This is a genomic window from Paragemmobacter ruber (assembly GCF_009908315.1).
Classification (GTDB): domain Bacteria; phylum Pseudomonadota; class Alphaproteobacteria; order Rhodobacterales; family Rhodobacteraceae; genus Paragemmobacter; species Paragemmobacter ruber.
Window position 1 is genome coordinate 792,833 of sequence record NZ_JAAATW010000001.1, and the last position, 110,138, is coordinate 902,970.

At 66.9% G+C, this 110,138-nt stretch carries 120 protein-coding genes (2 of these 120 running past the window's edge); 70 read left to right on the top strand and 50 right to left on the bottom strand.

Features of this window, described 5'->3' with window-relative positions; all coding sequences use genetic code 11:
- The 6 genes from GU920_RS03790 to GU920_RS03815 all read right to left on the bottom strand — a co-directional run.
- Positions 1–1,701, bottom strand: partial view of an acetate--CoA ligase family protein gene (locus tag GU920_RS03790; RefSeq protein WP_161765618.1) — the 5' portion only. Its footprint begins 297 nt before the window's first position; only the first 1,701 of its 1,998 coding nucleotides appear in the window; its start codon is at positions 1,699–1,701; its stop codon lies beyond the left edge, outside the window.
- A 290-nt stretch (positions 1,702–1,991) separates the two neighbouring features.
- Complete coding sequence (locus GU920_RS03795; protein ID WP_161765619.1) at positions 1,992–3,155, bottom strand: acyl-CoA dehydrogenase family protein; 1,164 nt, start codon at positions 3,153–3,155, stop codon at positions 1,992–1,994.
- An 11-nt stretch (positions 3,156–3,166) separates the two neighbouring features.
- Positions 3,167–3,922, bottom strand: coding sequence for an SDR family oxidoreductase (locus GU920_RS03800; protein ID WP_161765620.1), 756 nt, complete (start codon positions 3,920–3,922; stop codon positions 3,167–3,169).
- Positions 3,919–5,376 (bottom strand): carnitine 3-dehydrogenase, encoded by a 1,458-nt coding sequence (locus GU920_RS03805; protein ID WP_161765621.1) that lies wholly within the window; start codon positions 5,374–5,376, stop codon positions 3,919–3,921. The genes GU920_RS03800 and GU920_RS03805 overlap by 4 nt, the downstream gene beginning before the upstream one ends.
- A gap of 13 nt (positions 5,377–5,389) precedes the next feature.
- Positions 5,390–5,821, bottom strand: a complete 432-nt coding sequence (locus GU920_RS03810) for a hypothetical protein (RefSeq protein WP_161765622.1) — start codon at positions 5,819–5,821, stop codon at positions 5,390–5,392.
- A gap of 1 nt (position 5,822) precedes the next feature.
- Entirely contained in the window at positions 5,823–6,737 is a 915-nt protein-coding gene (locus GU920_RS03815) for a BKACE family enzyme (RefSeq protein ID WP_161765623.1), read from the bottom strand.
- A 72-nt stretch (positions 6,738–6,809) separates the two neighbouring features.
- On the opposite strand from GU920_RS03815, the gene GU920_RS19685 reads away from it, so the two are divergent.
- Positions 6,810–7,784, top strand: coding sequence for a GlxA family transcriptional regulator (locus tag GU920_RS19685; RefSeq protein WP_161765624.1), 975 nt, complete (start codon positions 6,810–6,812; stop codon positions 7,782–7,784).
- A 277-nt stretch (positions 7,785–8,061) separates the two neighbouring features.
- On the opposite strand, the gene GU920_RS03825 is transcribed toward GU920_RS19685, so the two are convergent.
- A complete protein-coding gene (locus GU920_RS03825) occupies positions 8,062–9,144 on the bottom strand; it encodes a hypothetical protein (protein ID WP_161765625.1) in 1,083 nt (360 codons plus the stop codon).
- 38 nt (positions 9,145–9,182) lie between these two features.
- The gene (trpS, locus tag GU920_RS03830) at positions 9,183–10,229 is read right to left on the bottom strand and encodes a tryptophan--tRNA ligase (RefSeq protein ID WP_161765626.1); all 1,047 of its coding nucleotides are present in this window, start codon (positions 10,227–10,229) and stop codon (positions 9,183–9,185) included.
- Between the two features lie 113 nt (positions 10,230–10,342).
- Between trpS and GU920_RS03835 the strand changes: the two genes are divergently transcribed.
- Positions 10,343–11,026: a rhomboid family intramembrane serine protease gene (locus GU920_RS03835; RefSeq protein ID WP_161765627.1), complete on the top strand. Its 684-nt coding sequence runs from the start codon at positions 10,343–10,345 to the stop codon at positions 11,024–11,026.
- Positions 11,027–11,029: 3 nt separating this feature from the next.
- Here GU920_RS03835 and murJ read toward each other — a convergent pair whose 3' ends face one another.
- From murJ to GU920_RS03850, 3 genes are read right to left on the bottom strand one after another with little or no spacing between them, the layout of a single operon-like run.
- Complete coding sequence (gene murJ / locus GU920_RS03840; RefSeq protein ID WP_161765628.1) at positions 11,030–12,574, bottom strand: murein biosynthesis integral membrane protein MurJ; 1,545 nt, start codon at positions 12,572–12,574, stop codon at positions 11,030–11,032.
- A 5-nt stretch (positions 12,575–12,579) separates the two neighbouring features.
- Complete coding sequence (locus tag GU920_RS03845; protein WP_161765629.1) at positions 12,580–15,372, bottom strand: [protein-PII] uridylyltransferase; 2,793 nt, start codon at positions 15,370–15,372, stop codon at positions 12,580–12,582.
- Positions 15,373–15,395: 23 nt separating this feature from the next.
- Positions 15,396–16,553: a penicillin-binding protein activator gene (locus GU920_RS03850; protein ID WP_161765630.1), complete on the bottom strand. Its 1,158-nt coding sequence runs from the start codon at positions 16,551–16,553 to the stop codon at positions 15,396–15,398.
- A gap of 104 nt (positions 16,554–16,657) precedes the next feature.
- On the opposite strand from GU920_RS03850, the gene rsmI reads away from it, so the two are divergent.
- From rsmI to gshB, 3 genes are all read left to right on the top strand, one after another.
- A complete protein-coding gene (gene rsmI, locus GU920_RS03855; RefSeq protein WP_161765631.1) occupies positions 16,658–17,533 on the top strand; it encodes a 16S rRNA (cytidine(1402)-2'-O)-methyltransferase in 876 nt (291 codons plus the stop codon).
- Between the two features lie 187 nt (positions 17,534–17,720).
- On the top strand, positions 17,721–18,086 hold the full coding sequence (locus tag GU920_RS03860; RefSeq protein ID WP_161765632.1) for a YraN family protein: 366 nt from the start codon (positions 17,721–17,723) through the stop codon (positions 18,084–18,086).
- A gap of 123 nt (positions 18,087–18,209) precedes the next feature.
- Entirely contained in the window at positions 18,210–19,154 is a 945-nt protein-coding gene (gene gshB, locus GU920_RS03865; RefSeq protein ID WP_161765633.1) for a glutathione synthase, read from the top strand.
- Positions 19,155–19,262: 108 nt separating this feature from the next.
- On the opposite strand, the gene GU920_RS03870 is transcribed toward gshB, so the two are convergent.
- The 4 genes from GU920_RS03870 to cobU form a co-directional block, all read right to left on the bottom strand.
- A complete protein-coding gene (locus GU920_RS03870; RefSeq protein ID WP_161765634.1) occupies positions 19,263–20,777 on the bottom strand; it encodes a YifB family Mg chelatase-like AAA ATPase in 1,515 nt (504 codons plus the stop codon).
- Between the two features lie 43 nt (positions 20,778–20,820).
- Entirely contained in the window at positions 20,821–21,705 is an 885-nt protein-coding gene (locus GU920_RS03875; RefSeq protein ID WP_161765635.1) for a glutathione S-transferase, read from the bottom strand.
- Between the two features lie 119 nt (positions 21,706–21,824).
- The gene (locus GU920_RS03880; protein ID WP_328799241.1) at positions 21,825–22,403 is read right to left on the bottom strand and encodes a histidine phosphatase family protein; all 579 of its coding nucleotides are present in this window, start codon (positions 22,401–22,403) and stop codon (positions 21,825–21,827) included.
- A complete protein-coding gene (gene cobU / locus GU920_RS03885) occupies positions 22,400–22,945 on the bottom strand; it encodes a bifunctional adenosylcobinamide kinase/adenosylcobinamide-phosphate guanylyltransferase (protein WP_235933052.1) in 546 nt (181 codons plus the stop codon). Before cobU ends, GU920_RS03880 begins: the two co-directional genes overlap by 4 nt.
- A gap of 100 nt (positions 22,946–23,045) precedes the next feature.
- Here cobU and GU920_RS03890 point away from each other — a divergent pair, with 100 nt between their 5' ends.
- The 23 genes from GU920_RS03890 to GU920_RS04000 all read left to right on the top strand — a co-directional run bounded on the left by GU920_RS03890 (position 23,046) and on the right by GU920_RS04000 (position 44,369).
- A complete protein-coding gene (locus tag GU920_RS03890; RefSeq protein WP_161765638.1) occupies positions 23,046–23,924 on the top strand; it encodes an RNA polymerase factor sigma-32 in 879 nt (292 codons plus the stop codon).
- Positions 23,921–24,742 carry a ChaN family lipoprotein gene (locus GU920_RS03895; protein ID WP_235933053.1) on the top strand — a complete coding sequence of 274 codons (822 nt, stop codon included), beginning with the start codon at positions 23,921–23,923 and terminating at the stop codon, positions 24,740–24,742. Before GU920_RS03890 ends, GU920_RS03895 begins: the two co-directional genes overlap by 4 nt.
- A gap of 80 nt (positions 24,743–24,822) precedes the next feature.
- Positions 24,823–26,019, top strand: a complete 1,197-nt coding sequence (coaBC, locus tag GU920_RS03900) for a bifunctional phosphopantothenoylcysteine decarboxylase/phosphopantothenate--cysteine ligase CoaBC (RefSeq protein WP_161765639.1) — start codon at positions 24,823–24,825, stop codon at positions 26,017–26,019.
- A gap of 64 nt (positions 26,020–26,083) precedes the next feature.
- The gene (dut, locus tag GU920_RS03905) at positions 26,084–26,551 is read left to right on the top strand and encodes a dUTP diphosphatase (RefSeq protein ID WP_161765640.1); all 468 of its coding nucleotides are present in this window, start codon (positions 26,084–26,086) and stop codon (positions 26,549–26,551) included.
- Positions 26,548–27,585 carry a HesA/MoeB/ThiF family protein gene (locus GU920_RS03910; protein WP_161765641.1) on the top strand — a complete coding sequence of 346 codons (1,038 nt, stop codon included), beginning with the start codon at positions 26,548–26,550 and terminating at the stop codon, positions 27,583–27,585. The genes dut and GU920_RS03910 overlap by 4 nt, the downstream gene beginning before the upstream one ends.
- A gap of 210 nt (positions 27,586–27,795) precedes the next feature.
- Complete coding sequence (locus tag GU920_RS19290; RefSeq protein ID WP_201743963.1) at positions 27,796–28,791, top strand: HNH endonuclease; 996 nt, start codon at positions 27,796–27,798, stop codon at positions 28,789–28,791.
- Positions 28,792–28,963: 172 nt separating this feature from the next.
- Positions 28,964–29,749: a transporter substrate-binding domain-containing protein gene (locus GU920_RS03920; RefSeq protein ID WP_201744029.1), complete on the top strand. Its 786-nt coding sequence runs from the start codon at positions 28,964–28,966 to the stop codon at positions 29,747–29,749.
- A gap of 52 nt (positions 29,750–29,801) precedes the next feature.
- A complete protein-coding gene (locus GU920_RS03925; protein ID WP_161765643.1) occupies positions 29,802–30,599 on the top strand; it encodes an amino acid ABC transporter permease in 798 nt (265 codons plus the stop codon).
- Positions 30,600–30,756: 157 nt separating this feature from the next.
- On the top strand, positions 30,757–32,775 hold the full coding sequence (locus tag GU920_RS03930; RefSeq protein ID WP_161765644.1) for a M3 family metallopeptidase: 2,019 nt from the start codon (positions 30,757–30,759) through the stop codon (positions 32,773–32,775).
- On the top strand, positions 32,775–33,335 hold the full coding sequence (locus tag GU920_RS03935; protein ID WP_161765645.1) for an isochorismatase family protein: 561 nt from the start codon (positions 32,775–32,777) through the stop codon (positions 33,333–33,335). Before GU920_RS03930 ends, GU920_RS03935 begins: the two co-directional genes overlap by 1 nt.
- 57 nt (positions 33,336–33,392) lie before the next feature.
- A complete protein-coding gene (locus GU920_RS03940; RefSeq protein ID WP_161765646.1) occupies positions 33,393–34,259 on the top strand; it encodes a branched-chain amino acid aminotransferase in 867 nt (288 codons plus the stop codon).
- Positions 34,260–34,428: 169 nt separating this feature from the next.
- Entirely contained in the window at positions 34,429–34,884 is a 456-nt protein-coding gene (locus GU920_RS03945) for a universal stress protein (RefSeq protein ID WP_161765647.1), read from the top strand.
- Between the two features lie 81 nt (positions 34,885–34,965).
- Complete coding sequence (locus tag GU920_RS03950) at positions 34,966–35,127, top strand: hypothetical protein (protein WP_161765648.1); 162 nt, start codon at positions 34,966–34,968, stop codon at positions 35,125–35,127.
- A gap of 92 nt (positions 35,128–35,219) precedes the next feature.
- Positions 35,220–35,780, top strand: a complete 561-nt coding sequence (locus tag GU920_RS03955) for a NifU family protein (RefSeq protein WP_161765649.1) — start codon at positions 35,220–35,222, stop codon at positions 35,778–35,780.
- Positions 35,770–36,417, top strand: coding sequence for a tRNA (adenosine(37)-N6)-threonylcarbamoyltransferase complex dimerization subunit type 1 TsaB (gene tsaB / locus GU920_RS03960; protein WP_161765650.1), 648 nt, complete (start codon positions 35,770–35,772; stop codon positions 36,415–36,417). The genes GU920_RS03955 and tsaB overlap by 11 nt, the downstream gene beginning before the upstream one ends.
- Positions 36,414–36,827, top strand: coding sequence for a GNAT family N-acetyltransferase (locus GU920_RS03965; protein WP_161765651.1), 414 nt, complete (start codon positions 36,414–36,416; stop codon positions 36,825–36,827). The genes tsaB and GU920_RS03965 overlap by 4 nt, the downstream gene beginning before the upstream one ends.
- 224 nt (positions 36,828–37,051) lie before the next feature.
- Positions 37,052–38,047 carry a BMP family lipoprotein gene (locus GU920_RS03970; RefSeq protein WP_161765652.1) on the top strand — a complete coding sequence of 332 codons (996 nt, stop codon included), beginning with the start codon at positions 37,052–37,054 and terminating at the stop codon, positions 38,045–38,047.
- A gap of 103 nt (positions 38,048–38,150) precedes the next feature.
- On the top strand, positions 38,151–39,713 hold the full coding sequence (locus tag GU920_RS03975; protein WP_161765653.1) for an ABC transporter ATP-binding protein: 1,563 nt from the start codon (positions 38,151–38,153) through the stop codon (positions 39,711–39,713).
- On the top strand, positions 39,713–40,819 hold the full coding sequence (locus tag GU920_RS03980; protein ID WP_161765654.1) for an ABC transporter permease: 1,107 nt from the start codon (positions 39,713–39,715) through the stop codon (positions 40,817–40,819). Before GU920_RS03975 ends, GU920_RS03980 begins: the two co-directional genes overlap by 1 nt.
- Positions 40,819–41,787 carry an ABC transporter permease gene (locus tag GU920_RS03985; protein WP_161765655.1) on the top strand — a complete coding sequence of 323 codons (969 nt, stop codon included), beginning with the start codon at positions 40,819–40,821 and terminating at the stop codon, positions 41,785–41,787. The genes GU920_RS03980 and GU920_RS03985 overlap by 1 nt, the downstream gene beginning before the upstream one ends.
- The gene (locus GU920_RS03990) at positions 41,771–42,589 is read left to right on the top strand and encodes a purine-nucleoside phosphorylase (protein ID WP_161765656.1); all 819 of its coding nucleotides are present in this window, start codon (positions 41,771–41,773) and stop codon (positions 42,587–42,589) included. Before GU920_RS03985 ends, GU920_RS03990 begins: the two co-directional genes overlap by 17 nt.
- A gap of 95 nt (positions 42,590–42,684) precedes the next feature.
- Complete coding sequence (locus GU920_RS03995; RefSeq protein WP_161765657.1) at positions 42,685–43,602, top strand: sulfite exporter TauE/SafE family protein; 918 nt, start codon at positions 42,685–42,687, stop codon at positions 43,600–43,602.
- On the top strand, positions 43,599–44,369 hold the full coding sequence (locus GU920_RS04000) for a TIGR02186 family protein (RefSeq protein ID WP_161765658.1): 771 nt from the start codon (positions 43,599–43,601) through the stop codon (positions 44,367–44,369). Before GU920_RS03995 ends, GU920_RS04000 begins: the two co-directional genes overlap by 4 nt.
- On the opposite strand, the gene GU920_RS04005 is transcribed toward GU920_RS04000, so the two are convergent.
- Both GU920_RS04005 and GU920_RS04010 read right to left on the bottom strand, forming a co-directional pair.
- On the bottom strand, positions 44,366–45,085 hold the full coding sequence (locus GU920_RS04005) for a CPBP family glutamic-type intramembrane protease (protein WP_161765659.1): 720 nt from the start codon (positions 45,083–45,085) through the stop codon (positions 44,366–44,368). The genes GU920_RS04000 and GU920_RS04005 overlap by 4 nt on opposite strands.
- A 58-nt stretch (positions 45,086–45,143) precedes the next feature.
- Positions 45,144–46,463 carry an MATE family efflux transporter gene (locus GU920_RS04010; RefSeq protein ID WP_161765660.1) on the bottom strand — a complete coding sequence of 440 codons (1,320 nt, stop codon included), beginning with the start codon at positions 46,461–46,463 and terminating at the stop codon, positions 45,144–45,146.
- A 314-nt stretch (positions 46,464–46,777) separates the two neighbouring features.
- Between GU920_RS04010 and GU920_RS04015 the strand changes: the two genes are divergently transcribed.
- The 3 genes from GU920_RS04015 (at position 46,778) to GU920_RS04025 (ending at position 50,343) form a co-directional block, all read left to right on the top strand.
- Positions 46,778–48,031, top strand: a complete 1,254-nt coding sequence (locus tag GU920_RS04015) for a PHB depolymerase family esterase (protein ID WP_161765661.1) — start codon at positions 46,778–46,780, stop codon at positions 48,029–48,031.
- Between the two features lie 140 nt (positions 48,032–48,171).
- The gene (locus tag GU920_RS04020) at positions 48,172–49,347 is read left to right on the top strand and encodes a globin-coupled sensor protein (protein ID WP_161765662.1); all 1,176 of its coding nucleotides are present in this window, start codon (positions 48,172–48,174) and stop codon (positions 49,345–49,347) included.
- 105 nt (positions 49,348–49,452) lie between these two features.
- A complete protein-coding gene (locus GU920_RS04025; protein WP_161765663.1) occupies positions 49,453–50,343 on the top strand; it encodes a DMT family transporter in 891 nt (296 codons plus the stop codon).
- 8 nt (positions 50,344–50,351) lie between these two features.
- Here the strand turns inward: GU920_RS04025 and GU920_RS04030 are convergent, their stop codons facing one another.
- Together GU920_RS04030 and GU920_RS04035 are read right to left on the bottom strand one after the other, a co-directional pair.
- On the bottom strand, positions 50,352–50,852 hold the full coding sequence (locus tag GU920_RS04030; RefSeq protein WP_161765664.1) for a PaaI family thioesterase: 501 nt from the start codon (positions 50,850–50,852) through the stop codon (positions 50,352–50,354).
- Positions 50,849–51,295 carry a PaaI family thioesterase gene (locus tag GU920_RS04035; protein WP_161765665.1) on the bottom strand — a complete coding sequence of 149 codons (447 nt, stop codon included), beginning with the start codon at positions 51,293–51,295 and terminating at the stop codon, positions 50,849–50,851. Before GU920_RS04035 ends, GU920_RS04030 begins: the two co-directional genes overlap by 4 nt.
- Positions 51,296–51,421: 126 nt before the next feature.
- Here GU920_RS04035 and GU920_RS04040 point away from each other — a divergent pair, with 126 nt between their 5' ends.
- From GU920_RS04040 to GU920_RS04075, 8 genes are all read left to right on the top strand, one after another.
- The gene (locus tag GU920_RS04040; protein ID WP_161765666.1) at positions 51,422–51,805 is read left to right on the top strand and encodes a MerR family transcriptional regulator; all 384 of its coding nucleotides are present in this window, start codon (positions 51,422–51,424) and stop codon (positions 51,803–51,805) included.
- A 131-nt stretch (positions 51,806–51,936) separates the two neighbouring features.
- Positions 51,937–52,350 carry a MerR family transcriptional regulator gene (locus GU920_RS04045; protein ID WP_161765667.1) on the top strand — a complete coding sequence of 138 codons (414 nt, stop codon included), beginning with the start codon at positions 51,937–51,939 and terminating at the stop codon, positions 52,348–52,350.
- 52 nt (positions 52,351–52,402) lie between these two features.
- A complete protein-coding gene (locus GU920_RS04050; RefSeq protein WP_161765668.1) occupies positions 52,403–54,181 on the top strand; it encodes an acyl-CoA dehydrogenase C-terminal domain-containing protein in 1,779 nt (592 codons plus the stop codon).
- A gap of 66 nt (positions 54,182–54,247) precedes the next feature.
- Positions 54,248–54,460 carry a hypothetical protein gene (locus GU920_RS04055; protein ID WP_161765669.1) on the top strand — a complete coding sequence of 71 codons (213 nt, stop codon included), beginning with the start codon at positions 54,248–54,250 and terminating at the stop codon, positions 54,458–54,460.
- Positions 54,461–54,719: 259 nt separating this feature from the next.
- Entirely contained in the window at positions 54,720–55,349 is a 630-nt protein-coding gene (locus GU920_RS04060) for a glutathione S-transferase family protein (RefSeq protein WP_161765670.1), read from the top strand.
- Positions 55,350–55,360: 11 nt separating this feature from the next.
- Positions 55,361–56,572: an acetyl-CoA C-acetyltransferase gene (locus GU920_RS04065; protein WP_161766517.1), complete on the top strand. Its 1,212-nt coding sequence runs from the start codon at positions 55,361–55,363 to the stop codon at positions 56,570–56,572.
- On the top strand, positions 56,572–57,549 hold the full coding sequence (locus tag GU920_RS19800) for a cupin domain-containing protein (RefSeq protein WP_161765671.1): 978 nt from the start codon (positions 56,572–56,574) through the stop codon (positions 57,547–57,549). Before GU920_RS04065 ends, GU920_RS19800 begins: the two co-directional genes overlap by 1 nt.
- A complete protein-coding gene (locus GU920_RS04075) occupies positions 57,546–59,732 on the top strand; it encodes a 3-hydroxyacyl-CoA dehydrogenase NAD-binding domain-containing protein (RefSeq protein WP_161765672.1) in 2,187 nt (728 codons plus the stop codon). The genes GU920_RS19800 and GU920_RS04075 overlap by 4 nt, the downstream gene beginning before the upstream one ends.
- Here the strand turns inward: GU920_RS04075 and GU920_RS04080 are convergent.
- From GU920_RS04080 to GU920_RS04110, 7 genes are all read right to left on the bottom strand, one after another.
- The gene (locus tag GU920_RS04080; protein WP_161765673.1) at positions 59,699–60,340 is read right to left on the bottom strand and encodes a Hint domain-containing protein; all 642 of its coding nucleotides are present in this window, start codon (positions 60,338–60,340) and stop codon (positions 59,699–59,701) included. The genes GU920_RS04075 and GU920_RS04080 overlap by 34 nt on opposite strands.
- A gap of 112 nt (positions 60,341–60,452) precedes the next feature.
- Positions 60,453–61,109, bottom strand: a complete 657-nt coding sequence (locus GU920_RS04085; protein ID WP_161765674.1) for a sulfotransferase family 2 domain-containing protein — start codon at positions 61,107–61,109, stop codon at positions 60,453–60,455.
- Positions 61,110–61,209: 100 nt separating this feature from the next.
- Positions 61,210–62,163: a 2-hydroxyacid dehydrogenase gene (locus GU920_RS04090; RefSeq protein ID WP_161765675.1), complete on the bottom strand. Its 954-nt coding sequence runs from the start codon at positions 62,161–62,163 to the stop codon at positions 61,210–61,212.
- Entirely contained in the window at positions 62,164–62,499 is a 336-nt protein-coding gene (locus GU920_RS04095) for a tRNA-binding protein (protein ID WP_161765676.1), read from the bottom strand.
- Positions 62,496–63,299 carry a pyrroline-5-carboxylate reductase gene (gene proC, locus GU920_RS04100; protein WP_161765677.1) on the bottom strand — a complete coding sequence of 268 codons (804 nt, stop codon included), beginning with the start codon at positions 63,297–63,299 and terminating at the stop codon, positions 62,496–62,498. Before proC ends, GU920_RS04095 begins: the two co-directional genes overlap by 4 nt.
- Positions 63,300–63,326: 27 nt before the next feature.
- Entirely contained in the window at positions 63,327–63,830 is a 504-nt protein-coding gene (locus GU920_RS04105) for a type III secretion system chaperone family protein (RefSeq protein ID WP_201743964.1), read from the bottom strand.
- 364 nt (positions 63,831–64,194) lie between these two features.
- Positions 64,195–64,476 carry an accessory factor UbiK family protein gene (locus GU920_RS04110; protein ID WP_161765679.1) on the bottom strand — a complete coding sequence of 94 codons (282 nt, stop codon included), beginning with the start codon at positions 64,474–64,476 and terminating at the stop codon, positions 64,195–64,197.
- Between the two features lie 272 nt (positions 64,477–64,748).
- On the opposite strand from GU920_RS04110, the gene lgt reads away from it, so the two are divergent.
- The 4 genes from lgt (at position 64,749) to GU920_RS04130 (ending at position 67,887) form a co-directional block, all read left to right on the top strand.
- Complete coding sequence (gene lgt / locus GU920_RS04115) at positions 64,749–65,639, top strand: prolipoprotein diacylglyceryl transferase (protein WP_161765680.1); 891 nt, start codon at positions 64,749–64,751, stop codon at positions 65,637–65,639.
- A gap of 9 nt (positions 65,640–65,648) precedes the next feature.
- Positions 65,649–66,713 (top strand): class I SAM-dependent methyltransferase, encoded by a 1,065-nt coding sequence (locus tag GU920_RS04120; protein WP_161765681.1) that lies wholly within the window; start codon positions 65,649–65,651, stop codon positions 66,711–66,713.
- Between the two features lies 1 nt (position 66,714).
- Entirely contained in the window at positions 66,715–67,464 is a 750-nt protein-coding gene (gene pgeF, locus GU920_RS04125) for a peptidoglycan editing factor PgeF (RefSeq protein WP_161766518.1), read from the top strand.
- Positions 67,465–67,734: 270 nt separating this feature from the next.
- Positions 67,735–67,887, top strand: coding sequence for a hypothetical protein (locus GU920_RS04130; RefSeq protein ID WP_161765682.1), 153 nt, complete (start codon positions 67,735–67,737; stop codon positions 67,885–67,887).
- Positions 67,888–67,954: 67 nt separating this feature from the next.
- Here GU920_RS04130 and GU920_RS04135 read toward each other — a convergent pair whose 3' ends face one another.
- Complete coding sequence (locus GU920_RS04135) at positions 67,955–68,455, bottom strand: Lrp/AsnC family transcriptional regulator (protein WP_161765683.1); 501 nt, start codon at positions 68,453–68,455, stop codon at positions 67,955–67,957.
- A gap of 223 nt (positions 68,456–68,678) precedes the next feature.
- Between GU920_RS04135 and trxB the strand changes: the two genes are divergently transcribed.
- From trxB to GU920_RS04150, 3 genes are all read left to right on the top strand, one after another.
- Complete coding sequence (trxB, locus tag GU920_RS04140) at positions 68,679–69,617, top strand: thioredoxin-disulfide reductase (protein WP_161765684.1); 939 nt, start codon at positions 68,679–68,681, stop codon at positions 69,615–69,617.
- Positions 69,618–69,902: 285 nt separating this feature from the next.
- Positions 69,903–71,609: a bifunctional sulfate adenylyltransferase/adenylylsulfate kinase gene (locus tag GU920_RS04145; protein ID WP_161766519.1), complete on the top strand. Its 1,707-nt coding sequence runs from the start codon at positions 69,903–69,905 to the stop codon at positions 71,607–71,609.
- A 174-nt stretch (positions 71,610–71,783) separates the two neighbouring features.
- Complete coding sequence (locus GU920_RS04150; RefSeq protein ID WP_161765685.1) at positions 71,784–72,155, top strand: VOC family protein; 372 nt, start codon at positions 71,784–71,786, stop codon at positions 72,153–72,155.
- An 80-nt stretch (positions 72,156–72,235) separates the two neighbouring features.
- Here the strand turns inward: GU920_RS04150 and GU920_RS04155 are convergent, their stop codons facing one another.
- Together GU920_RS04155 and GU920_RS04160 are read right to left on the bottom strand one after the other, a co-directional pair.
- Positions 72,236–72,466, bottom strand: a complete 231-nt coding sequence (locus GU920_RS04155; protein WP_161765686.1) for a DUF1150 family protein — start codon at positions 72,464–72,466, stop codon at positions 72,236–72,238.
- A 9-nt stretch (positions 72,467–72,475) separates the two neighbouring features.
- Complete coding sequence (locus GU920_RS04160; protein ID WP_161765687.1) at positions 72,476–72,898, bottom strand: Hsp20 family protein; 423 nt, start codon at positions 72,896–72,898, stop codon at positions 72,476–72,478.
- A gap of 245 nt (positions 72,899–73,143) precedes the next feature.
- Here GU920_RS04160 and GU920_RS04165 point away from each other — a divergent pair, with 245 nt between their 5' ends.
- The 3 genes from GU920_RS04165 to GU920_RS04175 all read left to right on the top strand — a co-directional run bounded on the left by GU920_RS04165 (position 73,144) and on the right by GU920_RS04175 (position 75,022).
- The gene (locus GU920_RS04165; RefSeq protein ID WP_161762194.1) at positions 73,144–73,362 is read left to right on the top strand and encodes a YdcH family protein; all 219 of its coding nucleotides are present in this window, start codon (positions 73,144–73,146) and stop codon (positions 73,360–73,362) included.
- 114 nt (positions 73,363–73,476) lie between these two features.
- Positions 73,477–73,962 (top strand): 5-(carboxyamino)imidazole ribonucleotide mutase, encoded by a 486-nt coding sequence (gene purE / locus GU920_RS04170; protein ID WP_161765688.1) that lies wholly within the window; start codon positions 73,477–73,479, stop codon positions 73,960–73,962.
- Positions 73,955–75,022: a 5-(carboxyamino)imidazole ribonucleotide synthase gene (locus tag GU920_RS04175; RefSeq protein WP_161765689.1), complete on the top strand. Its 1,068-nt coding sequence runs from the start codon at positions 73,955–73,957 to the stop codon at positions 75,020–75,022. The genes purE and GU920_RS04175 overlap by 8 nt, the downstream gene beginning before the upstream one ends.
- A gap of 181 nt (positions 75,023–75,203) precedes the next feature.
- On the opposite strand, the gene GU920_RS04180 is transcribed toward GU920_RS04175, so the two are convergent.
- From GU920_RS04180 to GU920_RS04195, 4 genes are all read right to left on the bottom strand, one after another.
- Positions 75,204–75,920: an LrgB family protein gene (locus GU920_RS04180; RefSeq protein ID WP_161765690.1), complete on the bottom strand. Its 717-nt coding sequence runs from the start codon at positions 75,918–75,920 to the stop codon at positions 75,204–75,206.
- 17 nt (positions 75,921–75,937) lie between these two features.
- The gene (locus GU920_RS04185) at positions 75,938–76,297 is read right to left on the bottom strand and encodes a CidA/LrgA family protein (RefSeq protein WP_161765691.1); all 360 of its coding nucleotides are present in this window, start codon (positions 76,295–76,297) and stop codon (positions 75,938–75,940) included.
- 89 nt (positions 76,298–76,386) lie between these two features.
- Positions 76,387–76,791, bottom strand: coding sequence for a low affinity iron permease family protein (locus GU920_RS04190; protein WP_161765692.1), 405 nt, complete (start codon positions 76,789–76,791; stop codon positions 76,387–76,389).
- Complete coding sequence (locus tag GU920_RS04195; protein ID WP_161765693.1) at positions 76,791–77,516, bottom strand: alpha/beta fold hydrolase; 726 nt, start codon at positions 77,514–77,516, stop codon at positions 76,791–76,793. The genes GU920_RS04190 and GU920_RS04195 overlap by 1 nt, the downstream gene beginning before the upstream one ends.
- A 65-nt stretch (positions 77,517–77,581) precedes the next feature.
- Here GU920_RS04195 and GU920_RS04200 point away from each other — a divergent pair, with 65 nt between their 5' ends.
- From GU920_RS04200 to GU920_RS19690, 3 genes are read left to right on the top strand one after another with little or no spacing between them, the layout of a single operon-like run.
- The gene (locus GU920_RS04200; RefSeq protein WP_161765694.1) at positions 77,582–78,034 is read left to right on the top strand and encodes an NUDIX domain-containing protein; all 453 of its coding nucleotides are present in this window, start codon (positions 77,582–77,584) and stop codon (positions 78,032–78,034) included.
- Complete coding sequence (locus GU920_RS04205) at positions 78,031–78,522, top strand: GreA/GreB family elongation factor (protein ID WP_161765695.1); 492 nt, start codon at positions 78,031–78,033, stop codon at positions 78,520–78,522. Before GU920_RS04200 ends, GU920_RS04205 begins: the two co-directional genes overlap by 4 nt.
- On the top strand, positions 78,519–78,644 hold the full coding sequence (locus GU920_RS19690) for a hypothetical protein (protein ID WP_268894569.1): 126 nt from the start codon (positions 78,519–78,521) through the stop codon (positions 78,642–78,644). The genes GU920_RS04205 and GU920_RS19690 overlap by 4 nt, the downstream gene beginning before the upstream one ends.
- A 243-nt stretch (positions 78,645–78,887) precedes the next feature.
- On the opposite strand, the gene GU920_RS04210 is transcribed toward GU920_RS19690, so the two are convergent.
- From GU920_RS04210 to GU920_RS04235, 6 genes are all read right to left on the bottom strand, one after another.
- Positions 78,888–79,763, bottom strand: a complete 876-nt coding sequence (locus tag GU920_RS04210) for a DMT family transporter (protein ID WP_161765696.1) — start codon at positions 79,761–79,763, stop codon at positions 78,888–78,890.
- Complete coding sequence (locus GU920_RS04215; RefSeq protein WP_161765697.1) at positions 79,760–80,665, bottom strand: DMT family transporter; 906 nt, start codon at positions 80,663–80,665, stop codon at positions 79,760–79,762. Before GU920_RS04215 ends, GU920_RS04210 begins: the two co-directional genes overlap by 4 nt.
- A 159-nt stretch (positions 80,666–80,824) precedes the next feature.
- Positions 80,825–81,289, bottom strand: coding sequence for a GNAT family N-acetyltransferase (locus GU920_RS04220; RefSeq protein ID WP_161765698.1), 465 nt, complete (start codon positions 81,287–81,289; stop codon positions 80,825–80,827).
- Positions 81,282–81,569, bottom strand: coding sequence for a YjhX family toxin (locus GU920_RS04225; RefSeq protein WP_161765699.1), 288 nt, complete (start codon positions 81,567–81,569; stop codon positions 81,282–81,284). Before GU920_RS04225 ends, GU920_RS04220 begins: the two co-directional genes overlap by 8 nt.
- A gap of 236 nt (positions 81,570–81,805) precedes the next feature.
- Entirely contained in the window at positions 81,806–83,446 is a 1,641-nt protein-coding gene (gene groL / locus GU920_RS04230) for a chaperonin GroEL (protein WP_161765700.1), read from the bottom strand.
- 65 nt (positions 83,447–83,511) lie between these two features.
- On the bottom strand, positions 83,512–83,799 hold the full coding sequence (locus GU920_RS04235; protein ID WP_161765701.1) for a co-chaperone GroES: 288 nt from the start codon (positions 83,797–83,799) through the stop codon (positions 83,512–83,514).
- 201 nt (positions 83,800–84,000) lie between these two features.
- Between GU920_RS04235 and GU920_RS04240 the strand changes: the two genes are divergently transcribed.
- From GU920_RS04240 to GU920_RS04270, 7 genes are all read left to right on the top strand, one after another.
- Positions 84,001–85,044, top strand: a complete 1,044-nt coding sequence (locus tag GU920_RS04240; protein ID WP_235933056.1) for a TraB/GumN family protein — start codon at positions 84,001–84,003, stop codon at positions 85,042–85,044.
- Between the two features lie 301 nt (positions 85,045–85,345).
- Positions 85,346–86,266, top strand: coding sequence for a manganese-dependent inorganic pyrophosphatase (locus tag GU920_RS04245; RefSeq protein ID WP_161765702.1), 921 nt, complete (start codon positions 85,346–85,348; stop codon positions 86,264–86,266).
- Positions 86,267–86,356: 90 nt separating this feature from the next.
- Positions 86,357–87,235 (top strand): TIGR01459 family HAD-type hydrolase, encoded by an 879-nt coding sequence (locus GU920_RS04250; protein ID WP_161765703.1) that lies wholly within the window; start codon positions 86,357–86,359, stop codon positions 87,233–87,235.
- A gap of 133 nt (positions 87,236–87,368) precedes the next feature.
- The gene (locus tag GU920_RS04255) at positions 87,369–87,824 is read left to right on the top strand and encodes a MaoC family dehydratase (protein ID WP_161765704.1); all 456 of its coding nucleotides are present in this window, start codon (positions 87,369–87,371) and stop codon (positions 87,822–87,824) included.
- 34 nt (positions 87,825–87,858) lie between these two features.
- Positions 87,859–88,785, top strand: a complete 927-nt coding sequence (locus GU920_RS04260; RefSeq protein WP_161765705.1) for a bifunctional riboflavin kinase/FAD synthetase — start codon at positions 87,859–87,861, stop codon at positions 88,783–88,785.
- Between the two features lie 153 nt (positions 88,786–88,938).
- Positions 88,939–89,394, top strand: a complete 456-nt coding sequence (locus GU920_RS04265) for a YcgN family cysteine cluster protein (RefSeq protein WP_161765706.1) — start codon at positions 88,939–88,941, stop codon at positions 89,392–89,394.
- Positions 89,395–90,426, top strand: coding sequence for a threonine aldolase family protein (locus GU920_RS04270; protein WP_161765707.1), 1,032 nt, complete (start codon positions 89,395–89,397; stop codon positions 90,424–90,426).
- A gap of 135 nt (positions 90,427–90,561) precedes the next feature.
- Here the strand turns inward: GU920_RS04270 and GU920_RS04275 are convergent, their stop codons facing one another.
- Positions 90,562–91,155, bottom strand: a complete 594-nt coding sequence (locus GU920_RS04275) for a 2-hydroxychromene-2-carboxylate isomerase (RefSeq protein WP_161765708.1) — start codon at positions 91,153–91,155, stop codon at positions 90,562–90,564.
- A 92-nt stretch (positions 91,156–91,247) separates the two neighbouring features.
- On the opposite strand from GU920_RS04275, the gene GU920_RS04280 reads away from it, so the two are divergent.
- Entirely contained in the window at positions 91,248–92,267 is a 1,020-nt protein-coding gene (locus tag GU920_RS04280) for a ribose-phosphate pyrophosphokinase (protein WP_161765709.1), read from the top strand.
- Between the two features lie 31 nt (positions 92,268–92,298).
- Here GU920_RS04280 and GU920_RS04285 read toward each other — a convergent pair whose 3' ends face one another.
- The 5 genes from GU920_RS04285 to GU920_RS04305 all read right to left on the bottom strand — a co-directional run bounded on the left by GU920_RS04285 (position 92,299) and on the right by GU920_RS04305 (position 95,844).
- Positions 92,299–93,288, bottom strand: coding sequence for a LacI family DNA-binding transcriptional regulator (locus tag GU920_RS04285; RefSeq protein WP_235933058.1), 990 nt, complete (start codon positions 93,286–93,288; stop codon positions 92,299–92,301).
- Between the two features lie 90 nt (positions 93,289–93,378).
- Complete coding sequence (locus GU920_RS04290; RefSeq protein ID WP_161765711.1) at positions 93,379–93,714, bottom strand: hypothetical protein; 336 nt, start codon at positions 93,712–93,714, stop codon at positions 93,379–93,381.
- Positions 93,711–94,598 carry an NAD(P)-dependent oxidoreductase gene (locus GU920_RS04295; RefSeq protein WP_161765712.1) on the bottom strand — a complete coding sequence of 296 codons (888 nt, stop codon included), beginning with the start codon at positions 94,596–94,598 and terminating at the stop codon, positions 93,711–93,713. The genes GU920_RS04290 and GU920_RS04295 overlap by 4 nt, the downstream gene beginning before the upstream one ends.
- On the bottom strand, positions 94,595–95,092 hold the full coding sequence (locus GU920_RS04300; protein ID WP_161765713.1) for a gluconokinase: 498 nt from the start codon (positions 95,090–95,092) through the stop codon (positions 94,595–94,597). The genes GU920_RS04295 and GU920_RS04300 overlap by 4 nt, the downstream gene beginning before the upstream one ends.
- On the bottom strand, positions 95,089–95,844 hold the full coding sequence (locus tag GU920_RS04305) for an SDR family oxidoreductase (RefSeq protein WP_161765714.1): 756 nt from the start codon (positions 95,842–95,844) through the stop codon (positions 95,089–95,091). Before GU920_RS04305 ends, GU920_RS04300 begins: the two co-directional genes overlap by 4 nt.
- A 93-nt stretch (positions 95,845–95,937) precedes the next feature.
- Here GU920_RS04305 and GU920_RS04310 point away from each other — a divergent pair, with 93 nt between their 5' ends.
- From GU920_RS04310 to gndA, 4 genes are all read left to right on the top strand, one after another.
- Positions 95,938–96,885 (top strand): 2-hydroxyacid dehydrogenase, encoded by a 948-nt coding sequence (locus GU920_RS04310; protein ID WP_161765715.1) that lies wholly within the window; start codon positions 95,938–95,940, stop codon positions 96,883–96,885.
- A complete protein-coding gene (locus tag GU920_RS04315) occupies positions 96,885–97,919 on the top strand; it encodes an L-idonate 5-dehydrogenase (protein ID WP_161765716.1) in 1,035 nt (344 codons plus the stop codon). Before GU920_RS04310 ends, GU920_RS04315 begins: the two co-directional genes overlap by 1 nt.
- Before the next feature lie 61 nt (positions 97,920–97,980).
- Positions 97,981–98,871: an SMP-30/gluconolactonase/LRE family protein gene (locus GU920_RS04320; RefSeq protein WP_161765717.1), complete on the top strand. Its 891-nt coding sequence runs from the start codon at positions 97,981–97,983 to the stop codon at positions 98,869–98,871.
- Positions 98,868–100,265, top strand: a complete 1,398-nt coding sequence (gndA, locus tag GU920_RS04325) for an NADP-dependent phosphogluconate dehydrogenase (protein WP_161765718.1) — start codon at positions 98,868–98,870, stop codon at positions 100,263–100,265. The genes GU920_RS04320 and gndA overlap by 4 nt, the downstream gene beginning before the upstream one ends.
- Before the next feature lie 3 nt (positions 100,266–100,268).
- On the opposite strand, the gene GU920_RS04330 is transcribed toward gndA, so the two are convergent.
- Complete coding sequence (locus GU920_RS04330; RefSeq protein ID WP_161765719.1) at positions 100,269–101,264, bottom strand: LacI family DNA-binding transcriptional regulator; 996 nt, start codon at positions 101,262–101,264, stop codon at positions 100,269–100,271.
- 160 nt (positions 101,265–101,424) lie between these two features.
- Between GU920_RS04330 and GU920_RS04335 the strand changes: the two genes are divergently transcribed.
- From GU920_RS04335 to GU920_RS04345, 3 genes are read left to right on the top strand one after another with little or no spacing between them, the layout of a single operon-like run.
- On the top strand, positions 101,425–102,918 hold the full coding sequence (locus tag GU920_RS04335) for a sugar ABC transporter ATP-binding protein (RefSeq protein WP_161765720.1): 1,494 nt from the start codon (positions 101,425–101,427) through the stop codon (positions 102,916–102,918).
- A gap of 7 nt (positions 102,919–102,925) precedes the next feature.
- Positions 102,926–103,948: an ABC transporter permease gene (locus GU920_RS04340; RefSeq protein ID WP_161765721.1), complete on the top strand. Its 1,023-nt coding sequence runs from the start codon at positions 102,926–102,928 to the stop codon at positions 103,946–103,948.
- A gap of 26 nt (positions 103,949–103,974) precedes the next feature.
- Positions 103,975–105,021 carry a substrate-binding domain-containing protein gene (locus tag GU920_RS04345; protein WP_161765722.1) on the top strand — a complete coding sequence of 349 codons (1,047 nt, stop codon included), beginning with the start codon at positions 103,975–103,977 and terminating at the stop codon, positions 105,019–105,021.
- Between the two features lie 64 nt (positions 105,022–105,085).
- Here GU920_RS04345 and GU920_RS04350 read toward each other — a convergent pair whose 3' ends face one another.
- Positions 105,086–106,105 carry a LacI family DNA-binding transcriptional regulator gene (locus GU920_RS04350; protein WP_161765723.1) on the bottom strand — a complete coding sequence of 340 codons (1,020 nt, stop codon included), beginning with the start codon at positions 106,103–106,105 and terminating at the stop codon, positions 105,086–105,088.
- 89 nt (positions 106,106–106,194) lie between these two features.
- Here GU920_RS04350 and GU920_RS04355 point away from each other — a divergent pair, with 89 nt between their 5' ends.
- The 3 genes from GU920_RS04355 to GU920_RS04365 are packed head-to-tail and all read left to right on the top strand — an operon-like array spanning position 106,195 to position 108,968.
- Positions 106,195–106,680 (top strand): TRAP transporter small permease, encoded by a 486-nt coding sequence (locus GU920_RS04355; RefSeq protein ID WP_161765724.1) that lies wholly within the window; start codon positions 106,195–106,197, stop codon positions 106,678–106,680.
- Positions 106,677–107,966, top strand: a complete 1,290-nt coding sequence (locus GU920_RS04360) for a TRAP transporter large permease subunit (protein ID WP_161765725.1) — start codon at positions 106,677–106,679, stop codon at positions 107,964–107,966. Before GU920_RS04355 ends, GU920_RS04360 begins: the two co-directional genes overlap by 4 nt.
- Positions 107,967–107,993: 27 nt before the next feature.
- Positions 107,994–108,968 carry a DctP family TRAP transporter solute-binding subunit gene (locus tag GU920_RS04365; protein WP_161765726.1) on the top strand — a complete coding sequence of 325 codons (975 nt, stop codon included), beginning with the start codon at positions 107,994–107,996 and terminating at the stop codon, positions 108,966–108,968.
- Positions 108,969–109,034: 66 nt separating this feature from the next.
- Here GU920_RS04365 and GU920_RS04370 read toward each other — a convergent pair whose 3' ends face one another.
- The 3 genes from GU920_RS04370 to atpD all read right to left on the bottom strand — a co-directional run.
- The gene (locus GU920_RS04370; RefSeq protein WP_161766521.1) at positions 109,035–109,385 is read right to left on the bottom strand and encodes an H-type lectin domain-containing protein; all 351 of its coding nucleotides are present in this window, start codon (positions 109,383–109,385) and stop codon (positions 109,035–109,037) included.
- Positions 109,386–109,510: 125 nt separating this feature from the next.
- Positions 109,511–109,903 (bottom strand): F0F1 ATP synthase subunit epsilon, encoded by a 393-nt coding sequence (locus GU920_RS04375; RefSeq protein ID WP_161765727.1) that lies wholly within the window; start codon positions 109,901–109,903, stop codon positions 109,511–109,513.
- 12 nt (positions 109,904–109,915) lie between these two features.
- Positions 109,916–110,138: the end of a F0F1 ATP synthase subunit beta gene (gene atpD / locus GU920_RS04380; protein WP_161765728.1), read on the bottom strand. 1,211 nt of this gene lie beyond the right edge of the window; only the last 223 of its 1,434 coding nucleotides appear in the window; its start codon lies beyond the right edge, outside the window; the stop codon is at positions 109,916–109,918.

Genomic DNA, 110,138 nt, shown 5'->3' on the forward strand with positions numbered 1-110,138 from the left:
CACCGTCGCGCCATAGACCGGGTCACGGCGCAGGCCGACGAGAAGTTCCGCCACCACGCCCGTGACCATCTCTTCCGCCAGATAGCCCTGCGCCCCGGCCATCTCGGCCTGCCCGTCCAGCGAGGTCAGGCCAAGGCGCACGGCGCCAGCTTCCGTCTTGTGCGCAAAGCCCAGCCCCTTCAACGCAAGGGGCGCGGTCAGCCCCGCCGCCTTCACCGCCAGTTCCGGAAGTGTCGGCGCAGTGACCGCGCGCGGCGCGGCCACGCCTGTGCTCGCGATCAGCGCCTTGGACGACGCCTCGTCTCGCATCCGCAGCTTGCGCGCGCCCATGACGGGCCAGGGTCGCCAGCCGCCCCGGTTCGGCCCCGTCTGCGCCGCCTTGATCGCGCCCAGCGCGGTTTCCAGCCCCATCATCGGCACCACATTCGGTGCGGCCATTTTCACCGCCAGCGCCTCGTCGAAATTCTCGGGCAGCGAGGCGACGGCGAAGGCAGGTTTGCCTGTGTTCTGCGCCGCCGCCACAATGGCCTCCAGCGCGGGCATAAAGCTGGAGGGATCGCAGCGATCCGGGCGCGGCGGATCAATGATGAAGATGCCCGCGTCATAGCCCGCCAGCATCGTGGTGAAGACATCCGTCGTGCGCGGCCCGTCACCCCAGATGAAGGTGTGGTAATCCAAGGGGTTAGAGATGAAGACGATGGGGCCGAGGATATCGCCCAGCCTTTCCCGCTGTGCCTGCGACGGGGGCGGGAAATCCACGCCGAAGGGCGCGGCAAGATCGGCGACCAGCCCCGCCTCGCCCCCCGAACAGGACAGGGAACAGAGGCGCGGGCCGATCTGCGGGCCGCAGTGGTGGAAGATCTTCAGCGTCTCGATCAACTCGGCAGGCGTCGCCACCTCGGCCACGCCGCAGGCGCGCAGGAAGGCCGAAGAGGCGGCCCCCCCACCGGCGAGCGAGGCGGTGTGCGAAGCGGCCGCCGTGCGCGACAGTTCCGTCTTGCCCGATTTGATGCAGACGATCCCCTTGCCCGCCGACCGCGCGCGTTCGGCGAGGTCGGCAAAGGCCGCGGCATCGTCGATGCCTTCCACATACATGCCCAGCGCCGTCACCCGCTCATCCGCAAGCAGCGCCCCGGCCAGTTCCGCGAGCCCCACCTGCGCGGCATTGCCCAGACAGGCGACATAGGCCACGGGCAGGCCACGGGCCTGCATCGTCAGGTTGATCACAATGTTGGAGGATTGCGACAGAAGCGCCACCCCCCGCTCCACCCGCACCCCGCCATGCTGATCGGGCCAAAGGAGCGCGCCGTCGAGATAGTTGATCACACCATAGCAATTGGGGCCAAGGATCGGCATATCCCCCGCCGCCTGCACCAGACGGGCCTGAAGATCAGCCTCGCCCGCCTCTTCCCAGCCGGAGGCAAAGCAGGTCGCCCCGCCCGCCCCCATGGCAGCCAGTTCTGTCACCACATCCAGGGTTGCATGCCGATTGACGCCGATGAAGGTGGCATCCGGCGGTGCTGGCAGATCGGCCAAGCTGCGGAAACAGGGCGCCCCGGCGATCTGGTCGCGCGTGGGATGGACCGGCCAGACCGGCCCCTCAAACCCCATCTTGCGACATTGCTCGATCACATTCGCCGCCCAGCCAGAGCCGAGCACGGCGATGGAGCGCGGGCGCAGCAGGCGGTTCAGATCCCTCATGCCCGATGCCCTGCGCAAACTGCCAGCCCCGGGGGCGCTTCGCCCCCCAGACCCCCAGAGGATATTTGACAACGGAAAATGGAAACACCCCGCCAGCACTTGGCCAGCGAGGTACCATTTCCCGTTGCGGTCATCGGCGTCCCCGCCTGTACCGCAAGGTCACCTTGCCAAGAATGCGTTAGCAAAAGATGAAGGCCGCCTGTCATTTTCCGTTCCCAAATATCCTCAGAGGGTGAGGAGCGTCAGCGACGAGGGGGCAGAATGCCCCCTGATTCTTCGTAGAAAAATCGTCATGCACCATGGGCGCGCAGCATCTGTCGGCTGATGATATGGCGCTGGATCTCGGACGTGCCTTCCCAGATGCGCTCCACCCGCGCGTCGCGCCAGATGCGTTCCAGGGGCAGATCGTCCATCAGGCCCATCCCGCCATGGATCTGGATCGCCTCGTCGGCGATGAAGGCCAGAACCTCGGTCGCCTTGAGCTTGGCCATGCTCATGTCCGCCTCGGTCACCGTGCCCTGATCGAATTTCCACGCGGCTTCCCAGGTCAGCAGTTCCGCCGCCTTCAACTCCATCGCCATGTCGGCCAGCTTGAAGCTGATCCCCTGGAACTTGCCGATGGACTGGCCGAATTGCTGGCGTTCCGCCGCATACTGCACGGCATGGGCCAGCGCGCGTTCGGCGCGGCCAAGGCAGGTGGCGGCGACTTGCAGGCGGGTGGCGCCAAGCCAGGTATTGGCTACCTCGAACCCCTTGTGGACCTCGCCCAGGATCTGGCTTTTCGGGATGCGGCAATTGTCGAACTCGAGGATGGCGTTGGTATAGCCACGGTGGCTGACGTTGCGATAACCGTCGCGGACGGTGAAACCGGGGGTGCCCTTGTCCACGAAGAAGGCGGTGATCAGCTTCTTCTTGCCGCGCGGGGTCTCTTCCTCGCCGCTCGCCATGAAGCAGATGGCAAAATCGGCAAGGTCCGCATGGCTGATAAAATGCTTGGTGCCGTTCAGCACCCAGTCATCGCCGTCGGGTCGGGCGCTGGCCTTCATCCCGCGCAGGTCGGACCCGGCACCCGGCTCCGTCATCGCAAGGCAATCCCATTTTTCGCCCCGGATACAGGGGTAGAGGTATTTCTGCCGCTGCTCCTCCGTCCCGGCCAGAAGGATGTTCGACGGCCGCGCGACGCAGGTCCAGTGGAGCGCGTAGTTCGCCTTGCCCAACTCTTTCTCATACAGCAGCCAGGACAGGGTATCGAGACCCGCGCCCCCCACCTCGGCCGGCATATTGGCGGCGTAGAGGCCTGCCTGCATGGCCTTGGCCTGAATCTGCTTGATCAGGTCCATGCGCAGGTGGCCTGTGCGTTCCACCTCCATCTCATGCGGGTAAAGCTCGTTCTCGACGAAGCTGCGCGTCGTCTCCACGATCATCTGCTGTTCTTCGGTCAGGCCGAAATGCATGGCGGTTTTCCTTACGGATCAACGTTATAAGTCATGCCGTCAACGGCAAGCGCCTGCCCTGACACCATCCTTGCCCCGTCCGAGGAGAGGAACAGCGCCATGGCGGCGACATCTTCGGGATCGGACAGCCGCTTCATCGCGGTGCCGCTGGCATAGCCCTGCCGCACGGCGTCGGGGGTCATGCCCTTGGCCTGCGCCTCGGCCTCGATCACCCGGTCGATGCGGGGGCCGTTCACCGATCCGGGGCAGATTGCATTCGCGCGGATGCCGTGGGGGCCGAGTTCCATGGCCACCGTCTTCATCAGGCCGATCACGGCCCATTTCGCCGCCACATAGGGCGCGCGGTAGGGCGTGCCGTAAAGGCCGGAGGTGGAGGAGGTGAAGATCATCACCCCCGCCCCTGCCGGTTTCATCATACGCGCCGCATGTTTTGCGGCGATCATCGCACCGTCGAGATTGACGGCAAGGCAGGCATGCCATTCCGCAAGGTCCATGTCCTCGATCGCGGCGGTCGGACCCTTGATCCCCGCATTGGCGCAAAGCACGTCCAGCCCGCCCCAATCGGCCGTGATGGTGGCGAAAAGGGCGATCATCTCGGCTTCATCCGAGGCATCGCAGCGGGTGGCGCGGATGCCCGCAGGCACGGCCGCCACGGCGGCGGCATCTACATCCGTCACCCAGACCTGATCCCCCGCATCGGCAAAGGCCCGGGCCATTTCCAGCCCGATCCCGTTCGCCCCTGCCGTGATCAGGACGCGGCGCGTCACTTCTTCTGCCCCACATGTCGGCCTGCGGCTTCGGGTTTCGGCAGGGCGGCATGGGCCTTGGCGATGGGCAGCAGGCGATCAAGGATCGCGGGCGGCGCCGCGCAGGTCTTGCCCGCCTTCATGTCCACATGCAGCAGCATCTGTTCCAGCGTCGCCACCGCCTCATCGCCCTTCAGGATGCGGATGAAGATATGCAGCCGTTTCTCATCGGCATGGATCACCTGCACCGTCCCCGACAGCGCATCGCCCAGCTTAGCCTCGCCCAGATGCATGATGTGCGTCTCGGCAGTGTAATAGCTGAAGCCCGTGCCGACATAGGCGATATCCGCCCCGATATGGCGCAGGAAGGCATCCGAGGTTTCCGAGGCCGCAAAGAGATAGCGGCTTTCGGTCATGTGGCCGTTATAGTCGATCCAGCCCGGCAGGACATGCATCCGCGCCATTTCCATCGGCTGGGCATGGTCGGGCGACGGGGCGGGCATCGCCTGACGGCGGCGGGCATCGTGGTCCAGCAGCACCTTGCCCGCGCCCCAGTTCCGTTCCTTCAGCACCCGCAGAAAGCCGATCAGGTTCTGGTCGCGGATGCGTTCCAATTCGCGGATCGAATGATGCCCCGATTGCGCGTCGGACTGCCCGGCGATGAGGTCCACCAGTTCGTCATTGAATTCCGGCACATCCATCAGCTTGGTCCAGGGCCAGGTCAGGCAGGGGCCGAACTGGGCCATGAAATGCTTCATCCCCGCCTCGCCGCCCGCGATGCGATAGGTCTCGAACAGGCCCATCTGGCCCCAGCGCAGGCCGAAACCCATGCGGATGGCTTCGTCGATTTCCTCGGTCGTGGCGATGCCGTCCTTCACGAGCCACAGCGCCTCGCGCCAGACCGCTTCCAAGAAACGGTCGGCGATATGGGCGTCGATCTCCTTGCGGATGTGGAGCGGGAACATCCCGATCTCGCGCAGGGTTTCCTTGGCGGAGTCGATCAGGGCCGGGTCGGATTTGGCCGAAGGCACAATCTCGGCCAGCGGCAGCAGGTAGACGGGGTTGAAGGGGTGCGCGACGAAGATCGTGGCCGGGTTGGCGGCGTTCTGCTGCAACTCCGACGGTTTGAAGCCCGAGGTGGAAGAACCGATGGGCGTGCCGGGCGCAACCTGTTGAATTTGCGCGAAGACGCGGTGTTTCAGGTCGAGCCGCTCGGACACGGATTCCTGAATGTAGTCGGCCCCTTCCACCGCCTCGGTGATGGTGCTGGCGAAACTCAGCTTGCCCTCAGGTGGCATGGGTCCGTCCGACAGCGCAGGCAGCGCGCGGCGGGCATTGGCGATGACCTCGCCCACCTTGCGCGGGGCCTCGGGATCCGGGTCGAACACCGCCACATCCCAACCGTTGAGCAGGAAACGCGCGGCCCAGCCGCCGCCGATGACCCCGCCCCCGATGATGCCCGCCTTGCGCGCCATGTCCGTCTCTCCCTCAAATGGCCCAGATCAGGGCCAACAGCAGAAGGGCGATCACCACCGCCCCGATCTTCGTGGCACCGGGCAGGGTTGGCCCTGCCCCCGTGCCCTGATGTTGCGGGGCCACGCCTTGGCTTCCCGTCGACCGTGCACGGTCCTTGCCGGCAATACGCAGCGCCTCGTCCGAGAAGGCCACGGTGATGGCCGCACCCGGAAGGGCCTGCGGCGGCGCTGCGCCCGCGCGCGCCGCCATTTCCTCGGCCGTCACATCACCTTGGCGCAGGGATTGCGCCTCCTCAGGCGTCACCTGCACCTGCACCGCTTGCGCAAGGCTTTTCAGCAGAAAGCCCGTCTCCAGCGGTTCCAGCACCCATCCCTGACCCAGAGGGATCACCTTGCCCGCCGCCAGAACGGCAATGGGCGGGGGGATGGGGCTGATCCGTTCCACTTTACTTCGGCAGCGGCGCGCGCTTTTCCAAGCGCAGCCGGGCGCGCACCTCGGCGGGGGTAATGACGCGGGCGCCCATGTTTTCGATGATGGTTGCCGCGCGTTCCACAAGCTGGGCGTTGGTGGCAAGCACCCCTTTGTCGAGCCAGAGATTGTCTTCCAGCCCCACCCGCACGTTGCCGCCCGCCAGCACCGCCGCCGCGACATAGGCCATTTGGTTGCGGCCCAGGCTGAAGGCCGAATAATGCCAGCCTTGGGGGACGTTGTTCACCATCGCCATGAAGGTGTTCAGATCATCCGGTGCGCCCCACGGCACGCCCATACAGAGCTGCACCAGCACGGGTTCGGGGATCACGCCTTCCTTCACCAGTTCCTTGGCCAGCCAGAGGTGGCCTGTATCAAACGCCTCAATCTCGATCCGCACGCCTGCCGCCGTCATGCGGCGGGCCATGTCGCGCAACATGCCCGGCGTGTTGACCATGACGTAATCGGCTTCGTTGAAATTCATCGTCCCGCAGTCGAGCGTGCAGATTTCCGGCCGGCATTCCACCACATGGGCCACCCGTTCGGTGGCCCCCGCCATGTCGGAGCGCGGGCCGAGGCGACCCATATCCTCGGTCCCTTCGAAATAGATGTCGCCGCCCATGCCGGCGGTCAGGTTCAGCACCACATCGGTGGCGGAATCCCTAATCCTTTCCGTGACTTCGCGGTACAGCGCGGGATCGCGGGCGGGTTTGCCGGTTTCGGGATCGCGCACATGGCAATGGACCACCGCCGCGCCCGCCTTGGCCGCCGCGATGGCGCTTTCGGCGATCTGGGCCGGGCTGCGCGGGACATGCGGGCTGCGGTCCTGCGTGCCGCCCGATCCGGTGACGGCACAGGTGATGAATACCTCGCGATTCATGGCGAGCGGCATGGCGGTCCTCCCTTGGCTGGATGCCAGACTAGCCTGCTTGCGCCGTGATGCTTTGCGGTTTACGCAATTCATATGGCTGAAAGCGTCAACATTTTCCTTCCTTCCCGTGCGGCGCTGACATTTGCGGTGCTGGTCTTGCCGCATGCGTCGATCCTTGAGGTGGCGTCGGTGCTGGATCCGATGCGGGCGGCGAACCGGCATCTGGGGGAAGAGGCCTATCGCTGGCGGGTGGTGTCGCCCGACGGGCGGCCGGTGCCGCTGACCTGCGGGATCGAACTGCCGTCAGCCGGGCCGCTGGCTTCGGCGGAGGGGGCGGATGTGCTGATGGTGATCGTGGGCTATCGGCAGGCGGAGGTGGCGACGCGGCCCTTCCTGCAGGCGCTGCGGCGGATGGCGGGGCGGTTTCGGGTGATCGCGGGGGTGGATGCGGGCGCATGGGTGATGGCGCGGGCGGGGTTGCTGGAGGGGTATCGCGCCACGGTGCATTGGGAGGATCTGGAGGATTTCGCCGCCGCCCATCCGGAAACGGAGTGCCGGCCTGATCGCTATGTCATTGATCGCAATCGGATAACGGCGGGGGGCGCGGCGCCGGCGCAGGATCTGATGCTGCATCTGATCGCCAGCCGCCACGGGGCGCCGCTGGCGCGGCAGGTGGCGGCATCGTTCCTGACGACCGAGCGGCCGGGGCATGAGCCGCAGGTGGCGCCGCCGCAACGGGATGCGCGGCTGGACGGGCGGGTGGCAGAGGCGATCGCGCGGATGGAGGCGCGGCTGGACGATCCGCCCGCGATGGCGGCGCTGGCGCGGGAGGTGGGGCTGTCGCCCCGGCGGATGGAAAGCCTTTTCCGCCAATACCTTGGCGAAAGCCCCGCCGCCTATGGCATGGGCCTGCGGTTGCAGGCGGCGCGGCGGATGGTGACGGATACGCGCCATTCCATGGCCGAGATCGCGCTGCGGACGGGGTTTTCGTCGCCCTCGACCCTGAGCCGGGCGTTCAGCAGGCGGTTCGGCATCGCGCCCAGCCATTTGCGGCGGGCGGGGGGCTAAGTCCCTGCGGGCGCTGTGTTTATCCGGGCGTTTCGGCGTTTTGGGCTGTGCAGGAGCGGGTGCAGGAGCGGGTGCAGACGGGCGTGCATACGTGCGGTGGCAAAAGCGCGCGTTAACCATCTTCGGCGGGGGGCGATTTCTGGTGCAGAAATCGCGGCGGAATTTGACGCAAATTCCGATCGCGCGTGGTGCGGGGCGTGGCGCGGTGCTGGCCCCGTGTCGATTGGGTATTTGGGCCAAGATGAAGCCCGCCCGGGTTCCCAGTTAGGGCGCGCTTTCAGGGGTCAGCTGCGGCCCGGATCGCGGCGCGGCGCAGGGCGGCGTAAAGGCGGGTTTGCAGGGCATTGGCGATGAGGACCCCTGCCGACAGGATCAGGCCCATTAGGCCGCCGATGAGCGCAAAAGCCGTGTCAGTGAGGCGGACGGTGGCGCGCAGGAGGCGGGACTTGCCCAGCACCTCGGCCCGGGCGGTGATGCGGGGACCCAGCGCCTCGGCCGCGCGGGCAAGGCGGGTGGCATCGGTCGCGTCATCGACGAGCGGCAGGAGGTGCAGGGCGGTGGTGGTGTCGGTGGCGGCGCGGACGCGTTCGAGATCGGCGGCGATGCTGACGACGGGGGCGAAGGCATCGGCCCGCAGGCTGGCGGCGATATCGTCCATGCTGCCTGCGCGGCGCAGCGCCATCCAATCCACCCCATCGGTCGCGGCGCGGGCAAGCGTGGCGTTGAGGCGCGGCGAGAGGCGACCCATGTTGCGGGCGAGTTTCAGGCCCGACGCCCCGGCCTTGGCCACGAGCGAGGTGCCGCCCGAGGCGACCACGGTGACGGTCGCTCCCAGCCCCACGATGGCGAGGGTGACGTCGATCCGGTCCACCGCTTCGCCGGCCATATAGGCGATGGCGCCGCGCGTGATGGCGGCCATGTCGCCGATGGGGGTGAGGGCGATGGGGGCGTGGCAGAGAAAGACGTTGGACAGCGCGCAGGCCGCCGGATCATAGGCGCAGGCGGCGCAGTTGGCGGCATTGGCGAAGAAGCCTGCATCTTCCGCGCGGGCGGCATCAAAGGCGGCGCGCAGATCGGGGGGAAGGGTCTGGCCACGCTCTTGCGCCAGCGCGTCGAGCGCGTCGAGCGCGATCCAGTTGCGGGGGTCTTCGGCCAGCCGGGCGGCGATGCGGTCGGGGATCGCGGTGGGTGCGAGATCGGCGAGGTGGCGGTCGAGGGTGGCTTCGATTTCCCGCGCGGCGGCGTCGCGATAGGGCGAGAGGGCGGGATCGGCCCAAATGCGCGCCCCGGCATAGAGGGTGAGCGCGAGCGAGACGACGAGCGCCAGCGTTAGGCCCCGCCTGAGCCAGCGCCCGATCATCCGCCCGTCAACCGCCCGCCATCCGCCCGCCCCGGCTGTCAGGTGCGGGGCGCGCGGATCATGCCCACGATATCGTAGACCTGATCGACGATGGGCCGCGCGATGGCCTCGGCCCGGGCGGCGCCTTGGCCGAGGATGCGGTCGATCTCGGCCGGATCCTGCATCAGCCGGTTCATCTCCAGCGTGATCGGTTCCAGCTTGGCCACGGCCAGATCGGCCAGCGCCGGCTTGAATGTGCCGAATTGCGCCCCCGCATAATCGCGGATCACCTGTTCGGCTGTGTGGCCCGCAAGCGCGGCGTAGATATTCACCAGATTGCGCGCCTCGGGCCGGTCCTTCAACCCGTCGAGGCTGTCGGGCAGCGGCTCCGGGTCGGTCTTGGCCTTGCGGATCTTCTTGGCGATGGTGTCGGCATCATCGGTCAGGTTGATGCGCGACTGGTCCGAGGGATCGGATTTCGACATCTTCTTCGTGCCATCGCGCAGGGACATGACGCGGGTGGCGGCGCCTTCGATGACGGGTTCCACCACGGGGAAGAAGTTTACCCCGTAGTCGTTGTTGAACTTGATCGCGATGTCGCGGGTCAGTTCGAGATGCTGTTTCTGATCCTCGCCCACCGGGACATGGGTGGCCTTGTAGGCGAGGATGTCGGCGGCCATTAGGGACGGATAGGCAAAAAGGCCCAGCGAGACGTTTTCGGAATTCTTACCGGCCTTGTCCTTGAACTGGGTCATCCGGCTCATCCAGCCCATGCGGGCGATGCAGTTGAAGATCCAGCCCAGTTCGGCATGGGCCGAAACCTGAGATTGGTTGAAGAGGATGGACCGCGCGGGGTCGATCCCCGCCGCGAGGAAGGCGGCGGCGCCTTCGCGGGTTTGCTGGCGCAGTTTGGCGGGGTCCTGCCAGACGGTGATCGCGTGCATGTCCACCATGCAGTAGATCGTCTCGATCCCTTCGTCCTGCTTTTCGACAAAGCGTTTGAGCGCGCCCAGATAGTTGCCCAGGGTGAGGCCACCCGAGGGCTGGATCCCGGAGAAGATGCGGGGGGCGAAGGAAGCCTGAGGCGTTTGGACCGGCTCGGCCATGATATGCTCCGTCTGGATAAGGTCGGGGTTTCGGCTTAAACCTGCGGCGACGGGGCGTCAATCGACGCCCGCCCCAAGACGTGACGCCACCCCCAGCCGCGAGACGTGACCCGATGCAGGACCGCAATGCGCCGCCCTTGAACCCCCTGCCCATGATCGTCTGGGTGCTGGCGCTGCCGATCATCGCGATGGAGGTGGTGCTGAGCCTTGGCGCGGCGGGGATCGCGGGCGGTCTGGAGGGGGCGGGCTGGCGGCTGGAGGCGCTGGAGCGGTTCGTCTTCTCGCCCCCCCTGATGCGGCAGATGATCGAGGCGGAGGTCTATCCGGCCGAGCATGTGATGCGGCTGGTGAGCTATGTCTTTGTCCATGGCGGGACGACGCATGCGCTGTTCGTGGTGGTGATTCTGCTGGCCCTTGGAAAGATGGTGGGCGAGGTGTTCCGCTGGTGGGCGGTGCTGGTGGTGTTCTTCGGGGCGGCGGTGGCGGGGGCCTTGGCCTTTATGGCGGTGCCGGGGAATGAGGCGCCGTTGTATGGCGGCTATCCGGCGGTCTACGGGTTGATCGGGGGGTTCACCTTCCTGCTCTGGGTCAATCTGGCAGCGGTGGGGGCGAACAAGTACCGGGCGTTTTCGCTGATCGGGTTTCTGCTGGGGATACAGCTTCTGTTCGGGGTGATCTTTGGCGGCGGCCTGGAATGGGTGGCCGATCTGGCGGGGTTTGCGGCGGGGTTCCTGTTGTCATTCGTGGTCAGCCCCGGGGGATGGGGGCGGGTGCTGGCCAAGATCCGGGCGCGGTAGCGATCAGGCTTTGCGGCGCAGGGCGGCGGAGAGGTCGGAGAGGCGGGCCGCGCCGATGGCGAAGGCAGCGGCGGCATAGGTGGCCATGCCCAGCGCGATGAGGGCGGCGAGGGCGGCGTAGCGCCATGTGGGCAGGCCCAGCGCGGGGCCGAGAAGGACCATGCCGCCCCAGAGCGCCGCGCCCATGATCAGGCTTGCGATCAGGATGCGGGGCAGGCGTTTGCGGAAGCGGTCGTCGAAGCGCGCCTCGGGGCCCATGCGGCGGGTGCCGTGCCAGAGCTGGAAGACCATGGTCCAGCCGGCGACGGTGGTGGCAAGGGCCGCGGCGGCGAAGCCGATGACGGGCAGGAGGCCCACGGCGACGGCGACGTTCACCACCATGGACCAGACGGCGAAGCGGAAGGGCGAGCGGGTGTCTTCGCGGGCGTAGTAGAGCGGCTGGAACACCTTGTGCAGCACGAAGGCGGGCAGGCCCGCGCCGTAGATGGCGAGCGCCAGCGCCGTGGCGGCGGTGTCATCGGCCCCGAAGGCCCCGCGTTCGTAGAGGACGGAGCACAGGGGGAGTGCGATCACCACCAGCGCGACGGCGGCGGGGATGGTGAGGAACAGCGCGAACTCGGTGCCACGGTTGAACGAGGCGCGGCCGCCTTCCGCATCGCCCGCGCGCAGGCGGCGGGAGAGATCGGGCAGAAGAACTGTGCCCACGGCGATGGCCACGACGCCGAGGGGAAGCTGATAGAGCCGGTCGGCATAGGAGAGCCAGGCCACCGCCCCTTCGGTGAAGGAGGCGACCTGACGGCCCACCAGCAGGTTCACCTGCACCACGCCGCCCGCCAGCACGGCAGGCGCGGCGATCACGGCGAGGCGTTTGAGTTCTGGCGTGAGTTTGGGCCAGCCCGGCGTGAAGCGGAAGCCCGCGCGATGGGCGGAGACCCAGGTGAAGGCCAGTTGCGCGATGCCGGTGACGGGGACGGTCCAGGCCAGTGTCAGGCCCATGTCCCATTGCAGATGATCGGCCAGCAGCATGGCGGCGATGAACATCAGGTTCATCAGGACAGGGACGAAACTCGCCTCAGTGAAGCGGCCGAAGGCGTTCAGCACGCCCGACAGCAGCGCCACGAGCGAGATGAAGAGGATGTAGACAAAGGAGATGCGCCCGAAAAGGACGGCGAGGTCGAACCGCGCGTCGCCCGCAAAGCCCGAAGCCATGGCCCAGACGAGCCATGGCATGGCCAGCGTGCCGATGACGGAAAACACGATCAGCACGGCAGCAAGGCCGTTGAAGGCATCGCGGGCGAAGCCTTGGGCATCTTCGCCCGCCTCAAGCTTTTTGGCGAACATCGGCACGAAGGCCATGTTGAACGCCCCTTCCGCAAAGAAGCGGCGGAACATGTTGGGCAGCGAGAAGGCCACCAGAAACGCCTCGGCCACCGGGCCTGCGCCCAGATAGGCGGCCATCATCACATCGCGGGCGAAGCCTGCGCCGCGCGACAGGAGCGTCCAGCCCCCGACGGTGAGGATCGACCGGATCAGACGGATCGGTTGCATCTGCCCTAGCCCTGCGCCCGTTCGGCGCCCTCGGTGATCGCCTGCCGCAGCTTTTTCTCGAGCGCTTCCTGCCGGGATTTGGCGTGCAGCTTCAGGCCGAACATGTCTTTCACATAGAAGCTGTCCACCACCTGCGCGCCGAAGGTCGCGATCACGGCGCTGGCGATGTAGATGTTGTTGCCCGCCAGCGTGCGCGTGAGGTCATAAAGCAGGCCGGGACGGTCGCGGGTATCGACCTCGATGATGGTGTAGATGTCGGAGCCTTCGTTGTCGAAAGTGATATGGGTGGGAAAGCGGAATTCCTTTTCGCGCTTTTTCACCTTGTCGCGGTCTTTCAGCGCGTCGCGCGGGACGACCTGCCCCCGCAGCGTCTTTTCGATCATGGATTGCAGGCGCGGCAGGCGCGACACCTCATAGGGCCGCCCATCGGCATCCTGCACCCAGAACACCGCCGTGGCGTAGCCGTCCTTCGACGTGTAGGTGCGCGCGTCCACGACGTTGGCCCCGACCAGCGCCAAGGCGCCCGCAAGGCGCGAGAAGATGCCGGGGTGATCGGCCAGCGCAAAGCAGGCACGGGTGGCATCGCGATCGGGATCGGGATGCAGGTCGATGCGGATATCCGTATCGGGCAGGTCTTTCAGCAGGCGCGCGAAAACTAGATGCGTGTCGGTGGGCAGGCCCTGCCAGTAGGGGGCGTAGTGGCGGCCGGTCTCATGCCGCAGTTCGGCGGCGGGCCAATCGGCGAGGCGTTCGCGCAGGGCGCGCTTTGCCTCATCCTCGCGGTTTTCGCGGTTGAGGGATTCGAGCCCTGCTTCCAGCGCCTCGACTGTCAGGCCATAGAGGCGGCGCAGGAGCATGGCCTTCCAGTTGTTCCATGTCCCCGGCCCGACGCCCCGGATATCGCAGACCGTGAGGACGGTCAGAAGATCCAGCCTTTTGCGTGATTTCACCGCCTTGGCGAAATCGCGCACCGTGCGGGGATCGCCGATATCGCGTTTCTGCGCGGTGTCGGACATCAGCAGGTGGTTGCGCACCAGCCATTCGACGGTTTCGGTTTCCTCGGCCGTCAGGCCAAGGCGCGGGCAGACGCGGCGGGCGATCTGCGCGCCAAGGATCGAATGATCCTCGGGCCGGCCTTTGCCGATGTCGTGCAGGAAGAGCGCGACATAGATCACCTTGCGGTTCACCCCGCTTTCGAGGATGCGCGAGGCGACGGGAAGCTCTTCCTCCAGTTCGCGGCGTTCGATCTGGGCGAGGATCGAGATGCACTGGATGATGTGTTCGTCCACCGTGTAATGGTGGTAGAAGTTGAACTGCATCATCGCGACGACGGGTTCAAATTCCGGGATGAAGGCGGCGAGCACGCCCAGTTCGTTCATCCGGCGCAGGGCGCGTTCGGGATTGCCGTGTTTCAGCAGAAGGTCGAGGAAGATCTGCACCGCCTCGGGGTCGGACTGCATGTCTTCGTCGATCAGGTCGAGCCGGGTGGTGATCTGGCGCATCACATCGGGATGCAGCAGATAGCCGGTGCGCAGCGCCTCTTCGAACACGCGCAGGATGTTGAGCTTGTCGCGGAAGAAGCTGGCGGGATCGGTCAGGTCGAGCCGCCCCTGCACCAGCTTGTAGCCGGGTTTCACCCGTTTGGTGCGGCGGAAGATGCCCAGAAGGCTGGCCTCGGGCTTGGCGTGGCGGGCCTCAAGCTGGGTGAGGAAGACGCGGGTCAACTCGCCCACGCGGGTGGCGTGGCGGAAGTAGTCCTGCATGAAATGTTCGACGCCGCGCCTGCCGCCCCGGTCGGTATAGCCCATGCGGGCGGCCACCTCGACCTGCAGGTCGAAGGTCAGCTGGTCCATGGCGCGGCCGGTGATGTGGTGCAGGTGGCAGCGGGCGGCCCAGAGGAAATCTTCGGCGCGGGTGAAGATGTCGTATTCTTCGCGCGTCAACAGACCGGCGGCGACCAGACCTTCGGCATCGGCCACGCGGTTGAGGTATTTGCCGATCCAGTAGAGCGTCTGCAGATCGCGCAGGCCGCCCTTGCCCTCTTTCACGTTGGGTTCGAGGACATAGCGCTGGCCACCCTGCCGTTTGTGCCGGTCGGCGCGTTCGCGGAGCTTGGCGTCGATGAATTCGGGGCCGGTGTTGCGGAAGAGATCGCCCCAGAGCCTGTCACCCAGTTCGGTGGCCAGCGGTTCGTATCCGGCGATAAAGCGGTGCTCCAGCAGGGCGGTGCGGATGGTGATATCCTCGCGCCCCATGCGGAGGCAGTCCTTCACCGTGCGCGAGGCGTGGCCCACCTTCAGCTTCAGGTCCCACAGCATGTAGAGCAGGGATTCGATGACCGATTCCGCCCAAGGCGTGACCTTCCACGGGGTGAGGAAGAGGAGATCCACATCGGAATGGGGCGCCATCTCGGCCCGGCCATAGCCGCCCACGGCGAGGACGGCCATGCGTTCGGCCTCGGTCGGGTTGGACAGCGGGTGGAGGATGTGGCGGGCGATGTCGAAGGCGGTGGCGACAAGGCCATCGGTCAGGTGGGCCTGCGCGCGCACAAGGGCGCGGGCGTCATGCGGGCGGGCGGTGAAGGCGGTGGCAAGCGCGGCGTTGCCGCGGGCGCGCGCCTCGGCCAGATGGCGGACGACGGTGGCGCGGGCGGTGCGCGGATCCTCGCCCGGGGTGAGATCGGCGCGGATGGCTGCGTACAGGGCGGGCAGGTCGATGATCGCCGCCCCCGGCAGGATCATGCCGGGGGGATCTGGGGGAAGCGGGGTATCCGGGGGGGCCAGCGCGGCCTTGGTCATGGCGGGCGGGCCTGCGTGCGGCGTCAGAAGCCCGCGCCGCCGAAGCTGCGCGGCGCCGGGTCGATCAGGGTGACGGCGTTGTTCTGGATGCGCGCAATGGCAAGGCCGCGTTCGTTCGTGCCGTCGCTGCGCAGGCGGAAGACGCCGTTTACGCCCACGAAGCCCGCGCCCTGCGTCAGCGAGGCGCTGTCCATCCCGCGGCCCTGCTTGGCCAGCGCGCCGATGGCGGCGATGCCGTCATAGGCGATGGCGGAAACGGGGTGGGGCTGTTCGCCGAAAGCCGCCTGATAGCGCGCCTGATATTGCGCGAAGAGCGCCGGGTCAGGCATGGCGAAGATGCCGCCTTGGACGCCGGGCAGCGACAGCGTGGCGGCGGGGATGTCCCAGCGGGTGAGGCCCACATATTGCACGGTGGTCGGGTTGACGCCGTTTTCCGACAGAAGCTGCGTGACCAGCGGCAGCGCGCCTGCCGTATCGGCGGTCAGGAAGACCGCCTGCGCGCCCGAGGATTTGGCCTGCGCGGCGATGGTCGGGATCGCCTGCACGATGCCGTTTTGCGAGAATTCGTAAGATCCGGTGGCCACCACGCTGCCGCCGGCGGCGGCGACGCCCTGCTGGATGGCCGCGCGCCCCGCCTCGCCCTGTGCGTTGCGGTCATGCACGATCATGATGTTCGACTGCCCGTTGCGCACGGCATAGCTGGCCAGACGGCGGGCGGTGTTGTCGAAGGTGGGGCCGAGGACAAAGACATTGGCCCCGGCAATGGCGGGGTTGTTGGACAGGGACAGCACGTTCACGCCCGCCGCCGCCACGGCGACCCCGGCGGCATTGGCCTCTTCGGCGAAGACGGGGCCGAGGATGACGGTCGCCCCTTCCGCCACCGCGCGCTGCGCGGCAGCGCTGGCCTGTGCGGGCTGGCCGCTGGTGGGATAGACCCGCAGGTCGATCTGCACGCCGCCCAGATCAGAGATCGCAAGGCGCGCGGCATTCTCGATCGACCGGGCCAGCAGCTGATCGCTGGCCTGCCCTGACCCCGAGGGGACGAGCAGCGCCACAGGCACCGCGTTGCCCTGCGGCACGGTGGTGCCGACGGTCGGCTGACAGGCGGCAAGGACGACCGCAGACAGGGCAATAACGGCCTGGCCCAGCGACTTGCGGGCGGTGCGCAAAACAGAGAACATGCGGTTTCCTCACTCCTTGGTCGCAGCGGCACATGCCACGCTGAAATCGGGCTTCAACCTAAGGGGTTCCGGGGGGGAAGTAAACTTGTCAGGGAGCCGCGCGCATGCCTTCGCCCAATCCGGCCTGGGAGACAAAGCCGCTGGCGGCGGGTCTCTACCTTGTCGCCACGCCGATCGGCACGGCGCGCGACATCACGCTGCGCGCGCTCGACATCCTCGCTTCGGCCGATGTGCTGGCGGCCGAGGACACGCGCACGCTGCGCCACCTGATGGAGATCCACGGCATCCCGCTGAACGGCCGCCCGGTGATCCCCTGCCACGACCATAACGAGGCCGCCGCGTCCCCGCGGCTCTTGCGCGCGGTGGCCGAGGGGAAATCGGTCGCCTATGCGTCGGAAGCCGGGACGCCGCTGGTGTCGGACCCGGGCTTCGTGATCGCGCGGGCGGCGGTGGCAGAGGGGCTCCCGGTGCTGGCAGCGCCCGGGGCTTCGGCCGTGCTCTGCGCGCTGGCGGTGGCGGGGCTGCCGTCCGACCGGTTCCATTTCGCAGGCTTTCCCCCGGCCACCCACGCCGCCCGCCTGCGGTTTCTGGAAGAGTTGCGCGCGGTGCAGGCCACGCTCATCCTCTATGAATCCCCCCGCCGTCTCGCGGCGCTGCTGGCCGATGCGGCCAGGGTTCTGGGCGCGGATCGCGCGGCCGCGATCTGCCGCGAACTGACCAAGCGGCATGAAGAGGTGACACGCGCGCCGCTCGGACAGTTGGCCCAGTCCCACGCCCAAGCCGAGGTGAAGGGCGAGGTGGTGGTGGTCATCGACCGCGCCGCGCCAGCGCAAGCAGACAGCGCGACGTGGACTGACGCGCTTGACCAGGCGCTGCTCACGCTGTCGGTCAAGGATGCCGCAGCCATGGTGGCCGAAGCCTACGGCCTGCCACGGCGGGACGTCTATCAGGTGGCCCTCGAGAAAGGGAAAGGGCGTTAGGGGAATCTTCGCTTTTCTGGGGGAGAGTGGCGAAGGTTTTCGACAAAGGGGCCGGGCGATGAGCAGATGGCAGGGGCAGGCCGGGACAGCACGCGCTTTGGCAGGGCGGGCGGTGGCAGGGCGAGCGGCAGCTGGGGTTGTGGCGGCCGGGGTTGTGGCGGCTGGACCGCCTCGATCAGCGGTTGCAATGGTTAAGGCGCGGCGGGGCCAACGGTCGCATCTGTCGGGGCTTGCGGCAGAAGATCAGGTTGCCCGGGCCTATGCCCGCGAAGGCATGCCCGTCTGCGCCCGACGCTGGCGCGGCAGCGCGGGAGAGATCGACATCGTGGCACGGGACGGCGCGACGGTCGTCTTCATCGAAGTGAAGCAGAGCCGGACGCATGATGAGGCGGCGTCGCATCTGTCTGCCTTTCAGATGCAGCGCATCTGGGACGCTGGATGCGAATTCCTGGCCGGGGAGCCGCGGGGTTGCCTGACCGAGGTTCGCATTGATCTGGCGCTGGTCGATGGACAGGGTCGGATCGAGATCCTGCGCAACGTCTATGCTGCGTGACGGCGCGGTGATCCGGGGCACCGGGCGGGCTCTGATCAAGGGGATGTGACCGATCGGCGGCGCGATTTGCATCCCGCGCGGGGAGGTGCGATCAAGGGGCGCAAGGACAAGCCGGAGTGACCCATGCGCCTGAAGATCGCCCTGCAGATGGATCCGATTGGATCGGTCAACATCAACGCCGATTCGACCTTTCGCATCGCACTGGAAGCGCAGGCACGCGGACACTCCCTGTTCTTCTACACGCCGGACCGGCTGGCCTTTGTCGAGGGGCGGGTGATGGCGCGGGGCTGGCCGATCGAGTTGCGCCGCGAGGTGGGCAATCACGTGACCTACGGACCCGAGGAAGAGGTGGATCTGGCGGAATTCGACGTGGTCTGGCTGCGGCAGGATCCGCCTTTCGACATGGGCTATATCACGACGACGCATCTACTGGAACTGATCCACCCCCGCACGCTGGTGGTGAACGATCCGTTCTGGGTGCGCAACTACCCCGAGAAACTGCTGGTGCTGCGCTTCCCGGACCTGACGCCGCCCACGGCCATCGCGCGGGATCTGGCCACCATCCGCGCCTTCAAGGCGCGGCATGGCGACATCATCCTGAAGCCGCTTTACGGGAACGGGGGTGCGGGGGTGTTCCGGCTGGACGCGAATGACCGCAACCTCGCCTCGCTGCATGAGATGTTCACGGGCATGAACCGCGAGCCGCTGATCGTGCAGAAGTTCCTGCCGGCGGTGGAGAAGGGTGACAAGCGGGTGATCCTTGTGGATGGCGAGCCCATCGGGGCGATCAACCGGGTGCCGCAGGCGGGGGAGACACGGTCCAACATGCACGCGGGCGGGCGGCCGGAAAAGATCGGGCTGACGGAGCGGGACCGCGAGATCTGTGCGCGAATCGGGCCGCTGCTGCGCGAGAAGGGGCAGGTCTTCGTGGGCATCGACGTGATCGGCGACTGGCTGACCGAGATCAATGTCACCTCTCCCACCGGGTTGCAGGAGTTGGAGCGCTTCGACGGCACCAATGGTGCCGCCCGCATCTGGGAGGCGATCGAAGCCAAGCGGGCCGGTTGACGCGAATTTCCTTCGAAAATTCGACCCCGCCTGCGGCGGGGCTTTCCCCGGCCGGACGGGCTGCGCAGAATTTTCGAAGGAAATTCTTGGCGCTAGCCCCTTTCACCGTCACCCCTTCGCACCGACCACGAGGCGATAGCCCACCGCCTCGGCCACATGGGGGCGACGGACCGCTTCGCTGCCATCCAGATCGGCGATGGTGCGGGCCACGCGCAGGATGCGGTGATAGCCGCGCGCGGTGAGGCCGAAGCGTTCCGCCGCGCGGGCGAGGAAATCGCGCCCCTCGGCATCAGGGCTGGCGGTTTCCTCCAGCAGTTTGCCCTCCATGTCGGCATTGGCGCGCAGGGCCGGGTTGCCCTTGAAGCGGGCGGTCTGGCGGGCGCGGGCGGCGGCAACACGTGCGGCGACGGTGGCAGAGCTGTCGCCGGTCGGGGGCAGGTCGAGATCCTGCCAGGCCACGGGGGGCGCTTCGACCCGCAGGTCGAAGCGGTCCATCAGGGGGCCCGAGATGCGGCCCAGATAATCCTCGCCGCAGATCGGGGCCTTGGTGCAGGCGCGGGAGGGATCGGTGAGATAGCCGCATTTGCAGGGGTTGGCGGCGGCGATCAGCAGGAAGCGGCAGGGATAGCGAATATGGGCATTGGCCCGGGCGACGACGACCTCGCCCGTCTCGATCGGTTGGCGCAGGGTTTCGAGCACGGGGCGCGCGAATTCGGGAAATTCGTCGAGGAACAGCACGCCGTTATGGGCGAGGCTGATCTCGCCCGGTTTGGCGCCCTTGCCGCCGCCGACGATGGCCGCCATCGACGCGGTGTGGTGGGGTTCGCGGAAGGGCCGGGTGCGCGAGATGCCGCCTTCGCTGATCAGGCCCGCGAGCGAGTGGATCATCGAGGTTTCCAGCGCCTCGGCCGCCGAAAGGGGCGGCAGGATGCCGGGCAGGCGGGCCGCGAGCATGGATTTGCCCGAGCCGGGAGTGCCGATCATCAGCATGTGGTGGCGGCCTGCAGCGGCAATCTCCAGCGCGCGCTTGGCGCGTTCCTGCCCCTTGACCTCGCGCAGGTCGCGGGGGGTGGGGTCGGTGGTGACTTCGCCCGCTTCGGCGGGGGTGAGCGCGATCTGGCCGGTGTAATGACGCACGACCTCATCCAGCGAGGTGGCGGCGATGACCTGCACGGCGTCGACCCAGGCCGCCTCTGGCCCCGAGGCACGGGGGCAGAGGAGGGTGCGATCCTCTTCGGCGGCGGCCATGGCGGCGGGCAGCGCGCCCGCGACCGGGATCAGCCGCCCGTCGAGCGACAACTCGCCGAGCGCGACGGTGGCCTCCACCGCGTCCTTGGGCAGGATGTCGAGCGCGGCGAGCAGCGCGAGCGCGATGGGCAGGTCGAAATGCGAACCTTCCTTGGGCAGGTCGGCGGGCGAGAGGTTGACGATGATCCGGCGCGAGGGCAGCGCGATGGAGAGGGCGGAAAGTGCGGCGCGGACGCGTTCCTTCGCTTCGGACACCGCCTTGTCGGGCAGGCCCACCACGCCGAAATAGGGCATGCCGGGGGCGACGGCGCATTGCACCTCGACCATGCGCGCCTCGACCCCTTCGAAGGCCACCGTGAAGGCCCGTGCCAGCATGCCACCCCTGCCCTTTCACTGGCAGGGGTAGCGCGGGAATGGTTTACGAACGGTAAAGGGCCATGAAGGCGGGCCAGGCTTCCGGATCGGCGACCGTCTTGTCGCGGCAGAAGGCGTTGCAGAAACCGAAGCGGCGGCCGTCCAGTTCCAGCGCATGGGTGACGGGCGTGCCGGAATAGGGGCAGGTGGCGTTTTCTGTATCCAGACCGTCCACCGCCCTTGCGGGCAGGGGGGCGGGGCCGGGCCAGGGCCGGGTGGGATAGTCGCGGCGATAGTAGTCCTGATCTGCGCCGTCGATCAGGCCCATCGCGCGCCAGCGGCGGAAGGAGGGGTGGGCGAGGTGCGCCTGCACATAGGCCATGGCGGCGGGGGTGACAGGCAGGTTGTAGGTGGCGATGCGGGTGGCGACCGGGGCGAACATCGCATCGGCCACGGAATAGGCCCCGCAGAGCCACGGGGTCTGGCTGCCGGTTTCCGACCGGGTCTCTGATCGCGCCCATGACCAGATCACGTCAAGCCGGGCGAGATCGGCCAGCACCTGCTCTGTCGGGGCGCAATCGCTATAGCTGACGCGCAGGTTCATCGGGCAGTGGTTGCGAAGCGCGGTGAAACCGGCATGCATCTCGGCCGCCACCGCGCGGGCGATGGCGCGGGCCTTCGGATCGGCGGGCCAGAGCCCGGCCTCGGGGTGGCGGGTGGCGAGTTCCTCGGCAATCGCGATGGTTTCGGGGACGACCGCGCCTTCGGGCGTGCGCATGGTGGGGGCGGTGCGGGCGGGGTGGAACTGCCTGAGCAGGGTGGGCAGTTCATCGGTATAGAGCCGCGCGCGGTGCAGCGTGACCGGAATCCCGAAGGCATCGAAAAAGAGCCAGCCGCGCAAGCTCCACGAGGAATAGGCGCGGTCGCCGATCACGAGGTCATAGGTCATCCGGGTATCCTGTCCGCTGTCTGGGCCGTTCGGGGCGGCCGCTTGGTGTTTTGGGGGTCGTGGTGACAGGTTAGGTCAGCCCTGCTGTCCTGCCAATGCGTGTTTTGTGCGGTGGCGCATCACGGAAGGTGATTGATCGCGCCGAGGTTCCAGCCCGTGGCGTGGCGGTCGATCCGGGTGACGGAAAGGTTGTCGATGCGATGCGCAAAGACATCCAAGGGCGCGCTGCCCATGGCGCGCTGAAGCTGTGTCAGGATGGCGCCGTAATGGGCGACGAGGATGATGTCGCGCCCCGGATGGGCGGCGATCAGGGCATCGGCCGCCGCGCTGACACGGGCCGCGGCGGCGTTCCAGCTTTCGCCGCCGGGCGGGGCGTGGTGGCCCGGCTCTTCCCAATAGGCGCGCGACAGCTTGGGGTGGCTCTGGGCGACCGTATCCCAAGGCTGGCCATCCCATTCCCCGAAGTGCAATTCACGCAGGCCGGGGTGATGGGGCAGCCGCTGGCGACCATGGGCCAGCGCATCGGCGGTGGCCGTGGCGCGGATCAGGTCGGAGGAGACGAGAAGCGCGCCTTGCGGCAGATGCGCGTTCAATCGGGCCAGCGCGGCGGTATCGGACAGATCGGCCGGCACGTCGCGCCAGCCGACCATCGTCTTTTCATGGGTGGGGCCGTGGCGCACCCACCAGAGGCGTGTCACATCCATGCGGGCAGCCGCCCCTTGAGCACCATGGGCAGCCCGGCCATCACGCCGATGACCAGCCCCGCCTGCCCCGCCAGCCGCTGGTTCAGCCGCCCCTGCGCATCGCGGAAGCGACGGGCAAGCGCGTTGTCGGGAACGATGCCCCAACCCACCTCGTTCGACACGATGACGACTGGGGCGCGGCAGGCGGCCAGCGCGGCCAGAAGGGCCGTGGCCTCGGCATCAAGGTCATGTTCGGCCAGAAGGTGGTTGGTCAGCCACAGGGTGGCGCAGTCGATCAGCACCACCTCGCCCTGCCCTGCCCCGGCCAAGGCGGCAGGCAGATCAAGCGGCGCCTCGACCGTTTCCCAACCCGCGCCGCGATCCGCGCGATGGGCGGCGATGCGGGCGCGCATCTCATCATCCCAGGCTTCGGCGGTGGCGATGTAGCGTCGGGGGCGGCCGGTGCCGGTGACCAGCCGTTCGGCCAAGCCGGATTTGCCGGATCGGGCGCCGCCGATCACCAGCGAGAGGTCGGGAAGGGTGAGGTCGGGAAGCAAGAAAATTTCGTCCCAGAATGATCCAATCGCGAATGCGCCCCGTATCACCCTTGAAAAAGGCAGAAAATGCCTAAGCGCGTTGTCTGACTGGGGGTTTATCATGGCGCTCGACGGATATAACGACCAAACGATGTCCCGCCAAGCGATGCGGGCGGAACTTCTGGATGCAGAGACGGAGCTTCGGCTGGCCTATGCGTGGCGCGACCAGCGCGACGAACAGGCGCTGCATCGGCTGGTGACGGCCTATATGCGGCTGGCGATCAGCATGGCGGCCAAGTTCCGGCGCTATGGCGCGCCGATGAATGACCTGATCCAGGAGGCGAGCCTTGGCCTGATGAAGGCGGCGGACAAGTTCGATCCCGATCGCGGGGTGCGGTTCTCCACCTATGCGGTGTGGTGGATCAAGGCATCCATTCAGGATTACGTGATGCGGAACTGGTCGATGGTGCGGACCGGATCCACCAGCAGCCAGAAGGCGCTGTTCTTCAACCTGCGCCGCGTGCAGGCCAAGCTGGAGCGTGAGGCCGCCCAGCGGGGCGAGACGCTGGATCAGTTCCAGCTGCGCCAGTTGGTCGCGACCGAAGTCGGCGTGTCGCTGGCCGATGTGGAGATGATGGAAGGGCGGCTGTCGGGGTCTGACTTTTCGCTGAACGCGGCGCAATCGTCGGATGAGGACGGGCGCGAATGGATCGACGCGCTGGAAGATGACGGCCCGCAGGCGGCGGAATCGGTGGAAGTGGCGCATGATGCCGAACAGCTGCGCCGCTGGCTGGTGACGGCGATGGCGGCGCTGAACCCGCGCGAACGCTATATCGTGGCCGAGCGCAAGCTGAAGGATGAGGCACGCACGCTGGAAAGCCTTGGCGAAGAGCTGGGCCTGTCGAAAGAGCGGGTGCGTCAGTTGGAAGCGGCGGCCTTTGCCAAGATGCGCCGCAGCCTTGAACAGCAGTCGCGCGAGGTGGCGTCGCTGCTTTCATGATGCGATGCCTGGTTCCTGCCGTGCTGTCGCTGTGCCTGTGCGGGGCGGCAGCAGCGCGCGAGATCGGGCCGGAGGCGCTCGACTCCCTGCCTGATGTGGATGTGGTCGTGCTGGGCGAGGTGCATGACAACCCCGCCCATCACCGCCATCAGGCGCGCGCGCTGCGGGCGATTGAACCCGCCGCCGTGGTGTTCGAGATGCTGCAACCTCAGCATGTGGCCGCCCTGCCCGAGGACCTGACCGATGCCGCAGCGGTAGAGGCCGCGACGGAATGGGAGGCGCGGGGCTGGCCGGATTTCGCGATGTATCATCCGCTGTTCACCGCATCGCCCGGCGCGCGAATCTATGCGGGGGATGTGCCGCGGTCCATCGTGACGATGGCGCTGCGCGACGGGGCGGCGGCGGCCTTCGGGCAGGAGGCCGCGCGCTATGGCCTGACCACGCCCTATCCCGATGCCGTGCAGGCCGAGAGGGAGGCCGACCTTTTGGCCGCGCATTGCTATGCCCTGCCGGCCGAGGCGATGGGCGGCATGGTGGAGGCGCAGCGCCTGCGCGATGCGGTGCTGGCGCAGGCGGCGCTGAAGGCGCTGGCGGAAACGGGCGGGCCGGTGGCGGTGATCACCGGGGTGGAACATGCGCGCACCGATGTGGGCGTGCCTGCGCTGATCCGGCAGGCGCAGCCGGGTGTGACGGTCCTTTCCATCGGGCAGCTGGAGCGGGTGCCCACGGGCCGCCCGCCGCATCACCTGTGGATCGTGACGGAAGGCGTGGCCGACAGGGGCGATCCCTGCGCGGCCTTCGGTTCGACTGAAGGGTGATATCCTGCAGGGTGATGCCCGGTTGAGTTTGCGCGCCCACCCCCCTACACCAAGGGGAACGGGACAAGCGGAGCCTTCCGATGCTGGCCGACAAGCGCATCCTTCTGATCATCGGGGGCGGCATCGCCGCCTACAAGGCGTTGGAACTGATCCGGCTCTTGCGCAAGGAGGGCGCGGCGGTGACGCCCGTGCTGACGCGGGCGGGGGCAGAGTTCGTGACGCCGCTTTCCGTTTCGGCGCTGGCGGGGGAAAAGGTCTATACGCAGCTCTTCGATCTGACGGATGAGGCCGAGATGGGCCATATCCAGTTGTCGCGCGTGGCTGACCTGCTGGTGGTGGCACCCGCGACGGCGGATCTAATGGCCAAGATAGCGCAGGGGCGGGCGGATGATCTGGCCTCTACCCTGCTCTTGGCGACCGACACGCCGGTGATGGTGGCGCCTGCGATGAACGTGCGGATGTGGCAGCACCCGGCGACGCAGCGCAACATCGCAACGCTGCGGGGGGATGGCGTGCGCCTTGTCGGCCCGGATGAGGGCGAAATGGCCTGCGGCGAATACGGGCCGGGGCGGATGGCGGAACCCGCGGCGATCCTCGACGCGATCCGGGGCGCGCTGGCGGCGGGGCCGCTCATGGGCAAGCATGTGCTGGTGACGTCGGGGCCGACGCATGAACCGATTGATCCGGTGCGCTATATCGCCAACCGGTCATCCGGCGCGCAGGGCACGGCCGTGGCGGCGGCCTTGCGCGATCTGGGCGCGCGGGTGACCTTCGTGACCGGGCCTGCCAGCGTGCCGCCCCCGCAGGGTGTGCAGGTGGTGCGTGTGGACACCGCGCGCGAGATGCTGGCGGCGGTCGAGGCCGCGCTGCCCGCGGATGCCGCCGTGATGGCGGCGGCGGTGGCCGATTGGCGGGTGGCCGAGGAATCGCATAGCAAGATCAAGAAGGTGGCCGGGGCGGCGGCGCCGTCGCTGCGCTTTGCGGAAAACCCCGATATCCTGAAATCGGTCGCGCAATCGCCCGATCGGCGCCCCCGGCTTGTGGTGGGGTTCGCGGCGGAAACCGATGACGTGCTGGCCCATGCGCAGGCCAAGCTGGCGCGCAAGGGGTGTGACTGGATCGTAGCGAATGACGTATCGCCCGGAACCGGGATCATGGGCGGGGCCGAGAACGCGATCACGCTGATCTCGGCCACTGGGGCGGAGCCTTGGCCGCGCCTGCCGAAGGATGAGGTGGCGCGGCGGCTGGCCCTGCGGATTGCCGGGGCGCTGGCGTGACGTCAAAATTCTTCGAAGAATTTTGCAAGAATTTTCGAAAAATTCTTGGGTGAAGGAGGGATGAATGACGCCGGTGCTGAAGATCCTGTGGGAGGACTGGGCGGACCGCGCGCTGGGTCTGCCGGCCTATGAAACCCCGGGGGCGGCGGGGGCGGACCTGCGGGCCAATCTGCCGGCCGAACAGCGGGCGGCGGGCTTTACGCTGGCGCCGATGCAGCGGGCGATCGTGCCCACCGGCCTGCGGGTGGAGATTCCGCGCGGGTTCGAGATGCAGATCCGGCCCCGGTCGGGCCTCGCGTTGAAGCACGGGATCACCCTGCCCAACACGCCCGGCACCATCGACAGCGATTATCGCGGCCCCCTGGGCGTGGCGCTGGTCAACCTCGGGGATGCGCCCTATGTGATCGGGCATGGCGACAGGGTGGCGCAGATGATCGTAGCCCCGGTGATTCAGGTGGAATTTCAGGTGGTTGACAGCCTTACGGAAACGGCGCGGGGCGAGGGCGGGTTCGGCTCGACGGGGACGAGATGATCCTTGTCCTTGCGATGGCGGGGGCGCTCTGGGGGATCGGGGCGCTGATGAAGGTGCCTGCCTCGGTGCGGTTCACGATGCTGGCGCTTTTGTGGGCGGCGGTGGTGGGGCTGCATCTGGCGCTCCCGCAGGGGCATCCGCTGCGCGAGGCGACGGGGGGCGAGCCGCAGGGATGGGTGGCGCTGGGGTTCATCGCGGCCTTGGCGCTGGCCTATCGGGTGATGTTGCGGCGGCTGCGCGCGCGGGCGAGCCCGGCTGTGGCAGAGGCGCCTTCTGGCGCGTTCCGCCCGGCGGAGCTGGACCGCTATGCCCGGCATATCATGCTGCGCGAGATCGGCGGGCCGGGGCAGAGAAAGCTGAAGGATGCCAAGGTCTTGGTGATCGGGGCCGGGGGCCTTGGGTCGCCCGCGCTGTTCTATCTCGCGGGGGCGGGGGTGGGCACGCTGGGCTTTGTCGATGACGATATGGTGGACGGGTCGAACCTGCAGCGCCAGATCATCCACGCCGACCAGCGGATCGGGATGCCCAAGGTATTTTCGGCGGAAATCGCGCTGCGGGCGCTGAACCCGTTCATCGCGCTGCGCCCCTATAACCGGCGGCTGGACGAGGCCACGGCGCGGGCGCTGTTTGCCGACTATGACCTTATCCTTGACGGGACTGACAATTTCGACACCCGCTATATGGTGAACCGGCTGGCGGTCGAGGCGGGCAAGCCGTTGATTTCCGGCGCGATCACGCAATGGGAGGGGCAGCTTTCGCTGTTCGATCCAGCGCGGGGGGGGCCGTGCTATGAATGTGTGTTCCCCACCCGCCCCGCCCCCGGCATGGTGCCCAGCTGCGCCGAGGCCGGGGTAGCCGCGCCCCTGCCCGGCGTGATCGGCGCGATGATGGCGACGGAAGCGGTCAAGCAGATCACAGATGCGGGCGAAGGCCTGCGGGGGCGGCTGATGATCCACGACGCGCTTTATGCCGAGACGCGGGTGATCGGGGTCGCGCGCCGGGCGGATTGCCCGGTCTGCGGCGCAAGGGGTTGAGAACGCAGCCTTAATGGCGACCGGCACGGGATAGCGGGGGTGCAGGGACGCGTGCCGCCACGCGTGCAGACAGGCGTATGCCCGCGCGGGGGGAAAAACTTGCGTTAACCATGACGCTGGGGCCGTGCGGCCCACCCCGGGATGCGGGCGTGTAAACGAAATCTTAAGCTAAACGAAGTCTCAATCCCCGTTCGGAGCGGGGTAGGGCGGATGGGCGAGACCTTTGTCGAGATGCTGCGCAGGGCGGGGCTTGATCCGAAGCGGGTCAAGCTGCTGCGCCATGATGCGCGGGGGTTGGCGGCGTGGCTGGAAAGCCCGGACCATTTCCTGAGTTTCGCGTCGATCCAGTCGGCAGGGAATTCGCCGTTCCGCCAGAACCCGGAACAGGTGGCGCATTTCCTGCCCGGGCCGCGCCTGCCCGGGGCGGGATTCTCCGCGCGGTTCGTGGGGGTGACGCAGTTGCACGGGCGGTGGACCTGGGACGGGCTGCGCCTGCCGCGCGTCTGGCTGCGGGATTATCGCATCGCGGGTGAGGCGGCAGAGGCGGCGGATCAGTCTTGGCTGGATGTCTTGCGCGATGAGGTGGGGCGGCTGGATGTGGATTGGGGGCCAGCGCCGCGGGCGTGGCATCAGAGGGCAACCGGATCGCCCAAGCGGGTGATCGGGCGCGGGACAGTGGCAGAGATCGCGGACTGGGGCCGGGACAGCGGGCCAGTATCCCCGCAGCGCGGGGCGGGCCATGCGTTCGCGCGGGAGGAACGGCGCCTGTCCCGCATGATCGCGGAGGCGCCCATGGTGATGGAGCGGACCTTTGCCGAATTCCGCATGGGGATGATCCGGCAGAGGCCGGATCAGGGGCGGTTCCGGGCGGGGCTGCTGGCGCGGCACGGGGCGCGCTGCTGCATGACGGGCTGCGCGGTGGCCGAGGCGCTGGAGGCTGCGCATATCATCCCCTTTGCCGAGACGGAACGAGACCGGGATTCGGCGGCGAACGGCTTGCTGCTGCGGCGGGATGTGCATCGGCTGTTCGATCTGGGGCTGATCTCGGTCGAGCCGGAGGCGGGGGCGATCTGGGTGGCGCCCGATCTGCGGGCGTCGGACTATGGCGCACTGCATGGGCGGGCGTTGCAGGCCGGGGTGGCGCGGGCCTGTCTGGCCGCGCATTACCGCCGCCGCGCGGGGGCCGTGCAGGGTGGGGCCGGGTAGGATTTACGCAGGGGTGCCGTTTGTCGCAGGCGCCTGCGCTTGGGTGAGAATTCACCCGTCAGGGGTGCGAAATCGGTGGCCCCTTCTCTGGACAGGATCGGGGCCGCGCCGCATAGTCTGCGGCCAGAATGATGAGCCAATGTGGAGAACACCGATGACGGTGAAATCGTGGATGGCGGGGTGGACGGTGGGGCTGACCTTGGCCCTTGGCCTGACGGCGCCCGGCTTTGCGCAGGACCTGCCGGATCTGGGCGGGCGCGAGGTCGTGGTGGTGACGGAGAACGCCTATCCGCCGCTGCAGTTTCTGGACCAGGACGGCGCGGCGATCGGCTGGGAATATGATGCCATGGCCGAGATTGCCAAGCGGCTGAACATCACGGTGCGGTACGAGACGATCTCTTGGGATGCGATGATCCCGGCCGTGTCGGAAGGGCAGTTCGACATGGGCATGACCGGGATCACGATCCGGGACGACCGCAAGGAAGCGGTGGATTTCAGCGATCCCTACATGCGGTCGGAAATGCTGATGATGGTGCGCAGCGACGAGACGCGCTTCACCGATGCGGCAAGCTTTGCCGCCGATCCCGAATTGCTGATGGCGGCGCAGCCGGGGACGACGCCCTTTTATGTGGGCGTCTATGAGGTGCTGGACGGCAATGAAGAAAACGCGCGGATCGTGAAATTCGAAACCTTCGGCGCGGGGCTGGAGGCGCTGCGGACGGGCGATGTGGATCTGGTCCTGTCGGACAGCACGGCGGCGAATGGCTATGTGAACGGGTCGAACGGCGCGTTGAAGATCATCAGCGCGCCGCTGGGGGCCGAGGATTTCGGCTTCATCTTCCCCAAGGGTTCGGATCTGGTGGCGCCGATGAATGCCGCGATCGCCAGCCTGAAGGCGGATGGCACGCTGGAGGCGCTGAACACCAAATGGTTCCTAGACTACAAGATGGGCGAATGATCCTGACTGTTGCTGAGACGGGGGCCCCGGCGACGATGCCGGGGCCTTTCGCATGATACCGAACCCCGGGCCGGAGAAGGATTTTCCGTGGTGGCTTCTGCTCGTGGTCGGGCTGGGGCTGTGGCTGTTTTACGAAGTGCTGGCCAATGCCGATTATGCGGCGGTGTTGGCGACGCTGTCGAAGGGCGTGGTCATCACGGTGACGGTGTCGGTGGTGGCCTATGCGGGGGCCTGCCTGCTGGGGCTGGCGCTGGCGGTGGGGTGCCTGTCGCGGTTTCTGATCCTGCGGCAGGTTTGCCGGTTCTATATCGAGGTGATGCGGGGCATCCCGATCATCGTGCTGCTGCTTTACGTGGCCTTTGTCCTGTCGCCGCTGGTGGTGGCGGGCTGGAATGCGGTGGCGGAGCCTTTGGGGTTCGATCCGCTGCGGACGCGGGATTTCCCGCTGCTGTGGCGGGCGGTGCTGGCGCTTGTGCTGGCCTATGCGGCCTTTCTGGCCGAGATCTTTCGCGCCGGGCTGCAGGCGGTGGACGAGGGGCAGGTGGAGGCGGCAAAGGCGCTGGGCCTGAACGGGTGGCAGAGGTTCCGCCATATCACCTTCCCGCAGGCGTTCCGCATGATCCTGCCGCCTCTGGGCAATGATTTCGTGGCGATGGTGAAGGACAGCTCGCTGGTGAGCGTGCTGGGCGTGGGGGATATCACGCAACTGGCCAAGGTGACGGCGGCGGGGAATTTCAAGTATTTCGAGACCTACAACGTGGCGGCGCTGCTATATCTGACCATGACCATCGGGTTGAGCCTGCTGATGCGGCGGCTGGAGCGGCGGCTGAAGGCGCGGATGGAACGCTAGGCGGAACACTGAGCGGAACATCGGGCAGAACCGGGGGCCAGCCCCCGGACCCCCGGGGTATTTTTGCCAAGATGAAGCCCGAAGGCACAGTTTGGAGAGAGGGGTGGACGCGGCCCCCTGCCCTGCCTAGCTTTGGGGCCAAAGGAGACATTATCGCATGACCAATCCCCTGCTTGCCCCCTGGACCGCCGAGTTTGGCCTGCCGCCCTTTGCCGCGATCCGGGACGCGGATTTCGGCCCGGCCTTCGAGGTGGCGCTGTCCGAGGCGCGGGCGGCGATTGCCGGGATCGCGGATCAGGCCGCGGCGCCCACCTATGCCAACACGATCGCCGCGCTGGAATTGGCCGAGGGGGCGTTGGACCGGGTGTCGGGGGTGTTCTACAATCTGGCGGGGGCCGACAGCACCGAGGCGCGCGAGGCGCTGATGCGGGAACTGGCGCCGAAGATGAGCGCCTTTGCATCCGAGATCACGAACAACAAGCGGCTGTTTGCGCGGATCGAGGCGCTGTGGGCGGCGCGCGATGGGTTGGGGCTGGAGCCCGAGGAGATGCGGGTACTGACGCTCTACCGGCGGATGTTCGTGCGGTCGGGCGCCGAGCTGGAGGGCGCGGCGGCGGCGCGGCTGACGGAGGTGAAGGCGCGGCTGGCGGTGCTGGGCACGCAGTTCGGGCAGAACCTGCTGGCCGATGAGCGGGCGTGGTTCATGCAGCTGGCCGAGGAGGATCTGGAGGGGCTGCCGGATTTCGTGGTGGATGCCGCGCGGGCGGCGGGGCGCGAGCGGGGGCAGAACGGCCCGGTGCTGACGCTGAGCCGATCACTGATCGTGCCGTTCCTGCAATTCTCGCCCCGGCGCGATCTGCGGCGGGTGGCCTATGAGGCCTGGGTCGCGCGGGGCGCCAATGGCGGTGAGACGGATAACCGTGCGGTAGCGGCCGAGATCCTTGCGCTGCGGGAGGAGCGGGCGAAGCTGCTGGGCTATCCCAGTTTCGCGGCCTTCAAGCTGGAGCCCGAGATGGCCAAGACGCCGGAGGCGGTGCGCGACCTGCTGATGCGGGTCTGGGCGCCGGCGAAGCGGAAGGCGGCGGCGGATGCGGGCGCGCTGGAGGGGATGCTGCGGGCGGATGGCATCGCCGGGCCCCTGGAGCCGTGGGACTGGCGCTATTATTCCGAGAAGCGGCGCATGGCGGAGCATGATCTGGATGAGGCGGCGCTGAAGCCTTACCTCGGGCTTGAGGCGATGCTGGGGGCGATGTTCGGCTGTGCCAGCCGCCTGTTCGGGCTGGAGTTCCGCGAGATTGCCGGGCCGTTCTACCACCCGGACGTGCGGGGATGGGAGGTGACGCGGGCCGGGCGGCATGTGGCCGTTTTCTTGGGCGATTATTTCGCGCGTGCGTCGAAACGGTCGGGCGCGTGGTGTTCGGCGATGCGGTCGCAGCGCAAGCTGGGCGGCGAGCAACGGCCCATCGTGGTGAATGTGTGCAACTTCGCCAAGGGCGAGCCTGCGCTTCTGTCCTGGGATGACGCGCGGACGCTGTTTCATGAGTTCGGCCACGCGCTGCATCAGATGCTGTCGGATGTGACGCATGGGTTCATCTCGGGCACCAGCGTGGCGCGGGATTTCGTGGAACTGCCGAGCCAGCTTTATGAGCACTGGCTGGAGGTGCCTGCCGTGCTGGAGAAATATGCCCGGCACTGGCAGACCGGCGCGCCGATGCCCGTGGATATGCGGACGCGGCTCTTGACGGCGGGGACCTATGATCAGGGTTTCGCCACGGTGGAATTCGTGGCCTCTGCCCTTGTCGATCTGGCCTTCCACGAGGGGGCGGCGCCCGCCGATCCGATGGCCATGCAGGATGAGGTGCTGGAGGGGCTGGGGATGCCGCGCGCGATCCGGATGCGGCATGCGACCCCGCATTTCGCCCATGTGTTTTCCGGCGATGGGTATTCGGCGGGGTATTATTCCTACATGTGGTCGGAGGTGATGGATGCCGATGCCTTCGCCGCCTTCGAGGAAGCGGGAGATCCGTTCCACCCGGAGGTCGCGGCGCGGCTGGAGCGCCATATCCTGAGCGCGGGCGGATCGGAGGAGGCGGAGGTCCTGTATACCCGCTTTCGGGGCCGGATGCCGGGGGTGGAGGCGCTGCTGAAGGGCCGGGGGCTATTGGAGGTGGCGTGATGGCCGAGGGTGCGGCGCTGCTCATCATCGACATGCAGCGCGAGATGGAGCGGCGGATCGCGGCGGGGCGGGATTGCGTGAACCCGGAGGCGCCGGATCGGATCCTGCGATTGGCCGCCGCCTTCCGGCATGCCGGGCGGCCCGTGGTGCATGTGCGCCACGCATCGGATCAGGCGGGGGCGGCGCTGCATCCCGAAAGCCCGTTCTATCCGCCGATGGCCTGCGCCGAGGCAGAGGCGGGCGAGGCTGTGTTCGTGAAGGCGGGGTCTTCGGGTTTTGTCGGCACGGGGCTCGAGGCGCATCTGCGGGCGCGGGGGATCGGCGCGCTGGTCGTTGTGGGCGCGGTGGCCGGGTTCTGCGTGAACACGACGGTGCGGGGCGGGGCGGATCTCGGTTTCGCCATGACGGTGGTGCGGGATGCGGTCATCGGGTTCGACCTGCCCGAGGCGGGGTTGTCCGCGCGCGTGATCTTTGACGTGACGATGGCGCATCTGGCGGCGGATTTCGCGGATCTGGCGGATGCGGCAGAGGTGATGGCGCGGCTGCCCGTGCTGGCGTGAGGTCTGGCATCTGCCGGGGCGGGATGGTTTAGTCGGCCCCGCAGAACGGAGGCAGGCATGACCATCGGCACCAATATCCGCACCTATTTCGAAGGGCGCTGGCATGACGGCGACATCGCCGTGATGCGCGCCGCCGATCACGGGATCTGGCAGGGGTCATCCGTGTTCGACGGGGCGCGGATGTTTGACGGCCGGGTGCCGGATCTGGCGCGCCATTGCGCGCGGGTGAATGAAAGCGCGCGGGCGCTGATGATCACGCCGACGATGGCGGCGGATGAGATGGAGGCGCTGATCCGCGAGGGGTTGCGCGCCTATGCCCCGGGCGCGGCGGTCTATATCCGGCCGATGTACTGGGCGATCGACGGGTCCGATCTGGGCGTCGCCCCGGCCGAGGGGAAGACGGGCTTTGCCATATCGCTCGAACAGGTGGCGATGCCGCCTGCGAATTTCCAGACGACGGTAACGCGGACGCGGTTCCGCCGCCCGGTGCTGGAGGACAATGTCTGCAACGCCAAGGCGGGGTGTCTGTACCCCAACAACGCGCGGATGCTGGTGGAGGCCAAGGCGAAGGGCTTTGGCAATGCGCTGGTGGCCGATGCGATGGGCAATCTGGCCGAAAGTGCCACGGCGAATGTGTTTCTGGTGAAGGATGGCGCGCTGTTCACGCCCATCCCCAACGGGACCTTCCTTGCTGGGATCACGCGGGCGCGCCATATCGCCAATGCCCGGGCGGCGGGGATCGAGGTGCATGAAACCGTGCTGACCTTTGACGATGCCCACCGAGCGGATGAAGTGTTCCTGTCGGGGAATTTCGCCAAGGTCACGTCGGTGCGCGCCTTTGACGGAACAGAATACCGCACGCGCGCGGTGACCGAGCGGATGCGCGGGCTGTACATGGATTGGGCGGCGTCGCAGGGGCTGTGAGGGGGGCGAAATCTGACGCAGATTTCGCGACGGAATTTGACGCAAATTCCGTGTCCCGACGGTGGAGGTCCGGAGTTTGCGTCAAACTCCGGCGCGGTTTCTGCTACAGAAACCGCTCCCTTGCGCGGGGCTTGGGGCGCGGCCTATGATCGGGGTCTGGGGGTAGAATATGCGGAAATTCCTCGTCATTCTGGATGACACGCGCGAATGTCTGAACGCGATGCGCTTTGCCGCGCTGCGGGCGGCGCATACCGGCGGGGGGGTGACGATCCTGTCGATCATCCCGCCGGAAGAGTTCCAGCACTGGATGGGTGTCGCCGATCTGATGCGGGCCGAGGCGCGCGAGCGGATCGAGGCGCATTTCGAGGTCTTTGCCAAATGGATGCGTGACCGGCAGGGGATCAACCCGGAGCTGGTGATCCGCGAGGGGGATCCGGTGACGGAGATTCTGGCGCAGGTGAAGGAGGATGCCGAGATCGGGGTGCTCGTGCTTGGTGCGGGGACCGAGAAATCAGGGCCGGGGCCGCTGGTCACGCAGATGAGCCGGAATTCCGGGAACCTGCCCATCCCGATCACCATCGTTCCGGGCGACATGTCGAAGGAACGGCTGGAGGCCATCACCTGAGAATGCTGCACTGCAGCGAGAATCGGTGACAAGGGCGCGCCTCTTTGCCATCATGGCGGGCGGGAGGACTGAACACGGAGCATGACCATGCGCCCTGTCTCGCCTTTGCCGAGCCGCGTCGTCACGACGCGCCCCTATCCGATCGCCCTGCCTGCGCCGCTGCGCCAACTGATGCGGCGGGCCACCCATCCGCTGCGCTGCCGTGCGGTGCTGGCGCAGATGTATGCGTATTGGGGGCCGTGAAGCCGGATTAGAACAGTTCCAAACTTGACACTGCCGGGGCCAAGGCGCATATCCGATAGGAATTGTCGGACAAGCCCCCCGGAGGTGGCACCATGTTCATCCAGACCGAATCCACCCCCAATCCTGCAACGCTGAAATTCCTGCCGGGCCAGACCGTGCTGGAACTGGGCACGGCGGATTTTCCCAGCGCGGAAGCGGCGCAGAAGTCGCCGCTGGCCCGGCGCATCTTTGCCACCGGCGGGGTGGCGGGCGTGTTCTTCGGCACCGATTTCGTGACGGTGACCAAGGTCGAAGGGGTGGAATGGGATCATGTGAAGCCCGCCATCCTGGGTGCGATCATGGAGCACTACCAATCCGGCGCGGCGGTGATCGAGGGCGAAGGCGCGGCGGGCGGCCATGCCGAGCACACCGGCGAAGATGGCGATATCGTGCGCCAGATCAAGGAGTTGCTGGATACCCGCGTGCGGCCTGCCGTAGCGCAGGATGGCGGGGACATCACGTTTCACGGCTTTGACCGGGGCGTGGTCTACCTGCACATGCAGGGCGCCTGCGCGGGCTGCCCGTCCAGCACGCTGACGCTGAAGATGGGGATCGAGAACCTGTTGCGTCACTACATCCCCGAGGTGCTGGAGGTCCGGCCTGTTGCGGCCTGATCCTGTCATCCTTGGGTTTGACACATCGGCCGCGCATTGCGCGGCCGCTTTGCTGTCGGGCGGCCGGATCGTCGCGGAACGGTTCGAGGCGATGGAGAAGGGCCAGGCAGAGCGTCTGATGCCGATGCTGGAGGCCGTGCTGGCCGAGGCTGGGATGGCCTGGGCCGACCTGACAGCCGTGGCGGTGGGCACGGGGCCGGGGAATTTCACGGGTGTGCGCATCGCGGTGGCGGCGGCGCGGGGGTTGGCGCTGTCGCTCCATGTGCCAGCCATCGGCGTGACGCGTTTGGAGGCGCTGGCCCATGGCCTGCCGCGCCCGGTGACGGTGATCGAGGATGCGCGGCGGGGCGAGGTCTATGTGCAGGCCTTTACATCGGATGGGGCGGGGGAGGCGGCCCTGTGTAGGATGGGCGATATCGCCCATCCTACGGGCGCGGTGACGGGATCGGCGGCGGGCGCGGGGGCGCTGCCCCCGGCGCTGCCGCTGCATCATGCCATCGTGCGGATCGCGGCAGGGCGGCAGGGGGGGCGTCAGGAGGGGCGGCAGGGCGGGGCGCTGCCGCGCCCTGCCCCGTTCTATCTGCGGGGTGCCGATGCGGCGCCGCCCGCCGATCCGCCCCCAGTCATCCTGCCATGACGCCTGAGGCGCTGGCCGCGCTGCATGCGCGGTGCTTCACCACGCCGCGCCCTTGGGCGGCGGCGGAGTTTGCGGCGCTGCTTGCCGATCCGCTTGCCTTCCTGCTGGTTGAGGGGGATGCGGGGTTTCTTCTGGGCCGTGCGGTGGCGGGCGAGGCGGAATTGCTGACCCTCGCTGTCGCGCCAGAGGCGCGGCGGCGCGGTCTGGGGCGCAAGCTGGTGGCGCGATTCCTGTATCAGGCACGGCTGCGGGCGTCGCAGCAGGCCTTTCTTGAGGTGGCGGCGGGCAACGCGGCCGCGCTGCGGCTGTATCAGTCGGCGGGATTTGTCGAATCCGGGCGGCGGCGGGGCTATTACGCGGGGCCTGACGGGCAGCGCAGCGATGCGCTGGTACTGACGCGCGCGTTGTAGCGCAGGGGCGATCCGGCAGGACCCCGCATTTCCGCGACGTCAGCCGCCAGAATTTTGATCGGAAGATAAAATCCGGCATCCCGCCCTCGCAAAGAGGTGTTGACCCGGTTTCGGGAATCCGCCCTAAACTAGCGCGATGTGTCCCGGACCCCGGGCAAGGCGGGCCTTGTCAAAGGGGTAAGCGGCGGCCAGAAACGACCCATAACGACAACCGGGAGATTACGATGACCCTGATGAAGCATTTCCTCGGCGCGGCGGCCACGCTGGCGCTGACGGCGGGCGCAGTTGCGGCCGAGCCGGCCATCATCTTCGACCTTGGCGGCAAGTTCGACAAATCCTTCAACGAGGCGGCCTTCAACGGGGCCGAGCGCTGGGCGCAGGAGACGGGCGGCACCTACAAGGAGCTGGAGATGCAGGACGAGGCCCAGCGCGAACAGGCGCTGCGCCGTCTGGCCGAGGCGGGTTCGAACCCGGTGGTGATGACGGGCTTTGCCTTTGGCGACGTGCTGGCCAAGGTCGCGCCGGATTTCCCCGACACCAAGTTCGCGATCATCGACATGGTGGTGGAACAGCCCAACGTGAAATCCGTCGTGTTCAACGAACATGAAGGGTCCTATCTCGTGGGCATGATGGCGGCGCTGGCGTCGAAGACCGGGACGGTGGGCTTCATCGGCGGGATGGACATTCCGCTGATCCGCAAGTTCGGCTGCGGCTATGCGCAGGGCGTGAAGGCCGTGAATCCGGATGCGACGATCGTGCTGAACATGACCGGCACCACGCCGGCGGCGTGGAACGATCCGGTGAAGGGCGCGGAACTGGCAAAGGGCCAGAAGGCCCAAGGCGCGGACGTGATCTATGCCGCCGCGGGCGGCACGGGCGTGGGCGTGCTGCAGGCGGCGGCCGACGAGGGCATCCTGTCGATCGGCGTGGACAGCAACCAGAACTACATGCACCCCGGTTCGGTCCTGACCTCCATGCTCAAGCGCGTGGACAACGCGGTGTATGAGGCCTTCAAGGAAGGCGAAGCCCTGACCCCCGGCATCAACGTGATGGGTCTGGCCAATGACGGCGTGGGCTATGCGATGGATGAGAACAACGCATCCCTCGTGACGGCCGAGATGCAGGCCACGGTGGATGCGGCGGCCGAGAAGATCAAGGCGGGCGAGATTGTCGTGCATGACTACATGTCCGACAACACCTGCCCGGCGGCGACGTTCTGATCGGCTGATCTGACAGGAAGGGATGCCGCGCCAAGCGATTGGCGCGGCATCTTTGCAAGCACCGACCCCGCAGCAAGACGGGCGAGGGAACAGGGGAATCGTCATGGCGTCAGTTGGGGCGGATGCGCGTTACGCCATCGAATTGAAGGGCATTTCCAAGGCCTTCGGTCCGGTGCAGGCCAACAAGGACATCCACATTGCCGTGCCCAAGGGCACGATCCACGGGATCATCGGCGAGAACGGGGCGGGGAAATCCACCCTGATGTCGATCCTTTACGGGTTCTACCGCGCCGATTCGGGCGAGATCTTCATCAATGGCAAGCCGACCGCCATCCCCGACAGCCAGAGCGCGATCCGTGCCGGGATCGGGATGGTGTTTCAGCACTTCAAGCTGGTGCAGAATTTCACCGTGCTGGAGAATGTGGTCCTCGGCGCGGAAGAGGGGGCGCTTCTGGCAGGGTCGCTGTCGAAGGCGCGGCGTGTGCTGACGGACCTTTCCCGCGAATATGAGCTGGACGTGGACCCGGACGCGGTGATCGAGGATCTGTCGGTGGGCCACCAGCAGCGGGTGGAGATCCTGAAGGCGCTGTACCGGCAGGCGGATATCCTGATCCTTGATGAACCCACGGGCGTGCTGACCCCCGCTGAGGCGGACCATCTGTTCCGCATCCTGAAAGGGCTGCGCGATCAGGGCAAGACGGTGATCCTGATCACCCACAAGCTGCGCGAGATCATGGAGACCACCGACAATGTGAGCGTGATGCGGCGCGGCACGATGGTGGGAACGGTCAAGACGAGCGAGAGCAGCCCCGAGGAACTGGCCGAGCTGATGGTGGGGCGCAAGGTCCTGCTGGAGGTGGAAAAGGCGCCAGCGACGCCGGGCGCGGTGGTGCTGAAGGTAGACGATCTGCGTGTCAGGGATGAGCATGGGGTGGAGCGCCTGAAGGGCGTGAGCTTCGAGATCCGGGCGGGCGAGATCCTTGGCATCGCGGGCGTGGCCGGGAACGGGCAGTCGGAACTGCTGGAGGCCTTGGGGGGCATCGCCGCCGCCACGGGGCGGATCACGCTGAACGGGGCGGAGTTGCCCCTGTCGGGCGCAGGGGCGGATGGGCGGTCGCGGCGCAAGGCGGGCATCGCCCATGTACCCGAGGACCGGCAGGCGCTGGGCCTGATCATGGATTTCGCGGCGTGGGAGAATGTGGCCTTCGGCTATCACGACGCGCCGGAATATCAGAAGAACGCCCTGTTCATGGACAATGACGCGCTGCGCGCGGATACCGAGCGGAAGATGGCCACCTTCGACGTGCGCCCGCCGATCCCCACGCTGGCGGCCAAGAATTTCTCGGGCGGGAACCAGCAGAAGATCGTGGTCGCGCGCGAGATCGAGCGGAACCCCGACCTGCTCTTGATCGGCCAGCCGACGCGGGGCGTGGATATCGGGGCGATCGAGTTCATCCACAAGCAGATCGTGGCCCTGCGCGATCAGGGCAAGGCGATCTTGCTGGTGTCGGTCGAACTGGACGAGATCCGCAGTCTTTCGGATCGGGTGGCGGTGATGTTCGACGGGCGCATCATGGGCCTGCGCGACCCCGAGACGACGGATGAGCGGGAGTTGGGCCTGCTGATGGCGGGGATCGCCGAGGGCAGCAAGGGGGAGGCCGCGTGATGGAACGCTTGCCGAGATGGGCCGATGTGGCCCTTGTGCCGCTGGTGAGCCTTTTGCTGGCCGCCGTGATCGCCGCGCTGGTGATCCTTGCGATCGGGCAGGACCCGTGGGAGGCCATCACGGTGATGGTCCAGGGGTCGATCATGGACAGCTATGGCTGGGGCTATACGCTATATTACGCGACCAGCTTCATCTTTACCGGGCTGGCCGTGACCGTGGCGTTCCATGCCAGCCTCTTCAACATCGGGGGGGAGGGGCAGGCGCAACTGGGCGGGCTTGGCGTGGCGCTGTGCTGCCTGTTCCTGCCGTGGCCGCATTGGACGCTGGCGCTGATCGGGGCCACCTGCGCGGCGGCTCTGTTCGGGGCGGCCTGGGCGGCGATCCCGGCCTATCTGCAGGCGCGGCGGGGCAGCCATATCGTGATCACCACGATCATGTTCAACTATATCGCGGCGGCGCTTCTGATCTTCCTGCTGGTGGATGTGCTGCGCCCGGCCGGGCAGATGGACCCGGCGACGGCGAACTTCCCTGAAGCCACGCGCCTGCCCACGCTGAACGAGCTACCCGTATTCAACCTGTTCTTCACCTCGAACGTGCCGGCCAATGTGACGCTGCTGATCGCGCTGGGCATGGCGGTGGTGGTGTGGCTGCTGTTGTGGCGCACGCGGCTGGGCTATGCGATCCGCGCCTTCGGCAAATCCGAGGCGGCGGCCAGATATGCCGGGATCAGCCCCTTCACCATCATCATGGTGGCGATGCTGATTTCCGGCGGGCTGGCGGGCATGATGGCCATCAACAACGTGATGGGCGAGGCGGAGCGGCTTCTGCAGAATTCGGCCTCGGGGGCCGGGTTCATCGGGATCGCGGTTGCGCTGATGGGGCGGAACCATCCGGTGGGGGTGGTGCTGGCGGCGCTCTTGTTCGGGTTCCTGTTTCAGGGGGGCGCGGAACTGGGCCTGTGGACGAAGATCCCCATCGAGATGCGGACGGTGGTGCAGGGTCTGGTGATCCTGTTCACCGGGGCGCTGGATGTGATGGTGCGGATGCTGCTGACCCGGATCTTCAACCTGTTCCGGGCGGGCCGGATGGCGAAGGGGGCTGCGTGATGGATTACGCAACGCTTTTGCAACTGCTGGACACCACGCTGCGTCTGGCCACGCCGTTGCTGTTTGCCTGTCTGGCGGGGCTTTATTCGGAACGCGCGGGGATTTTCGACATCGGGCTGGAAGGCAAGATGCTGATGGCGGCGATGGCCTCGGCCTCGGTCGCGTTCCTGACGGGGTCGGTCTGGGTGGGATTGCTGGCCGGGATGCTGGCGTCGCTTCTGATGGCGGGGCTGCACGGGATCGCGTCGATCACCTTCCGGGGCAATCAGCTGATCTCGGGCGTGGCGCTGAATTTCGTGGCGTCGGGCATCACGGTGCTGATCGCGCAGCGGCTGTTCGGGCAAGGGGGGCGGACGCCACCCCTTGCGGGGGAGGCGCGGTTCTCTTCCATCACCCTGCCCTTTGCGGAAGAACTGCAGGGCGTGCCGGTGCTAGGGCCGCTGTATTACGAGGTGATCTCGGGCCATCCCCTGCTGGTTTATGTGGCGCTGGCGACGGTGCCGCTGACATGGTGGGTGCTGTACCGCACGCGGTTCGGGCTGCGGCTGCGGGCGGTGGGGGAAAACCCGGCGGCGGTGGATACGGCGGGGATTTCCGTTGTCGGCCTGCGCTTTGCCGCGGTGGCGATCACCGGCATCCTCTGCGGGTTGGCGGGCGCCTATATGGCGACCGCGCTGCAGGCCGGGTTCGGGCGCGAGATGACGGCAGGGCGGGGCTATATCGCGCTGGCGGCGCTGATCTTTGCCAAGTGGCGCCCGGTGGCGGCGCTGTGGGCCTGCCTTCTGTTCGGGTTCTTCCAAGCGCTGGCGCTGCGGCCCGACGTGGTAGAGGCGGTGGTGCAGGTGAAGGTGCCGGTGCCCTTCCTCGATGCGCTGCCCTATGTTCTGACCGTGCTGGTACTGGCGGGTTTCGTCGGCAAGGCCATTCCGCCGCGCGCAGGAGGCGAGCCCTATGTCAAGGAACGCTGAGGCCGATATTGCCGCGCTGGCCGATCTGGTGCGCGCCCGCGCGGGCGCGGCGCCGGTGCGGATGGGGCTGATCCTGGGGTCCGGGCTGGGGCATCTGGCGGGCGCGGTGGAGGGGGTGGCAATCCCTTACGCCGATCTGCCGGGATTTCCCCATGCGGGCGTGTCGGGGCATAACCCGAACCTTGTGATCGGTGATCTGGAAGGGGTGCGCGTGGCGGTGTTCGGCGCGCGCGAGCATTACTATGAGAACGGCAACCCGGCGGCGATGCGCCCGGCGCTGGAACTGCTGCGCGCGCTGGGGGCCGACAGCCTGATTGCCACCAATGCGGCGGGCAGCCTGCGGGCGGATATCGCGCCCGGCGATCTGATGCTGTTGTCGGATCACATCAACTTTTCCGGGCTGAACCCCCTGATCGGGGAACGCACGGATGCGCGGTTCGTGCCGATGGGGGATGCTCATGACCCCACCCTGCGCGCGGCCCTGAAGGCCAGCGCCGAGGCAGAGGGCGTGGCCCTGCCCGAGGGCGTGTATGCGTGGTATTCCGGCCCGTCCTTCGAGACACCAGCCGAGATCCGCGCGATCCGCGTGCTGGGGGGCGATGCGGTGGGCATGTCCACCGTGCCGGAGGTGATCCTTGCGCGCTTCCTTGGCCTGCGGGTGGCGGCGATTTCCACCATCACCAACATGGCGGCGGGCCTGTCGGACGAGAAGATCAGCCACGAACACACCAAGGCCATGGCCCCCTTGGGTGCGGCAAAACTGGAACGGGTGCTGCGGCATTTCCTGCGACACATGGCCTAGGGCGGTGCGGGGTTTGACATCGCGGCCAAAGGGGCGCAACCCTTTGGCCTGACTGTCACCTTTCTTACCGCCGCCTTTCCAGCCCGGCCCCGCCCATGCAGCTTTACCTTCCGATTGCCGAGGTATCGGTCAATGCCTTTCTCCTTTTGGGGTTGGGCGGGATCGTGGGTTTCCTGTCGGGGATGTTCGGCGTGGGGGGCGGGTTCCTGATCACGCCCCTGCTGTTCTTCATCGGGGTGCCGCCCGCGGTGGCGGTGGCCACGGGCGCCAATCAGGTGGTGGCGTCGTCGGTGTCGGGCGTGCTGGCGCAGATGCGGCGCAAGGCGGTGGATTTCCGCATGGGGACGGTGCTGCTGGTGGGCGGGATGGCCGGATCGTCGGTGGGGATCGCGGTGTTCCAGTGGATGACGCGGCTGGGTCAGGTCGATCTGTTCGTGCAGCTATCCTATGTGCTGTTTCTGGGGCTGATCGGGGCGATGATGCTGCAGGAATCCTTGCGCGCGTGGTTCCGGTCGCAGCAGGGCGGGCCGGTGCGGCGGTCACATGTGCATACATGGGTGCATGGCCTGCCGCTGAAGATGAAATTCCGGGCCTCGGGACTTTATATCAGCGTGCTGCCACCGCTCGGCGTGGGGGCGCTGGTGGGGTTTCTGGCGGCGATCATGGGGGTGGGCGGCGGCTTCGTGATGGTGCCTGCGATGATCTATCTGCTGGGGATGCCCACGAAGGTGGTGGTCGGCACCTCGCTGTTCCAGATCATCTTTGTCACCGCCTTCACCACGCTGATGCATGCGGTGACCAGCCAGACAGTGGATATCCTGCTGGCCCTGCTTCTGATCACCGGGGGGGTTATCGGGGCGCAGATCGGCACCACCATCGGCGTGCGGCTGAAGGCGGAACAATTGCGCATCCTGCTGGCGCTGCTGGTGCTGGCGGTGGCGATCAAGATCGCGCTGGATCTGCTGATCCGGCCGACCGAGCTTTATTCGGTCATGCCCGGGGTGCTGCCATGAGGTGGCTGGCGCTGGCCCTTGCGCTGCTGCCCCCGGTGCTTTTGCCGCTGCCTGCCATGGCGGTGGAAAGCATCGTGGCGGGGCTGAGCCAGAACCGCGTGTCGATCACGGCGGATTTCGACGGGTCAGAGATCCTTGTCTACGGCGCGGTCAAGCGCAACGCGCCCGCGCCGGAGGGGCCGATCGAGGTGATCATCACGGTGGAGGGGCCGTCCACCCCGGTGACGATCCGCAAGAAGGACCGCCGCGCGGGCATCTGGATCAACACCGAGGCCGTGGAGGTGGATGCCGCGCCCAGCTTTTACGCCGTGGCGACGACGGGGCCGTTGCGGCAGGTGCTGTCCGAGACCGAGGATCTGCGCCACCGCATCACCCTGCCCCGCGTCATCCGCGCGGTGGGTGCCGCGACCGAGGATGGCGGGCCGGACGATTTCATCGACGCGATGCAGCGAATCCGGCAGGCCGAAAGCCGGTACATGGTGTTGCAGGGCGCGGTGGAGTTCACCGAACAGACGCTGTTCCGGTCCGATATCGTGCTGCCCGCGAACCTGACCGAGGGGGAGTATCGCGTGCGCATCTTCCTGACGCGCGAAGGCCGGGTGGTGGATGCGCAGGACCGGGTGGTGGGCGTGCGCAAAGAGGGGTTGGAGCGGCTGCTGTTCAACCTGTCGCGGGAGCAGCCGCTGATCTACGGGCTGTTGTCGCTGGTGATGGCAGCCGGGGCGGGATGGGCAGCATCGGCCGGCTTTGCCGTGCTGCGGCGCTAGGCGCTGGCCCCCGCTGCAAGGGGTGAAAGCGCGGCCAGGGCAAAGCCCAGATGCGTGGCGGCATGGGCGAGGAGTGCCGCCTCCAGCCCGTGGCGCAACAGGGCCGCACCGTAGACAAGGCCCAGCAGCAGGTTCCACAGGATCGTGCGAAGGAGGAGCGGCGGGGTCGGCGCGTCCACCGTCAGCGCCAGCGCGGGCAGATGGGCCAGCGCGAAGGCCAGCGCCGCCAGCGCGACCGCACCCCAAAGCGCCGCGCCGCGCGGCAGGAAGCGAGCCAGCCCCAGCGAGATCAGCGACAGAACGCCCCAGCGGAGCAGCACCTCTTCGGTCAGCCCGCCATAGAGGACACCCAGCACCAGATCACCGACCGCGCGGTCCGCGCGCAGCGTCGCCGCGCCGTCCGGCGGCCAGAGGGGTGCGGTCGCGTGGTCGAGGATGGCCACCCCAAGCCCTGCGGCCAGCCCCACCCCTGCCCATACCGCCAGCGCCCGCCACGGCAGGGGCGTGCCGAGGATCACCGCCGAGCGCAGGCCAACGCGCGGCGCGGCCCATGCCCCGGCACATGCCATCAGGATCAGCAGGATGGCCGGGTTGGCCATCACCGCGAGGGGCGGAATGCCCGGCGGCAGCGGGGCCAGCAGTGGCAGGGCGATCACTCCCGGCAGGCCCAGAAAGACCGCGGCAAGAGCGCGGATCGGATAGGGGCGGTAGGTCATCGCGGGGCTCTTTCCGGCGCGGGCAGGGCGGTGCAGATGCCGCGCCGGGGCAAGGTTGTCAAGTTACCGCCCGCGCCTCGGCCCGCGCCTCGGCCCGTGGTGCCAGCCGTGCCATGCTGATCCCCCGCGCGACATTCAGCACCATCAGCGCCGCCCACAGGCCGTGATTGCCAAGGACCGGGGGCAGGATGGCCAGCGCTGCGGCATAGATCGCGACCGACAGCATCATGGTGCGGCGCATCTCGGCCGTCAGGGTGGCACCGATGAAGATGCCGTCATAGATCCACGACGCGACCCCGATCAGCGGGGCCGCCACCAGCCAGGGCAGGAAGAGGCGCGCCTCGGCGCGCACCTCGGGCGCGGTGGTCATCAGGTCGATGATGGCAGGTCCCGCCAGCGCGAAGGCGGCGGCCAGCAGGGCCGCGCCCCCAAAGCCCCATTGCATCGACAGCCGCCCGGCGCGGCGCAGGTCAGCTTGCGCCCTTGCCCCCACCGCCTGCCCCACCAGCGTTTCGGCGGCGAAGGCAAAACCGTCCAGCGCGTAAGCCGTGATCGACAGGAATTGCAGCAGCACCTGATTGGCGGCCAGCGTTGCATCGCCCTGCCGCGCGCTGAGAAAGACAAAGCTGGTGAAACTGGCCTGCAGAAGGTCCGAGCGGATCATGATGTCGCGGTTCACCGCCAGCATCACCCGCAGCGCGGCGCGGTCCAAGAGCCGCGCGAGGGCCGCGCGCCAGACCGGGATGAGCCCGTCGCGGCAAAGCCACAGGCCAAGCGCGAGGCCGGTCCATTCCGCGATCAGCGTGGCCGTGGCCACGCCCCCCACCCCCCAGCCAAGGCCGAGGACGAACCACAGATCAAGCCCGACATTCACCCCGTTGATCCAGAGCTGCAGCAACAGCACCGCGCGGGTGCGCTCCACCGCGATCAGCCAGCCGGTCACGGCATAGGCGGCAATGGTGGCGGGTGCGCCCCAGATGCGGATTGCAAGGTATTGGCGGGCCAGCGTTTCCACCTCTTCCCCCGCCGGGGCGAGGGCGAGGGCGGCGCGGAACAAAACGCCCTGCGCCGCGATGAAGACCAGCCCCGCCGCCGCGCCGATCATCAGCGCGCGCAGCAGGATCGCGCCGCGCTCGGCCCCGTCGCCCGCGCCATGGGCCTGTGCCGCAAGGCCCGAGGTGCCCATGCGCAGGAAGGAGAACACCCAGTAGAGCGAAACAAGGATCACCGATCCCACACCCACCGCCCCGATGGGGGCCGCCTGCCCCATCTGCCCCACCACGCCCGTATCCACCGCGCCCAGAAGCGGGATCGTGGCGTTGGACAGCACGATGGGCGCGGCAATCTTCAGCAGGCGGGTATGGGTGAGCGCGGTCATGGTCGGCGGGAGTGTGGCCGAAGGCGCAGGCGGGGGAAAGGGGACATCGGGGGGCAAGGCGGCGCCAAGGGACGCCGAGGCCGAGAAGGGAGGCCGCGAGGGGCGGCAGGGAGGAGCGGCGGCTATTGCATGGCCGCCTGCGTGACCCGGGGATCCGCCGCCGCTGGCGGCACAGGGTGGCAGGGTTCCCCTTCCCGCTCCCCGCAGGGACAAGACCGGGGGGGCGGTCAGTTCGCGGGCAGGCAATTGCGCGGGCGGGCGACGGAACACCGACCCGACGGCGTATCATGCCCGGACGATTTCGGAGACATGACATGCACCGCCGGACCTTTCTTCTTTCGACCTTCGGCCTGACGGTCGCGGCGCGTCTGCCCGCCATGGCGGAGGTGCCCAACATCCTTGGTGCCACGGCGATCACCCGGGTCTATGGCGCGGGGCAACGCTTGGTGGGCGTCGCGATCGCGCAAGACCGCCCCGTTGCGGATGCGGCGCTGGATCCGTCGCTCTACAGCGTGGACGGGCGGACCATCACGCGCGTCTATGCCGCATCGGCCCCCGGGATCGCGGATCCGGCAGGATCATGGATCACACTGGACCTGTCGCCCGAGGATGCCGGGGCCGCGTTGATCATATCCGACGGGCGGAGGACGACGCGGCGTCCTGCGTCCGTGACGGTGACGATCACCCCGAAGGCTGCGGGCGCCCCCCAAGGCGGCCCCCCCGATTTCAACACGATCCCCCGGTCGATCCCGACGGATGCAGCGATGGATCCGGTGGTGGACGGGTTCGAACAGGCGATCTTCGACGATCCGGCGACGGGCAGGTGGCTGGCCTACAACCTGTATGTTCCGAAGGGCGCCACGGGGCCGCTGCCGCTTGTGCTGTTCCTGCATGATGCGGGCAACACGTCCCCCGTGGTGGATACCACGCTGGTTCAGGGTCTGGGCGCGGTCTCCTGGGCGAGCGCGGAAGATCAGGCGCGCCATCCCGCCATCGTGCTGGCCCCGCAATATGCGGAGCAGACCGTGGATGACGCTTCCGCCACGTCGGTCCTTCTCGAGACGACGCTGAACCTTGTCGAACAGATCGCCTCCAGCCATCCCGTCGATCGCGGGCGCATCTATACGACCGGCCAATCCGGCGGGGGGATGTTGTCGATCGCGATGATGATCCGTAAGCCCGATCTTTTTGCGGCCGGGTTCCTTGTGGCCTGCCAGTGGGACAGCGCCGTTGTGGCGCCACTGGCGCGGCAGAAGCTGTGGGTTGTGGTGGCGGAGGGCGACGCGAAGGCCTTTCCGGGGCAGAACGCGATCATGGAGGTGATCGCAGCGGAAGGGACCGCCTATTCCCGTGCCGTCTGGGATGGCAGGCTGACGGATTTCACCGCCCCTCTGGCCGCGCAGGCGGCGCTTGGCCGTACGGTGAACTACACGGTGCTGCAGCAAGGCACGGTGGTGCCTGCCGGGCAGCAGGACACCCCCGCCGCAAATCACATCAACACCTGGCGCATCGCCTATGACATCCCGGGCTTGCGGGACTGGATCATGGCGCAGCGCAAGGCCGGATGACGGTGATGTCAGGGTGCGAATAGGGATATCCCAAAGTCATCATATTCACTTTTCGTGTTTCATCCTTGCCTTTCCCTAAGGCAGTCCCAAGCGCGCCCGTTGCCCCATCTGAACGGCAATCCGACGGATGGAAGGACGCGATGAACATGACACCGGATCTGCAAGAACGGCTGGACTATCTGGGATTGACGGGGGATGACCTTGCGCTGGCGGGCCATCATTCCCCTGCGCTGATGGCGGCGCTGGGGCCGATCCTGGACCGGGCCTATGAGACGATCCTGAACACCGCGACGACGGCGCAGTTCTTCCGCGACGTGGCCCATGCGGAGCGGGCCAAGGAATTGCAGATGCAGCATTGGGGGATGCTCACCTCAGGCCGGATTGATGCGGATTATGTCACCCGCGTCACCCGGATCGGGCGCATCCATGCGCGGATCGGGCTGGAGCCGCGGTGGTACATGGACAGCTATTCGCTGATCTTCCGCGGCATCATCGAGGATTTCCTGCCCCGGCTTCTGGGGTCCGGCCTGTTTGCCGGGCGGCGCAGCGCGCAGGCGACGCGGGTGCTGTCGATCTATTTCCGGCTGGCGATGCTGGATATGGATTACGGCATTTCCACCTATTTCGAGGCGCTGGATGCCGAGCGCCGCGCCAAGGTCGACAAGGAGCGCGAGATCGCGGACACGCTGGCGGAATCGGTGACGGAAGTGTCGGCCACGATCGAGGAGTTGTCGGCCAGCATCAAGGAAAACGCCAATGCCGCGCAGGCCACCAAGGGGGCGGCGCTGCGCGTGTCGGAAAACGCGGTGGCCGGGGGCGCGGCGGTGCAGTCCACCATGCTGGCCATGGAAGAGATCGCCACCCGCATCAAGGTGGTGCGAGAGATCGCCCGGCAGACCGACCTGTTGGCGCTGAACGCGGCGGTCGAGGCGGCGCGGGCGGGCGCGCAGGGTGCGGGCTTTGCCGTGGTGGCGACCGAGGTGCGCCGTCTGGCCGAACGGTCGGCAGAGGCAGCGGCGGAGATTGACGCAGCCACGGCGGGCAGCCTGCGCGCGGCGCGGTCGGCGGCGGGGACGCTGGCCCAACTGGTGCCCGAGATTCAGGAGACGGGGGGATTGGTCGCCTCGATCGCCGATACGTCGGTGGAACAGGCCACGGCGGTGGAAGAGATCAACACCACTGTGCTGCGCTTGTCGGGCCTTGCGGGCGATATCGGCAGCGGCGCGGCAGAGGGCAAATCCAAGGCACCCAAACTTGGGGAGGCGGCCGCGCGCGGCTGCCCCATGTCGCGGGGGCGGCTTGCGCTGGCGAGTTGACGGGGGGCTGTGACGCGCCCCGGGGGAAAGGCGGGCGGGCGCTTGCCTTTCCCGGAGGGTCCGCCGCAAGATGTGGCGACGGATACGCCGCTTCGGACATGACCCATGCGCATCACCTATCTCGCCTCTGCCATCGTGCTGATCACGGGCGTGATCTGGGGGATCTACTGGTATCCCGTGCGCGCCATCGCCGATAAGGGGCTGGACGGCGCGTGGGGGACGGGCGCGATCACGCTGGCGGCGATGCTGTTTCTGTTGCCGTTCGTGTGGCGCGGGCGGGCGGCCCTCGGCGGGGCGAACCGGTTGGGCATGATTTCCATCGCCATGGGCGGGGCGGCCTTTGCGCTGTATTCCATCGGGTTTCTTTACGGCAAGGTCGCGCTGGTCGTGCTGTTGTGGTTCTTCAGCCCGGTTTGGAGCGTGCTGATCGCGCGGTTCCTGTTGGGCTGGAAGGTGCCCCGGTTGCGGCTGGTGGCCATCGCGGTGGGGCTTGTGGGCCTGTTCATCATGCTGGGCGGGGATGGCGGCCTGCCCGTGCCGCGCAACCTTGGGGAATGGATGGCCTTTGTGGGCGGGCTGATCTGGGCCTTCGCCACGGCGGGGATGCGGCTGAAGTCGGATCTGGCCCCCGCCCCGGCGGCGTTTCTGTTCGCGCTTGGCGCAGCGGTGACTTCGCTTCTGTTCGCGCCGTTTCTGGAACCCCTGCCCCGCGTGGCGGCGGGCGATGCAGCCGCCGTGGCGCTGGGTGTGGCGGTGACGGGCGGGCTGTGGTGGGGGCTGTCCATCGCGGCGCTGATGTGGGCGGCGGTGCGCCTTGATCCGGCGCGGGTGGGCATCCTGCTGATGACCGAAGTGGTCCTTGGCGCGATCACGGCGGCGATCTTCGCGGGCGAGGCGCTGTCGACAGCCGAGATGGTGGGCGGCGCGCTGGTGATCCTGTGCGGGCTCTTGGAGGTGTGGCCCACCAAGGACGCAGGCCAGCACCACCCGGCGTGAGGGATCCCCTACGCTTCGGGCATCAGGAAATGCCCCGTGCCTTGCGCGAAGAGCCGGGCGCGGTTGTCCTGCCATGCCTCGACATGCACCGAGGCGTAGCGGCGCCCCGATCGGTTGACCCGCGCGCGGGCATAGGCATCGCGCGGCAGGCCGGTGCGCAGGTAATCCACCGTGAAGTCGATGGTCTTGGGCAGGCGCAGGGGCATCTCGGCGATGGCGGCGGGATCCAACTGGCCCGCCTCCATCTCTTCCCACAGAAGCGACCAGGACAGTTCGATGATCGCCGCCACTTCCAGAAAGGCCGCCGTCACCCCGCCATGCAGGGCGGGCAGCGCGGGGTTGCCGATCAGCTTTTCATCAAAGGGCAGGATCGCGGTCAGCTCATCCCCCCGGCGGTCGAACTGGATGCCGAGATACTGGATATACGGCACCCCGGACAAAAGCGCCCGCAGCGCGCCGTCGCGGCGCTGCTTGACCACCTGCACGGGTTCGGGTTTCGGGCGCGTCATTTCCCCCCCTTGGGCCGGTCGATGGTGAAGGCCCCGGTGGCGGCGGCCACGGGGCGGGTTTCATCGTCATCCGTGGCGGTGACGCGAACAAAGGCGACCGACCGGGTGACGTGGTAACATTCCGCCCGGGCGGTGATGGTCTGGCCCGGGGTGGCGGCACGGAAATAGTCGATCCTGAGGTCCAGCGTGGCGGTGGAGGCGGGCGCGGACGGGTGGGACATTACCGCCGCCCCGCTGGCCGTATCCATCAGCGCCGACACCGCCCCGCCATGCAGCACCCCCGTCGCCGGATCGCCCACGAAGCGCGCGTCATAGGGCATCGTCATCACCACCTGCCCCGCGCCGAGGCTTGCAAGCTGCATCCCCAAGGCGCGGGAATGGGGGATCGCCTCGATGAAGCGGCGGGCGATCGCCATCACCTGTTCTGCCGTAACGTCAGTCATGGACAAACCCCTTTCGTCCCCATTAACCGCGCCCCGCCCGGGATGCGCAAGACCTGCCCTGAGGTCACGGTTTGATTGCACGACGGCCCCGCTTGGCCCTATGCTGACCCAGTCAGGAGTTCGCCAATGTCCGAGACCCGCCTCAGCTTCAAAGAGATGTGCGCACGGTTCGATGTGACCCCGCGCACGCTGCGCTATTATGAATATATCGAACTGCTCCAGCCCGAAAAGGAAGGCCGGGCGCGGTTCTATGGCCCGCGCGAGGTGGCGCGGATGACCCTGATCCTGCGCGGGCGGCGGTTCGGCTTCAGCCTTGAAGAGATCCGGCAATGGCTGCTGATCTACCGCCAGAAGGGCACGCGCCCGCAGCTTGAGGCATGGCTGCAACTGGCCGACCGGCAGCTTGCCGCATTGGGCGCACAGGCCGAGGAGATACAGGCCTCGATCACCGATCTGCGCGCGCTGCGCGAGACGGCAGTCGAAGAATTGTCGAAGCTGCCCGAGGCGTAACCCCCCGCCCGAAACCCTGCGTCACGCGCCGCCGTGACGCGACGTTACGTTTACGTTCACGTCAACGCGTCTGGTAAGATCAAGGAACTTCACCAGATTCCGGGCATCCCTGATGCCAGACGAGTGGACCGATGACTGCCCCAAAGACTGCCAAGGAAGATCTGCTGACGATCCGCGAGATGTGCGCCGCCTTCGAGGTGACGCCGCGCACCCTGCGGTTCTACGAGGCCAAGGAACTGCTGTCGCCGATCCGGCGCGGCACCGCGCGGTTCTATACCTATCGCGACCGCGCGCGGCTGAAACTGATCCTGCGCGGCAAGCGGTTCGGCTTCTCGCTGGAGGATATCCGCCAGCTTCTCGACATGTATGATCGCGATGGCCGCCAGCAGGAGGCGCAGCTGCGCCGCACCTTCGAGGTGGCGCAGGAGCGGCTTGCCCAGATGCAGCGCCAGCGCGCCGAACTGGATGAGGCCATCGCAGAACTGCAAGACCAGATCGCCTGGGGCGAAGGCATGCTCGCCGCGTTCCAGAAGGCCGCGGAATAGCCGCGACCGACCCACCCTATCGCCCGCATTTGACGACCGGAGGAGACCGAAGATGCCCAGCTACACCGCCCCCGTGAAAGACATGCAGTTCGTCCTGCATGACGTGCTGCAGATCACCGGATCCGACATCCCCGGCTATGCCGATCTGGATGCAGGGTTTACCGCCGCCGTTCTGGAAGAGGCGGGCAAGCTGGCAACGGACGTGCTGGCGCCCCTGAACGCGGTGGGCGACCGGGAAGGCTGCCGTCTGGAGAATGGCGTGGTCCGCACGCCTGCAGGATTCAAGGCGGCCTTCGATCAGCTGCGCGAAGGCGGGTGGACCGCGCTCGACTGCGATCCCGAATATGGCGGGCAGGGCCTGCCCTATCTGATGGGCACGGCGGTGGGCGAGATCCTCGTGTCGGCCAACATGGCGCTGAACATGTATCAGGGCCTGACGCATGGCGCCTATTCGGCCATCCATGCCCATGGCACGGCAGAGCAGAAGGCGACCTATCTGCCGAAGATGGTGTCCTGCGACTGGACCGGCACGATGAACCTGACCGAGCCGCATTGCGGTACGGACCTTGGCCTGATGCGCACCAAGGCCGAACCGCAGGCGGATGGCAGCTACAAGATCACCGGGCAGAAGATCTTCATCTCGGCGGGCGAACATGACATGGCCGAGAACATCATCCACCTCGTGCTGGCCAAGGCGCCGGGCGGGGGTGAGGGGACGAAGGGCATCTCGCTGTTCATCGTGCCGAAGTTCCTTGTGAACGCGGATGGCTCGCTCGGGCAGCGCAACGCGCTGTCGGTGGGCAAGATCGAAGAGAAGATGGGCATTCACGGCAACGCCACCTGCGTGATGAACTATGACGGCGCGACGGGCTATCTCTTGGGCGATCTGCATAAGGGCATGCGCGCCATGTTCACGATGATGAACGAAGCGCGGATCGGCGTGGGCGTGCAGGGCTATGCGGTGGCAGAAGCCGCCTATCAGAACGCGCTGGCCTATGCCAAGGACCGCCTGCAGGGCCGCGATGTGACCGGCGTGAAGAACCCCGAGGGGCCGGCCGATCCGCTGATCGTGCATCCCGACATCCGCCGCAACCTGATGGATCAGAAAAGTTTCGTCGAAGGCGCGCGGGCCTTCACCTTCTGGGGCGCCTCGCTGATCGACCGCGCGCACCGCACGGGCGATGCCTCTGCCGAAGGCCTCATCTCGCTGCTGACCCCGGTGATCAAGGGTTTTCAGACCGACAAGGGCTTTGACGTCGCCGTGGCGGCGCAGCAGGTCTATGGCGGGCATGGCTATATCGAGGAATGGGGCATGTCCCAATTCGCCCGCGATGCCCGGATCGCCATGATCTATGAAGGCGCGAACGGGATCCAGGCGCTCGATCTGGTGGCGCGCAAGCTGGCCGCCGATGGCGGCAAGCATGTGATGGCCTTCTTCGAGATGGTGAAGACCTTCCTGAAGGAAAACGAAGGGGACGCGCGGCTGAAGGCCGGCTTCCTCGACCCGCTGAAGGCCGCGTCCAAGGCGATGCAGGGGGCGGGGATGTATTTCATGCAGAACGGCATGAAGAACCCCAATGCCGCGCTGTCGGGCAGCTATGATTTCATGCATCTGATGGGGCATGTCTGCCTTGGGCTGATGTGGGCGAAGATGGCCAAGGCGGCCTATGCCGCGCTGGATGCAGGCGCCGCCGACCGGGATTTCTACGAGGCCAAGATCGCCACGGGCCGCTACTACATGGCCCGCCAACTGCCCGCCTGCGCCATGCATCTGGCGCGGATCGAAAGCGGGGCCGATCCGGTGATGGCGCTGCGGGCCGAGGCGTTCTAAGGTTGGGGGGGCAACGAATTTCCTGCGAAAATTCAGCCCCCCCTACCCTGACCTGAGGATTGTCCGATGCCCAAACGCTTTCGCCTGACCCGCCGCTTCCCCGTCGCCATGACGGAGGATGGCTATCGCAAGCTGAAGCGTTTCGCGGCAGAGGCCGGGCTGGATGAGGGCGAGGCGCTGTCGTTCCTGTTCGAGAATTTCGACTCTGTGATGAACAGTGAAAACCTGACGCATCGGCTGCGGCTGTTCAATTCGGAGCTGGAAGACCGGAAGCGGTAGTGCGGGGGGAAAGGGCGGAGTTGGGTATTTGGGCCAAGATGAAGCAGCAGGGTCACGCTGCATCCCGTGCCCAGGGTTTGGCTAGCCGTCGGGCGGAATGCAGCGCTTCACCTTGGGCGGTCATCGGCTCCCCAGCCTGTACCGCGTGGATGGTTCTGACGCTTAAAGATTAAGGAAAAGTTGCTTCATCTTGGCGAAAATACCCTGGGGGTCCGGGGGTGAAGCCCCCGGGGGGGTGGTCTGGGAGGGCCGTAAGACCATGAAGCTGTACTGTTTCGGCGAAAGCGGGAACGCCTACAAATGCGCGCTGGCGCTGACCCTGAGCGAAACGGACTGGACGCCGGTCTTTGTCGATTTCTTCAACGGGGGCGCCCGGAGCCCGGAGTTCCGGGCGATCAATCCGATGGGTGAGGTGCCGGTGCTGGTGGACGGGGATGTGACGCTGTCGCAATCGGGCGTGATCCTCGATTACATCAGTTCCAAGACCGGACGCTTCGGCGGGCGGTCGGCGGCGGAGCGGCGCGAGATCCTGCGCTGGCTGTTCTGGGACAATCACAAGCTGTCCACCCAGATCGGGACGACGCGGTTCCTGTCGAACTTCCTGCCCCCCGAAAAGCGGCCTGACGGGGTGATCCCCTTTCTGCAGGGGCGTCTGAGGGCGGCCTTTACGGTGCTGAACGATCACCTTGCCGGGCGTGACTGGATCGTGGGCGATGGCCCCAGCATCGCCGATCTGTCCTGCTGCGGATACCTGTACTACCCCGAACCCTACGGCTTTGACCGCAGGGACTGGCCCCATATCGACCGCTGGCTGCAGGGCATCGCTGCCCTGCCCGGCTGGGCGCATCCCTATGACATGATGCCCGGAAACCCTTCGGACCGGGCATGAAGGAGACGATGATGACCGATGCCTATATCTATGACACCGTCCGTTCCCCCCGCGGCAAGGGCCGCGCGGATGGGGCCCTGCACGAGCTGACCTCGGTCGCGTTGTCGGCCCGGGTGCTGAACGCGATCAAGGATCGCAACGGGCTTGAGGGCCATGCGGTGGAAGATGTGATCTGGGGCAATGTCACCCAGGTGGGTGAGCAGGGTGGTTGCCTTGCCCGGTCGGCGGTGCTGGCGTCAGAGCTTGACCAGTCGATCCCGGGGCTTGCCATCAACCGCTTTTGCGCCAGCGGCATGGAGGCGGTGAACCTTGCCGCCAATCAGGTGAAGGGCGGCGCGGGTGCCGCCTATATCGCGGGCGGGGTGGAGATGATGGGCCGCGTTGCCATGGGCAGCGATGGGGCTGCGATTGCGGTGGACCCCAGCCTTGCGATGAAGACCTATTTCGTCCCGCAGGGGATCAGCGCCGACATCATCGCCACGGAATACGGCTTTACCCGCGAGATGGCCGATGCGCTGGCCGTGGAATCGCAGCGCCGCGCGGCAGAGGCGTGGAAGGACGGGCGGTTTGCGAAATCTGTCATCACCATCCATGATCAGAATGGCCTGCCGATCCTGAGCCATGACGAGTACATGCGCCCCGGCACGGATATGCAGAGCCTTGGCGCGCTGAAGCCCAGCTTCAAGGAGATGGGCGAGGTGATGCCCGGCTTCGACAAGATTGCCCTGATGAAATACCCGCATCTGGAGCGGATCGAGCATATCCACCATGCCGGGAACTCCAGCGGTATCGTGGACGGGGCTGCCGCCGTGCTGATCGGCAATGCGGAATTCGGGCGCGCCCATGGGTTGAAGCCCCGCGCGCGCATCCGGGCCACGGCCAAGATCGGGACCGATCCCACCATCATGCTGACCGGGCCGGTGCCGGTGACGGAAAAGATCCTGAAGGATCACGGCATGGCGATTTCGGACATCGACCTGTTCGAGGTGAATGAGGCCTTTGCCTCGGTCGTGCTGCGCTTCCTGCAGGCCTTCGACGTGGATCCGGCGAAGGTGAACCCCAATGGCGGGTCCATCGCCATGGGGCATCCGCTGGGCGCGACAGGGGCGATCATCATCGGCACCCTGCTGGATGAGCTGGAGCGCACGGGCAAGGGGGTTGGCCTCGCCACGCTGTGCATCGCGTCCGGCATGGGCGCTGCCACGATCATCGAGCGGGTGTGATGCCGAAGCTGGACCTCGCTGCCGTGACGGTGAAGACCGGGTCGATCTATCCCGCGCCCTTTGCGGCGATGATGGCGGGGCGGTCGTCGCTGCGGCTGGCGCAGGCGGGGGGGATCACGCAGTTCGGTGCCAATCTGGTGACGCTGAACCCCGGCGCGCTGTCTTCGCTCCGACATTGGCACGCGGCGGAGGATGAGGTGGTGGTGGTCCTGTCGGGCGCATGCACGCTGGTGCAGGATGCAGGGTCTGCCGTGATGCGGCGGGGCGATGCGGCCTGCTTTCCGGCGGGCGTGGCGGACGGGCATCATTTCGTGAACCTGACCGACGCCCCGGCGACCTTCCTTGTGGTCGGCACCAAGGCCGCGCGCGAGGTGGGGACCTATTCGGATGTCGATCTGGTCTGCACCATCGACGGGGCGACGGCGACCTTCACCCGCAAGGATGGCGCGGCTTTTGAGGCCCTGCCGCAGGATGAAACCCTGCCGCCCCCGCCGCCGGAGGGGCATCCGAAGGGGTTGATCGCCCTACCCGACTGGCAGGAGGACAACCCGACCCATCCCATCCTTGGGGCAGGCCCCGGCCATTATCGTTATCGCCTGATCTCTGATCCGGGCGGGATCACGCAGTTCGGCTGCTTTGTCGAGGAGTTGCCGCCCGGGTCCCGGTCCGGCCACCGGCATTGGCACGAGGCCGAGGATGAGATGATCCTGATGCTGGAGGGCGAGGTGGTCCTTGTCGAGGATGCCGAAGCCCCCCTCAACGCGGGTGATGTGGCCTGCTGGCCTGCCGGGCATCCCGTGGGCCATCGGCTGGACAATCGCGGGGCAGAGCCTGCGCGTTACATCGTAATCGGCACGCGGCTGGCGCGTGACCGCGTGCATTACACAGACCATGACCTGATCACGGAAAAGGATGGGGCCACGCGCCGCTATCTGCACCGCGACGGCACCCCCTATCCGACTGGAGAGAGCAAATGACCGATTTCACCATGACCCTTGATGCCGATGGCGTCGCCACGATCACTTGGGACGTGAAGGCCAAGTCGATGAATGTGATGTCGACCGAGGCCTTCGCCCTGCTGGACAGCCTGATCGACAAGGCGCTGGCCGACCCTGCGGTGAAGGGTGTGATCCTGACCAGCGGAAAGAAGGATTTCGCGGGCGGGATGGACCTGAACGTGATCGCGCAGATGCGGGCGGGCGGGGCCGAGGCGATTTTCGCGGGCGTGATGCAGATGCACAGCGTTCTGCGCAAGATCGAACGCGCAGGCATGGACCCCAAGACGAAGAAGGGCGGCAAGCCCATCGTCGCCGCCCTTCCCGGCACGGCGCTGGGGATCGGGTACGAACTGCCGCTGGCCTGCCACCGGATCATCGCCGCCGACAACCCCAAGGCCAAGATCGGCCTGCCGGAAATCATGGTGGGCATCTTCCCCGGCGCGGGTGGCACCACCCGCCTTGTGCGCAAGATGGGGGCGATGATGGCTGCGCCCTACCTGCTGGAAGGCAAGCTTTCCGATCCGAAATCCGCCAAGGCGGCGGGGCTGGTGGATGAGGTTGTCCCGGCTGAGGAGTTGCTGGCGCGGGCGAAGGACTGGGTCCGGTCGGCCAAGGAGGCCGATCTGGTAAAGCCTTGGGATGACAAGGGTTTCAAGATGCCCGGCGGCGCGCCCTATCATCCGGCGGGGTTCATGACCTTTGTCGGCGCATCCGCCATGGTGCATGGCAAGACCATGGGGGTCTATCCGGCGGCGAAGGCCCTGCTGTCGGCGGTGTATGAAGGGGCGCTGGTGCCCTTTGACACGGCGCTGAAGATCGAGGCGCGGCATTTCACCTCCGTTCTGATGAACCCGTCTTCCACCGCGATGATCCGGTCCTTGTTCATCAACAAGGAGGCGCTGGAAAAGGGTGCGAACCGGCCGAAGGTGGATGATCAGACGGTCAAGAAGGTGGGGGTGATCGGCGCGGGCATGATGGGGGCGGGCATCGCCTATGTCAGCGCCAATGCAGGCATCGAGGTGGTGCTGATCGACGCCGCGCAAGAGGCCGCCGACAAGGGCAAGGCCTATTCCGAAGGCCTGCTCGACAAGGGCATCCAGCGCCGCAAGGTGACGCCCGAGAAGAAGGCCGAGGTGCTGGCCCGCATCCATGCCACCACCGACTACGCCGCGCTGGCAGGCTGTGACCTGATCGTGGAGGCGGTGTTCGAAGACCCGAAGGTGAAGGCCGAGGTGACGGCAAAGGTCGAGGCGGTGGTGGGTGAAGGCTGCATCTTCGCCACCAACACCTCTACCCTGCCCATCTCGTCGCTGGCCCGCGCCAGCGCGCGGCCTGCGGATTTCATCGGCATCCATTTCTTTTCGCCCGTCGACAAGATGATGCTGGTGGAAATCATCCGGGGCAAAGAAACCGGCGATGTGGCCGTGGCCAAGGCGCTCGATTACGTCCGCCAAATCCGCAAGACGCCCATCGTGGTGAACGATGCGCGGTTCTTCTATGCCAACCGCTGCATCATCCCCTATATCAACGAAGGCATCCGCATGGTGGCCGAAGGGGTGGAACCCGCGCTGGTGGAAAATGCGGCCAAGCTGGTGGGGATGCCGCTGGGGCCGCTGCAGTTGGTGGACGAAACCTCGATCGACCTTGGGGTGAAGATCGCCAAGGCGACGAAGGCGGCGATGGGCGATGCCTACCCGGATGGCGCGGTGGATGTGGTGCTGTTCTGGATGGCCGATCAGGGGCGGCTGGGCAAGAAATCCAATGCGGGTTTCTACGCCTATGACGCAGCCGGCAAGCGCGAGGGGCTGTGGGAGGGCTTGGCCGCGCAATACCCCGTCGCCGATGCGCAACCCGATCTGACCACCGTCCAGCACCGCCTGCTGATGGCGCAAGTGCTGGAGGCCGTGCGCGCGCTGGAGGATGGCGTGCTGACCGATATCCGCGAAGGCGACGTGGGCGCGATCCTCGGCTGGGGCTTTGCGCCGTGGTCGGGCGGGCCGTTCGGCTGGCTCGACATCATCGGCGCGGCACGGGCGGTAGAGATCTGCGATGCGCTGACCGCCACCCATGGCGCGCGCTTTGCCGCGCCGCAGATGCTGCGCGACATGGCGGCGAAGGGTGCGACCTTCTACAGCAGCGGCGCGGGCGCGAAGGCCGCGTAAGGCGGCGCCGCCTGATCAGGCGGCAGGAAACGCGCGCGTTCGCCTTCGGCGATCAGGCCCGCCACCAGTTGGCGGGCCTCTTTCAATCCCAGCGTCATCAGGCCCTGCGCGCGGAACAGGTTCGCCGCCATGGCCCCGGTTCCGCCACAGCCCAGAAGAAGGCAGCGCCCGGCAAAGACGACCTGCGGCGTATCGAATTGCAGATGCACGATCTCCACCTCGCGCGGGGGGCGGCGGGTGATACCGTTCCAGCCCAGAAGCGCCAGCGCGGGGACCATCACGAAGGCCTCGCCATAGGCGTCTTCCGCCCATTCGGATTCGAGCATGACCATCTGCGCGGGCAGAAGTTCCACCGGGTGGTCATTGTCCATCGCGCCGGTGGGCAGAAGGACCGGCCAGAAGGCAGGCGGCACATTCCGCGCCTGGGCCGAGCGGAAAACGGCCGCCACCGGCATCTCGCCCTGTTCGAAGGTGAAGACGGGATCGCCCGGTTCCAGATCGCCTGCCTCGACCCAGCCATCCGGCGTGGCGAGCGCGTGGGATGCAGGCAGCCCGTCCACAAGGATGGACGGAACTGCCGCACCAAGGGGGGATACTGATGACTGCACGGAACCTGCTTTCGTCCAAGGGTCGACAGCCTGCACCCTGCGGGGCGGTTTTGTCGCCGAAAGGGCGAAAGACAGGCATTTGCGCGATTGATTGTGTCCAATACGGGGACAGTCAGGCCGAATCGAAGCCGTATCCGAAGCGCGCGATGTCCGCCGCGCAGAGGCGGGCCACCAGCGCGGCATCGCCGTCGCTGTAATAGGGGCGCCAGTCGCGCGCGCGGGCGCTGTCATTGGCACGCGGCAGCGGGGTCAGGCGGAAGCCCAGATGCGCCTCGAATTCGGTCAGGTCTTCGCCCAGCCGTTCCAGCCGGGCATAGAGCGTGGCGCGATCCCGCCCCTGCCCGTCGCGCAGATAGGCGGCATAGGGCCATGCGGCAAAGGCAGCCTGCGTGTCAGGATGGTTGAGGAACGCGCTGAACCCGGTCGCCTTGGCCAGCGCCACCGCCGGATGCGCAAAGGATTGGCCGCGCAGCCAGTGGTAATAGCTGACCATCCGGTCCCATGGATTGCGCACGAGGGTCAGGATGAAAAACGTCTCAAGCTCGTCAGGGGACAGCAGCCCGTCGAGATCGGCCAGCGTGGAATGTTTCCACAACCGCCCCCTGGCGGAAAGCCCCGCCAGCCGCCCCCGCCGCGCGCGGGCCTTGGGCGTGTCGCCGATCAGGATGTCGTCCTTCATGGCGCGCGCCTCCAGCGCCAGCGTCAGCGCTGTCCCGCCCGTCTTGGGGATATGGATGAACAGGTAACGCCGCCCGCGGGACAGGATCACGGATACCCCCTGCGAAAGCGAAATTTGAACGCTAATGTCGCGCCGGAAAATGCGTGCATTTTCCGATGCGAAACTTGCGTGCAGAAATCGCCCCCCTTCCTCACCCCACGCGGTTGGGCAGTTCGCGCCCCTCCAGATGGGCGATGAGGTTATCCACCGCCATCATCCCCATGTTTTCGCGCACCTCCAGCGCAGCCGTCCCCAGATGGGGCAGCAGCGTGACATTCTCCATCGCCATCAGCGCAGGCGGGACCGATGGTTCGAACTCATAGACATCCAGGCCCGCCCCCGCGATGCGACCCTCGGCCAGCGCGGCGATCAGCGCGCCTTCGTTCACCACATCGCCGCGCGCGATGTTGATGAAGATGCCTGTGGGCTTCATCGCGGCAAAGGCGGCGGGGCCGATCAGGTGATGGGTGGCCTTGCCCCCCGGCACGGCCACCACGACGAAATCCTGCGCCATCGCCTCTTCCATCGGCACCTGCCGGGCCGGAACCCCGGCATCGGCCACGGGCGATCGGTTGTGGAACGCCACCTCCATCCCAAAGCCGAAATGGCAGCGCCGGGCGATGGCCTTGCCGATGCGCCCCATGCCGATGATCCCCACCGACTTGCCGCTGACATGGGTGCCCAGCATCTGCGTCGGACCCCAGCCCTGCCAGTTGCCCGCGCGCAGGATGCGCTCGCCCTCGCCCAGCCGCCGCGCCGTCATCAGGATCAGCGCCAGCGCGATATCGGCCGTGGCATCGGTCACCGCGCCGGGGGTGTTGGTGACGGCCACGCCTGCCGCACGCGCGGCTTCGACGTCGATATGGTTGTAGCCCACCCCGAAATTCGCCAAGAGTCGCGCCCGGGGCGCAGACACATCGGCAAAGACATCGGCCTGATAGCGATCGCCCAGCGTGGGCATCACCACGTCATAGTCGCGCAGCGAGGCACGCAGTTCGGCGGGCGACAGCACCCCCGATTCCGTCGCGCGCACCGTGACATCGAACCGCGCACGCGCGGCCGCCAGCACCCGGTCGGGCATGGTGCGTGTGATCAGCAGTTTCATTCAGTAAAGCCTCCCCCCAAGCGGAACCTCGTGCCCCGGCACGATCAGCACCACCTCGCCCTCTGCATCCGGCACGCCCAGAACCAGCACCTCGGACATCACCTTGCCGATCTGGCGCGGCGGAAAGTTCACCACTGCCAGAACCTGCCGTCCGATCAACCCCTCTGGCGTGTAGTGCCGGGTGATCTGGGCCGAGGAGCGTTTCTCGCCGATCTCTCCCCCGAAATCGACCCAAAGCTTGATGGCGGGTTTGCGCGCCTCGGGGTAGGGTTCGGCGCGGGTGATGCGGCCCACGCGGATATCGACCTTCTGGAAATCGTCATAGCTGATCGTCATCGGCCCAGCTCCCGCCCCCGATCCGCCGCCGCCTTGACCGCCCGTGTCATCAGCCCGGTCAATTCCGGCATCAGCACCGCGAGCGCCGCCGCCGTGGTGCCACCGGGCGAGGTGACGTTCACGCGCAACTGTTCTGCGCTGTCCTCGGACCGGTAGGCCAATTCCCCTGCGCCGGTCACCGTGGCCCGGGCCAGTTGCAGGGCTATAGCCGGCGACAGCCCCTCGGCCTCGCCCGCTGCGGCGAGGGCCTCGATCAGGTGGAACACATAGGCCGGGCCTGAACCTGACACGGCCGTGACGGCATCAATCTGGTGCTCGCCCTCAAGGATCACCGTCCCGCCCACGGCCGCCATCAGCGCCACGGCCAGCGCCATGGCCTCGTCTCCCACATGGGCGTTGCGGCACAGGGCGGTGATCCCCCGGTTCACCATGGCGGGCGTGTTCGGCATGGTGCGCACGATGGGCGTGCGGTCGCCCAGCACCGCCTCGAAGGCCGCAATCGTGGTGCCTGCCGCGATCGACAGGAACAGCGTCCCGCCATTGCCCAGCGCCTGCAGTACAGGCAGCGCGGTGCCCATCATCTGCGGCTTGACCGCCAAAAGCGCCACGGCCGGCGCCGCCGGCACGCCGTCATTCAGATGCACCCCGCTGGCGCGCAGCCAATCCGAAGGGTTGGGTTCGATCACCCAGACGGATCCCGCAGGAACCCCCGCCTTCAGCCAGCCCGTCAGCAGGGCCGTCCCCATCTTGCCGCACCCCAAGAGAACAAGCCCATCCCGGGCCACCCGTTCCAAAGCCATGACGCCCCCCTGTCCACCGCGGACAGGTTAGGCGCGACCGTAGGCCTCGGCAATGGCGACCTTCATGGCATCGGCCGGGCTCTTGTCGCTCCAGGCCACAAGCTGGAAGGCCGGATAGAACCGCTCTGCCGCGCCCACGGCGGCGGCGATCAGCCCGTCGATCTGATCGGCCGTCACGAACTGGCCGCCCGACAGAAGCAGGCCATAGCGCCAGACCATCAGCTTCTGCTCTTCCCAATAGGTGAAGGCCCCGGTCCAGACGGTATCGTTGCAGCGGTTCAGCAGATCATATAGCGCCCCCATCCGCGCGGCGGGCGGCTCCATCTCGAAGGTGCATATCAGGCGCAGCGTCTCATCCTGCGCCGACCAGGCCAGCGTCAGACTGTATGTGCGCCACTGCCCCTCGACCGCCATAGCGATCTGGTCATCGGTGACGCGGTCGAATTCCCAGGCGTGATGTTCGGCAAGGTTTTCAACGATGTCGATCGGATGCAGATCGTCTGAAATGAACTGGTCTTCCGCAAGCGACATTCCCGGCCTCATCATAAGGCTTCCGCAGGCACAAAACCCACAAGAAGCTGGGCGTCTGGCAAGGATCAGCGCTGCCTGACATGACCCTTACTAGATATGGTGTGGCAGAAGCGAAAGTCTGTAAAGCGATTTCTGGCGAAATCTTCTGTGGACAAACCGCCTTGCGGGCGGTGCCGACCAGCCCGACTCGCGCCGATTGAAAGCCGCCCCATCCCACGGCAACCTTGACGTGTGGATGCAGCATCCCTGCGCCCGGTCTTGGGTCCGGGAGGCGTGTCGGACGTAGGCAGGGGGGGGCGTCCACACCAAAACGAAAGGCGGCCCGAAGGCCGCCTGCGGATCACGCCCAAGGGACCTGCGGCTGTCAGTCGGCCTTCTTCCGCGATGCCTTGGGCGCATCGGCGGACAGCTGCGCCTCAAGCGCGGCGATGCGGGCCTCGAGCGCGGCATTCTCCTCGCGCGCCTTGACGGCCATGGCGCGGGCGGCATCAAACTCTTCGCGCGTCACGAAATCGCGATCGGCCATCCAGCGGTCGATCATGCCTTTCATCGCCGTCTCGGCCTCGGCCTTGGCCCCCTGCGCCACGCCCATGGCATTGGTCATCAGTTGCGACATGTCGTCGAAGAACTTGCTGCGCGTTTGCATGGCCGCACTCCTGTTGCCTACGCCCCTATATGGCGCTGCACGCCTGCCGGCACAACCCTTCTGCCCTGCTTCATCTTGGCCCAAATACCCACTGCCCTGCCGGCCCGCCCGCGCTGCCGCTGCGGGGCAGAGTGCCTCTCCCTCCCCCCCTCCGGTATGCGAGTGTGTGTGGGTGTGGGAGGGGTGGGGGGGGGCACGGGCCCACAGGCCGGGATGGTTGACTTCCCGCGCCCCAGCCGGGAAAACCACGCCACCCGCGCGCATGAGGCCCCATGTCCTATATCCCCTTCCCCGACCTGTCGCCCGAGATCTTCCGCATTGATCTCGGCGGGGTGTCCTTCGTGCTGCGCTGGTATGCGCTGGCCTATATCGTGGGCCTGATCGCGGGCTGGAAGCTGATCGCCCGCATGGTGAGCACACCCCGGCTCTGGCCCGGCCCCGCGCCCATGACCCCCGATCAGGTGGAGCGGCTTCTGACCTGGGTCATCCTTGGCGTGGTGCTGGGGGGGCGGCTGGGCTTTGTGCTGTTCTACCAGCCGGGCTACTATCTGGCCAATCCCGGCCATATCCTGCGGGTCTGGGAAGGCGGCATGTCCTTTCATGGCGGTTTCCTTGGCGTCGCGGTGGCGGGCATCCTCTTTTGCCGCCGCGAAGGGATCCCGATGCTGTCTGCCGCCGATCTGATGGCGGTCGTGGCGCCCATCGGCATCGGCCTTGGCCGGTTGGCTAATTTCATCAATGCTGAATTGTGGGGCCGCCCCACCACCCTGCCCTGGGGCGTGGCCTTCCCCGGCGACGCGGCCCAGACCTGCCCGGGCGTGGTGGGCATCTGCGCGCGCCATCCGTCCCAGCTTTATGAGGCGGCGCTGGAAGGGTTCCTGCTCTTTGCCGTCCTGCTCTGGGTCGTCTACCGACGCGGCTGGCTGGACCGGCCGGGGCGCACGGCGGGGCTGTTCTTCGCGGGCTATGGTCTGGGCCGGTTCCTTGTGGAATTTGTCCGCCAGCCCGATGCGCAATTCGTGACCCCCGGCAATCCCTTGGGCCTTGCCCTGCATCTGGGCGGCTGGGGGCTGACGATGGGGCAGATCCTGTCGCTGCCGATGATCGCGGTGGGGGTGTGGTTCATCCTGCGCGCGCGCCGGGCCGCGCATGTGCCGGGCTGACGGGCTGGCATGACCGAACTCGCCCAGATCCTGATGCGGCGCATCGCGGCGGCGGGGCCGATGACGCTGGCCGATTACATGGCCGAATGTCTGCTGCACCCCGATCACGGCTATTACGCCACGCGCGATCCCTTTGGCGCGGGCGGCGATTTCACCACCGCGCCCGAGATCAGCCAGATGTTCGGCGAAGTGATGGGCCTCTGCCTCGCGCAGGCCTGGGTCGATCAGGGATCGCCCGCCCCGTTCACGCTGGCCGAACCCGGCCCGGGGCGCGGCACGCTGATGGCCGATGTGCTGCGCGCCACGCGCGCCGTGCCGGGCTTTCACGCCGCCGCGCAGGTCGTGCTGATCGAAGCCTCGCCTACCCTGCGCGGGCTGCAGCGGCGGACCCTGGGCGATCACCCCGTCCGTTGGGCCGACAGCATCGAGGCGCTGCCCGAGGCGCCGCTCTTCCTGATCGCGAATGAATTCTTCGACGCCCTGCCGATCCGCCAGTTCACCCGCCACGCGCAGGGCTGGGCGGAAACCGTGGTGGGCCTGGCCGAGGGGCGGCTCATGCTGGGCCGCACCCCACCCGCACCCATCGCCGCGCTGGAGCATCGGCTGGCCGATACGCACCCCGGCGAGATCGTGGAGCTTTGCCCCGCCGCGTTGCCGATCATGGCCCGCATCGGCGGGCTGATCGCGCGGCATGGCGGGGCGGCGCTGATCGTGGATTACGGCGGCTGGCAATCGCGGGGTGACACGTTTCAGGCGGTGCAGGACCACCGCCCCACCGATCCGCTGGCCGCGCCCGGCGCGGCGGATCTGACGGCGCATGTGGATTTCGCTGCACTGGCCCGCGCCGCCGCCCCCGCCCGGGCCAGCGCGATGATCGAACAGGGCGCGCTGCTGCGCCGCCTCGGGATTGATCAGCGCGCCGCGCGTCTGGCCGCTGCCCTGTCGGGCGATGCGCTGACAAGCCACCGCGCCGCGCATCGGCGCTTGACCGACCGGGCGGAAATGGGTTCGCTGTTCAAGGCGCTGGCGATCCATCCGCCCCACCTGCCGCCACCGCCCGGATTCGATGCCTGAGATGCTGGAAAAGATCACTTCTGACGCGCTGCCCGTGCATCACGGCTTCTTCACCCGCAAGGGCGGGGCGTCTTCGGGCATTTTCGCGGGGCTGAACTGCGGCCCCGGCTCTTCGGATCAGGCCGAGGTGGTGGCGATCAACCGCGCCCGCGTGGCCGAGGCGATGGGTGTGGGGCCGGATCACCTAATCTCCATCCATCAGGTCCATTCGCCCGATGTGATCCATGTCACCGGCCCCTTGTTGGAAAAGCCCCGCGCCGATGCCATGGTCACGGCGACGCCCGGCATCGCGCTGGGGGTGCTGACCGCCGATTGCCAGCCCGTCCTGTTCGCCGACCCGCAGGCGCGGGTGATCGGCGCGGCCCATGCCGGGTGGCGCGGCACCCGCGACGGGGTGCTGGAGGCGACGGTGGAGGCGATGGTCGCCCTTGGCGCGCGGCGCGAAAACATCGCCGCCGTGATCGGCCCGACGATCAGCCAGAGCGCCTATGAGGTCGGGCCCGAATTCTTTGAAACCTTCACCGATGACGACCGTGACAGCGCGCGCTTCTTTATCGCGGGCGAGGGCGGGCGCTATCTGTTCGATCTGCCCGCCATGGGCCTTGCCCGGCTTCGCGCGGCGGGGGTGGGCCATGCGGAATGGACGCGCCACTGCACCTATCGCGATTCGGAGCGATTCTTTTCCTTCCGCCGCACCACCCATGCGGGCGAGGCGGATTACGGGCGGCTGATCTCGTCCATCCGGCTGTGATTGCGGCGACATTCCGGCACGTCGCCGCCACGGGATTGTCGCATTTGCGGAAACAATCTACGGCCACTGTCGCGGAAGGGGAAACACACACGTTAAATCAATGGCTTAGACCGCTGCGCCTTTTGGGGCGGCCGCGCCACAATCTGCGCCCGGTACAAGGCCTTGACGCGTGATTTTCCTGCGCAAAAGCCAAAACCCTGCCGCAAAGCGCCGTCAGATTTTGCCTCAACCGGGCGCTACAGCCCAAAGGATGCAAGACGGAGACGGAAGATGAAAAAGGAACGCCGCTGGCTGAAATCGGTCCTCGCCGCCAGCCTTGAGCCGCAGCCCGCCCTGCCATGGCAGCGCGGCACCCGCCGCCGCCCCGAGGCGGTGAAGGCCACCCCTGCCCCGGCGAAGCCGCGGGCAATGGCCGCGCGCTGATCTTCCGCCGCGTGAAACAAAAAGGCCGGGCGCAGCGCCCGGCCTTTTGTCATCGTGTCGGGTCCGATCAGGCGCTGCGCGCCAGCCGTTCCTCCAACACGTCGAAAGGCACGCCCGGCTGATCCTTGGCGCAACGGATCACGAGGCTGGTCTTGACCGTGGCCACATTCTCGGCCTTCAAGAGTTCGCCGGTCAGAAAGCCCTGAAAGCTCGACAGGTCAGGCGCCACGCATTTCAGGATGAAGTCGATCTCGCCGTTCAGCATGTGACATTCGCGCACGAGCGGCCAGTTGCGGCAACGCTCCTCGAAGGTGGCGAGGTCGGCCTCGGCCTGGCTTTGCAGGCGGACCATGGCGAAGACCTGCACCTCGAACCCAAGTTCGCGCGCGTCGATATCGGCGTGATAGCCCTTGATATAGCCCGCCTCTTCCAGCGTGCGCACGCGGCGCAGGCAGGGCGGGGCGGAAATGCCCACGCGCTTGGCCAGTTCGACATTGGTCATGCGGCCATCGGCCTGCAACTCGGCAAGGATGTGACGGTCGATCGGGTCGAGCTTCGATCCGGCCATGGCAGCGGCTCCCTTTCCCGGTTCTTGAAGGCAGTCGGGATATGGCGCCTAGATAGGGCCCTGCGCCCTGCCGCGCAATATTGTTTCAACAACGCGCAAGAAAAAACCGCCTCCGTTTCAAACAAACGATCAAAATCCGCGCAAACCCGCCTTGCATCCCGCGCCCTTCCCCCCGCCGCGCGCTTTGCCTATATCGTGGGGCCAAAGGAAAGCGGGGGCGAAGATGGGCGAGACGCGGCATACCAAGGTTCTGATCATCGGTTCGGGTCCGGCAGGCTATACGGCCGCCGTCTATGCCTCGCGCGCGATGCTGGAGCCGATCCTCGTGCAGGGCCTGCAGCCCGGCGGACAGCTGACCATCACCACCGAGGTGGAGAACTGGCCCGGCGATACGCATGTGCAAGGACCCGACCTGATGGTGCGGATGGAGGAACACGCCCGCGCCATGGGGGCCGAGGTGATCACCGATTACATCACGTCGCTGGACCTGCAGAACCGCCCCTTCACGGCCAAAGGCGACAGCGGCACCACCTACACGGCGGATGCGGTGATCCTTGCCACCGGCGCACAGGCCAAATGGCTGGGCCTGCCCTCGGAAGAGAAGTTCAAGGGCTTTGGCGTATCCGCCTGCGCCACCTGCGACGGGTTCTTCTATCGCGGCAAAGAGGTGGTGGTGATCGGCGGCGGCAACACGGCGGTGGAAGAAGCGCTGTTCCTGACGAATTTCGCAAGCAAGGTCACGGTGATCCACCGCCGCGACAGCTTCCGCGCGGAAAAGATCATGCAGGACCGGCTGTTCAAGAACCCCAAGGTCGAGGTGCTGTGGAACCACACCGTGGAAGAGGTGCTGGGCGATGACACGCCCCTGGGCGTGACAGCCGTGCGCGCCCGCGACGTGCAGACGGGCGAGACGCGGGATGTGCCCTGCGCGGGCTTTTTCGTGGCCATCGGCCATGCGCCCGCCTCGGAGCTGGTGAAGGACCAGCTGGAACTGCACAACGGCGGCTATGTGAAGGTGGAACCCGGCACGACCCGCACCTCCATCCCCGGCGTCTTTGCCGCGGGCGATCTGACCGACCATGTCTATCGGCAGGCCGTCACCAGCGCGGGCATGGGCTGCATGGCGGCGCTGGATGCCGAACGCTGGCTGTCGGGCCACTGACCGACGGCCACAAATTTCTTCGAAGAAATTTGCAAAAGTTTTCGAAAACTTTTGTCCGGCCCAAGCGGGATGTTCGGTATTCGTGAAAGGGCGGAAAACGCCCTTCACCCAATGCAGGCGCCTGCGGAACAGCGTTCCGCAAGGCGCCGAAACCGCGGCATTTCTGCCCTATTCGCGCACGTTAACCCTTGTTTGCTGGAAATTCCTTCGCCAAGGGCGTAAAGCGCGCCGCGACAGGCGGGGCAGTCCCGCCTTGCGCCGTTCATGTCCAGAGGCCCGTTCCAGATGACGCTCTCCAACCTTGCTCCGATCCCGGAGCTGTATGTTTCCCACGAGTCCGCGCAAAAGCTGAAGCATGAGGCAGGCAACCTGCCCTCGTGGGATCTGACGCCGCGCCAGATCTGCGATCTGGAACTGCTCATGAATGGCGGCTTCTACCCGCTCAAGGGCTTCCAGTCCGAGGCCGATTACAACGGCACCGTGGAAAACATGCGCACCGCTGATGGCACGCTCTGGCCGATCCCGGTGACGCTGGATGTGTCCCAGGCCTTTGCCGACAAGGTGGAACCCGGGCAGGACATCGCGCTGCGCGATCAGGAAGGCGTCATCCTTGCCATCCTGTCGGTGTCCGACAAATGGGTGCCGAACAAGGCGAACGAGGCGGAAAAAGTCTTTGGCGCCGATGACCTTGCCCATCCGGCGGTGAATTACCTGCACAATGTGGCTGGCCCCGTCTACCTCGGCGGCCCGATCACCGGCATCCAGCAGCCGACGCATTACGACTTCCGCGCCCGTCGCGACACGCCGAACGAGCTGCGCGCCTTCTTCCGCAAGATGGGCTGGCGCCGCGTCGTGGCCTTCCAGACGCGCAACCCGCTGCACCGCGCGCATCAGGAACTGACGTTCCGCGCCGCGAAAGAGGCCGAGGCCAATCTTCTGATCCACCCCGTCGTCGGCATGACGAAGCCGGGCGATGTGGACCATTTCACCCGGGTGCGCTGCTATGAGGCGGTGCTGGACCAATACCCCGCCTCGACCACGCATCTGTCGCTCCTCAACCTCGCCATGCGAATGGGCGGCCCGCGCGAGGCGCTGTGGCATGCCATCATCCGCAAGAACCACGGCCTGACCCATTTCATCGTGGGCCGCGACCATGCCGGTCCGGGCAAGAACAGCCAGGGCAAGGATTTCTACGACCCCTACGCCGCCCAGACGCTGGTGGCGGAACATCAAAAGGAAATCGGCATCGAGATGGTCGATTTCAAACAGATGGTCTATGTGCAGGAAAAGGCCCAGTACTACCCCGTGGACGAGGTGCCGGAAGGTTCGACCGTGCTGGATATCTCGGGCACCGAACTGCGCCGCCGCCTGCGTGAAGGGCTGGAGATTCCCGACTGGTTCTCCTTCCCGCAGGTGGTGCAGGAGTTGCGCCGCACCTCGCCGCCCCGGTCGAGGCAGGGCTTCACCGTGTTCTTCACGGGCCTGTCGGGTTCGGGCAAATCCACCATCGCCAATGCGCTGATGGTCAAGCTGATGGAAATGGGCGGCCGTCCCGTCACGCTTCTGGATGGCGACGTGGTACGCAAGCACCTCTCGTCGGAACTGGGGTTCAGCAAGGAACACCGCGACATCAACATCCGCCGCATCGGCTATGTGGCGTCGGAGATCACCAAGAACGGCGGCATCGCCATCTGCGCCCCCATCGCGCCCTATACCGCCACGCGGCGGGCCGTGCGCGAGATGATCGAGGCGTTCGGCGCCTTTATCGAGGTGCATGTTGCGACCCCGATCGAGGAATGTGAACGGCGCGACCGCAAGGGGCTGTACAAGCTGGCGCGCGAGGGCAAGATCAAGGAATTCACCGGGATCTCTGACCCTTACGAGGCGCCGACCAATGCCGAACTGGTGGTCAACACTGAAGGCATGGATGTGGATTACTGCGCCCAGCAGGTGATCCTGAAGCTGGAAAGCATGGGGCTTATCAAGGCCTGACACGGGTCATCGCGCCATGTTCCGCACCGAAAGGCCCCGCGCAAGCCGGGGCCTTTTTTCCTTGGGCCGGGGCTGACCCTGCCGCCTGCGGGCCAAAACCGTTTGGCCTCACTGCCCCGAAGGCCCTATCCTTTCGCCCCATCCGGCTCGGCCCGACCTCATGGGGGATCCAGAATGAACCTCGGCGCCTTTTCCGTCAGTCTTTCGGTCAAGAACCTTGCCGCCTCGCGCGATTTCTACGCGCGGCTCGGCTTTCATCCCTTTGCCGGGAAGGAAGAGGAGAACTGGCTGATCCTGCGCAACGGCGATCACGTGATCGGCCTGTTCCAGGGCATGTTCGACCGCACCATCCTGACCTTCAATCCCGGCTGGGATCAGGCGGGGGGCGAGACGGACAGCTTCACCGATATCCGCGACCTGCAACGCAGCCTGAAGCGCGACGGTGTCGCGCTGGCGACCGAGGTGGACGAGGGTGGGTCGGGACCTGCCAGCCTTATGCTGATGGACCCGGACGGCAATCCGATCCTGATCGACCAGCATCGCTAATGCGCCGCGCCGCGCGCAACAGCGCGTGGGTCACCCCGCCCCCCCGTCAATGGACCTTCACGGTCAATGCAGGTCCAAGGTCAGTGGACGTTCACGGGCGCCATGTCGTTCTGACGCGCCAGCGCAAAGGCAAGCGCGCGGTCACGCACCAGCGCCAGCCGGTCGCCGCCCGTGGCATCGTGCAGCGCGTAGATCGTCTGCAAGCCACCCGCATGGGCCTGCACCTCGGCGGGCAGGTCGGCCACCTTCACGGGGCGGACATAGACGATCCGCGTCGCGCCCTCGGGGATACCTTCGTATTTCGTATCCATCTCTGTTCCTCACGTCCGACCGTTGCGCGAACTGATGGCGATGGTCTGCACGACCGTTTCGGGAATGGCCCGTTTCAGGTCGATATGCAAAAGCCCATGCTCCATGCTGGCGCCTGCAACCTCTACCCCGTCTGCCAGAACGAAGCTGCGCTGAAAGGCGCGGCTGGCGATGCCCCGGTGCAGATAGACGCGGTCGCCCGGTTCTTCGCCCTGGCGTCCGCGGATCACCAGTTGGCGATCTTCGACGGTGATCGCCAGATCGTCCTCACGGAACCCCGCAACGGCCAGCGTGATGCGATAGGCATTCTCGGAGGTGGCTTCGATGTTGAAGGGGGGATAGCCCTCGGTGGATTTAGCGGTCCGTTCGACCAGCCGTTCCAGTTGCTCGAACCCCAGAAGGAAGGGATGGGTCCCAAAGCTCAGTTTCGTCATCGGTCATGCCCTTGATGCAAAGCGACATATCGGCAGGGCCCCGTTCCGGCAGCCTCTGCTGCACTGAAATATGGGGCCACGCCGCGCGCATCGCAAGCCCCGCCCCCGCGCCGCCCGCTGCTGCGGCCTGCGCCGAGAAGGACTGCGGATTTCCGCGTTTTTCCGACAGAATCCTTCCCGCAAGGCCAGAGAATCACTATATTGTTCACAGGCAAGCTCCGGCCCCACTCCTGCAAGGCAAGACCATGAACGCGCCCAGCGAGATGAACTTTGAAGACATGCTCCGCATCCGGCTGGAGGTGCTGCGGCGCGAGCATCGCGATCTTGATGAGGCGATCCACGCCCTCGAAACCGCCGGTCGCCCCGACCAGCTGACCCTGCGGCGCCTGAAGAAGCAAAAGCTGGCGCTGAAGGATCAGATCGTGAAACTGGAAGACCAGCTGATCCCCGATATCATCGCCTGATCGGTAGGATGGGCCGTTTGGCCCATCCTACGGTGCGCCCGCAGGGCGCAGCCCCGGCTTGCCCCCGCGTCGCAATCCACTATACCCGCAGCAGCGCGCAATCCGGGGGCGGTCATGGCCATCGACGTTGGAATCATCATGGGGTCACAGTCCGACTGGGCCACGATGAAAGAGGCCGCCGCCATCCTTGATGAATTGGGCATCGCCTACGAGACGAAGATCGTCTCCGCCCATCGCACCCCTGACCGCCTCTGGTCCTACGGCAAGACCGCCGCATCGCGGGGCCTCAAGGTCATCATCGCGGGCGCGGGCGGCGCCGCGCATCTGCCCGGCATGATGGCGTCGAAAACCCGCATCCCGGTCATCGGCGTGCCAGTCCAGACCAAGGCACTGTCGGGAGTCGATTCGCTCTACTCCATCGTCCAGATGCCCAAGGGATTTCCCGTCGCCACCATGGCCATCGGCACCGCAGGCGCGGCGAATGCGGGCCTCATGGCCGCAGGCATCCTCGCCATCTCGGACCCCGCCCTTGCCGCGCGGCTGGATGCCTGGCGGGATGCGCTCTCTGCCTCCATCCCCGAGGAGCCTTCGGATGACTGACCCCCTGCCCACCGGCGCGACCATCGGCATCCTTGGCGGCGGACAGTTGGGCCGCATGCTTTCGGTCGCGGCCTCGCGGCTCGGGTTTCGGACCCATATCTACGAACCCGGCGCCAATCCGCCCGCCGCCCATGTGGCCCATCGCGTGACGACCGCCGCCTATGACGACCTTGCCGCGCTGGCGGCCTTTGCGGCCTCGGTCGATGTGATCACCTATGAATTCGAGAACATCCCCACCGCCGCGCTCGATGTGCTGGAGGCGAGCCACCCGATCCGCCCGAACCGCCGCGCGCTGGCCGTGTCGCAGGACCGCATCGCCGAAAAGGATTTCCTGACAGGCCTTGGCCTGACCTGCGCGCCCTATGCCGCGGTGAACAGCCTGGATGACCTGCACCAGGCCATCGCCCGGATCGGCACCCCAGCGATCCTGAAGACCACGCGTCTGGGCTATGACGGCAAGGGTCAGGCCCGCCTGAAGACCCCCGCCGATGCCGATGCCGCGCTGGCCGCGATGCACGGCGCGCCGGCCGTGCTGGAAGGCTTCATCGACTTTTCGCATGAGGTCTCCGTCATCGCCGCGCGCGGGCTTGACGGTTCGGTGGCCTGCTACGATCCGGGCGAGAACGTCCACAAGGACGGGATCCTGTCGACGACCACGATCCCCGCGCGCCTTTCGCCGTCGCAGCGCACCGATGCCATCCTGCTCGCCGCCCGCATCCTGAACGCGCTGGATTACGTGGGCGTCATGGGGGTGGAGTTGTTCGTCACCCGCGCGGGCCTGATCGTGAACGAGATCGCCCCCCGCGTCCACAATTCCGGCCACTGGACGCAGAATGGCTGCGCGGTGGACCAGTTCGAACAGCATATCCGCGCCGTGGCGGGCTGGCCCCTCGGCGACGGGTCGCGCCACGCGGATGTGGTGATGGAGAACCTGATCGGCGACGACATCCTCCGCGTGCCCGCCATCGCGCGGGAAAAGAACGCGGCCCTCCACCTCTACGGCAAGGCCGAGGCGCGGCCAGGCCGCAAGATGGGCCATGTGAACCGGATCGTGAAATAGGAAAACCCGCGCCCCGGACGTGATCCGGGGCCTCCGGTCCCCCCGCAAGGTTCCGGGTCAGACCCGGGAGGGCGGGCGCGTCAATCCAGAGGGTGCCGCACCGCCTGTGGCGTGAAGGCTTCGAATTCCGCTGCCACCACCGATCCGCAACGCGCCGGCCCGTCGGCCATGCCCCGAGGCTTCACCGCAAAACGCTCAGCAATCCCGGCACGATCAGCGCCGTCATCACCGCGTTCAAGCCAATCGCGATCCCGGCGAATGTTCCCGCCACCGGGTCCACCTGAAAGGCCCGCGCCGTCCCGATCCCGTGTGACGCCAACCCAACCGCGAAGCCCCGCGCCCGGTAATCGCGGATGCCCAAGCCGTTCATCAGGGGCGTCACCACCAGCGCGCCGATCATGCCGGTCAGGATCACCAGCACGGCCGTCAGCGCCGGATCGCCCCCCTGCGCTTCGGTAATCGACATCGCTACTCCGGCCGTCACCGATTTCGGCGCAATCGCGACCAGCACCCCTTCCGGCACGCCAAAGGCCCAGACCACCGCCACCGCGGACCCCGCCGCCACCACGCTGCCCGCCACCAGCGCCGCCAGCATCGGCAGCGCCGACCGGACGACCAGCGCCCGGTGTTCCCACAAGGGCAGCGCCAGCGCCACCGTCGCGGGCCCCAGCAGGAAATGGATGAACTGCGCCCCGTCGAAATAGGTGGCGTAATCCGTGCCGGATGCAACCAGCAGCGCCCCCACCAGCGCCACGGAGATCAGCACCGGATTGGCCAGCGGATGCCGCCCCGCCCGCAGGCTCAGCCAATCCGCCAGCGCATAGGCGACCAGCGTCACCGTCAGCCACAGAAGCGGCCCCTGCGTCAGGTAGACCCACAGCGCGAAATCCCCTTTCATCACGCCCGTCCCCCCCCTCATGGCTGCCCGATCGCCCGCGCCACAACCCGGAAGGTGACGACCGACACCACCAGCGTCACCACGGTGGACAGCACAAGCGCCGCCGCCAGCGCCAGCCATTCCGCCGCCAGCACGTCAAGGTTGCCCACCACGCCCACGCCCGCCGGCACGAACAGAAGCGACAGATGCGCCAGCAGGAATCGCCCCGCAGGCTCCACCCCTGCCAGCACGGGCGGCGAGAACCGATCCCGCAGCCACAGCACGGCCACCATCGCGGCCATCCCGATCACCGGCCCCGGCACCGGCAGGCCAAGGCCCCGCGCGGTCACCTCGCCCAGCAACTGACAGCCCAGAATGACGGCAAGGCTTCCGATCATCTCTCCCCCCCAACTTCCCCGTTGTCCAAATATCCCACGGGGGGTGCGGGGGGTGTGACCCCCCCCGCTCCGACATGGCACATCCCGCGCTAGGCCTCGGGCGTATTCGTATCCGGCTCGCCCCGCAAAAGCCGCGCCCGTGCCTCGGCAGCAAGCGCCTCATAGCGCGCGCGGAATGCCTCGATCTGCCGCTCTTCCAGTTCCTCCAGATCCATCAGCGCGTTATGCGCGCCCTGCGTCACGCGGATCAACTCATCCAGCTTCAGCTGGATCGCCGCCGTATCGCGGTTCTGGGTGTTCTGGATCAGAAACACCATCAGGAAGGTCACGATCGTGGTGCCCGTGTTGATCACCAGCTGCCAGGTGTCGGAAAAGCCGAAGATCGGCCCCGTCACGATCCAGACAAGGATCACCCCAAAGGCCAGCGCAAAGGTCACCGGGCGCCCGGCAAACCGCGCCACCCGCTTGGACCATTCGCCGTAGAAGTTGCCCATCACTTCACCCCCAACGTTTCTTCCACCGCCGCGCCGAATCCGATGTCGGGATCAAAGCGGCCCCGCTCCAGAAACGTCATCACCTCGGCGATCACCACCGGGTTCATCATCATGAAGGTATGCGTCACCGGCAGCACGATGTGATCGGTCATACCCGCCACCCGCGTGCTCGTGACCGACACCTTGCCGTCATCGGCCCCGGGGATCACCGTCGAATAGATCGGGTTCAGCGACCGGTCCCCCGCGATCACGCCCAGTTCGTAATCGGGCAGGGGCAGCGCCAGCGGCACCGATCCCGCCCCGGTGCCCAGTTGCAGGCCCGCAGGCCCGTTCACCCATTCGAAGGCCCCGATCTCGCCGAAGGCATCCACCAGTTCCGAACCCCGGTTCGGCGGGGCCAGCATCACCACCCGGCCCATCTCGGCGGGGCGGTTCTGCGCCAGCCACGCGCGGGCCAGAATACCGCCCATGGAATGGGTCACGAAATGCACCCGGCCCTCGCCACAGGCGGCCACCGCCGCGCCCACGCGCGGCACCAGTTGGCCGATGGTGAAATCGGTGGAGGGATAGCCCTCATTCACCACGCGGTACCCCTTGCCCTCCAGCGCCGCCGCCATCGGGGCAAGCGACACCTCGCTGCGCGCCAGACCGTGCAGCATGACCACGCAATCATCTGCCCGCAGGGGACCGGCCAGCAAAAGAAACAGGGGCAATATCCATTTCATGCGCCCAGCATTGCCACAACGGTGCCGGATGGACAAATCACGACGCGCGCGCCACCGTGTCAGGCATGACATACCGCCCGCACCGCATCGCCGCCCGCGCGCTCATCCTGCATGAGGACCGGCTTCTCCTCGTCAACGCCTATCCCGGCGGGCAATCCGATCTGTGGTGTGCCCCCGGCGGCGGCGCCGATCCCGGCCAGTCCCTGCCCGAGGCCCTGATCCGCGAAGTGATGGAGGAAACCGGCCTCTCCATCGCTGTCGGCCCCCCGGCGCTGATCAACGAATTCCACGATCCCGACCGAGGCTTCCACCAGATCGACCTGTTCTTCCGCTGCACCATCACGGGCGGCGCGCTCGATCCCCGCTGGGTCGATCCCGAAGGCGTGGTCACCGATCGCCACTTCTTTTCCCGCAGCGATCTGGAGCTTGGGCGCATCCGGTTCAAGCCCGACAGCCTGCCCGCCGCCGCCTGGGGCGATGCCGCGCTCTATGATCCGCTGGAGCGGATCGTGCGATGAGCCGCGCCTTCGTCAAGGAAGGCGACGGATCGCTCGACCCGCTGCCCGATCTGCCCCTTTCTCCCTATCCCAACCACGTCACGCCCACGGGCCTTGCCGCGCTGCAGGCGCGCCTGCGCGACAGGCAGGCCGATCTCGCCGCCCTGCGCGCCCGCAGCGACCGGCTCGACAAACTGCCCGAAGCCGCCGCCGAACGCGACATCCGCTATCTTGAGGCGCGGCTGCGCACGGCCATCCTGATCGACCCGGCCACCCTGCCGCTGACCGAGGTGGCCTTCGGCCTGATCGTCACCGTCGCCGATGCCACCGGCGCCGAACACCGCTTCCAGATCACGGGCGAGGATGAGGCCGATGCCACCCGCGGCCGCATCACGCCGCAATCCCCCCTCGCCCGCGCCCTGATGGGCGCCGTGCCGGGCGATCTGGTACAGTGGCGCAAGCCCACCGGCGTGGAAGCGTTGGAGATCTTGCAGATCGACCACCCATGACGGGGGCCATGATCCGCGCCCTCCTGCCCGGGGCTGACCGCGCCGCCGTTGCCGCCTTCCTGCACAAGGCGGCGGATCACCGGATCATGGCCGAAGATGCCGCGCAGGACTGTTTCACCTAAGTCCTGCCCGGCTAGCGATCCCGCGCGCAGCCACCATCCGGGCCTGTTCCATCGGGGGCGCCTTTCGGGCCTTGCCGAACTGAACCTTGGCCTCCCCCGAACCGGGCGACGCCAATCCCGGGCGGATGATCCTTGCCCCGCGCCCCTGTCTGGGCGTGCTTGAGGCGAAGACCGGCGGCCGCTGCTTCCCGGAACGCCACGGTTTCCGCCCCAACGGCAGCCGCCGCGACGACAGGCGGCAGGTCATCCATCGCCTCGCAAAGCCGCTCTCGGCAGGCTCGCCCACAGCACCCCGCCCAGCACGAGGGCCGCCGCCACAGCAAAGCGCCACCCCACCGCCTCGCCCAGCAGGGCAGCGCCCCCAGCCGCCGCGATCAGAGGCACCGTCAGTTGCGCCACCGCCGCCCGCGCGGCGCCCAGCGCGGGCAGCACCGCATACCACAGCGCATAGCCCAGGCCCGATGTCACCGCCCCCGACAGCACCGCCAGCGCGATCCCGCGGCCTGAGGCCCCCGCCATATCCACACCGATCGCCAAGGCGATCGCCGCACCCGGCACCACCGCCAGCACGAAATTCCCCGCCGTCGCCGCCAGCGCATCCCGCGCCCCGCGGCCGGCCAGCGAATAGAGACCCCAGCCCAGACCCGCCGCCGCCATCGCGGCAACCCCGGACCAGCCCCCCGCCCCTCCGCCAGCACCAAACGGCGCAACCAGCACGGCAAGCCCCCCCAGCGCCAGCCCCGCCCCGGCCCAGCGCCGGAACGGCACCGCCTCCCCCGCCCAGAGCGCGCCCGCGAACATCGTCACCTGCACCACGCCGAACAGGATCAGCGCACCCGTCCCCGCCTCCAGCCGCCCATAGGCCAGCGAAAACCCGAACAGATAGACCAGCAGCCCCGCAACCCCCGCCCAGGTTGCGCCACCCCCCCTCACGCCACCAAGGCCCGCGCCCCACCCGCGCAGCCCCATCAGCAGCGCCAGCGCAGCCGCCCCCGCCACCAGCCGGATCAGCGCGAACTCCACCGCCCCGATCTCGCCCGCGCCCACCGCCATGCGGTTCAGCACCGAATTGGCCGCAAAGGCCAGCATCACCAGCGCGGTCAGCGACAACAGCCTCATCCGGGCGGCGCAGCGGGCGGGGCGGTCGTTGCGTAAAGCACGCCCGCCAAGGCCACAGGAAAGCCGATCAGGTGGAATGTCTCCAGCCGCTCTCCCAGAAAGACCATCGCAAGCCCCGCGCCAAAGACCGGCATCAGATGCAGGAAGAAGACCGAACGCGACGGCCCGATCCGCGCCACGGCGGCGTTATAGGCCAGCAGGGCCACCACCGATGCGAAAACCCCCGTATAGGCCACCGTCGCGATCCCCGATGGCGTCAGCGGGACAGTGCGCCCCTGCGCCACCTCCCACAGATGGAACGGCAGGATGAACCCCGCCCCCATCACCGCGATGAAAAACGTCAACCCCACCGGCGACAGTGCGGGCGGCTTGAACTTCAGCAGCACCGAATACAGCCCCCAGACCACCAGCGCCGCAAGGATCCACGCATCCCCCACGTTCAACTGCAACTCCAGCAACCGCCCCGGCTCGCCGCGCGCGATGATATAGGCCACGCCGCCAAAGCTGACCGCGATCCCCAGCGCCTGCCGCGCCGTCAACCGCTCGCGCAGCACGATCCAGGCGATGATCACCACAAAGACCGGCATCGTCGCGCTGACCAGCAGCGCATTCACCGCCTCGGTCGATTGCAGCCCGATATAGGTCATCGACTGGAACATCGCCGCCGACAGCGCCGCCATCCCCGCGATCAGCGGCAGATGCGCCCGCACCACCGCCCCGTCCGCCCGCAACCGCGCCCATGCAAAGGGCAAAAGGATCACCGCCGCCAGTGTCCAGCGCCAGAAGGTCAGCCCGAAAGGCGGCACCTCCGCCCGGATCGCCCGCCCCAGCACCCAGTTCCCCGCCCATAACAACGAAGCAAGCGCTGCCAAAGCCGCCGCGATCATGAAATTCCTGCTCATGCAGGTACCCTAGCCGGGCCGCAAAGCCACCGAAAGCCCCTTCATCTTGGCCCAAATACCCAAAAAAACCGGAGCCAAGCGGCATCAGGCCGCGCAGGCGACCCGAAAGACTTGCGCCGCAGGCGCGCCATTTGGCAACGGCTGCGGCGCAAACAGGGGTCAGATCGGCTTGAGACAGGTCACCTTGTCCACCCCCTCTGCCCAATAGCCGGGGATGCGCGCCACCACTCGAAAGCCCGCCCGCCGATACAGCCGCCGCGCCGCCGCAAAGTCGGGCGTGCCGGCCGTGTCCACAAGGCACAGCCGCGCCCCGGCGCGGCGCATGGCCCCCTCGGCCCCGGAAAGCAGCGCCATGGCAAGCCCCTGCCGCTGCGCCCTTGGATGCACCGCCAGCGCCAGAAGGTTCCATGTCCCCTCGGTCAGCGGCTCGGGCCGGGCGTGGCAGAAACCTGCCACGCCCCCTGCGTACCTTGCCGTCAGCCAGATCGCCTGCGCCTGCCCGCCCAGCCACGGCCCCGCCAGATCGGCCAACAGATCGGGCGGGAACAGCCCGGTTTCCGCCAGCACCGCGCGCAAGGCGGGCAGATCGGCCGCCACCATCGGTCGGATCACGGGATCAGCCATGGCCACCCCCCGCCGGGCCGCCCACCCGGTTGTCGCCTTGCGCACGCACGGCCTGCACGCCCGCCCGCGTCACCCGGTAAGGGGTGCCCGCAACCGATCGGATAAAGCCCCGCCGCCGCAACCGGTCAAAGACCGCAAGCCCGCAATCGGCCAGCATCAGGCCGTCGCGGGTAAAGCAGGTGACAGCCGTCACCTTGCCATTGGGCGCGCGATCGAAATGGATCGCCCCGCCCTGTGCCAGCACGTGCAGCACGCGCTGTTCCAGTCTGGATATGTTCATTGGAAGTGTCCGTTCAGGTCAAACCGACAGACCGCCCGGCATCCCGCACGGACGATCCGTAGCCCTCAGGCGACCCAGCAGCCTGGGTCAGTGACCCGCAGTCTCGGACATCAACACTCCATCGGCCGCCCACGCGGCCTTGGCCTTTTGGTAAACCAGCGCATCGCGCCCCGCAACGCGAAAGGGGCGCAGCCTGCGCTGCGCCCCCCTTGTTCTGCCGGACGTGGCAGGGATGATTACATCATCCCGTCCATGCCGCCCATGCCGCCCATGCCACCGCCAGCCGGCGCCTTCTCGGCGGGCTTGTCGGCGATCATGGCTTCCGTGGTGATCAGAAGCGAGGCGACCGAAGCCGCATCTTCCAGCGCCGTGCGCGTCACCTTGGCCGGGTCGATCACACCGAAGGCGAACATGTCGCCATACTGTTCGGTCTGCGCGTTGAAGCCAAAGTTCTTGTCGCTCGATTCGCGGATCTTGCCCGCGACGACCGCACCATCCACACCGGCGTTCTCGGCGATCTGACGCAGCGGCGCTTCCAGCGCGCGGCGCACGATGGCGATACCGGCGTCCTGGTCGCTGTTCTGGCCTTTCACGCCTTCCAGCGATTTCGTCGCCTGCACCAGTGCCACGCCGCCGCCGACGATCACGCCTTCCTGCACCGCAGCCCGGGTCGCGTTCAGCGCATCGTCCACACGGTCCTTGCGCTCTTTCACTTCCACCTCGGTCATGCCGCCCACGCGGATCACGGCCACGCCGCCCGCCAGCTTGGCCACACGCTCCTGCAGCTTCTCGCGGTCATAGTCGGACGAGGTTTCCTCGATCTGCGTGCGGATCTGCGCCACGCGGGCTTCGATCTCGGCCTTGTCGCCGTGACCGTCCACGATCGTGGTGTTGTCCTTGTTGATCGAGATCTTCTTGGCGCGGCCCAGCATGTCGATCGACACGTTTTCCAGCTTCATGCCCAGATCGTCGCTGATGACCTGACCGCCGGTCAGGATCGCGATGTCCTGCAGCATGGCCTTGCGACGATCACCGAAGCCCGGCGCCTTGACGGCGGCGATCTTCAGGCCACCGCGCAGCTTGTTGACCACGAGGGTCGCCAGCGCTTCGCCTTCCACGTCTTCGGCGATGATCAGCAGCGGGCGCTGCGACTGGATCACGGCTTCCAGCAGCGGGACCATCGGCTGCAGCGACGACAGTTTCTTCTCGTGCAGCAGGATGAAGGCGTCTTCCAGCTCGGCCACCATCTTGTCGGCGTTGGTCACGAAATAGGGCGACAGGTAGCCACGGTCGAACTGCATCCCTTCGACGACTTCGACTTCCGTCTCCATCCCCTTGTTCTCTTCGACGGTGATCACACCCTCGTTGCCGACCTTCTGCATCGCATCGGCGATGAAGCGGCCGATCTGGGCCTCACCGTTGGCCGAGATGGTGCCGACCTGCGCCACTTCGTCCGAATCCTTCACCGGGCGCGAGGCGGCCTTGATGGCCTCCACGACCTTGGCGGTCGCCATGTCGATGCCGCGCTTCAGGTCCATCGGGTTCATGCCGGCGGCAACCGCCTTCATGCCTTCCTTGATGATCGCCTGCGCCAGCACGGTGGCGGTGGTGGTGCCGTCGCCCGCTTCGTCATTGGTGCGGGAAGCGACTTCCTTCACCATCTGGGCGCCCATGTTTTCGAACTTGTCGGCCAGTTCGATTTCCTTGGCGACGGTCACGCCGTCCTTGGTGATGCGGGGCGAGCCGAAGCTCTTGTCGATCACCACGTTGCGGCCTTTCGGGCCCAGCGTCACCTTCACCGCATCGGCGAGGATGTTGACGCCGCGCAGCATGCGGTCACGGGCATCGGTATCGAAACGTACGTCTTTAGCAGCCATTTTGACAGCTCCTTGAATGGGTTGCGTTCGGAAAGCGGGGAAGGCGGGGCGCAGCCCGCCCGACCTCAGGCGATGATGCCGAGGATGTCGCTTTCCTTCATGATCAGCAGGTCTTCACCGTCCAGCTTCACTTCGGTGCCCGACCATTTGCCGAACAGCACGCGGTCGCCCGCCTTCACCGACGGCGCGATCAGTTCGCCCGAATCCTTGCGCGCGCCTTCGCCGACCGAAACGATCTCGCCCTCGGCGGGCTTTTCCTTGGCGCTGTCGGGGATGATCAGGCCGCCCTTGGTCTTGTCTTCGCCTTCGATGCGGCGGACCAGCACACGGTCATGCAGCGGTTTGAATGCCATCTGAGAACACTCCCTAGGTTCCAGGTTGAATTGCGATTAGCACTCGATCTGGCTGAGTGCTAACGCGGGGAGAGGTAGGCAAAGCCTTTCGCCGAGTCAACACCCGTCCTCCCGGCAGCGTGATGAAAATTTGATGACAAGGCGCCCGCCCGCACGGGCCGGGCCTTGGCATCCGGGCGGGGCGGTGCCACCTTTGCGTGCATGACAGACGTTCGCCGCCGCCCCGTTTCCGCCTCGCTGATGTCCATGCTTGCCGCCGCGGTCCTGTCGGCGGGAGTCCTTGTCGGGCCGATGGCGCAGGCAGCGCAGGCGGAATGTCAGGGGGTGAATCTTCTCGACACCATGCCCGAGGCCGAGCGCCGCGCCCTGATCGCGGCCACCGATGCGGTCCCCTATCCGCGCGGCCACCTGTGGCGCGCCACGCGGGGCGACAGCGTGGTGCATCTGGTGGGGACCTACCACCTTGACGATCCGCGCCACGACGAAACCATGGCCCGCATCACCCCCCTTCTGGAGGCGGCCGAGACGATCCTTGTCGAGGCAGGCCCGCTTGAACAAGCGGCCATGACGGCCGAACTGGCGCGCGACCCGTCGCTGATGGTGATCACCGAAGGCCCCACCCTGCGCGAGGCGCTGTCGGATGAGGAATGGACGCTTCTCGCCTCGGCCATGCGCGAACGCGGGATGCCGCCCTTCATGGTGTCGAAGATGCGGCCGTGGTACGTGTCGATGCTCTTGGCGCTGCCCGCCTGCGATCTGTCGTCCCTCGCCGGGGGGAAGGGCGGGCTGGACGGCATGGTGATCGACTTCGCCCAGTCGCAGGACAAACCCATCGTGGCGCTGGAATCGCACAAGACCATCTTCCGCATCTTCGAAGGCATGGGGCTTGAGGAACAGTTGGGCATGATCCGGTCATCGCTGGCTATGGAACCCTTTGCCGCCGATTACGCGGTGACGCTGGCCGATGCCTATTTCGACGGGGAATCGCGGCTGATCTGGGAACTGACGCGCCAAAAGACGCTGGCCCTGCCGGGGCAGGACCCCGCACAGGTCGAAGCCGACTTCGCCCGCATGGAACAGGTGCTGATGACCGATCGCAACCGCGCCTGGATCCCGGTGATCGAAGGCGCAGCCGCCAAGGGCCCCGCCGTGGCCGCCTTCGGCGCGCTGCACCTGCCGGGCGAAACGGGCGTGCTGCGCCTGATGGAAGAGGCGGGGTTCACGCTGGAACGCCTGCCGATGTGATGCGCGCCTTTGCGGCGATCCGCGCCCCTGCCATCCTTGCCCCGCCTGAAACCGGGCGCCCTGACGATGATCCCGCCCACCGCGGCCTGACCCGGCCTTGCCCGCCACGCCCAGCGCATGGCCCCTTCGACATATCCTGTCCGACAAGCCCCCTGCCCCTGATCCTGCAGGGCGGATCGCGCCCTTTTTGCTGCGGCGCAGCGAAACCCTGCCCTGAGGCGTGACAACACCCCGCGCCTTGCCTATAAGCGCGCCGAAATCACCTGTCCTCCTTGCAACCACCGATCCAAGGCGAAGTTCCATGTCCACGCTCGTATTTGGCCACAAATCCCCCGACACCGATTCCACCGGCTCTCCCATCATCTGGGCCTGGTACCTGTCCGAGGTGAAAGGCACCCCTGCCAAGCCGGTCCTTCTTGGCGAACCCAACACCGAGGCCGCCTTCGTGCTGCGCCACTGGGGGCTGGAAAAGCCTGCGATCATCTCGGACGTGACGGCCGAGGACAAGGTGGTGATCGTCGACACCAACAACCCCGCCGAACTGCCGCCCTCGATTAACGACGCGCAGATTCAGGGCATCATCGACCACCACCTGCTGGTGGGCGGGATCAAGACGAAATCTCCCATCGACATCACGATCCGCCCGCTGGCCTGCACCGCGACGATCATGCACGATCTGATGGGCGATGCCGTCCAGCAGGCCCCCAAGGCGATCAAGGGTGCGATGCTGTCCTGCATCCTGTCCGACACGCTGGAATTCCGCTCGCCCACCACCACGGCGCATGACCGGGCGGTGGCCGAAAAGCTCGCCGCCGAACTGGGCGTGGATCTGGGCGAACTGGCCACCCGGATGTTCGAGGCCAAGTCGGACGTCTCGGCCTTCTCGGACGCGGAACTGCTGCGGATGGATTCCAAGGAGTACACGGTTGCGGGCAAGGAGTTGCGCGTGTCGGTGCTGGAAACCACCGCGCCCAAGATCGTGCTCGACCGCAAGGACAGCCTGATGCGCTCCATGGTGGATGTCGCCAAGGAGGACGGTGCCGATCAGGTGCTCCTGTTCGTGGTGGACATCCTGAAGGAAGAGGCCACGCTCCTGGTGCCGAACGATCTGGTCAAGCAGATCGCCGAAGCGTCCTTTGGCTGCACCGTCACCGGCGATACGGTGGTCCTGCCCGGCATCATGTCGCGCAAGAAGCAGATCATCCCGGCGCTGAAACTGTGAGGTAGGATGGGCAGCCTGCCCATCCTACGCCGGGGCCGGGGCGCAAGCTTCGGCCCTTTTCCATCCCGCCCCGCCGCAGAAAGGCCCGCCATGACCAACCTGATCGCCAGCCTTGCCGAGATTTCGGATCGCTATGACGCGGTGTTCTGCGATCTCTGGGGCTGCCTGCACAACGGCCGGACCCCCTTTCCCGCCGCCGTCGCCGCCCTTCGCGCCTTCCGCGAAAAGGGGGGGCAGGTGGTGCTTCTGACCAATTCCCCGCGCCCGCGCAGCAGCGTGCAGGCGCAACTTGGCGGCCTGGGCGTGCCCGAAGATATCTGGGATGACATCGTGTCCTCCGGCGATGCCTCGCAATATGCCCTGCTGTCCGGTGCAGTCGGCCAGCGCGTCCACCATATCGGCGCGCCAAAGGACGAGGTGTTCTTCACCGATCTGCCCGGCGACGCGCCCGATCCCGCCCCCATCACCCGCGTGCCCCTCGCAGATGCCGAAGGCGTGGTGGTCACCGGCCTGCGCGACGACCAGACCGAGACGCCCGATGATTATCGCGCCACGCTCCTGCTGATGAAGGCGCAGGGGCTGCCCATGCTCTGCGCCAATCCCGACCTGATCGTCGATCTGGGCGAGACGCGCCTCTACTGCGCCGGGGCGCTGGCGCAGGCCTACGAGGCGATGGGGGGCACCGCGCTCTACTACGGCAAGCCGCACCCGCCGGTCTATGACCTCGCCCGCCGCCGCCTGTCGGCCCGCACCGGGCGCGATGATCACGCCATCCTCGCCATCGGTGACGGGATCAACACCGATGTGCAGGGCGGGATCGGAGAGGGGATCGACACGCTGTTCGTGACCGGCGGGATCGCCGCGCATGAATTCGGCCCCGATCCCGCCCGGCCCGATCCCGCCCGCTTGACCGCTTGGCTGCAGGAACAGCGCCTGTCGCCCACCTACGCCATCCCCTTCCTGGGCTGAGACCAACCTTCGCCGCAGCCCTGCCGCAACATTGTTGCGCCAAAAGTCGCATATGCGTTAAAAAGTTACCGGCCGGAATTGCGCTGCGCTGCGGCGCCCGCTATGGTGCGTGCAGCACACAGGGGATTCGGCCATGTTCGCCAGAGCCATCGACAACCAGCCGCGCGGAACGATCTGCATCGAGGATCTCGAAATCGGGATGACCCGCTACCTGCTGAAAACCGTGACCGACCGCGACATCGAGATGTTCGCCGAAGTCTCAACCGACAGGAACCCCGTGCATCTGGACGACGCCTACGCGCAGGACACCATCTTTCAGGGCCGCATCGCCCACGGGATGCTGACCGCAGGCCTGATCTCTGCCGTGATCGGTGAACAGCTTCCCGGACATGGCACCGTCTATCTGGGCCAGAGCCTGAAGTTTATGGCCCCCGTTCGCCCGGGTGACACCGTGCGGGCCGAGGTGAAGGTGACCGCGATCGACCATGCCAAGCGCCGCGTGACCCTTGAAACCCACTGCGCCGTGGGTAATACCGTCGTCCTGAAGGGCGAGGCGCTGGTTCTGGCGCCCTCGCGCAAGTTCGACTGACAGCGACGGGGCACTAACCCCGCCCCGGGGAAAGATGCGCGTTCACCACCACTGGCACGGACTGCCCCCCGAGGCCCGCGGCGCCTCTGTCGCCATGGGCAATTTCGATGGCGTCCATCTCGGCCACCGCTCGGTCATCAATCTTGCCCGCCGCCCCGATACGCCGCTTGGCATCGTCACCTTCGAACCGCATCCCCGGCAGGTCTTCGCCCCTACGGCAACACCCTTCCGCCTGATGAATGCCGAGGCGCGGGCCAGCAGGTTGGCCAAGCTGGGTGTGGACCGGCTCTATCAGCTTCCCTTCGACTGGTCGCTCGCCACCCTGTCGCCCGAGGCCTTTGCGCGTGACGTGCTGGCCGATGGGCTTGGCGTGTCCCACGTCGTGGTGGGCGAGGATTTCTGCTTTGGCCAAGGCCGCGCCGGACGCGCCATGGATCTGGCCGTCCTTGGCAACCGGCTGGGCTTTGATGTGACCATCGCGCCCCTTCTGGCCGTAAACGGAACCGAGGTTTCCTCCACCGCCATCCGGCAGGCGCTGACCGATGGGCGCCCCCGGGATGCCGCCGCCATGCTGGGCCATTGGCACCGGATCGAGGGCGCCGTGATCCACGGCGAAAAGCGCGGGCGCGAACTGGGCTACCCGACCGCCAACATGTCGGTCGATGGGCTGCACCTGCCCCGCTTCGGTGTCTATGCAGTGAAGGTGGATATCCTGACCGGCCCGCAGACGGGCAGCTACATGGGCGCGGCCAGCCTCGGCGTTCGCCCGATGTTCGGCGAGAATCGGCCCAATCTGGAGACATTCCTCTTCGATTTTTCCGGCGATCTCTACGGCCACCACCTGTCGATCGCCTTTGTCGATTTCCTTCGCCCCGAACTTAAGTTCGACGGGCTTGACGCGCTGATCACTCAGATGGACAGCGATTGCGCGCGGGCGCGCACGATCCTGCGCGACCTGTAGGCGACAGGCCGAAACTTTTCTGCGAAAAGTTTCGGCCGCGCTGTCCCGAAATCTTTCCAGAAAGATTTCGGGATCTGGGCGCCAAAATTTTGCAGGCAAAATTTTGGCGCGCCCCCGCTTCCCTTTCCCGCGCCAAAGGCGCACCTTCCCCGCATGACTGCGAAACTGCGCCCCCGCTTCTGGGAAACCGTGCCCCTGAACAAGTTGAACGCCTCGGAATGGGAGGCGCTTTGTGACGGCTGTGGCAAGTGCTGCCTGAACAAGATCGAGTATGAGGATACCGGCGAAGTCGACTACACCCGCATCGCCTGCCGCCTGCTCGATGGCGAAACCTGCCGCTGCACACAGTACCCCATACGCCACCAGTTCGTGCCTGACTGCGTCCGCCTCACGCCCAAGACCCTGCCAAAGATCGCCTACTGGATGCCCCGCACCTGTGCCTACCGCCTGCTCTACGAAGGCCGTCCGATCCCTGACTGGCATCCGTTGAACACGGGCGATCCCGACAGCACGCACAAGACCGGCCATTCGGTGCGCGGCCTCACTGTCCCGGAATTCGAGGTCGATGAGGATGACTGGGACGATTACATCATCAACGAGACGCCCTGAATGTTCTTTGCCTCCGACAACGCCTCCGGCGTCCCGCCCGAGGTCATGGCTGCCCTCAACCGCGCCAATGACGGCTACGCGCGCAGCTATGGCGCGGATGACATCATGGCCCGTGTCACCGCCCGCCTGCGCGCGCTCTTCGAGGCGCCCGAGGCACAGGTCCATCTGGTGGCAACCGGCACGGCGGCCAATGCACTGGCGCTTGCCAGCCTGACGCCCCCGTGGGGCGCGATCTTCTGCCACCGCCACGCCCATATCGCCGAGGATGAATGCGGCGCGCCGGAATTCTTCACGAATGGCGCGAAGCTTGTCCTGATCGACGGCGCGCATGGCAAGATCACCCCCGCCGCGCTGACCGAGGCGCTGGCCACCACCGGCGCCTCAGGCGTGCATGGCGTGCAGCGTGGCGCGCTGTCGCTCACAAATGTCACCGAGGCGGGGACCACCTACACCCCTGCCGAGATCGCCACCCTCACCGCCATTGCCAAATCCCACGGCCTGCCCTGCCACCTCGACGGCGCGCGCTTTGCCAATGCGCTCGTCGCCACCGGCGCCACGCCCGCCGAAATGACATGGCAGGCGGGCATCGACGCGCTCTCCTTCGGGGGCACCAAGAACGGACTTCTGGGGGTGGAGGCGGTCATCCTCTTCGACCCCGCCAAGTCCTGGGAGCTGGAGCTTCGCCGCAAGCGCGGCGGGCATCTCTTCTCCAAGCACCGCTTCCTCTCGGCACAGATGGAGGCCTATCTGGAAGATGACCTCTGGCTTCGCCTCGCCAGCCATGCGAACGCCATGGGCCAGCGCCTTGCCGCAGGCATCGCCGCCCTGAACAGCGCGGCCCTCACGCACCCTTGCGATGCAAACATGGTCTTCGCCAATTGGGAACAGGGTGGCCATGCCCGCCTTCAGGGCGCGGGCGCGGTCTACTACGACCTCCGCCCGAAAGACGGCCGCGAAACCGCACGCATGGTTGCCTCATGGAACACTACAGACGATCACGTCGATCGTTTCCTGGCGCGTCTCAAGGGCTGACCCGCCCCTTCATCTTGGCCCAAATACCCACCACCACCACATCCACCCCCACCCCGGTCGCCTGAAGGCGCCCTCCCCTCCCCCGTTCTTCACGGGGGAGGGGCCGGGGGAGGGGGCGGCCAAGATGAGGCCATGTCACCGTCCCGCCAGATGATCCTCCAGCATCTCCAGCCGGTCCTGACCCCAGAAACGGTCCTCCCCCACGATGTAGAAGGGCAGGCCAAACACGCCCCGCGCCACCGCCTCGTCAAGGTTCTTCACATAGACATCCGCCGCCATGAACATCCCCCGATCCGCCACAGCCGGATCAAAGCCGTTCTCGGCCAGGATCGCCTTGACCACCGCATCCTCGGCAATGTTGCGCCCTTCGGCCCAGACCGCCCGGGGAAACGCCTGCACCAGCCCGGCCAGATCACCACCCCCCGCCGCCTGCGCCGCGATCACGGCATAGCTCGCCGGTGCCGGGTTCACCGGAAAGTAGGCCGGTTGCAGATCCAGCGTCCGCCCCAGTTTGCGCGACCACCGTTTGAGTTCCTGCAAACGATAGGCCTTGCGGCTCTCATGTCGCTCGGCCAGCACCTGCCCGCCCGTGCGGGGAAACAGCGCCGGCCCATCCAGCGCCACATAGCGGACCTGCGCGCCATGGCGCGCCGCGATCTGCTCCAGCCGGTCGCCCGCCAGATAGACCCAAGGGGAAACCACCGTGAAAAAGTAGTCAATCTGTGCCATTCGTCTGCCCGTGCCCTGCCGTCGGTTTGCAAGACGGTAACGCGATGATAAGGCGTGTCCAACACCGAATCCGCCGCCCACCGGAGTGCCACATGCCCGCCATCACCGAACCGAAGCTGATCTCCGGCAATGCGAACCTGTCGCTTGCGAAATCCATCGCCCGCCGCATGTCGATGCATCGCGGCATGTCGGTCAGCCTTGTCGACGCACGGGTCGAACGGTTCAACGATCAGGAAATCTTCGTCGAGGTGTTCGAAAATGTGCGGGGCGAGGACATGTATGTCATCCAGCCCACGTCGAACCCTGCCAATGACAACCTGATGGAACTGCTGATCATGGTCGATGCGCTGCGCCGGTCTTCGGCCGCCCGCATCACCGCCGTGATCCCCTATTTCGGCTATGCCCGGCAGGATCGCCGCGCCAAGGCCCGCACGCCCATCAGCGCAAAGCTCGTGTCGAACCTGATCGAAACCTCGGGCGTGGACCGGGTCCTGACGCTCGATCTGCATGCCGCACAGATCCAGGGCTTTTTCGACATCCCCGTCGACAACCTCTATGCCAGCCCCGTCTTCGCCCTCGACATCGAACATCATTTCAAGGGCCAGATGGAGGATCTGATGATCGTCTCGCCCGATGTGGGCGGCGTGGCGCGCGCGCGCGAACTGGCCAAGCGGATCAATGCCCCCCTCGCCATTGTGGACAAGCGCCGCGAAAAGGCGGGCGAAGTGGCCGGCATGACCGTGATCGGCGATGTGCGCGGCCACAAATGCATCATCGTCGATGACATCTGCGATACGGCCGGCACGCTGTGCAAGGCGGCCGAAACGCTGATGGAGGCGGGCGCGACCGAGGTTCACAGCTACATCACCCATGGCGTCCTTTCCGGCCCGGCGGTGGAACGGGTGCAGAACTCGGTGATGAAATCGCTGGTGATCACCGATTCCATCGAACCCACGGAACGGGTGCGGGCTGCGACCAACATCCGCATCGTCCCCACTGCCCCGATCTTCGCCCAGGCGATCCTGAACATCTGGAACGGCACCAGCGTATCCTCGCTGTTCGAGACCGATACCCTCGTCCCCATCTACGAAGGCATGTACCAACGCGGCTGACGACCAACGCGGTTGACGGGGGCCGCCCACCTTAGCGGCTGGACCCCCGGATCAGAAGCTGCGGGTGGATGGCCAAGGTGGCCGGTCCCTCCTGCTGTCCGTCCATCACGCGCAGCAGCAACGCCGCCGTGCGCGCCCCGATCTCGCGCGGGAAGGGATTGATCGTGGTCAGCGACGGGACAGATACCTCGGCGATCTCGTAATCCCCGAAACCGGCGATCCAGATCCGGTCCGGCACCGGGATGCCGCGCCGCTGACATTCCGTGAGCGCGCCAAAGGCCGACAGGTCGGACACGCAGATCACCGCCTGCGTATCCGGCAGCGTGTCGAGAAGCCGCCCCATTGCCGCCGCGCCCTCGCGCATCGAAATCGGCGGCGCCCCCGCCGCGATCAGCCGCGACGGATCAAGGCCCTGCGCCCGCATTGCCGCAATGAACCCCTCGCGCCGGTCCGATCCGCGCGTGTCGCGGTCGGCATCCCCGCCGATGAAGGCGATCCGCGTCAATCCCTGCGCCACGAAGTGATCCACCATGCCACGCACCGCCAGCGCGTTCGAAAACCCCACGACATGGCCGATCGGCGCCTCGGGCAGGTCCCATGTCTCCACCACCGGGATGCCCGCATTCTGCAGCATCCGGCGCGCGCGCGGCGTGTGCCGCCCGCCCGTTACGACGATGGCCTCGGGCCGGCGGCGGAGAAGCTGTTCGATCAGCCGCTCCTCTTCCTGGATGTCATAGTCGGTATAGCCCAGCAGGGTCTGCAACCCGCGCGCCTTCAACCCTTCGGACAGGCCCCGCAGGGTATCGGCAAAGTTCGCGTTGTTGATCGACGGGATGGTGACCGCGACGAAATCGGTCTTCTGCGACCGCAGGTTGGATGCGGTCGCGTCAAAGACATAGCCGATCTCGTCAGCGGCCTTCAGGATGGTTTCCCGCGTCGCCTCGCTTACCGAACTGTCGCGCTTGAAGGCCCGGCTCACCGTCATGGGCGAGACACCCGCAAGACGGGCGACATCGGCCATGGTCGGGGCTTTGCGCGGGGTGTTCATGCCTCTTGGTATCGCTCCCGCCCTGTCGAATCCAGCCCCGCGACAGGCGGTGCCAAAGGATGGTCAGGCAAGTTCGTGGTCATGCGCCGTGGTGACATGGTGATGGATGCGCCCCGTGAAGAACCGCGCCAGCACCGCATCGGTCGCGGCCTTCGCCGCCGTGCGGGCCGGGCTGGCCAGCGCCGCCTCGACCGTGGCCAGATCGGGGTAGCTGATCGCAAGGATCATCGGATATTCCGGCGCACCGTCATCGCGGAATTCGGCAAAGCTGACGCGGACGGCCAGCGCGCCGGGAAAGGCCTTCCACTTGGGCAGCACCTCGGCCAGCACGGCCTGACGGAAGGCATCGGCCTGACCGTCATGGATGCGGCCTTCGAACAGGGCATATCGGGTGATCATTGGAACAGTTCCTTTCGCGGTCCCTTGAAGAATTCCATCAGCGCGGCCTGATCCTCGCCGCCCAGCCCTGCCGCCGTCAGCATCCGGTGCACCTCGGCGCACAGCGCCGTCAGCGGCATGGGCGTCTGCGTCAGCCGCGCCAGATCGGCGGCGCCGTTCAGGTCTTTCACCATGTTGTCGATGCGGCCCGTGCGGCGGTAATCGCGGCTGGCAAAGCGCGGCATGTATTCCTGCAGGATCGCGCTATCCGCCCGCCCGCCCTTCAGCGCCTTGGGGATCATCGCCGCATCCACCCCCGCCGCCTCGGCCAGCGCGGTGGCCTCGGCCACGGCCAGAAAGCCCAAGCCGCAAAGAACCTGATTGATCAGCTTCGTCGTCTGCCCTGCCCCGGGGCCGCCCATCCGCGTCTGGTTCGATGCGACCCGCGCCAGCACCGCCTGCGCCTCGGCCACGTCGGCCTCGGCCCCGCCCTGCATCAGCGTCAACTCGCCCGTCGCGGCCTTGGGGATCCCGCCCGACAGCGGGCTGTCCACCCAGCGCAACCCGCGCGACGCGGCCTCCTGCGCCAGCGCCTTGGTCGCCTCCGGGTCGATCGACGACATGTCGATGATCAGTGTGCCGGGCGCCGCCCCCTCGGCCACGCCGCCCGCGCCAAAGACAGCGGCCCGCACGATATGCGCGGCGTTCAATGACAGGATCACCGCCCGCGCGCCCGCGGTGGCCTCGGCCCCCGTCGCCGCGGCCACGGCCCCTTGCGCCACCAGCGCAGCCACCTTCTCGCGGTCGAGGTCGAACACCGCAAGCCGCGTGCCGGTGGCCACAAGCCGCGCCCCGATGGCACCGCCCATCGCGCCCGCCCCGATCAAGGCAACGGTTTCGGTCATGGCATCTCTCCTTGCAGGGCAGGTAGCAGGCTGTCGATCAGCCGGGGCAGGGACTGTTCGATGTCGATGGTCACCGCCTCCTCCGGCCCCGGCGGTTCCAGCGTGGCGAACTGGCTGTCGAGCAGCGCGACCGGCATGTAATGCCCCTTCCGCGCCGCCATCCGCGCCGCGATCACATCGCGGCTGCCGGACAGGTGGATGAACCGCACCGCACCGCCCGCCCCCGCGCGGATGCGGTCGCGATAGACGCGGCGCAGCGCCGAACAGCCCACGATCACCGGCGCCTCCTGCGCCAGCACCGCCGCCACCGCATCGAGCCACGGCCAGCGGTCGGCATCGGTCAGCGGAATGCCCGCCCGCATCTTGGCCACATTGGCCGCCGGATGCAGATCATCCCCATCGCGATAGGGAATGCCCAGCCGCGCGGCCAGCCCCTCGCCCACTGACGACTTGCCGCAGCCCGACACCCCCATGATGACAACGCGCAGGGTCATAGCGACGCCGTGATCCCGCCATCGACATAAAGGATATGCCCGTTCACAAAGGACGCGGCATCCGACGCAAGGAAGATGCAGGCGCCCTGCAATTCCTCCACCTTGCCCCAGCGGCCCGCCGGTGTGCGCTTCTCCAGCCACGCCGAAAAGGCCGGATCGGCCACCAGCGCCGCGTTGAGCGGGGTGTCAAAATAACCCGGCGCGATGGCGTTGCATTGCAGCCCATGCTTCGCCCAATCCGTGGCCATCCCCTTGGTCAGGTTGCCCACCGCGCCCTTCGTCGCCGTGTAGGGCGCGATGGAAGGCCGGGCCAGGGCCGTCTGGACGCTGGCGATATTGATGATCCGCCCGCACCCTCGCCCGATCATGTGCCGCGCCACCGCCTGCCCCACATGAAAGACGCTGGCGATATTGGTCTGCAACAGCCGCTCAAACGCATCGGCCGGAAACTCCTCGAGCGGCGCGCGGTGCTGCATCCCGGCATTGTTCACCAGAATGTCGATGGGCTTGCCCGCCGCCTCGAACCCGTCAACGGCGGCCCGCACTGCATCATGATCCGTCGCGTCGAAGGCCAGCATCTCCGCCCCCGGAATCCGCGCCGCAGCCTGCGCCAGCTTCGCCGCATCGCGCCCGTTCAGCACCACCTGCGCCCCCGCCGCCGCCAGCCCTTCGGCCAGCGCAAAGCCGATCCCCTGCGACGATCCCGTGATCAGCGCCCGCCGCCCCGTCAAGTCGAATAGAGGATGTGCCACGTTCTGCGTCCTTTCACTTTGCTCTCGACAAGCGCTTTTCCCTGCGTTTATGTTATCGTTAACATTCGAAGTCAAGCCGGGATCGGAAAGACCATGACAAAGCCCCACATCCTGCAAGTCGGCCCCTATCCCGAATGGGATCAGGTGCCGCTGGATGCCGCCTTCCACATGCACCGCTATTTCGAAGCCGCCGACAAGGCCGCCTTCCTGGCCGAGGTGGGGCCGCAGATTCGCGGCATCGCCACCCGTGGCGAATTGGGCGCCAATGCCGCGATGATCGCCGCCTGCCCGCAGCTTGAGGTGATCAGCGTCTATGGCGTGGGCTATGACGCCGTCGATCTGGAGGCCTGCCGCGCCCGCGGCATCCGCGTGACCAACACGCCCGATGTGCTGACCAATGACGTGGCCGATCTGGGCGTCGCCATGATGCTGGTGCAGTCGCGCGGCATGATCGGGGCCGAAACCTGGGTGCGTGACGGGTCTTGGGCGGCCAAGGGGCTCTATCCGCTGCAACGCCGGGTCTGGGGCAAGCGGGCCGGGGTGCTGGGCCTTGGCCGGATCGGGTATGAGGTGGCCAAGCGTCTGGCAGGCTTTGACCTGCAGATCGCCTATTCCGATGTCGGCCCCAAGGACTATGCCCGCGACTGGGAATTCATCGCCGATCCCGTGGCGCTGGCCGAACGGTCGGATTTCCTCTTCGTCACGCTGGCCGCCTCTGCCGCCACCCGCCACATCGTCGGCGCGCAGGTGATTGACGCGCTGGGTCCCCAGGGCATGCTCATCAACATCAGCCGCGCCTCCAACATCGACGAGAATGCCCTGCTCGATGCGCTGGAATCCGGGCGACTCGGCTCGGCCGCGCTGGATGTGTTCGAAGGCGAACCGAAGCTGAACCCGCGCTTCCTGTCGCTGCCCAACGTGCTGCTTCAGCCCCACCACGCCAGCGGCACCTATGAAACCCGGCAGGCCATGGGGAAACTCGTGCGCGACAACCTGACCGCCCATTTCGCGGGCCAACCCCTGCCGACCCCGGTGCTGTGATGCGGGCCATCGTCATCCACGCCGCCCGCGACCTGCGCATCGAAGACCGCCCCGAAGAAACCCCCGGCCCCGGCCAGTTGCGCCTGCGGCTGGCAACGGGCGGCGTCTGCGGATCGGACCTGCATTACTACAACCATGGCGGCTTTGGCGCCGTGCGCCTGCGCGAACCCATGATCCTCGGCCACGAGGTTTCGGCCTTCGTCGAAGAGATCGGCCCCGGCACCACCGGCTTCACCCCCGGCCAATTGGTCGCCGTCTCACCATCGCGCCCCTGCGGCAGTTGCCGCTTCTGCCTCGAAGGCCTGCCGAACCAGTGCCTCAACATGCGCTTCTACGGATCGGCTATGCCCTTCCCGCATATTCAGGGTGCCTTCCGCGAAAGCCTTGTCGCCGATGCCGCGCAATGCGCCGATGCCACCGGCCTGACCCCGGGGGAGGCGGCGATGGCCGAACCGCTGGCCGTCACGCTTCACGCCACGCGGCGGGCGGGCGAGATGCTGGGCAAGCGCGTCCTTGTCACCGGCTGCGGCCCCATCGGCGTGCTGTCCATCCTCGCCGCCCGCCGCGCCGGCGCGGCCGAGATCGTGGCGACCGACCTGTCCGACTTCACTCTGTCGCTGGCCCTGCGCGCCGGGGCGGACCGGGTGATCAACACCGGGACCGAACCCGACGCGCTTGCCGCCTACGGGGCGGATAAGGGCCATTTCGACGTGCTGTACGAATGTACCGGCGTCGCGGCGGCGCTGGCGGGTGGCATCGCCGCCCTGCGCCCGCGCGGCGTGATCCTGCAGCTTGGCCTCGGCGGCGACATGAGCCTGCCGATGATGGCCATCACCGCCAAAGAGCTTGACCTGCGCGGCAGCTTCCGCTTCCACCACGAATTCGCCACCGGGGTTGCGCTGATGCGCAAGGGTCTGATCGACGTCAAACCGCTGATCACCCATACCGTCGCGCTGGACGAGGCGGAAACCGCTTTCCGCCTTGCATCGGATCGCAGTCAGGCGATGAAGGCACAGATCGTGTTTTCCGGCTAAGCTTTGGCCGCAGCGCAGCACCGATGCCTGCGCCGATCCGGGCGACCAAGGGGGGTTTGTCATGTCATTCTTCGAAATCCACGATCCGGCCTTCGCCGCCTTCGTGATGGGCAACGCCCCGGTCAAACGGCTTGCGACCGGGTTCGACTGGGTCGAAGGCCCGGTCTGGTTCGGCGACATGGGGTGTCTTCTCTTCTCCGACATCCCCAACAACCGCATCCTGCGCTGGACGGAAGAGGGCATCACCCCCTTCCGCGCCCCGTCGAACTATGCCAACGGCCACACCCGCGACCGGCAAGGTCGGCTGATCAGCTGCGAACACGGCACCCGCCGGGTGACGCGCACCGAATGGGATGGCAGCCTCACCGTGCTGGCCGATGGCTTTCAGGGCAAGCCGCTTAACAGCCCCAATGACGTGATCGTGGCGCAGGATGGCGGCATCTGGTTCAGCGATCCGCATTACGGGATCATGACCGATTACGAAGGGTTCAAAGCGCCGCAGGAACTGCCCTGCGCCGTCTATCGCATCACCCCCGATGGCAGGATCGCGGCGATGATCACCGACATGGCCTGTCCCAACGGCCTTGCCTTCAGCCCCGATGAAAGCCGCCTCTACGTCGCCGATACGGGCCGGATGTTCACCGATGACCCGCAGCATATCCGCGTCTATGATATGGTGGATGGCCGCCCGGTCAACGGGCGGCTGTTCCACAAGGTGGATCGCGGCTGCGCCGATGGGATGCGGGTGGATAGTGACGGCAACCTCTGGTCATCGGCGGGCGACGGCGTACATTGCATAGCACCCGACGGCAGGCTTCTGGGCAAGATCCTCGTGCCGGAAACCGTCTCGAACCTCTGCTTCGGCGGCAGGTCGAAGCACCGGCTTTTCATCACGGCGACGACCAGCGTCTATTCCGTCATCCTGAATCGCAAGGGACTACAGACACCATGACCGCACCGCAGACCGGCCTGATCGGGCTGGGCACTATGGGGGCCGCGCTGGCCCTGAACATCGCCGAAAAGGGCTTTCCCATCGCCGTCTGGAACCGCACCGGATCGGTCACGCAGGCCTTCCACGCCAATGCGGGCGACCTTGCGCCCCGCATCACGCCCACCGCCACGCTGGCCGAACTGGTGCAGGCCATCACCCCGCCGCGGGCGATCATCCTGATGGTCCCCGCAGGCCAGGCCGTCGATGACCAGCTTGCCGCGCTGGCCCCGCTCCTCGGTCCCGAGGATCTGGTGATCGACGCAGGCAATGCCAATTTCCGCGACACCAACCGCCGCGATGCGGCGGGCCTGCCCTTCCATTTCATGGGCATCGGCGTTTCGGGCGGCGAAGAGGGCGCGCGCCACGGCCCCTCGATCATGGCGGGCGGCCCGCCCGCCGCCTGGGCGCGGATGCAGCCGCTTCTGCAGGCCATCGCCGCGCGCGCCGAAGACGGCACCCCCTGCGCCGATCACATGGGCCCCTCCGGCGCCGGGCATTTCGTCAAGGCGGTGCATAACGGCATCGAATATGCCGACATGCAGATGATCGCCGAAACCTACGGCGTGATGCGCGACGGGCTTGGCATGGCGGCCCCTGCCATCGCGCCGGTCTTCGACGCGTGGAACAAGGGCATCCTGCAATCCTACCTGATCGAGATTTCGGGACAGGTCGCCGCCACGGCCGATCCAGTGACCGGCGCGCCCCTGCTCGACATGATCGTCGATTCTGCCGGGCAGAAAGGCACCGGCCGCTGGACGGCGGTCGAGGCGCAACACCTTGCCGCCCCCGTCCCGGTGATCGAGGCGGCGGTGATGGCGCGCAACGTCTCGGCCCGCCGGGCGGAACGGGCGGCGGGCGAGGCCCGCTTTGGCCGCGCGACGCCTGACCTCAACCTCAGCGTCGATGATCTGGAACAGGCGCTGATCGCGGGCAAGATCCTGTGCTACGCGCAGGGCTTTGCCATGATGACCGCCGCCGCCGCCGAATTCGGCTGGGCGCTGGACATGCCCGCCATCGCCCGCGTCTGGCGGGCGGGCTGCATCATCCGCTCTGCCATGCTGAACGACATGGCCGCGGCCCTGGCCGAAGACCCGGCGCGCAACCTGATCCTCGCCCCCTTCTTCGCCGCGCAGCTTGACCACAGCCTGCCCGCCCTGCGCCGCGTCGTGGCCGCCGGGGCCTTGCAGGGCATGGGTCTTCCCGCCCTTTCGGCCGGGCTCGCCTGGTTCGATCTGATGCGTCAGGCGCGCGGGACGGCGAACATGATCCAGGGCCAGCGCGATTTCTTCGGCCTGCACGGGTTCACCCGGCTGGATGGGCTGGACCATCCCCACGGCCCCTGGGCGCAAGCCTGACGCTCAGCCCGTCTCACCCGGCACCAGCCGGGTGGGAACCACCGTCACATCCTGCCCCGGCTCGCCCTTCAACCGGGCCACCAGCGCCTCGGCGGCGGCCTTGCCGATGGCCGTCGTCGGCACCACCGTGGTGGTCAGGCGGCGCGGCAGGATCGACGCCGCCTCCATCCCGCCCCAACCCGCGATCCCCAGATCCTCGGGCACCCGGATGCCCCGCGCCTGCGCATAGGCCAGCCCGCCGATGGCCATTTCGTCATTGTGGAAATAGACCACGTCCAGATCGCGCGTCCGGCTCAGCAACGTCTCCAACCCGTAAAGCCCGGCATAGAATCCCGGCATATCGAGCAAAAGTTCGCTCGCCACCAGGGGATGCCCCGCCTCGGCCAGCGCCGCGCGGAACCCGTCCAGCCGCGCCTGCCCCATCACATCGGCCCGCGCCAGCGCCCCCACATAGCCCGCCCGCCGCCGCCCCCGCCGCAGCAGGTGCTGCCCCATCTCCGCACCGCAATCGACATGCGAAAACCCCACCGACATGTCGATCGGGCTTGTCGTCAGATCCCAGATTTCCACCACCGGCATCCCCGCCTGCCGCAGCAGGTCCACTGTCCCCGGCTGATGCGTCCGCCCCGACAGAATCAGCCCCGCCGGACGCCAGCTCACGATCTGGCGCACCCAGGCCTCTTCTTCTTCGGTCGAATGGTTGTTGGCCCCGATGATCAACTGATAGCCCAACCGGCTCAGCGCGCGGTCCACCCCGTCCAGCACCTGCCCGAACAGGCCCGAGGTCAGGCGCGGCACGCACATCCCGACCAGCGTCGAGGCCTGATCCGCCCCGAAGGCCGCAGCCAGCTTGTTGGGCACATAACCCAGCGATTCCGCCACCTTGCGCACCCGGTCGCGGGTGTCGTCGGAAAAGCCGGTGCCACCGCGCAGCACCCGGCTGACCGTCATCTTCGACACCCCGGCCGCCTTTGCGATGTCTTCCAGATTGGCCTTCATCGGCGCTCCCGGCAGGGTGAAACGGGGGACAGCAGGCGCGGCATGTTATCGATAACTTTATTCTTGACTTGGGCTGTCGATGGGATCACCCTGCCTACGTTACCGGTAAACCTGACAGAAGTTCGGGGCACCGGCAACCCTTTGGGAGGAGGAAACGCCAGTGCAACCGTCAGCCGACGGCCTGTTCTTTGACCGCATCGTGAAGTCCTTCGGCGGCACGCGGGCGTTGAAAGGCGTATCCCTCAAGGTTTCGCGCGGCGAGATCGTCGCCCTCTTGGGCGAGAATGGCGCCGGCAAATCGACCCTCATCAAGACGCTGGGCGGCATCCACCGCCCGGATGAGGGCGGCGTACTGATCGACGGCATCCCCTACGCGCATGAGGCGGGCAAGGCGGGCGGCCAGAAAGTGGCCTTCATCCATCAGGACCTCGGCCTGATCGAATGGATGAGTGTGGCGGAAAACATCGCCCTCGCGCTTGGCTATGCCCGCAAGGGCCGCCGCATAGACTGGCCCGCGACCGAGGCCCGCGCCGATGCGGCGCTCGCGCTGGTCGAGGCCGATTTCCCCGCCACCGCCCGCGTGGACCGCCTCACCCGCACGCAGAAATCCCTGGTCGCCATCGCCCGCGCGCTGGCCGCCGATTGCGATTTCCTCGTCCTCGACGAACCCACCGCCAGCCTTCCGGCGGATGAGGTGGAACGCCTCTTCACCGCGTTGCGCCCGCTGAAATCGCGCGGCGTCGGCATGATCTATGTCAGCCACCGGCTGGACGAGATCTTTCGCATCGCCGATCGCGTCGCCGTGCTGCGCGACGGCCAGATGGTGGGCATGCGCGCCATCGAACACACCACGCCCGAGGAACTGGTCACCCTGATCGTGGGCCGCAAGGCGCGCGAAATCGACCGCCCCGCCGTGCAGGACGGCCCCGCCATCCTGTCGGTCGAAGGGTTGCGCGCCGCCGCCGTCGGCCCGGTCAGCTTTCAGATCAAGCGGGGCGAACTTCTGGGCCTCGCCGGGCTGCGCGGGGCGGGCCATGAAGATATCGGCCGCGCCCTGTTCGGCCTGATCCCGCATATGGGCCGCATCCTGCTCGATGGCCGCGCGCCGGATCTGCACAGCGCACAAACCGCCATGCGCTCCGGTATCGGCCTTGTGGCCCGCGACCGCATCGGCGAAAGCGTGGCCCCCGGCCTTTCCATCCGCGAAAACGCCTATCTCAACCCTTCCGCCACCGGGCGGGGCCTTCTGTCCTTCTGCACGCCGCAGCGCGAACAGGACATGGCCCGCGCCATCGGCACCCGCGTCGGCCTGTCGCCCAACGATCCCACGCTGACCATCGAATCCCTTTCGGGCGGCAATCAGCAGAAGGTCGTCGTCGGCCGCTGGCTTGACAGCGGGCGGCGCCTTCTCGTCACCGAAGACCCGACCGCGGGCGTCGATGTCGGCGCCAAGGCCGAGATCTACCACCTGCTCTATCAGGCGCTGGCCAGCGGGATGGGCGTCCTCGTCGTCTCCACCGATTTCGAGGAAATCGCCAATATCTGCCACCGCGCCATCGTCTTCAGCCGCGGCCTGCCGGTCGCGGAACTGACCGGCGTCGAGCTTTCGACCGAAACCCTGATCCAGGCCGCATCGGCCGGGGAAGCCGCCTGAGGAACCCATGCCCGGTATCGAATCCAACGCCGTCGAACCCACCAAGGACGAACTCCGCGGTCTGGGAACCCTGCAGAAACTCGCCCGTCTGGCGCCCACCTACGGGTTGGTGATCCTGATGTTCGGCCTAATCGTGGTCTTCTCGATCCTTCTGCCGAACACCTTTCCCACCCTTCTCAACCTGCGCTCCATCCTGTCAGACAAGGCGATCATCGCGCTTCTCTCCCTTGCAGCGATGATCCCCATGGTGTCGGGCCGGATCGACCTGACGGTGGGCTATGGCATCGTGCTCTGGCACATCCTCGCCATCAGCCTGCAAACCATGTACGGCCTGCCCTGGCCTGTCGCCGTGGGCATCGTGCTGATGCTGGGCGTGATCACCGGGGCGCTGAACGGCCTGCTGGTCGAAGTGGCCCGCATCGACAGCTTCATCGCCACGCTCGGCACCGGCACCATCCTTTATGCGCTGGCGCTCTGGCATACCGGCGGGCGGCAGATGGTGGGGCAGTTGCCCGATGCCTTCTACGCCATCAACGGCACCTTCGTCCTTGGCCTGCCGATCACCGCCTTCTACGTTCTGGCGATCACCCTGATCCTGTGGATCGTGCTCGATTACACACCCATCGGCCGCTATCTCTATGCCATCGGCGCCAACCAGCGCGCGGCGGAACTGAACGGCATCCCCACCCGCAAATTCGTCATCGGCGCCTTCGTCACCTCGGGCGCGCTTACCGCGCTGGCGGGCGTGCTGCTGGCGTCTAAGCTGCGCATCGGGCAGGCGAGCGTGGGGCTGGAATTCCTGCTGCCTGCGCTGGTGGGGGCCTTCCTTGGATCGACCACGATCAAGCCGGGCCGCGTCAATGTCTGGGGCACCATCGTCGGCGTGATGATCCTCGCCGTCGGCATCTCGGGCATCCAGCAATTCGGCGGCTCCTTCTGGGTAGAGCCGCTGTTCAACGGCACGACGCTGCTGATCGCCATCGGCATCGCGGGTTACGCGCAGCGCAAGAAAGGCGCGAAAACCAAATAAGACAGCATTAAGTGGAGGAGAACATCATGCTGAGACGCACCCTTTTCAACGCCCTTCTCGCCGGAACGATCATGGCCACCATGGGCCTGCCCGCCCTGTCGCAAGAGGCATTTGACGGCCCGACCACCGGCCCCAAGGCGGCAGAAGGCAAGACCATCGTCGTCCTCGCGGGCGATCTGAAGAATGGCGGCATCCTCGGCGTCACCACGGGGATCGAGGAAGCCGCCGCCAAGATCGGCTGGACGGTCAAGGTGCTGGATGGCGCGGGTTCGGTCCAGAACCGCTCTGCCGCCGTGGGCCAAGCGCTGGCGCTGAACCCCGATGGCATCGTCATCAATGGCTTTGACGCCGCCGAACAGCAGACCGCGCTCGAAGGTGTGACGGCGGCAGGCATCCCGATGGTGTCATGGCATTCCGGCCCCAAGATCGGCTGCGACGCGCCGGGCGGCATCTTCGCAAATGTCTCGACCGATGCGATGACTGTGTCCGACGTGGCGGCGCAATGGGCGCTGGAAGATGCGGGTGGCAAGCCGGGCGTGGTGATCTTCACCGACTCGACCTATCAGATCGCCATCGACAAGGCCGACCGGATGAAGGCCGCCATCGAAGCGGGCGGCGGCACCGTCCTTGAATATGTCGATACGCCCATCGCCGAAACCTCGACCCGCATGGGGCCGCTGACGACCACGCTTCTGCAAAAGCACGGCGCGGCATGGACCCATTCGCTGGCCATCAACGACCTTTACTTCGATTTCATGGGTCCCTCGCTGGCCGCCGCAGGGATCGACGGCAAGGGCGCGCCCAAGGCCGGCTCCGCAGGAGACGGGTCCGAGGCCGCGTTCCAGCGCATCCGCACCGGCCAGTATCAGGCCGTCACCGTGGCCGAACCGCTGAACCTGCAGGGCTGGCAGCTTGTCGATGAACTCAACCGCGCGATCCAGGGCGAGGCCTGCTCGGGCTACATCACCGCCCCGGCGCTGGTGACGGAAGAGGCGCTGGCCGGGACCGAAGGCAATGCCTTTGACCCGAACAACGGCTACCGCGAGGCTTATGCCGCCATCTGGGGCAAATAACCCCGGCCAGAAGATGGAAAGGCGACCCCGGCCCCCCAAGGCCGGGGTCGTTCCCGTTCCGGGGTCAGGGCCGCACCGTCGTCCCCGGCACGATCTGGAAATCCACCAGATCCGTCCGCGCCTCACCCGGTTGCAGCAGGGCCTGCGCCGCCCGCGCGCCGATCTCGTGCAGCGGCACCTCCAGCGTGGTCAGCCGCGTCTGGATCGCATGGCGCAGCGACGTGCCGTTGAACCCGATGACGGATGTCCGCCCCGGCACCTCCACCCCCGCCGCCAGCAGCGCGCGCAGCCCGCCAATCGCCATCGCATCGTTCAGGTAATGGATCGCCTCGGGTGGCGGCCCCTCGGCCAGCAGCGCCGCCGTCAGCGCCTGCCCCGTCACCGCATCGCGCGGCAGCGCCTCATCGGCCAGCACGCGGCATCGCCCCCCGGCCTCGCGCAGACGCTGGCGGAACCCCTCCATCCGCCGCGCTGCGCACAGGTCCCGGTCCAGTTGCGCCCCGACATAGCAGGCATCCCGCAACCCGCGCGACAGGAAGATATCCGCCGCCGCCCGCCCCGCCGCGCGATGCGACAGCCCGACCGTGGCATCCAGATCGGGCCGGTCCCCATCCCAAAGCTGCACGCAGCGCACCCCGCTCTGGCGCAGCACATGCACGCTGGCCGCCGTCCGCTCCAGCCCCCCGGTCAGAATCAGCCCCGACGGCTTCAGCGACAGCACCGTTCGCACCAGCCGCGCCTCGTTCTCGGGATCAAAGAATGTCTCACCGATGAAACTGGAAAATCCGCGCGGCACCAGCACCGCGTTGATGCCGGCCAGAACGCCGGCATAGACCATGTCGCCGATCGACGGGATCAGGATGCCCACGATCTGGCTGCTCTGCGACGACAACGCCCCGGCAAGCCCGTTCGGCACATAGCCCAGGGCATCCGCCACCTCGCGCACGCGCTGGCGCGTCGCGGCACTGATGCGCCCGGTCCCGCGCAGCACCTTGGACACCGTCATCGGGCTGACACCGGCAGCGGCGGCAACCGTGACGATTGTCGGGGCCTTGGGGCCAGCGGGGGGTTGACTCGATTTCATGTTATCGTTACCAATTTGGGTTAACGATAACCCACCGGAGGAATTTCCCGCAAGGGAAAAGGAGGGTGTCGCCACAGAGGAGGAAGCTCATGCCAACTGTCATCCGGCGGTTCTGGTCGGTCATCGACCTTGTGCTGGTGGCCCTGATGGGCGCCATGATCGCCATCGTTTTCGCCAATGTGGTGCTGCGCTACGGCTTTTCCTCGGGCATCCGCCAATCGGTCGAACTGGCCCGGCTGGCCTTTGTCTGGATCGCGCTCGTCGGTGCGGCGGTCACCCTGCGCCGTGACGAACACCTCGCGCTGACCGAGTTTTCCGAAACCTATTTCCCCCGCGCCGTCCCCCTGCTGCGGCGGGTCTGCTGGGGAATCGTGATCCTGACCATGGTGATGTTCTTCATCGGCGCCTGGCACCAGATGATGGCGAACTGGTCCAACATCTCGTCCCTGACCGGCCTGCCTTCGGCGCTTTTCTATCTGGCAGGCGTGATTTCGGCCGTGCTGATGGGCGGTGTTGCCGTGGTGCGCCTGATCGACCCCACCCCCTTTGCCAAATCGGAAGGCCACGGCGAATGACCCTTGTCCTCTTTCTCGCCGTCCTCTTCCTCGGCATCCTGATCGGCCTGCCCATCGCCTTTGCACTGCTGCTCGCCTCGGTCGCGCTGATGCTGCAGCTTGACAGCTTCAACCCCGACATCCTCGCCCAAGGGCTGGTCAACGGGGTGGACAGCTTCCCCCTGCTCGCCATCCCCTTCTTCCTTGTTGCGGGCGAGGTGATGTCGCGCGGCGGCCTGTCCACCCGCATCGTCGCGCTGGCCATGACGCTGGTTGGCCACCGCCGGGGTGGCCTTGGCTATGTGGCGATCATCACCTCCATCGTGCTGGCGGGCCTGTCCGGCTCGGCCGTGGCCGATGCGGCGGCGCTGGTGTCGATCCTGTACCCGATGATGCGGAACGCGGGCTATCCCGAAGGCCGCAGTCTTGGCCTTCTCGGCTCGGGCGGGATCATCGCCCCGATCATCCCGCCCTCGCTGCCGCTCATCCTGATGGGCGTGGCGGGTAATATCTCCATCGGCAAGCTCTTCATGGCGGGCATCGCCCCCGGCCTGATGATGGGCCTGACGCTGATGCTGGTCTGGCGCTACATGATGCGCAACGAAGAGATCGCCACCCTGCCCCGCGCCAGCCGCGCCGAACGTCTGGCCGCGCTGAAGGATGGCTTCTGGGCGCTGCTCCTGCCCGTCATCATTATCGGCGGCATCCGCTCGGGCGCCTTCACCCCGACCGAGGCCGCCGTCGTCGCCGCGGTTTACGCGATCCTCGTCTCGCTCTTCATCTACCGCTCGGTCACCTGGTCGATGCTCTATGATGTGCTGCTCTCCTCGGCCCGCTCCACCGCCATGGTGATGTTCCTTGTCGGCGCCGCGATGGTGGCCTCGTGGCTCATCACGGTGGCGCAACTGCCCCAGCAGCTGGGCGTCCTGCTTGCCCCGCTGATCGACAACCCGCGCCTCCTGATGCTCGTCATCATGCTGATCGTCTTCGCCGTCGGCATGGTGATGGACCTTGCGCCCACGATCCTGATCCTCGTGCCGCTCTTCATGCCGCTGGTGACCATGGCCGGGATCGACCCCGTCTATTTCGGGCTGATGTTCGTGCTGAACTGCTCCATCGGCCTGCTCACCCCGCCTGTCGGCACCGTGCTCAACGTCATCTGCGGCGTCGCCAAGGTGAACATGAGCACCGCCGTCCGTGGCGTCACGCCCTTTGTCGCCGCCTATACGGTGCTGCTGGGGCTTTTCATCCTGTTTCCTGAACTCATCACCATCCCCGCCGAAATCCTCGGCGGCTCAACCCGATAGATCGACCAGATAAAGGGAGGACTGACCATGAACCTATTCAAGACACTCGGCCTTGCTTCGGCCTTCGCCCTGTCCGCCTTCGCGGCGCAGGCGCAGACCGAACTCAAGCTCGCCCATGCCGCGCCGGAAACCGACCTGCAACAGACCCTGTCGCTCTTCTTCAAGGAACAGGTCGAAGCGCGCACCAATGGCTCTGTCACCGTGGCGATCTTCCCGCAGGGCCAGCTTGGCAATGACGCGGCCATGATCGACGGCGCCCGCTCGGGCATCATCGACATCGCCATTTCGGGCCTTAACAACTTCACCGGGCTGGTTCCCGCCGCCGGGGCCTTCGAACTGCCCTTCCTCTTCCCCGACCGCACCACCGCCTATGCGGTGCTCGATGGCGAGATCGGCCAAGGCATCGCGGGCGAATTCACCCAGCACGGGCTCAAGGTGCTGGGCTTCCCCGAAAACGGCTACCGCAACATGACCAACAACCGCGGCCCGATCCGCACCCCCGCCGATGTGTCGGGCCTGAACATGCGGGTCAACAACTCCAAGGCGCTGAACGAGATGTTCGCCCTCTTGGGTGCCAACCCCACGCAACTGCCGGTGGCCGAACTCTACACCGCGCTGGAAACCGGCGTCGTGGACGCGCAGGATCACCCCGTGGGCATCGTGCTGTCCTTCAAGTTCAACGAGGTTCAGCAGTATCTCAGCCAGACCCAGCACGCCTATTCCGCGCTGGCCATGGTGATGAACGATGCCAAACTCGCCAGCCTGACGCCGGATGAACAGAAGGTCATCACCGAAGTTGCCGCCGAAGCCGTCGCCATGCAGCGCAAGGCCGCGCAGGACAAGGAAGCCGGCATGATCGAGGAACTCAAGGCCGCCGGGATGGAAGTGAACAGCGATGTTGACGTGGCCGCCTTCCAGGCCGCGGTCAAACCGGTCTGGGACAGCTTCATCGCCGAACAGGGCGATGCGGTGGTCAGCGCCATCCTCGCCGCGCAGCAATAAGCCCAGCATCACCGGAACGCAGGTCAGGGGCGGGCAACCGCCCCTTTCCTTTTGCGCTGGCCCGCCTCAGTCGATCTCCCAGTCTTCCTCATCGCGCAGCGGGCCGATCGCCGTCCAATCCGCGCGGATGCGCGCGATGCGCGTGTCGCCCCAGGTGCGGAACACCAGCTGGAACCCCGTCTCGGTCACGCTTTCTGCCGTCAGGTCGGCGCGCATGTTGGTACGGTGGTCCATGTCCCACAGCGATATGCCCACCATCACCGCCGGAACCCCGCGGAACGCCTCTGGAAAGGTCACAAGGAACCGGCTTTCCCGGTCCCCGCTGCCCGTCCACATCACGCCATCCGACGCGAAATCCGAAAACAAGACGCGCGAGCCCTGCAAGATCCCGATGGAGTTGGCCGACATGCGCTTCATCTTCGGTCGCTTCATTCTACACCTGCCACCCCCTACACGGCCGGAACCGGGCCGGGTGGCACCATAGCAGAAGGCCCCGCCATGCAAGCGGGGCCTTCGATATCCTATACGAAAGGACAGTCGGGTTAAACCCCGGCCGCCGCCCGCATCGCCAGCATGTCCGCCACCAGCTTGTCGGCGGCATCCTTGTCCGACGCCGTCGCCGCCGCTTCTCGAGCCTCGGCGATCAGCGCATCGAACAGCGCGGCATTAGCCTCTTCCACCGGCACCGCACGCTCGGCCAGAACCGAAACGGCGCTCGCCGTGATGTCGGCAAAACCGCCCGTCACCACAAAGGATTGCACCCCGGTCGCGGAAACCGCCTTCAGGATGCCGGGGCGCAGCGTAGTGATGGTGGGGGCATGCCCCTCCATCGCCGTCAGGTCGCCATCGGCCCCCGGGATCTGCACCTCGCTCGCCGCGACGGAAGCCAGCTTCCGTTCCGGCGAGACAAGGTCGAATTGCAGCGTGCCTGCCATCGGCCCGCCCCCTTATGCGGCTTGCGCGGCGAGACGCTGCGCCTTGGCGATCACCTCGTCGATGTCGCCCACCATGTAGAAGGCCGCTTCCGGCAGGTGGTCATATTCACCCGCCACCACCGCCTTGAAGGACGCGATGGTTTTCTCCAGCGGCACCTGCACGCCGTCCGAACCGGTGAAGACCTTCGCCACGTCGAAGGGCTGCGACAGGAAACGCTGGATCTTCCGGGCGCGG

Bases quoted from the DNA above. Each gene is read 5' to 3' on its own strand.
- GU920_RS04260 (WP_161765705.1), top strand. From the start codon at position 87,859: ATGCGCGTTCACCACCACTGGCACGGACTGCCCCCCGAGGCCCGCGGC.
- GU920_RS19685 (WP_161765624.1), top strand. From the start codon at position 6,810: ATGGCTGAAAGCGTCAACATTTTCCTTCCTTCCCGTGCGGCGCTGACA.
- GU920_RS04310 (WP_161765715.1), top strand. From the start codon at position 95,938: ATGACAAAGCCCCACATCCTGCAAGTCGGCCCCTATCCCGAATGGGAT.
- GU920_RS03945 (WP_161765647.1), top strand. From the start codon at position 34,429: ATGCGGAAATTCCTCGTCATTCTGGATGACACGCGCGAATGTCTGAAC.
- GU920_RS04015 (WP_161765661.1), top strand. From the start codon at position 46,778: ATGCACCGCCGGACCTTTCTTCTTTCGACCTTCGGCCTGACGGTCGCG.
- GU920_RS04000 (WP_161765658.1), top strand. From the start codon at position 43,599: ATGAGGTGGCTGGCGCTGGCCCTTGCGCTGCTGCCCCCGGTGCTTTTG.
- murJ (WP_161765628.1), bottom strand. From the start codon at position 12,574: ATGCAACCGATCCGTCTGATCCGGTCGATCCTCACCGTCGGGGGCTGG.
- GU920_RS04090 (WP_161765675.1), bottom strand. From the start codon at position 62,163: ATGAAACTGCTGATCACACGCACCATGCCCGACCGGGTGCTGGCGGCC.
- GU920_RS03860 (WP_161765632.1), top strand. From the start codon at position 17,721: ATGGTTAAGGCGCGGCGGGGCCAACGGTCGCATCTGTCGGGGCTTGCG.
- GU920_RS03940 (WP_161765646.1), top strand. From the start codon at position 33,393: ATGACCATCGGCACCAATATCCGCACCTATTTCGAAGGGCGCTGGCAT.
- GU920_RS04180 (WP_161765690.1), bottom strand. From the start codon at position 75,920: ATGAAAGGGGATTTCGCGCTGTGGGTCTACCTGACGCAGGGGCCGCTT.
- GU920_RS03970 (WP_161765652.1), top strand. From the start codon at position 37,052: ATGACCCTGATGAAGCATTTCCTCGGCGCGGCGGCCACGCTGGCGCTG.
- GU920_RS04255 (WP_161765704.1), top strand. From the start codon at position 87,369: ATGTTCGCCAGAGCCATCGACAACCAGCCGCGCGGAACGATCTGCATC.
- GU920_RS03990 (WP_161765656.1), top strand. From the start codon at position 41,771: ATGTCAAGGAACGCTGAGGCCGATATTGCCGCGCTGGCCGATCTGGTG.
- GU920_RS04160 (WP_161765687.1), bottom strand. From the start codon at position 72,898: ATGACGAAACTGAGCTTTGGGACCCATCCCTTCCTTCTGGGGTTCGAG.
- GU920_RS04010 (WP_161765660.1), bottom strand. From the start codon at position 46,463: ATGACCGCGCTCACCCATACCCGCCTGCTGAAGATTGCCGCGCCCATC.
- GU920_RS04275 (WP_161765708.1), bottom strand. From the start codon at position 91,155: ATGGCACAGATTGACTACTTTTTCACGGTGGTTTCCCCTTGGGTCTAT.
- proC (WP_161765677.1), bottom strand. From the start codon at position 63,299: ATGGCTTTGGAACGGGTGGCCCGGGATGGGCTTGTTCTCTTGGGGTGC.
- GU920_RS03795 (WP_161765619.1), bottom strand. From the start codon at position 3,155: ATGCATTTCGGCCTGACCGAAGAACAGCAGATGATCGTGGAGACGACG.
- GU920_RS04130 (WP_161765682.1), top strand. From the start codon at position 67,735: ATGAAAAAGGAACGCCGCTGGCTGAAATCGGTCCTCGCCGCCAGCCTT.
- GU920_RS04340 (WP_161765721.1), top strand. From the start codon at position 102,926: ATGCCCGGTATCGAATCCAACGCCGTCGAACCCACCAAGGACGAACTC.
- GU920_RS19690 (WP_268894569.1), top strand. From the start codon at position 78,519: ATGACGGGGGCCATGATCCGCGCCCTCCTGCCCGGGGCTGACCGCGCC.
- purE (WP_161765688.1), top strand. From the start codon at position 73,477: ATGGCCATCGACGTTGGAATCATCATGGGGTCACAGTCCGACTGGGCC.
- GU920_RS04215 (WP_161765697.1), bottom strand. From the start codon at position 80,665: ATGAGCAGGAATTTCATGATCGCGGCGGCTTTGGCAGCGCTTGCTTCG.
- GU920_RS04095 (WP_161765676.1), bottom strand. From the start codon at position 62,499: ATGACGATCAGCTATGACGATTTCCAGAAGGTCGATATCCGCGTGGGC.
- GU920_RS04055 (WP_161765669.1), top strand. From the start codon at position 54,248: ATGCCCAAACGCTTTCGCCTGACCCGCCGCTTCCCCGTCGCCATGACG.
- GU920_RS04020 (WP_161765662.1), top strand. From the start codon at position 48,172: ATGAACATGACACCGGATCTGCAAGAACGGCTGGACTATCTGGGATTG.
- GU920_RS04165 (WP_161762194.1), top strand. From the start codon at position 73,144: ATGAACGCGCCCAGCGAGATGAACTTTGAAGACATGCTCCGCATCCGG.
- GU920_RS04005 (WP_161765659.1), bottom strand. From the start codon at position 45,085: ATGACCTACCGCCCCTATCCGATCCGCGCTCTTGCCGCGGTCTTTCTG.
- GU920_RS04370 (WP_161766521.1), bottom strand. From the start codon at position 109,385: ATGAAGCGCATGTCGGCCAACTCCATCGGGATCTTGCAGGGCTCGCGC.
- GU920_RS03870 (WP_161765634.1), bottom strand. From the start codon at position 20,777: ATGCTGGCACGGGCCTTCACGGTGGCCTTCGAAGGGGTCGAGGCGCGC.
- GU920_RS03930 (WP_161765644.1), top strand. From the start codon at position 30,757: ATGACCAATCCCCTGCTTGCCCCCTGGACCGCCGAGTTTGGCCTGCCG.
- GU920_RS03995 (WP_161765657.1), top strand. From the start codon at position 42,685: ATGCAGCTTTACCTTCCGATTGCCGAGGTATCGGTCAATGCCTTTCTC.
- GU920_RS03985 (WP_161765655.1), top strand. From the start codon at position 40,819: ATGGATTACGCAACGCTTTTGCAACTGCTGGACACCACGCTGCGTCTG.
- GU920_RS04270 (WP_161765707.1), top strand. From the start codon at position 89,395: ATGTTCTTTGCCTCCGACAACGCCTCCGGCGTCCCGCCCGAGGTCATG.
- GU920_RS04145 (WP_161766519.1), top strand. From the start codon at position 69,903: ATGACGCTCTCCAACCTTGCTCCGATCCCGGAGCTGTATGTTTCCCAC.
- GU920_RS04175 (WP_161765689.1), top strand. From the start codon at position 73,955: ATGACTGACCCCCTGCCCACCGGCGCGACCATCGGCATCCTTGGCGGC.
- GU920_RS04345 (WP_161765722.1), top strand. From the start codon at position 103,975: ATGCTGAGACGCACCCTTTTCAACGCCCTTCTCGCCGGAACGATCATG.
- GU920_RS04295 (WP_161765712.1), bottom strand. From the start codon at position 94,598: ATGACCGAAACCGTTGCCTTGATCGGGGCGGGCGCGATGGGCGGTGCC.
- GU920_RS04155 (WP_161765686.1), bottom strand. From the start codon at position 72,466: ATGGATACGAAATACGAAGGTATCCCCGAGGGCGCGACGCGGATCGTC.
- trxB (WP_161765684.1), top strand. From the start codon at position 68,679: ATGGGCGAGACGCGGCATACCAAGGTTCTGATCATCGGTTCGGGTCCG.
- GU920_RS03980 (WP_161765654.1), top strand. From the start codon at position 39,713: ATGGAACGCTTGCCGAGATGGGCCGATGTGGCCCTTGTGCCGCTGGTG.
- GU920_RS04375 (WP_161765727.1), bottom strand. From the start codon at position 109,903: ATGGCAGGCACGCTGCAATTCGACCTTGTCTCGCCGGAACGGAAGCTG.
- GU920_RS03975 (WP_161765653.1), top strand. From the start codon at position 38,151: ATGGCGTCAGTTGGGGCGGATGCGCGTTACGCCATCGAATTGAAGGGC.
- GU920_RS03955 (WP_161765649.1), top strand. From the start codon at position 35,220: ATGTTCATCCAGACCGAATCCACCCCCAATCCTGCAACGCTGAAATTC.
- GU920_RS04050 (WP_161765668.1), top strand. From the start codon at position 52,403: ATGCCCAGCTACACCGCCCCCGTGAAAGACATGCAGTTCGTCCTGCAT.
- GU920_RS04365 (WP_161765726.1), top strand. From the start codon at position 107,994: ATGAACCTATTCAAGACACTCGGCCTTGCTTCGGCCTTCGCCCTGTCC.
- GU920_RS04120 (WP_161765681.1), top strand. From the start codon at position 65,649: ATGACCGAACTCGCCCAGATCCTGATGCGGCGCATCGCGGCGGCGGGG.
- GU920_RS04060 (WP_161765670.1), top strand. From the start codon at position 54,720: ATGAAGCTGTACTGTTTCGGCGAAAGCGGGAACGCCTACAAATGCGCG.
- lgt (WP_161765680.1), top strand. From the start codon at position 64,749: ATGTCCTATATCCCCTTCCCCGACCTGTCGCCCGAGATCTTCCGCATT.
- pgeF (WP_161766518.1), top strand. From the start codon at position 66,715: ATGCTGGAAAAGATCACTTCTGACGCGCTGCCCGTGCATCACGGCTTC.
- GU920_RS04290 (WP_161765711.1), bottom strand. From the start codon at position 93,714: ATGATCACCCGATATGCCCTGTTCGAAGGCCGCATCCATGACGGTCAG.
- GU920_RS04280 (WP_161765709.1), top strand. From the start codon at position 91,248: ATGCCCGCCATCACCGAACCGAAGCTGATCTCCGGCAATGCGAACCTG.
- GU920_RS03835 (WP_161765627.1), top strand. From the start codon at position 10,343: ATGCAGGACCGCAATGCGCCGCCCTTGAACCCCCTGCCCATGATCGTC.
- GU920_RS04235 (WP_161765701.1), bottom strand. From the start codon at position 83,799: ATGGCATTCAAACCGCTGCATGACCGTGTGCTGGTCCGCCGCATCGAA.
- GU920_RS04030 (WP_161765664.1), bottom strand. From the start codon at position 50,852: ATGACGCGCCCGAAACCCGAACCCGTGCAGGTGGTCAAGCAGCGCCGC.
- GU920_RS04195 (WP_161765693.1), bottom strand. From the start codon at position 77,516: ATGAAATGGATATTGCCCCTGTTTCTTTTGCTGGCCGGTCCCCTGCGG.
- GU920_RS04240 (WP_235933056.1), top strand. From the start codon at position 84,001: ATGACAGACGTTCGCCGCCGCCCCGTTTCCGCCTCGCTGATGTCCATG.
- GU920_RS04025 (WP_161765663.1), top strand. From the start codon at position 49,453: ATGCGCATCACCTATCTCGCCTCTGCCATCGTGCTGATCACGGGCGTG.
- GU920_RS04265 (WP_161765706.1), top strand. From the start codon at position 88,939: ATGACTGCGAAACTGCGCCCCCGCTTCTGGGAAACCGTGCCCCTGAAC.
- GU920_RS04110 (WP_161765679.1), bottom strand. From the start codon at position 64,476: ATGCAAACGCGCAGCAAGTTCTTCGACGACATGTCGCAACTGATGACC.
- GU920_RS04045 (WP_161765667.1), top strand. From the start codon at position 51,937: ATGACTGCCCCAAAGACTGCCAAGGAAGATCTGCTGACGATCCGCGAG.
- GU920_RS03965 (WP_161765651.1), top strand. From the start codon at position 36,414: ATGACGCCTGAGGCGCTGGCCGCGCTGCATGCGCGGTGCTTCACCACG.
- GU920_RS04105 (WP_201743964.1), bottom strand. From the start codon at position 63,830: ATGTCGCTTGCGGAAGACCAGTTCATTTCAGACGATCTGCATCCGATC.
- GU920_RS19800 (WP_161765671.1), top strand. From the start codon at position 56,572: ATGCCGAAGCTGGACCTCGCTGCCGTGACGGTGAAGACCGGGTCGATC.
- GU920_RS04035 (WP_161765665.1), bottom strand. From the start codon at position 51,295: ATGACTGACGTTACGGCAGAACAGGTGATGGCGATCGCCCGCCGCTTC.
- GU920_RS04065 (WP_161766517.1), top strand. From the start codon at position 55,361: ATGACCGATGCCTATATCTATGACACCGTCCGTTCCCCCCGCGGCAAG.
- GU920_RS03895 (WP_235933053.1), top strand. From the start codon at position 23,921: ATGATGCGATGCCTGGTTCCTGCCGTGCTGTCGCTGTGCCTGTGCGGG.
- GU920_RS03950 (WP_161765648.1), top strand. From the start codon at position 34,966: ATGACCATGCGCCCTGTCTCGCCTTTGCCGAGCCGCGTCGTCACGACG.
- GU920_RS03910 (WP_161765641.1), top strand. From the start codon at position 26,548: ATGATCCTTGTCCTTGCGATGGCGGGGGCGCTCTGGGGGATCGGGGCG.
- gndA (WP_161765718.1), top strand. From the start codon at position 98,868: ATGACCGCACCGCAGACCGGCCTGATCGGGCTGGGCACTATGGGGGCC.
- GU920_RS03935 (WP_161765645.1), top strand. From the start codon at position 32,775: ATGGCCGAGGGTGCGGCGCTGCTCATCATCGACATGCAGCGCGAGATG.
- GU920_RS03925 (WP_161765643.1), top strand. From the start codon at position 29,802: ATGATACCGAACCCCGGGCCGGAGAAGGATTTTCCGTGGTGGCTTCTG.
- GU920_RS03850 (WP_161765630.1), bottom strand. From the start codon at position 16,553: ATGTTCTCTGTTTTGCGCACCGCCCGCAAGTCGCTGGGCCAGGCCGTT.
- GU920_RS03825 (WP_161765625.1), bottom strand. From the start codon at position 9,144: ATGATCGGGCGCTGGCTCAGGCGGGGCCTAACGCTGGCGCTCGTCGTC.
- GU920_RS04205 (WP_161765695.1), top strand. From the start codon at position 78,031: ATGAGCCGCGCCTTCGTCAAGGAAGGCGACGGATCGCTCGACCCGCTG.
- coaBC (WP_161765639.1), top strand. From the start codon at position 24,823: ATGCTGGCCGACAAGCGCATCCTTCTGATCATCGGGGGCGGCATCGCC.
- GU920_RS04220 (WP_161765698.1), bottom strand. From the start codon at position 81,289: ATGGCTGATCCCGTGATCCGACCGATGGTGGCGGCCGATCTGCCCGCC.
- GU920_RS03845 (WP_161765629.1), bottom strand. From the start codon at position 15,372: ATGACCAAGGCCGCGCTGGCCCCCCCGGATACCCCGCTTCCCCCAGAT.
- GU920_RS03890 (WP_161765638.1), top strand. From the start codon at position 23,046: ATGGCGCTCGACGGATATAACGACCAAACGATGTCCCGCCAAGCGATG.
- GU920_RS04200 (WP_161765694.1), top strand. From the start codon at position 77,582: ATGACATACCGCCCGCACCGCATCGCCGCCCGCGCGCTCATCCTGCAT.
- GU920_RS04040 (WP_161765666.1), top strand. From the start codon at position 51,422: ATGTCCGAGACCCGCCTCAGCTTCAAAGAGATGTGCGCACGGTTCGAT.
- GU920_RS04185 (WP_161765691.1), bottom strand. From the start codon at position 76,297: ATGATCGGAAGCCTTGCCGTCATTCTGGGCTGTCAGTTGCTGGGCGAG.
- GU920_RS04245 (WP_161765702.1), top strand. From the start codon at position 85,346: ATGTCCACGCTCGTATTTGGCCACAAATCCCCCGACACCGATTCCACC.
- GU920_RS03920 (WP_201744029.1), top strand. From the start codon at position 28,964: ATGGCGGGGTGGACGGTGGGGCTGACCTTGGCCCTTGGCCTGACGGCG.
- GU920_RS04360 (WP_161765725.1), top strand. From the start codon at position 106,677: ATGACCCTTGTCCTCTTTCTCGCCGTCCTCTTCCTCGGCATCCTGATC.
- GU920_RS04315 (WP_161765716.1), top strand. From the start codon at position 96,885: ATGCGGGCCATCGTCATCCACGCCGCCCGCGACCTGCGCATCGAAGAC.
- GU920_RS04210 (WP_161765696.1), bottom strand. From the start codon at position 79,763: ATGAGGCTGTTGTCGCTGACCGCGCTGGTGATGCTGGCCTTTGCGGCC.
- GU920_RS04330 (WP_161765719.1), bottom strand. From the start codon at position 101,264: ATGAAGGCCAATCTGGAAGACATCGCAAAGGCGGCCGGGGTGTCGAAG.
- trpS (WP_161765626.1), bottom strand. From the start codon at position 10,229: ATGGCCGAGCCGGTCCAAACGCCTCAGGCTTCCTTCGCCCCCCGCATC.
- GU920_RS04135 (WP_161765683.1), bottom strand. From the start codon at position 68,455: ATGGCCGGATCGAAGCTCGACCCGATCGACCGTCACATCCTTGCCGAG.
- gshB (WP_161765633.1), top strand. From the start codon at position 18,210: ATGCGCCTGAAGATCGCCCTGCAGATGGATCCGATTGGATCGGTCAAC.
- GU920_RS03875 (WP_161765635.1), bottom strand. From the start codon at position 21,705: ATGACCTATGACCTCGTGATCGGCGACCGCGCCTATTCCTCGTGGAGC.
- GU920_RS03805 (WP_161765621.1), bottom strand. From the start codon at position 5,376: ATGGCGCGCAAGGCGGGCATCATCGGGGGCGGGGTCATCGGCGGCGGC.
- groL (WP_161765700.1), bottom strand. From the start codon at position 83,446: ATGGCTGCTAAAGACGTACGTTTCGATACCGATGCCCGTGACCGCATG.
- GU920_RS04285 (WP_235933058.1), bottom strand. From the start codon at position 93,288: ATGGCCGATGTCGCCCGTCTTGCGGGTGTCTCGCCCATGACGGTGAGC.
- GU920_RS19290 (WP_201743963.1), top strand. From the start codon at position 27,796: ATGGGCGAGACCTTTGTCGAGATGCTGCGCAGGGCGGGGCTTGATCCG.
- GU920_RS04190 (WP_161765692.1), bottom strand. From the start codon at position 76,791: ATGGGCAACTTCTACGGCGAATGGTCCAAGCGGGTGGCGCGGTTTGCC.
- GU920_RS04150 (WP_161765685.1), top strand. From the start codon at position 71,784: ATGAACCTCGGCGCCTTTTCCGTCAGTCTTTCGGTCAAGAACCTTGCC.
- rsmI (WP_161765631.1), top strand. From the start codon at position 16,658: ATGCCTTCGCCCAATCCGGCCTGGGAGACAAAGCCGCTGGCGGCGGGT.
- GU920_RS04320 (WP_161765717.1), top strand. From the start codon at position 97,981: ATGTCATTCTTCGAAATCCACGATCCGGCCTTCGCCGCCTTCGTGATG.
- GU920_RS04300 (WP_161765713.1), bottom strand. From the start codon at position 95,092: ATGACCCTGCGCGTTGTCATCATGGGGGTGTCGGGCTGCGGCAAGTCG.
- dut (WP_161765640.1), top strand. From the start codon at position 26,084: ATGACGCCGGTGCTGAAGATCCTGTGGGAGGACTGGGCGGACCGCGCG.
- GU920_RS04355 (WP_161765724.1), top strand. From the start codon at position 106,195: ATGCCAACTGTCATCCGGCGGTTCTGGTCGGTCATCGACCTTGTGCTG.
- GU920_RS04075 (WP_161765672.1), top strand. From the start codon at position 57,546: ATGACCGATTTCACCATGACCCTTGATGCCGATGGCGTCGCCACGATC.
- GU920_RS04225 (WP_161765699.1), bottom strand. From the start codon at position 81,569: ATGAACATATCCAGACTGGAACAGCGCGTGCTGCACGTGCTGGCACAG.
- GU920_RS03815 (WP_161765623.1), bottom strand. From the start codon at position 6,737: ATGCCGCTCGCCATGAATCGCGAGGTATTCATCACCTGTGCCGTCACC.
- GU920_RS04350 (WP_161765723.1), bottom strand. From the start codon at position 106,105: ATGAAATCGAGTCAACCCCCCGCTGGCCCCAAGGCCCCGACAATCGTC.
- GU920_RS04250 (WP_161765703.1), top strand. From the start codon at position 86,357: ATGACCAACCTGATCGCCAGCCTTGCCGAGATTTCGGATCGCTATGAC.